At 48.4% G+C, this 115,343-nt stretch carries 104 protein-coding genes, 2 pseudogenes and 2 riboswitches (2 of these 108 only partly in view); of the genes and pseudogenes, 79 read left to right on the top strand and 27 right to left on the bottom strand.

Going from position 1 to position 115,343, the window contains the following annotated elements; all coding sequences use genetic code 11:
* The 14 genes from pstC to MHB84_RS10675 form a co-directional block, all read left to right on the top strand.
* Positions 1 to 72, top strand: partial view of a phosphate ABC transporter permease subunit PstC gene (gene pstC, locus MHB84_RS10735; protein ID WP_099858708.1) — the 3' portion only. It extends 837 nt beyond the left edge of the window; the window shows 72 of its 909 coding nt (coding positions 838–909); its start codon lies off the left edge, out of view; its stop codon occupies positions 70 to 72.
* Positions 73 to 74: 2 nt separating this feature from the next.
* The gene (pstA, locus tag MHB84_RS10730) at positions 75 to 962 is read left to right on the top strand and encodes a phosphate ABC transporter permease PstA (protein WP_063566305.1); all 888 of its coding nucleotides are present in this window, start codon (positions 75 to 77) and stop codon (positions 960 to 962) included.
* Between the two features lie 12 nt (positions 963 to 974).
* Complete coding sequence (gene pstB / locus MHB84_RS10725; RefSeq protein ID WP_063566217.1) at positions 975 to 1,730, top strand: phosphate ABC transporter ATP-binding protein PstB; 756 nt, start codon at positions 975 to 977, stop codon at positions 1,728 to 1,730.
* A gap of 227 nt (positions 1,731 to 1,957) precedes the next feature.
* Positions 1,958 to 3,055, top strand: a complete 1,098-nt coding sequence (locus tag MHB84_RS10720) for a phosphotransferase enzyme family protein (RefSeq protein WP_341143039.1) — start codon at positions 1,958 to 1,960, stop codon at positions 3,053 to 3,055.
* A gap of 29 nt (positions 3,056 to 3,084) precedes the next feature.
* On the top strand, positions 3,085 to 4,362 hold the full coding sequence (locus MHB84_RS10715) for an MFS transporter (protein ID WP_076290631.1): 1,278 nt from the start codon (positions 3,085 to 3,087) through the stop codon (positions 4,360 to 4,362).
* A gap of 336 nt (positions 4,363 to 4,698) precedes the next feature.
* Positions 4,699 to 4,822, top strand: a riboswitch (glycine riboswitch).
* A gap of 4 nt (positions 4,823 to 4,826) precedes the next feature.
* Positions 4,827 to 4,968: riboswitch (glycine riboswitch) on the top strand.
* Positions 4,969 to 5,079: 111 nt separating this feature from the next.
* The gene (gene sdaAB / locus MHB84_RS10710; RefSeq protein WP_076290630.1) at positions 5,080 to 5,769 is read left to right on the top strand and encodes an L-serine ammonia-lyase, iron-sulfur-dependent subunit beta; all 690 of its coding nucleotides are present in this window, start codon (positions 5,080 to 5,082) and stop codon (positions 5,767 to 5,769) included.
* Entirely contained in the window at positions 5,759 to 6,703 is a 945-nt protein-coding gene (sdaAA, locus tag MHB84_RS10705; RefSeq protein WP_076290629.1) for an L-serine ammonia-lyase, iron-sulfur-dependent, subunit alpha, read from the top strand. Before sdaAB ends, sdaAA begins: the two co-directional genes overlap by 11 nt.
* 856 nt (positions 6,704 to 7,559) lie before the next feature.
* Positions 7,560 to 8,945: a hypothetical protein gene (locus MHB84_RS10700; protein WP_076290628.1), complete on the top strand. Its 1,386-nt coding sequence runs from the start codon at positions 7,560 to 7,562 to the stop codon at positions 8,943 to 8,945.
* Positions 8,946 to 8,979: 34 nt separating this feature from the next.
* Positions 8,980 to 9,624, top strand: a complete 645-nt coding sequence (locus tag MHB84_RS10695; protein WP_341143038.1) for a hypothetical protein — start codon at positions 8,980 to 8,982, stop codon at positions 9,622 to 9,624.
* A gap of 110 nt (positions 9,625 to 9,734) precedes the next feature.
* Positions 9,735 to 9,875, top strand: a complete 141-nt coding sequence (locus MHB84_RS10690) for a hypothetical protein (protein WP_341143037.1) — start codon at positions 9,735 to 9,737, stop codon at positions 9,873 to 9,875.
* A gap of 3 nt (positions 9,876 to 9,878) precedes the next feature.
* Positions 9,879 to 10,040, top strand: a complete 162-nt coding sequence (locus MHB84_RS10685) for a hypothetical protein (RefSeq protein WP_179087199.1) — start codon at positions 9,879 to 9,881, stop codon at positions 10,038 to 10,040.
* 126 nt (positions 10,041 to 10,166) lie between these two features.
* Positions 10,167 to 10,295 carry a hypothetical protein gene (locus MHB84_RS31380; protein ID WP_445322105.1) on the top strand — a complete coding sequence of 43 codons (129 nt, stop codon included), beginning with the start codon at positions 10,167 to 10,169 and terminating at the stop codon, positions 10,293 to 10,295.
* Positions 10,296 to 10,638: 343 nt separating this feature from the next.
* Entirely contained in the window at positions 10,639 to 11,856 is a 1,218-nt protein-coding gene (locus MHB84_RS10680) for a YhgE/Pip domain-containing protein (RefSeq protein ID WP_076290626.1), read from the top strand.
* Positions 11,857 to 11,974: 118 nt separating this feature from the next.
* Positions 11,975 to 12,487: a PadR family transcriptional regulator gene (locus tag MHB84_RS10675; RefSeq protein WP_076290625.1), complete on the top strand. Its 513-nt coding sequence runs from the start codon at positions 11,975 to 11,977 to the stop codon at positions 12,485 to 12,487.
* Between the two features lie 148 nt (positions 12,488 to 12,635).
* Here the strand turns inward: MHB84_RS10675 and MHB84_RS10670 are convergent, their stop codons facing one another.
* Complete coding sequence (locus MHB84_RS10670) at positions 12,636 to 14,390, bottom strand: alpha-glycosidase (RefSeq protein WP_076290624.1); 1,755 nt, start codon at positions 14,388 to 14,390, stop codon at positions 12,636 to 12,638.
* A 217-nt stretch (positions 14,391 to 14,607) separates the two neighbouring features.
* Between MHB84_RS10670 and MHB84_RS10665 the strand changes: the two genes are divergently transcribed.
* The 6 genes from MHB84_RS10665 (at position 14,608) to MHB84_RS10640 (ending at position 22,258) form a co-directional block, all read left to right on the top strand.
* Positions 14,608 to 15,291 carry a response regulator transcription factor gene (locus tag MHB84_RS10665; protein WP_076290623.1) on the top strand — a complete coding sequence of 228 codons (684 nt, stop codon included), beginning with the start codon at positions 14,608 to 14,610 and terminating at the stop codon, positions 15,289 to 15,291.
* The gene (locus MHB84_RS10660; protein WP_179087198.1) at positions 15,288 to 16,820 is read left to right on the top strand and encodes a histidine kinase dimerization/phospho-acceptor domain-containing protein; all 1,533 of its coding nucleotides are present in this window, start codon (positions 15,288 to 15,290) and stop codon (positions 16,818 to 16,820) included. Before MHB84_RS10665 ends, MHB84_RS10660 begins: the two co-directional genes overlap by 4 nt.
* A gap of 95 nt (positions 16,821 to 16,915) precedes the next feature.
* Positions 16,916 to 17,830, top strand: coding sequence for an ABC transporter ATP-binding protein (locus MHB84_RS10655; protein WP_076290622.1), 915 nt, complete (start codon positions 16,916 to 16,918; stop codon positions 17,828 to 17,830).
* On the top strand, positions 17,827 to 18,543 hold the full coding sequence (locus MHB84_RS10650; protein ID WP_076290621.1) for an ABC transporter permease: 717 nt from the start codon (positions 17,827 to 17,829) through the stop codon (positions 18,541 to 18,543). Before MHB84_RS10655 ends, MHB84_RS10650 begins: the two co-directional genes overlap by 4 nt.
* Before the next feature lies 1 nt (position 18,544).
* Entirely contained in the window at positions 18,545 to 19,279 is a 735-nt protein-coding gene (locus MHB84_RS10645; RefSeq protein ID WP_076290620.1) for an ABC transporter permease, read from the top strand.
* Between the two features lie 270 nt (positions 19,280 to 19,549).
* Positions 19,550 to 22,258 carry a PAS domain-containing hybrid sensor histidine kinase/response regulator gene (locus tag MHB84_RS10640; protein WP_076290619.1) on the top strand — a complete coding sequence of 903 codons (2,709 nt, stop codon included), beginning with the start codon at positions 19,550 to 19,552 and terminating at the stop codon, positions 22,256 to 22,258.
* Positions 22,259 to 22,382: 124 nt separating this feature from the next.
* Here the strand turns inward: MHB84_RS10640 and MHB84_RS10635 are convergent, their stop codons facing one another.
* Together MHB84_RS10635 and MHB84_RS10630 are read right to left on the bottom strand one after the other, a co-directional pair.
* Positions 22,383 to 23,336: an L-lactate dehydrogenase gene (locus MHB84_RS10635; RefSeq protein WP_064642616.1), complete on the bottom strand. Its 954-nt coding sequence runs from the start codon at positions 23,334 to 23,336 to the stop codon at positions 22,383 to 22,385.
* A gap of 90 nt (positions 23,337 to 23,426) precedes the next feature.
* Entirely contained in the window at positions 23,427 to 23,576 is a 150-nt protein-coding gene (locus MHB84_RS10630) for a hypothetical protein (RefSeq protein ID WP_341143036.1), read from the bottom strand.
* Between the two features lie 260 nt (positions 23,577 to 23,836).
* Between MHB84_RS10630 and MHB84_RS10625 the strand changes: the two genes are divergently transcribed.
* The 4 genes from MHB84_RS10625 to MHB84_RS10610 all read left to right on the top strand — a co-directional run bounded on the left by MHB84_RS10625 (position 23,837) and on the right by MHB84_RS10610 (position 27,883).
* Positions 23,837 to 24,490, top strand: a complete 654-nt coding sequence (locus MHB84_RS10625; RefSeq protein ID WP_083679019.1) for a hypothetical protein — start codon at positions 23,837 to 23,839, stop codon at positions 24,488 to 24,490.
* A gap of 113 nt (positions 24,491 to 24,603) precedes the next feature.
* Entirely contained in the window at positions 24,604 to 25,446 is an 843-nt protein-coding gene (locus MHB84_RS10620) for a serine/threonine protein kinase (protein ID WP_076290618.1), read from the top strand.
* A gap of 502 nt (positions 25,447 to 25,948) precedes the next feature.
* Entirely contained in the window at positions 25,949 to 26,695 is a 747-nt protein-coding gene (gene map / locus MHB84_RS10615; RefSeq protein WP_076290617.1) for a type I methionyl aminopeptidase, read from the top strand.
* A 174-nt stretch (positions 26,696 to 26,869) separates the two neighbouring features.
* Positions 26,870 to 27,883 carry an NADP-dependent oxidoreductase gene (locus MHB84_RS10610; protein ID WP_076290616.1) on the top strand — a complete coding sequence of 338 codons (1,014 nt, stop codon included), beginning with the start codon at positions 26,870 to 26,872 and terminating at the stop codon, positions 27,881 to 27,883.
* Between the two features lie 102 nt (positions 27,884 to 27,985).
* On the opposite strand, the gene MHB84_RS10605 is transcribed toward MHB84_RS10610, so the two are convergent.
* Positions 27,986 to 28,471, bottom strand: a complete 486-nt coding sequence (locus MHB84_RS10605; protein ID WP_175382111.1) for a CcdC family protein — start codon at positions 28,469 to 28,471, stop codon at positions 27,986 to 27,988.
* Positions 28,472 to 28,780: 309 nt separating this feature from the next.
* Between MHB84_RS10605 and MHB84_RS10600 the strand changes: the two genes are divergently transcribed.
* Together MHB84_RS10600 and MHB84_RS10595 are read left to right on the top strand one after the other, a co-directional pair.
* Positions 28,781 to 28,936, top strand: coding sequence for a hypothetical protein (locus MHB84_RS10600; RefSeq protein WP_341143035.1), 156 nt, complete (start codon positions 28,781 to 28,783; stop codon positions 28,934 to 28,936).
* Positions 28,933 to 30,063 (top strand): hypothetical protein, encoded by a 1,131-nt coding sequence (locus MHB84_RS10595; protein ID WP_076290614.1) that lies wholly within the window; start codon positions 28,933 to 28,935, stop codon positions 30,061 to 30,063. The genes MHB84_RS10600 and MHB84_RS10595 overlap by 4 nt, the downstream gene beginning before the upstream one ends.
* Positions 30,064 to 30,160: 97 nt before the next feature.
* Here MHB84_RS10595 and MHB84_RS10590 read toward each other — a convergent pair whose 3' ends face one another.
* The 3 genes and pseudogenes from MHB84_RS10590 to MHB84_RS10580 form a co-directional block, all read right to left on the bottom strand.
* Entirely contained in the window at positions 30,161 to 30,550 is a 390-nt protein-coding gene (locus tag MHB84_RS10590) for a TetR-like C-terminal domain-containing protein (protein ID WP_246318088.1), read from the bottom strand.
* Between the two features lie 51 nt (positions 30,551 to 30,601).
* Positions 30,602 to 30,730, bottom strand: a pseudogene (locus MHB84_RS10585) (TetR family transcriptional regulator); the annotation flags it as partial.
* Complete coding sequence (locus tag MHB84_RS10580) at positions 30,727 to 31,452, bottom strand: MBL fold metallo-hydrolase (protein ID WP_179087197.1); 726 nt, start codon at positions 31,450 to 31,452, stop codon at positions 30,727 to 30,729. The gene MHB84_RS10580 and the pseudogene MHB84_RS10585, both read right to left, overlap by 4 nt.
* A gap of 436 nt (positions 31,453 to 31,888) precedes the next feature.
* Here MHB84_RS10580 and MHB84_RS10575 point away from each other — a divergent pair, with 436 nt between their 5' ends.
* A complete protein-coding gene (locus MHB84_RS10575) occupies positions 31,889 to 32,353 on the top strand; it encodes an Rrf2 family transcriptional regulator (protein ID WP_076290611.1) in 465 nt (154 codons plus the stop codon).
* 248 nt (positions 32,354 to 32,601) lie between these two features.
* Positions 32,602 to 33,228, top strand: coding sequence for a nitroreductase family protein (locus MHB84_RS10570; protein WP_076290610.1), 627 nt, complete (start codon positions 32,602 to 32,604; stop codon positions 33,226 to 33,228).
* A gap of 115 nt (positions 33,229 to 33,343) precedes the next feature.
* On the opposite strand, the gene MHB84_RS10565 is transcribed toward MHB84_RS10570, so the two are convergent.
* Positions 33,344 to 34,027: an S-layer homology domain-containing protein gene (locus tag MHB84_RS10565; protein WP_076290609.1), complete on the bottom strand. Its 684-nt coding sequence runs from the start codon at positions 34,025 to 34,027 to the stop codon at positions 33,344 to 33,346.
* A 325-nt stretch (positions 34,028 to 34,352) separates the two neighbouring features.
* On the opposite strand from MHB84_RS10565, the gene MHB84_RS10560 reads away from it, so the two are divergent.
* The 6 genes from MHB84_RS10560 to MHB84_RS10535 all read left to right on the top strand — a co-directional run bounded on the left by MHB84_RS10560 (position 34,353) and on the right by MHB84_RS10535 (position 41,393).
* Positions 34,353 to 35,408, top strand: coding sequence for a lactonase family protein (locus MHB84_RS10560; protein ID WP_076290608.1), 1,056 nt, complete (start codon positions 34,353 to 34,355; stop codon positions 35,406 to 35,408).
* A 248-nt stretch (positions 35,409 to 35,656) separates the two neighbouring features.
* Positions 35,657 to 37,531: a rhamnogalacturonan lyase family protein gene (locus MHB84_RS10555; protein ID WP_083679018.1), complete on the top strand. Its 1,875-nt coding sequence runs from the start codon at positions 35,657 to 35,659 to the stop codon at positions 37,529 to 37,531.
* Between the two features lie 481 nt (positions 37,532 to 38,012).
* Positions 38,013 to 39,092, top strand: a complete 1,080-nt coding sequence (locus MHB84_RS10550; RefSeq protein WP_076290607.1) for a sulfate ABC transporter substrate-binding protein — start codon at positions 38,013 to 38,015, stop codon at positions 39,090 to 39,092.
* An 82-nt stretch (positions 39,093 to 39,174) separates the two neighbouring features.
* Positions 39,175 to 40,011: a sulfate ABC transporter permease subunit CysT gene (cysT, locus tag MHB84_RS10545; RefSeq protein WP_063566191.1), complete on the top strand. Its 837-nt coding sequence runs from the start codon at positions 39,175 to 39,177 to the stop codon at positions 40,009 to 40,011.
* 40 nt (positions 40,012 to 40,051) lie between these two features.
* The gene (gene cysW, locus MHB84_RS10540; protein WP_063566190.1) at positions 40,052 to 40,927 is read left to right on the top strand and encodes a sulfate ABC transporter permease subunit CysW; all 876 of its coding nucleotides are present in this window, start codon (positions 40,052 to 40,054) and stop codon (positions 40,925 to 40,927) included.
* Between the two features lie 226 nt (positions 40,928 to 41,153).
* Positions 41,154 to 41,393 (top strand): YezD family protein, encoded by a 240-nt coding sequence (locus MHB84_RS10535; protein WP_062322628.1) that lies wholly within the window; start codon positions 41,154 to 41,156, stop codon positions 41,391 to 41,393.
* A gap of 144 nt (positions 41,394 to 41,537) precedes the next feature.
* On the opposite strand, the gene MHB84_RS10530 is transcribed toward MHB84_RS10535, so the two are convergent.
* Positions 41,538 to 42,458 carry a hypothetical protein gene (locus MHB84_RS10530; RefSeq protein ID WP_076290606.1) on the bottom strand — a complete coding sequence of 307 codons (921 nt, stop codon included), beginning with the start codon at positions 42,456 to 42,458 and terminating at the stop codon, positions 41,538 to 41,540.
* Positions 42,459 to 42,674: 216 nt separating this feature from the next.
* Here MHB84_RS10530 and MHB84_RS10525 point away from each other — a divergent pair, with 216 nt between their 5' ends.
* The 3 genes from MHB84_RS10525 (at position 42,675) to MHB84_RS10515 (ending at position 45,720) form a co-directional block, all read left to right on the top strand.
* Positions 42,675 to 43,088: a GNAT family N-acetyltransferase gene (locus tag MHB84_RS10525; RefSeq protein ID WP_076290605.1), complete on the top strand. Its 414-nt coding sequence runs from the start codon at positions 42,675 to 42,677 to the stop codon at positions 43,086 to 43,088.
* A gap of 266 nt (positions 43,089 to 43,354) precedes the next feature.
* Positions 43,355 to 43,987, top strand: coding sequence for an NAD(P)-dependent oxidoreductase (locus tag MHB84_RS10520; RefSeq protein WP_076290604.1), 633 nt, complete (start codon positions 43,355 to 43,357; stop codon positions 43,985 to 43,987).
* A 65-nt stretch (positions 43,988 to 44,052) separates the two neighbouring features.
* Complete coding sequence (locus MHB84_RS10515) at positions 44,053 to 45,720, top strand: bifunctional ADP-dependent NAD(P)H-hydrate dehydratase/NAD(P)H-hydrate epimerase (protein WP_076290603.1); 1,668 nt, start codon at positions 44,053 to 44,055, stop codon at positions 45,718 to 45,720.
* Positions 45,721 to 46,224: 504 nt separating this feature from the next.
* Here MHB84_RS10515 and MHB84_RS10510 read toward each other — a convergent pair.
* The 4 genes from MHB84_RS10510 to MHB84_RS10495 all read right to left on the bottom strand — a co-directional run bounded on the left by MHB84_RS10510 (position 46,225) and on the right by MHB84_RS10495 (position 52,052).
* The gene (locus MHB84_RS10510) at positions 46,225 to 47,877 is read right to left on the bottom strand and encodes a methyl-accepting chemotaxis protein (RefSeq protein ID WP_076290602.1); all 1,653 of its coding nucleotides are present in this window, start codon (positions 47,875 to 47,877) and stop codon (positions 46,225 to 46,227) included.
* Between the two features lie 27 nt (positions 47,878 to 47,904).
* Positions 47,905 to 48,912 (bottom strand): BMP family ABC transporter substrate-binding protein, encoded by a 1,008-nt coding sequence (locus tag MHB84_RS10505; RefSeq protein ID WP_083679017.1) that lies wholly within the window; start codon positions 48,910 to 48,912, stop codon positions 47,905 to 47,907.
* Between the two features lie 425 nt (positions 48,913 to 49,337).
* Positions 49,338 to 50,948, bottom strand: coding sequence for a gamma-glutamyltransferase family protein (locus MHB84_RS10500; protein ID WP_076290601.1), 1,611 nt, complete (start codon positions 50,946 to 50,948; stop codon positions 49,338 to 49,340).
* Positions 50,949 to 51,152: 204 nt separating this feature from the next.
* Positions 51,153 to 52,052 carry a glucose 1-dehydrogenase gene (locus MHB84_RS10495; RefSeq protein ID WP_076290600.1) on the bottom strand — a complete coding sequence of 300 codons (900 nt, stop codon included), beginning with the start codon at positions 52,050 to 52,052 and terminating at the stop codon, positions 51,153 to 51,155.
* A gap of 168 nt (positions 52,053 to 52,220) precedes the next feature.
* Here MHB84_RS10495 and fosB point away from each other — a divergent pair, with 168 nt between their 5' ends.
* Both fosB and MHB84_RS10485 read left to right on the top strand, forming a co-directional pair.
* Positions 52,221 to 52,640, top strand: coding sequence for a metallothiol transferase FosB (gene fosB / locus MHB84_RS10490; RefSeq protein WP_076290599.1), 420 nt, complete (start codon positions 52,221 to 52,223; stop codon positions 52,638 to 52,640).
* A 129-nt stretch (positions 52,641 to 52,769) separates the two neighbouring features.
* Complete coding sequence (locus MHB84_RS10485) at positions 52,770 to 54,581, top strand: S9 family peptidase (RefSeq protein ID WP_076290598.1); 1,812 nt, start codon at positions 52,770 to 52,772, stop codon at positions 54,579 to 54,581.
* Positions 54,582 to 54,673: 92 nt separating this feature from the next.
* On the opposite strand, the gene MHB84_RS10480 is transcribed toward MHB84_RS10485, so the two are convergent.
* From MHB84_RS10480 to MHB84_RS10465, 4 genes are all read right to left on the bottom strand, one after another.
* On the bottom strand, positions 54,674 to 55,711 hold the full coding sequence (locus tag MHB84_RS10480) for a phosphotransferase family protein (protein ID WP_076290597.1): 1,038 nt from the start codon (positions 55,709 to 55,711) through the stop codon (positions 54,674 to 54,676).
* A gap of 17 nt (positions 55,712 to 55,728) precedes the next feature.
* Complete coding sequence (locus MHB84_RS10475) at positions 55,729 to 56,703, bottom strand: SMI1/KNR4 family protein (RefSeq protein WP_076290596.1); 975 nt, start codon at positions 56,701 to 56,703, stop codon at positions 55,729 to 55,731.
* Positions 56,704 to 56,910: 207 nt separating this feature from the next.
* The gene (locus MHB84_RS10470) at positions 56,911 to 57,942 is read right to left on the bottom strand and encodes a ribonucleotide-diphosphate reductase subunit beta (RefSeq protein ID WP_024632189.1); all 1,032 of its coding nucleotides are present in this window, start codon (positions 57,940 to 57,942) and stop codon (positions 56,911 to 56,913) included.
* Between the two features lie 387 nt (positions 57,943 to 58,329).
* Entirely contained in the window at positions 58,330 to 60,663 is a 2,334-nt protein-coding gene (locus MHB84_RS10465) for a ribonucleoside-diphosphate reductase subunit alpha (protein ID WP_076290595.1), read from the bottom strand.
* A 761-nt stretch (positions 60,664 to 61,424) separates the two neighbouring features.
* Between MHB84_RS10465 and MHB84_RS10460 the strand changes: the two genes are divergently transcribed.
* Complete coding sequence (locus MHB84_RS10460) at positions 61,425 to 61,751, top strand: MTH1187 family thiamine-binding protein (RefSeq protein WP_076290594.1); 327 nt, start codon at positions 61,425 to 61,427, stop codon at positions 61,749 to 61,751.
* A 148-nt stretch (positions 61,752 to 61,899) separates the two neighbouring features.
* Here MHB84_RS10460 and MHB84_RS10455 read toward each other — a convergent pair whose 3' ends face one another.
* Complete coding sequence (locus tag MHB84_RS10455; RefSeq protein ID WP_256716878.1) at positions 61,900 to 62,421, bottom strand: stalk domain-containing protein; 522 nt, start codon at positions 62,419 to 62,421, stop codon at positions 61,900 to 61,902.
* Positions 62,422 to 62,580: 159 nt separating this feature from the next.
* Here MHB84_RS10455 and MHB84_RS10450 point away from each other — a divergent pair.
* From MHB84_RS10450 to MHB84_RS10410, 9 genes and pseudogenes are all read left to right on the top strand, one after another.
* A pseudogene (locus tag MHB84_RS10450) lies at positions 62,581 to 62,751 on the top strand (thiamine-binding protein); the annotation flags it as partial.
* Positions 62,752 to 62,969: 218 nt separating this feature from the next.
* Positions 62,970 to 63,338 carry a hypothetical protein gene (locus tag MHB84_RS10445; RefSeq protein ID WP_076290592.1) on the top strand — a complete coding sequence of 123 codons (369 nt, stop codon included), beginning with the start codon at positions 62,970 to 62,972 and terminating at the stop codon, positions 63,336 to 63,338.
* Positions 63,339 to 63,363: 25 nt separating this feature from the next.
* Positions 63,364 to 64,596, top strand: a complete 1,233-nt coding sequence (locus MHB84_RS10440; RefSeq protein ID WP_076290591.1) for a sialidase family protein — start codon at positions 63,364 to 63,366, stop codon at positions 64,594 to 64,596.
* Between the two features lie 102 nt (positions 64,597 to 64,698).
* Positions 64,699 to 64,803: a hypothetical protein gene (locus MHB84_RS10435; RefSeq protein WP_017690880.1), complete on the top strand. Its 105-nt coding sequence runs from the start codon at positions 64,699 to 64,701 to the stop codon at positions 64,801 to 64,803.
* Between the two features lie 42 nt (positions 64,804 to 64,845).
* Complete coding sequence (locus MHB84_RS10430) at positions 64,846 to 64,953, top strand: YjcZ family sporulation protein (protein WP_217504721.1); 108 nt, start codon at positions 64,846 to 64,848, stop codon at positions 64,951 to 64,953.
* A gap of 166 nt (positions 64,954 to 65,119) precedes the next feature.
* Complete coding sequence (locus MHB84_RS10425; protein WP_076290590.1) at positions 65,120 to 65,428, top strand: hypothetical protein; 309 nt, start codon at positions 65,120 to 65,122, stop codon at positions 65,426 to 65,428.
* A 576-nt stretch (positions 65,429 to 66,004) separates the two neighbouring features.
* Positions 66,005 to 66,601 (top strand): RNA polymerase sigma factor, encoded by a 597-nt coding sequence (locus MHB84_RS10420; protein WP_076290589.1) that lies wholly within the window; start codon positions 66,005 to 66,007, stop codon positions 66,599 to 66,601.
* Positions 66,598 to 67,578: an anti-sigma factor gene (locus MHB84_RS10415; RefSeq protein ID WP_076290588.1), complete on the top strand. Its 981-nt coding sequence runs from the start codon at positions 66,598 to 66,600 to the stop codon at positions 67,576 to 67,578. Before MHB84_RS10420 ends, MHB84_RS10415 begins: the two co-directional genes overlap by 4 nt.
* A 243-nt stretch (positions 67,579 to 67,821) precedes the next feature.
* Positions 67,822 to 69,345 (top strand): HD-GYP domain-containing protein, encoded by a 1,524-nt coding sequence (locus MHB84_RS10410; protein ID WP_076290587.1) that lies wholly within the window; start codon positions 67,822 to 67,824, stop codon positions 69,343 to 69,345.
* Here MHB84_RS10410 and MHB84_RS10405 read toward each other — a convergent pair.
* Positions 69,338 to 69,991, bottom strand: a complete 654-nt coding sequence (locus MHB84_RS10405) for a phosphatase PAP2 family protein (RefSeq protein ID WP_083679016.1) — start codon at positions 69,989 to 69,991, stop codon at positions 69,338 to 69,340. The two genes, MHB84_RS10410 and MHB84_RS10405, sit on opposite strands and share 8 nt — an antisense overlap.
* Positions 69,992 to 70,223: 232 nt before the next feature.
* Between MHB84_RS10405 and MHB84_RS10400 the strand changes: the two genes are divergently transcribed.
* From MHB84_RS10400 to MHB84_RS10385, 4 genes are all read left to right on the top strand, one after another.
* Positions 70,224 to 71,639 (top strand): sensor histidine kinase, encoded by a 1,416-nt coding sequence (locus MHB84_RS10400; protein WP_076290586.1) that lies wholly within the window; start codon positions 70,224 to 70,226, stop codon positions 71,637 to 71,639.
* A 208-nt stretch (positions 71,640 to 71,847) separates the two neighbouring features.
* Positions 71,848 to 73,005, top strand: coding sequence for an MFS transporter (locus MHB84_RS10395; RefSeq protein WP_256716877.1), 1,158 nt, complete (start codon positions 71,848 to 71,850; stop codon positions 73,003 to 73,005).
* A gap of 20 nt (positions 73,006 to 73,025) precedes the next feature.
* Positions 73,026 to 73,706: an oxidoreductase gene (locus tag MHB84_RS10390; protein ID WP_256716871.1), complete on the top strand. Its 681-nt coding sequence runs from the start codon at positions 73,026 to 73,028 to the stop codon at positions 73,704 to 73,706.
* A 147-nt stretch (positions 73,707 to 73,853) separates the two neighbouring features.
* The gene (locus MHB84_RS10385; RefSeq protein ID WP_076290583.1) at positions 73,854 to 74,228 is read left to right on the top strand and encodes a RidA family protein; all 375 of its coding nucleotides are present in this window, start codon (positions 73,854 to 73,856) and stop codon (positions 74,226 to 74,228) included.
* A 100-nt stretch (positions 74,229 to 74,328) separates the two neighbouring features.
* On the opposite strand, the gene MHB84_RS10380 is transcribed toward MHB84_RS10385, so the two are convergent.
* The gene (locus tag MHB84_RS10380; protein WP_076290582.1) at positions 74,329 to 75,087 is read right to left on the bottom strand and encodes a tryptophan-rich sensory protein; all 759 of its coding nucleotides are present in this window, start codon (positions 75,085 to 75,087) and stop codon (positions 74,329 to 74,331) included.
* Between the two features lie 232 nt (positions 75,088 to 75,319).
* Here MHB84_RS10380 and MHB84_RS10375 point away from each other — a divergent pair, with 232 nt between their 5' ends.
* Positions 75,320 to 76,267 carry an arsenic resistance protein gene (locus MHB84_RS10375; RefSeq protein WP_076290743.1) on the top strand — a complete coding sequence of 316 codons (948 nt, stop codon included), beginning with the start codon at positions 75,320 to 75,322 and terminating at the stop codon, positions 76,265 to 76,267.
* A gap of 164 nt (positions 76,268 to 76,431) precedes the next feature.
* On the opposite strand, the gene MHB84_RS10370 is transcribed toward MHB84_RS10375, so the two are convergent.
* A complete protein-coding gene (locus MHB84_RS10370) occupies positions 76,432 to 78,063 on the bottom strand; it encodes a response regulator transcription factor (RefSeq protein WP_076290581.1) in 1,632 nt (543 codons plus the stop codon).
* A 5-nt stretch (positions 78,064 to 78,068) separates the two neighbouring features.
* Positions 78,069 to 79,895 (bottom strand): cache domain-containing sensor histidine kinase, encoded by a 1,827-nt coding sequence (locus MHB84_RS10365; protein ID WP_076290580.1) that lies wholly within the window; start codon positions 79,893 to 79,895, stop codon positions 78,069 to 78,071.
* A gap of 143 nt (positions 79,896 to 80,038) precedes the next feature.
* On the opposite strand from MHB84_RS10365, the gene MHB84_RS10360 reads away from it, so the two are divergent.
* The 22 genes from MHB84_RS10360 to MHB84_RS10255 all read left to right on the top strand — a co-directional run bounded on the left by MHB84_RS10360 (position 80,039) and on the right by MHB84_RS10255 (position 106,525).
* A complete protein-coding gene (locus MHB84_RS10360) occupies positions 80,039 to 80,920 on the top strand; it encodes a carbohydrate ABC transporter permease (protein WP_076290579.1) in 882 nt (293 codons plus the stop codon).
* Positions 80,921 to 81,757 (top strand): carbohydrate ABC transporter permease, encoded by an 837-nt coding sequence (locus MHB84_RS10355; RefSeq protein WP_076290578.1) that lies wholly within the window; start codon positions 80,921 to 80,923, stop codon positions 81,755 to 81,757.
* Between the two features lie 120 nt (positions 81,758 to 81,877).
* A complete protein-coding gene (locus MHB84_RS10350; RefSeq protein WP_076290577.1) occupies positions 81,878 to 83,176 on the top strand; it encodes an ABC transporter substrate-binding protein in 1,299 nt (432 codons plus the stop codon).
* 406 nt (positions 83,177 to 83,582) lie between these two features.
* Positions 83,583 to 84,203, top strand: coding sequence for a TetR/AcrR family transcriptional regulator (locus MHB84_RS10345; protein ID WP_072734898.1), 621 nt, complete (start codon positions 83,583 to 83,585; stop codon positions 84,201 to 84,203).
* Positions 84,204 to 84,281: 78 nt separating this feature from the next.
* Positions 84,282 to 86,291, top strand: coding sequence for an alpha/beta fold hydrolase (locus MHB84_RS10340; RefSeq protein ID WP_083679015.1), 2,010 nt, complete (start codon positions 84,282 to 84,284; stop codon positions 86,289 to 86,291).
* Between the two features lie 240 nt (positions 86,292 to 86,531).
* Positions 86,532 to 87,482, top strand: a complete 951-nt coding sequence (locus tag MHB84_RS10335) for a DUF1177 domain-containing protein (RefSeq protein ID WP_072734897.1) — start codon at positions 86,532 to 86,534, stop codon at positions 87,480 to 87,482.
* Between the two features lie 96 nt (positions 87,483 to 87,578).
* A complete protein-coding gene (locus MHB84_RS10330; RefSeq protein WP_064642548.1) occupies positions 87,579 to 88,250 on the top strand; it encodes an AroM family protein in 672 nt (223 codons plus the stop codon).
* Positions 88,251 to 88,269: 19 nt separating this feature from the next.
* The gene (locus tag MHB84_RS10325; protein WP_076290576.1) at positions 88,270 to 89,220 is read left to right on the top strand and encodes an aminopeptidase; all 951 of its coding nucleotides are present in this window, start codon (positions 88,270 to 88,272) and stop codon (positions 89,218 to 89,220) included.
* 228 nt (positions 89,221 to 89,448) lie between these two features.
* Positions 89,449 to 90,081 carry an aspartate/glutamate racemase family protein gene (locus MHB84_RS10320; RefSeq protein ID WP_076290575.1) on the top strand — a complete coding sequence of 211 codons (633 nt, stop codon included), beginning with the start codon at positions 89,449 to 89,451 and terminating at the stop codon, positions 90,079 to 90,081.
* A gap of 393 nt (positions 90,082 to 90,474) precedes the next feature.
* Positions 90,475 to 92,007, top strand: coding sequence for a PucR family transcriptional regulator (locus tag MHB84_RS10315; protein ID WP_083679014.1), 1,533 nt, complete (start codon positions 90,475 to 90,477; stop codon positions 92,005 to 92,007).
* Positions 92,008 to 92,319: 312 nt separating this feature from the next.
* Positions 92,320 to 93,330 carry an ABC transporter permease gene (locus tag MHB84_RS10310; RefSeq protein WP_170867904.1) on the top strand — a complete coding sequence of 337 codons (1,011 nt, stop codon included), beginning with the start codon at positions 92,320 to 92,322 and terminating at the stop codon, positions 93,328 to 93,330.
* A 51-nt stretch (positions 93,331 to 93,381) separates the two neighbouring features.
* On the top strand, positions 93,382 to 94,257 hold the full coding sequence (locus MHB84_RS10305; RefSeq protein ID WP_076290741.1) for an ABC transporter permease: 876 nt from the start codon (positions 93,382 to 93,384) through the stop codon (positions 94,255 to 94,257).
* A 70-nt stretch (positions 94,258 to 94,327) separates the two neighbouring features.
* Positions 94,328 to 94,456 carry a hypothetical protein gene (locus MHB84_RS10300; protein WP_341143034.1) on the top strand — a complete coding sequence of 43 codons (129 nt, stop codon included), beginning with the start codon at positions 94,328 to 94,330 and terminating at the stop codon, positions 94,454 to 94,456.
* A 65-nt stretch (positions 94,457 to 94,521) separates the two neighbouring features.
* Complete coding sequence (locus MHB84_RS10295) at positions 94,522 to 96,105, top strand: ABC transporter substrate-binding protein (RefSeq protein ID WP_076290573.1); 1,584 nt, start codon at positions 94,522 to 94,524, stop codon at positions 96,103 to 96,105.
* Positions 96,106 to 96,197: 92 nt separating this feature from the next.
* Positions 96,198 to 97,535: a M20 family metallopeptidase gene (locus tag MHB84_RS10290; RefSeq protein WP_076290572.1), complete on the top strand. Its 1,338-nt coding sequence runs from the start codon at positions 96,198 to 96,200 to the stop codon at positions 97,533 to 97,535.
* Between the two features lie 59 nt (positions 97,536 to 97,594).
* Positions 97,595 to 98,572 (top strand): ABC transporter ATP-binding protein, encoded by a 978-nt coding sequence (locus MHB84_RS10285; protein ID WP_076290571.1) that lies wholly within the window; start codon positions 97,595 to 97,597, stop codon positions 98,570 to 98,572.
* Positions 98,569 to 99,531 (top strand): ABC transporter ATP-binding protein, encoded by a 963-nt coding sequence (locus MHB84_RS10280; RefSeq protein ID WP_076290570.1) that lies wholly within the window; start codon positions 98,569 to 98,571, stop codon positions 99,529 to 99,531. Before MHB84_RS10285 ends, MHB84_RS10280 begins: the two co-directional genes overlap by 4 nt.
* Positions 99,532 to 99,787: 256 nt before the next feature.
* A complete protein-coding gene (locus MHB84_RS10275) occupies positions 99,788 to 100,240 on the top strand; it encodes a chemotaxis protein CheW (RefSeq protein WP_076290569.1) in 453 nt (150 codons plus the stop codon).
* Positions 100,241 to 100,525: 285 nt separating this feature from the next.
* Complete coding sequence (locus tag MHB84_RS10270) at positions 100,526 to 103,729, top strand: DEAD/DEAH box helicase (RefSeq protein ID WP_076290568.1); 3,204 nt, start codon at positions 100,526 to 100,528, stop codon at positions 103,727 to 103,729.
* A 52-nt stretch (positions 103,730 to 103,781) separates the two neighbouring features.
* Positions 103,782 to 104,600, top strand: coding sequence for a hypothetical protein (locus MHB84_RS10265; RefSeq protein WP_076290567.1), 819 nt, complete (start codon positions 103,782 to 103,784; stop codon positions 104,598 to 104,600).
* 314 nt (positions 104,601 to 104,914) lie between these two features.
* Positions 104,915 to 105,886 carry a M15 family metallopeptidase gene (locus tag MHB84_RS10260; protein ID WP_076290566.1) on the top strand — a complete coding sequence of 324 codons (972 nt, stop codon included), beginning with the start codon at positions 104,915 to 104,917 and terminating at the stop codon, positions 105,884 to 105,886.
* A 222-nt stretch (positions 105,887 to 106,108) separates the two neighbouring features.
* Complete coding sequence (locus MHB84_RS10255; RefSeq protein ID WP_076290565.1) at positions 106,109 to 106,525, top strand: RidA family protein; 417 nt, start codon at positions 106,109 to 106,111, stop codon at positions 106,523 to 106,525.
* 170 nt (positions 106,526 to 106,695) lie between these two features.
* On the opposite strand, the gene MHB84_RS10250 is transcribed toward MHB84_RS10255, so the two are convergent.
* On the bottom strand, positions 106,696 to 107,757 hold the full coding sequence (locus MHB84_RS10250; protein WP_181393250.1) for a copper amine oxidase N-terminal domain-containing protein: 1,062 nt from the start codon (positions 107,755 to 107,757) through the stop codon (positions 106,696 to 106,698).
* Between the two features lie 295 nt (positions 107,758 to 108,052).
* Between MHB84_RS10250 and MHB84_RS10245 the strand changes: the two genes are divergently transcribed.
* Positions 108,053 to 108,529, top strand: a complete 477-nt coding sequence (locus MHB84_RS10245; protein ID WP_076290563.1) for a GNAT family N-acetyltransferase — start codon at positions 108,053 to 108,055, stop codon at positions 108,527 to 108,529.
* Between the two features lie 38 nt (positions 108,530 to 108,567).
* Positions 108,568 to 109,638 (top strand): Gfo/Idh/MocA family protein, encoded by a 1,071-nt coding sequence (locus tag MHB84_RS10240; protein WP_076290562.1) that lies wholly within the window; start codon positions 108,568 to 108,570, stop codon positions 109,636 to 109,638.
* A gap of 121 nt (positions 109,639 to 109,759) precedes the next feature.
* Here the strand turns inward: MHB84_RS10240 and MHB84_RS10235 are convergent, their stop codons facing one another.
* The 4 genes from MHB84_RS10235 to MHB84_RS10220 form a co-directional block, all read right to left on the bottom strand.
* Complete coding sequence (locus MHB84_RS10235) at positions 109,760 to 110,800, bottom strand: zinc-binding alcohol dehydrogenase family protein (RefSeq protein WP_076290561.1); 1,041 nt, start codon at positions 110,798 to 110,800, stop codon at positions 109,760 to 109,762.
* 204 nt (positions 110,801 to 111,004) lie between these two features.
* Positions 111,005 to 111,373, bottom strand: a complete 369-nt coding sequence (locus MHB84_RS10230; protein WP_053779723.1) for a hypothetical protein — start codon at positions 111,371 to 111,373, stop codon at positions 111,005 to 111,007.
* A gap of 96 nt (positions 111,374 to 111,469) precedes the next feature.
* A complete protein-coding gene (locus MHB84_RS10225; protein ID WP_076290560.1) occupies positions 111,470 to 111,787 on the bottom strand; it encodes a hypothetical protein in 318 nt (105 codons plus the stop codon).
* Positions 111,788 to 112,157: 370 nt separating this feature from the next.
* Complete coding sequence (locus MHB84_RS10220) at positions 112,158 to 114,815, bottom strand: UvrD-helicase domain-containing protein (RefSeq protein WP_076290559.1); 2,658 nt, start codon at positions 114,813 to 114,815, stop codon at positions 112,158 to 112,160.
* A gap of 350 nt (positions 114,816 to 115,165) precedes the next feature.
* Here MHB84_RS10220 and MHB84_RS10215 point away from each other — a divergent pair, with 350 nt between their 5' ends.
* Positions 115,166 to 115,343: the beginning of a zinc ribbon domain-containing protein gene (locus MHB84_RS10215; protein WP_076290558.1), read on the top strand. The gene runs 614 nt beyond the window's last position; 178 of the gene's 792 nt are visible here — the first part of the coding sequence; it begins with the start codon at positions 115,166 to 115,168; its stop codon lies beyond the right edge, outside the window.

Here is a 115,343-nt window from a genome sequence, read left to right as displayed (position 1 = left end):
CTTGTCCTGCTGGTGATGACCTTTGTCTTCGTCATTCTGGTTCGCCTGCTTGAAAGGAGGAACCGAGTATGAAAATGAAGGCTAAAACGGTAGATAAAGTTGCCACATCCGTTATCGTTGTTCTGGCGCTGTTCATTGTTGTTCTCTTGCTCGGTTTGCTTGGCTTCATTCTGGTACGTGGGATCGGACAGATTAACTGGCACTTCCTGACCAGTGCACCACAGCTGCTCAAAGGTGGAGGCGGTATTGGACCGCAATTATTCAACTCAATATTCCTGCTTGTTCTGACCTTGATTATTACGATTCCGCTCGGATGGGGCGGCGGTATTTATATGGCTGAGTACGCCAAGCCGGGCCGGATCACAAGTTTTATTCGACTCGTTGTCGAAGTGTTATCCTCGTTCCCATCTATCGTTATTGGTTTGTTCGGACTCTTGTTAATTGTTAATACATTTGGTCTTGGATTCTCCTTATTATCGGGTGCCATGGCCTTGGCTATATTCAATCTTCCACTCATGGTGCGGACAACAGAGCAAGCGTTCCGGGCCGTTCCGAAAGAGCAGAAGGAAGCGGGTCTTGCACTCGGGTTGTCCAAATGGAAAATTATTACTTCCATTCTGCTGCCTGTGGCATTGCCAAGCTTGATCACAGGTACGATCCTGGCATCGGGCCGGATCTTCGGTGAAGCAGCAGCCCTAATGTTCACAGCGGGTATGAGTAGTCCACCGCTGGACTTCACGGACTGGAATCCAACGAGTCCAAGGTCGCCGATCAATCCATTGCGTCCGGCAGAGACACTGGCCGTGCATATCTGGAAAGTAAACAGTGAAGGCATTGGCCCGGATTCCAAAGAAGTAGCAGCTGGCGCTTCAGCCGTGCTTGTACTTCTTGTACTGGCGTTCAATCTAAGTGCACGCTGGATCGGTCGGGTGGTTTACCGCCGCATGACAGCTTCGAAATAAGGAGGAACCAACATGGCCATACCTTTTGGTACGGAACAGTTAAGCATATATTATGGGCATTTTCAGGCAGTTAAGCAGATCAGCCTGACTTTTCCCGAAGCCAGTGTAACGGCACTCATTGGACCATCCGGCTGTGGTAAATCCACGTTCCTACGATCGCTCAACCGAATGAACGACGAGATTGCCGGTTCTCGCACGGAGGGACATATCTGGATGGATGGCAATGATCTGAATGAGCCGGGCACAGATGTAATCAAGCTTCGCCAGAAGATCGGCATGGTTTGGCAGAAGCCGAATCCTTTCCACAAGTCTATCTACAACAATATCGCGTTTGGTCCCCGCTACCGCGGTATCAAGAACAAGAAGGCACTAGATGAAATTGTGGAAAAAAGCTTGCGCCGCGCTGCGCTCTGGGACGAAGTGAAGGACAGACTGAATGAATCTGCCCTGGCCCTTTCGGGTGGACAACAGCAGCGGCTCTGTATCGCCCGCGCGTTGTCGGTTGATCCACAGATTTTGCTGCTCGATGAGCCGGCATCTGCGCTTGACCCGGTATCTACGGGTAAGGTGGAGGAGTTGATCTCGGAGCTCAAGAAGGAGCTGCGGATCGTGATTGTTACCCATAATATGCAGCAGGCGGCACGCATCTCGGATTATACGGCTTATTTTTATCTGGGAAGCATGATTGAGCACGGAGATACGGAACATATTTTCACCAACCCGGACAATCGTCTGACTCAAGAATATATTATGGGACGTTTCGGTTAACTGTTAAATTGGATGGAGTATGAGATCGAGATAGATTTATAGAGATAGAAGCAAGCATAACTCCCGGGCGAGGTCGTTCGGGGGTTATGCTTTTTTACATCATTGTACATATGGAATAGTTTGCCAAAATAAAAACAATCATGCTACGATATTTGTAAACACTGCCTTTAATTTGATAAGAGAAGGAGATGTGGATCATAACTACCCATAAGATTTCCCATGACACCATGGCAACTGAAATTATCTCGCATTATTCCATAGAAAAGCCTGCAATTTCCTTTATCCGACATAATGAAAATCTAACGTATCAGATGGTTGATGAATCAACCGGACAGAAGTATCTATTGCGAATACATAAAGCCGCTTTTGCAAGCATGACGGGAATCCAGCATACACGACCTGCACTTGAAGCGGAGATGAATCTACTTCATGAATTACGGGCTACCAGCCCATTGCGAGTGCAGATACCTTTGCGAAATACATCGGATGAGTGGGTCACCGTCTGGTTGGACGAAACAGGAGAAGAGATCTGTTGTACTGTTCTGGAATGGATTGAGGGCAGGGACATCAAACAGGGAGAACGTCTGGCGACAGCGCAAATTCATGATTTGGGTGTACAGTTGCAGATATTGCACCAATATGGACGACGACCAACGGGAGCTCCTGAGCAACAGGTGGGTTCACTGAAGTCTGAAAGCGGGCAGCAGATGAATGACCGTGAACAGCATGCTGATAAGGCGATCATCTCAGAGATGTATACCGATAGCGATAACCCTACCTTGAAGCAAACGGAAGTACGACCAGCCTATGGTTCGATCAAAGAGAATCTGGTCATGCTGGAGCAATTGGAGGAAGGCGTTAGACGTGGCATCTTTACTCCTAAGGATTTCGATCTGATTCGTGAGACGTTTGAGAACATTAACAGACAACTCGAAACGTATCCGCACAATGCCGAGACATGGGGAGTAATTCACGGAGATATTACCCGCGGCAATCTGTTAGTGACGGATCAGGGCATATCTATGATTGATTTTTGTTTATACGGTTATGGCTACTATCTCTTTGATGCCGGAGGTGCGGCTACGATTTTCAATCGGGAGGAACGGGATGTCTTCCTATCGGGTTATACGGAGCAGACAGGACCACTGACGAAGCGTGATATTCGATTAATGGAAGGATTCATGCTGATTTTTACGTTCGGCTATTTTGCATTCCAGATGGAGAATGAGTCCAGGTACGAATGGATGAAAGAGCGAATGCCTCTTATATGCAGCAAATTTTGCAAACCATATGTACAGAACGAGAGTATTTTCTATGAGTTATAATTTGTGATTTCTAGTGGGTGGGTAGCGCTATGAAGAACATTCGTGCAAAGAGAGTTGCATCGAAGGGGCAGTCTGGTGGCTGGAAGCATGCCGGATTGCTACTTAGCGGAGTGGGCATATCCAATCTGGGTGATTTCATATATATTGTGGCGATTAACCTGATGGTATTGAATATGACACAGTCTCCAGCGGCAGTCGCAGGGTTGTGGATTATCTCGCCGATTGCTTCGGTGTGCACTAAGTTTTGGTCAGGTAGCCTGATTGATCGTTATGATCAGCGGCAGTTGATGATTGGTGCCGATATGCTACGGGCGTTGCTGGTGGCGATGCTGCCACTGATGTCCAGTCTATGGATGATGTACGCGGTGATGTTTCTGATCAGCATGTCCTCATCTATATTTGTCCCTTCCTCTCAGGTATACATTACCCGGCTGGTACCTGCTGAACGGCGCAAGCGCTTTAATTCCCTACAAGCTTTGATCAGCTCAGGGGCATTTATTACCGGCCCGGCAGTTGCAGGAGTGATGCTGTTATATTTATCTCCGGCAGCAGCCATTTATGCCAATGCGGTTTCCTTTGCTGCTTCTGCGTTGATTCTAATGTTTCTTCCCAAACTGGGCATTGGAGAACAGAATATAGGGACGGGAAGCAGGCTGACCCCTCGGATGATTGCCCAGGATTGGAGAGCTGTACTGAGCTTCAGCCGAAAGTCGGGCTACGTGGTCGGTATATATGCCCTGTTCCAGATTATTCTGGTGGTCGGCATGTCGCTGGATGCTCAGGAAGTGGTGTTTATCCGTCAGGTGATGAACCTGCCTGAATCGCAGTACGGAGCATTAATGAGTATCACCGGCATCGGTTATTTGGCAGGTTCCATGCTGGTTTGGATGTTCGCCAAACATTTGCCGGTCCGTCACATGATGGGTGGCGGTGTACTTCTGGTTGCGCTTGGTTATTTCCTGTTCGCCCGTTCATTCTCGTTTGAACTGGCGGCTGTTGCCTTTATTCTGCTCGGTCTGTGCTCCGCACTGGCGAGTACCGGCCTGGTTACCTTTTATCAAAATAATATTCCTGTCGATCTGATGGGGCGAATGAGCAGTGTACTTGGACTTGTGTTAAGTGTGTTGCAGGTGGCTTCCATTTTGATTGCAGGGGTAATAGCAGAGCAGTTGTCGCTTCGTATGGTATATACAGTTGTATCTGGGGTCATGCTGTTAGCTGCGTTGGGATTGTGGGTGACGAGCATGTTTCCTTCCCGAAGCAGGTATTACGATGAACCGGCGAAGTCCAAGGCGATGGTGGGGTGACAGGCAGAAATACGGCAATTCTAGTACAGAATAATGGTTGCCTGAATACCCGAACCGTTCAGTAGAACATAACATAAATAGTATTAAACACAGATATTGGCTAATAGAAAATGAAAAATGTATACGCTTTCGAGATGAAACGCATTAACACATTCATGTGATGAAAGTTTACAGTTTGTTCGTTTATCTTGTGTATAAAATGGAAAAAGCAATTATTCGCAAAGAAATCGTTAAGTTTGTTGACACTGATCTTCCGGTCGATTAATCTTAATGAGAAAGTATTAAAAACTTCAATTATCGTTCTGGTACAAAATCAGAATGGTTCCATACAGCGAATGATAGCGAGCGGGAGAGACCTGGGCATGTCGAGTAAAATGGCAGCTGTCGGGCACCGAAGGAGCAAGCTGCTACGCACCCGGCGCAGCGGTTAATCTCTCAGGTAAATGTACCATCGTTGGACGCAACTCTGGAGAGTGCGCGAACTGCGCCACCCAAGGGGTATATGGTCAAGCAGCACGGTGTGCAGGGTGACGTCACCTGTAAATACAGGGATGCATCGATTCGCCGCGCTGCTTATCATGAAACTCTCAGGTATCGAGGACAGAGAGAGGGCCTAGGGCCTTCTTCTGTCCTTTTTTGATGTCATCATTCAGTAATAAAGGAACATTATGGGTGTACGTCTGGATGAAAATGACGATTATAAATGGAGGGTTTGCGATGCGTTTTAAAGACGTTTTTTCAATTATTGGTCCGTCCATGACAGGTCCATCAAGTTCACATACGGCTGGAGCGGCAAGATTGGGGCGAATTGCCCGTCAGTGGCTGGGATGCACGCCTGAACGCGCTCGATTAACTCTATACGGCTCGTTTGCTGATACGTATCAGGGGCATGGTACGGATCTTGCGTTGATCGGTGGCCTGCTTGATTATGTGACTGATGATCCACGTATACCGGATGCAGAACAATATGCAGAGGAAGCGGGTATGGAGGTAGAGTTTTTCACAAGCGGCCTGCCTGCTCCTCATCCGAATACGGTCAAGATTGAACTATGGCACGGAGACCGCCAATGTTCACTAATCGGTGCTTCCATCGGCGGTGGTAGTGTATCGGTGCATGCATTGAATGATTTTCGTGTACAGATCAGCGGAGAGTTCCCCACACTTGTACTTCGCCATTCGGACAAAGCAGGGGTGCTCGCTTCGGTAACCTCCACCATCAGTTCGTCCGGGGTGAACATCGGGTACATGCAAGTGGATCGGAAAGCCCGGGATGGTGAAGCACTGACAGCGATGGAGATGGATGGTGTGCCGAATCCTGAGATGTTGAACCGTCTGCGGTCGCTGGATCATATGCTGGACATTCGCGTGATTGATTTGAAGAGAGGGGTCGAGCCTGATGCGGTTTAAACATCTACATGAACTGAATACCATCTGTACAGCAGAGTCCAAGACCATTGCCGAGCTGATGATCGAAGAGCAGGTTCAGGAGACGAATATCCCGGAAGTGGATGTTGTGCGGCAGATGTCGGATTACTATCAGGTGATGAAGGAAGCTGTACACAAAGGGCTAACAGAAGATACAACATCACGCAGCGGCTTGACTGGCGGAGACGGCAAAAAAATGGCTGAGTACATTCGTAAAGGCGAGACTTGTTCTGGAGATGCCTCTGCACTGGCCATGGCGTATGCCCTTTGTGTATCGGAAGTGAATGCCTCGATGGGCCGGATTGTAGCCACACCGACAGCTGGCTCCTGCGGCATCATTCCGGGTGTATTTATCAGCTCACAGGAGCGTTTTGGCTGGAGTGACGAGCATCTGGTGAACGGTCTGTTCTGTGCGGGAGCGATCGGTTATGTCATTGCCAACAACTCATTTATCTCAGGTGCCGAGGGTGGCTGTCAGGCTGAAGTGGGTTCTGCGATCGGTATGGCCGCTGGAGCCATGGTGGAGCTGCGTGGAGGGACGCCGGAGCAAGTGGTTCATGCAGTTGGCCTCGCGTTAAAAAATACACTAGGGCTCATCTGCGATCCTGTCGCAGGCCTCGTGGAAATCCCTTGCATCGTCCGTAACGGACTGGGTGCCGTAACTGCGCTGGCTGCGGCCGACATGGCGCTGGCCGGGGTACGAAGTGCCATTCCTTCTGACGAAGTCATTGATGTCATGCTGGAAGTGGGCAGTGCGATGCCGAGCAGGCACCGTGAAACGGCCCAAGGTGGGCTTGCCCAAACACCGACAGGACGGAAAATGATGGAGAAGCTTGCTAAACCAAAGGCGAAGCGTGCGGAGCCTGAGACTGAAGCTGAGTCTCCTGCTGAAAATGAGCCAGAAGCCAAGGCATAACAACTATGCACGAACATGAACGAGCTTGAAATGAATTTAACTCGTGGAGCCTGGTTCATGAATGGTCATCTGCTCCCATCATGATAAAAAAGCCGGTACGAATTCTTCCTGCTGAAGAAGCGTATCGGCTTTTTTGCTTATTAGGTTAGCCTGTAATTACTGGTTGGCCTTTTTTTGTGGTCGTTTTACGATGGGGAGCCAGGAGAACGTGGCCGCTTGGGGGGACCTCGTTACAAGAGGCTGTTCTCACGCGACCTCCAAAAGATCATTTTTGAGTTGGAAGGGTTTCGACCTGTAAAACAAGCGCCGTGTGTAGCTGAAATTAAGAAGTTTAGCGATGCGAAACAACTCGTGGCATTTGCAGGCCATGACCTTTAGTTCAGGAAAGTATACAGCGACAAGCGCACGAATACAAAACGAGGCTCGAAGAGGCTCGGACGTTCTCTGTACTTGGCTGAGCAATGCGAGATGAGTAAAAATGTATACTTAATCCCCACTGCTTCGTCAGCTCGTGGATTGAGGTCTTCCTGTGATTGGCGGCGAAGTACAAACGAGGTGAATCCAGAGATGCCCGGATGCTCGATTGACTCTTCTATCTTTTTGCGATGGGGTTAATGATCTTGGCTCCCGAACCGGCCCTTTAGCAATTGATGAGTTTATTTCTCGACATATCTCAAGCGAAAACAAAAAGAACAAAACGTTTATTTTTTATAACTAAACGAATGGACTCTGGCTTACCCAATATAGGTTTGATGTGATCGGATATGTGAAAGTTGAGTTATAAAAATTTTTATATAATTCCATTTGTTGCTATGGTATTATTATGTTGAAACATACAAAAAAAGGAGGATTTTTTATGAAAAGTATCAAGTTGGCTGCAAATTTTCTTCTTACTTCTGTTCTTGCTTTTAGTTTATCTGTACCAGCCCTTGCCCAACAAAGTGAAATAGAAAACATTGATGTGTCTAAAGGGGTATTCTTGCCAATTAACACATTCAACGATCTTTATGGTAAACCAACGAGCCATACAGATGATATCCCAATTGTTGGAGGAGATGCGAGCATTCAAATCCAAAGTATTAAGCTTACTGGAAGCGAATTATCACTTTCTGCGACAGTAAATTACAATAACCAAACTAAAGCACTTGATGCTACTGGTGAACTTTACAACAGCTATAAGCAACAAGATTCTATTAACAGTGTTGTCGGTGACCTTAAAGATAGTAACGGTAATTTTGACATTAAATTGTTTGATGTTTATAATGACACATTTAAAGATAAGATGATCGTAGATCAGTCTCTTCAAAACAAACCTCATTTGAAAGCGTATTTAATAGATCATCAGGAAAATATCCTACTATTTGAGATCCCTCTCCCTGATGATTTAGAATATATTTCTGTTAATAATATTGAAGAGATTGATACAAATAAGGACTTTTTTTGGTTTACTGGTGTAATTACCCCATATGAACAAAAAGAAATTCCGACGGATGAAAAAATTAAAGCTGAACTTGGTGTATCTTCTATTGGCCTAAAAGCAGTTGGGAGTTTTTCGGATTGGACACATAGTACAACCTATTATAAATCTTTCTATATTGGTAGCGATTATATTCAAGCCTATTCCTTACCTTATGGCTCATGGAAAGCTTTGGATGTAAAAAATCAATCTACATGGACAAACAGCTTTAAAATTGCGGAGCATGTGACTGTGAATGGAACAACCAATAGAAGTGTTGACAGCCCGTTTAAATATCGTAATGTGAAATTAAGTACGGGGGTTGGAGCTAAGTCTACCATAATAACCGCTTATATTGATGGTAAACTTTCTGGAGCAAGCAATGGATCTAGTTTAGCAATGAAAATTGCAGAAAAAGCATGGTCAACAGCTTTACCTGTAGCACCTTCAATTAGCGATATCAAGGGATGGGTAGATGCAATCATTGATGCCGGTACAAGTAAAACTATAACGCTAGGCAGCTCAAACATTAAGCTTAGTACATCACCTACAGTAGTTGAAAGTGCTAATTCAGGCAGTAATGAATTGTTCAAGTATACAGATGTAAACGGGACTAATACTGGGCATCATCTAGATCTTCAAACTGTTGTTCAATACGAGAGTAGCTCTGGAACATCGGCTACAGCAAACGGACTTTTAAAAATTAAATGGGATGTTTATTATGCAAGTGCTTTACTAGATTCGAATCAAAAGGAAGTCTCGTTCCAATATAGTGTCTCCAAATAACCCCCCTGAAGCGAGCGGCGACTGATGTCGCCGCTTGTCTTTACTCAAACTACCTAAAGAGATAGAGGGCTCAAATATGCTAAAAAAAAATTATGGTAGAATAGTTTTTGTTTGTTTAATAATAGCACTGCTTATCCTTTGTATATCGCAATACCATACTAAAGAAATATATAAATCAGCACTTACAAGTAAGCTTATAGCTGACATTTCGGAGCTGCGGAGTGCAATATCATCAAATGACAATGTATATGGGGAGATTCTGCGCTCAGGAAAAGTCTCAAAAAGTCAAGCTAACTATCTTATGGGAAATAACGATGAAATAAGGAGGATCGTTGGAGATTACTCTGCCTTAGCTGTTCATCTTGGGAAGATGAAGGAAGGGTTTCAATACGTGGACACACCACAAAATGCCCTGAAACTTACACTTTATTTTAAGGATCTACAAGATGCAGGTAAGGAAGATTTTCTTGATCCTAACTCGAAAGTTATAATTGAGAAGGCACTAGATTTGAATTCAAAATGGAGTGGTACAATTTCTAGTAGACAGATAACTAGTATCGCCGATGATTCATGGATTAAATTACTTGTTGACTTTGAAAAAGATACTCATATTTTTCTTGAAGAAAATAAAATTGAAAACATCGAGGAATTTTGGCTTAAGAGAAGAGAGATAAAATAAATGAATTTTCAGTAATCAATTGAATACTAAATTAATGAGTTGATGTAGTTGCGAACGATTCAAATTCGCTATTATCAGGTTAGCCAGTGAGTACTGGTTGGCCTTTTTTTTTGGTCATTTTTCGATGGGGGAGCCGGGAGAACATCGTTGCTTGGGGGTATGAACCTGTAACAGGCATCTATGTGCAGGAGAAGCTGAGCAGTAAAGACCCACTAGGGCAAGTGTTTCCGGGGTATGAAGAGGTATTTTAGAACGTGTTTTTGGTAAGGTCATTAACGGTACTGGCCAGTTGTTCAGAGAGAGATTCCAAGCAATGGGAGATTGAAAAAGTCGGAAAACTGGAGGAAGTGCTGGATGACTGGGGAGTAGCAAGACTTAAAGCCATGCGTTGCTTGGTGTGGTCACGTTATTGCTGACGATGCTCGGCAACTAAACTAGTTGGAAAAGCAAATGAAGGACATTGCGGTAGACTTGGACGAAGCCGGACTTATGAAAAGCATCCGGGAATTGGAGCGAAACTGGCGACAGCGATTGTAGCTGAAATGGGTGATGTGAAGCAGTTTAGCGATGCGAAGCAACAACTCGTGGCGTTTGCAGGCCTTGACCTTAGGACTTCTAGTGTTTACAGCGATAAGCACACGAACAACGAAACGGGGCTAGAAGAGGCTTAGACGTTCTCTGTACTTGGCTGTACAATATGTAATGAGAAAACAAGCTGTTCATTACATTTTGATCATCTTGCCAAAGGAGCAGCCCTACCAAACATAAACCATATTTAACTATAACCTCCACGGCAATGGAGGTTATTCGTGTTGGTCGGAAAAAGTGTAACAAGAAAAGAGAATTTATCAACCTGAATTGCTGACAAGTATTAGCTGGTTTTTTGCTGTTCCTACAAAGAAAAATAAAAAGCTATTGACGTTTATATATCGATTAGATATATTATTTATTGTTATATATCAATACGATATATATGACCGAGAATAAGTTATACAACTTAAGGAGATGGATAACATGAAAAGTGTTTTTCAAACGAGTCTTCTGTTTTTGAAAAATGGAGCTACAGTGGTCGGGTTAATTACAGCCGTACTGTTCCAGGTTTTTTTTAATACCATTTGGCTTAGTGGGTATGATCAGGTCAATGCACGGATGAACCAGCTTGCAGTGACCATCGTTAATGAAGATGGGATTGCGGCTGATCCTGTGGCAAAGTCTCTTGCAGAGGGCCTTCATTTCGCGATCAAGCCTTCGGCAACTATGGAAGAAGCCAGACAGATGTTGACGGATCGGGATGTATACATGATTATCGAGATTCCATCCGGTTTCATGCAGCAGGCGGGAGACTTGTCGAGTCCGGTAGCTGTAAAGTATGTGATGAATGAATCCAATGTGGCTACCGTAAAAAGTGTGATGCAAACCGTATCCGCACAAGTCACAGCGACGTTGAACCGTGAAGTACAGCAAAACAGCATTCGGGGAGTGCTAAATCAATCAGGTATGGCTGCCGATCAGGCGAATACGATGGCAGTGGGGTTATCTTCCCGGGTGGAGGCAGAAGTGGAACGGCTGAATCCAGTTAACAATTTTGCTTTTTCCAGGGTGCCAATGTTGATTGTGACAGCTACGTTTACAGGTGCAATGCTGCTTGGCATGAATCTGCAAAAGGTTTCTGGTGAACTCAGTAGCAGGGCAGGAAAATGGGAACGCTTTTGGGCGCGCAATATCATCAATGTTGGTGCTGCATTTATCGTATCGCTCGTTGGAGCAGGGATGATGCATGTTATGGGTGTATCATCAGCAGATGGCTGGTGGATATTTTGGCTATTTCAGTTGTTGATTACTTTATCTTTTCTATTCGTGGCGCAATTGAGCTTGCTGCTGCTTGGAAATGCTGGAGCATGGTTAAACAGTGCCTTGTTGCCTCTGCTGATGTTGTCATCAGGAGCAACCATTCCGCGCGATGTCATGCCTGACTTCTATCAACAGATCGGTCATTATCTGCCGGCAACCTACGCGGTGGAGGGCATGATGAATCTGGTGCTTGGCGGAGATGGGATTAGTCATGATGTTCTGCTTCTCGTAGTGATTGGAGCGGCGACGTTGGTTCTGGGAGCGGTGTGCACGTGGATCAAACGCTCAGGTCCTGCACAATCCGGCATACCTTTGGAGTCCAAGTCTGCTGCGACACCTGTCCCTCTGACTGGAAACCTGCCTTCACCTGATCGTGGATAACATGGATAAAGATAAGCATCCTTTTGCCGGATTAGCCAATCCGTGAACGTCTGATGATGTTGAACGTATAAGGGAGGATGTGATACGTTAAGAGCAATTGGAAAGGAGCGGTACACCGATGAACACGCAGCATGTCATCCTCGGAATACTGCACAATCAGCCATGTTCCGGATATGAGATCAAGCAGTACTTTGAACAATATTTTTCATTTTTCTTCGATGCCAGCTTTGGCACCATTTATCCCACACTTGCGAAGATGGAAAAGTCGGGGTTATTGACCAAAGAATCCGTTAGACAGGAAGGGAAACCTGACAAAAATGTGTATACCTTAACCCCGGAAGGGTCTGCGGAGTTCAATACCTATTTGATGAGTCCCTTGGAAGCAGAGGTGTTCCGTTCTGATTTTCTGATGCGTCTGTATTTCGGAGAGCTGGCGGATGAAGATACTGTCGTAGGGTGGGTCCGGTCGGAGCTGAATCGTAAAGAATTGCTGTATGCCGAGCTGCAGCGGCAGATGAGGCAATTTGGCGAACAGATCTCACCTGCACAGCGTTTGTGTATGCAAGTGGGGCTTGTGCAATATGAGGCTACCATCCGATTGCTCAAGGAACAGCTGGCCGCCCCTCAGTAGCTTTCTATAGTATCCGTGTCATTAAATCAATTGACGATCCATCCATAACGCAGAAAAGCGCTCTACAGATCAGTAACAGGTCTGTGAGCGCTTATTCGGCGTTGCTTTCAATGCGTTGGAATTGTAAGGACACAATAAAATTAAGAAGCTACGTGATATCTGTACTTAGTACAACATATCCATATGCGGGCAGCTCAACGGCGAGGATTCCCTCTTCCTTGGCTGTACGATAATTCTTGCCAAATAACTCCGTCCATTCCCCGGCACCCGCTTCGAGCTCGACGATAGCTGTTTCTTCCGAACGATTGAAGAGGATCAGAATGCGCTCCTCATCATCCTGCCGTTCCATCACAAGCTGGCTTCCGCCTTCACGGGCCTGCAGGAATCGAATGCTGCCTTCTGCACGCAGGGCAGGATGGGCATGGCGAAGTGCAATTAGCTTTTGATAAAAGGTGAACAGCTCGCGATCCTGCTTCGTCTCATCCCACTCCATACATTTCCGACAACCGGGATCATGCTCTCCGTCCAGCCCAATCTCGTCTCCGTAATAGATGCACGGAGTACCCATATAAGTGAATTGGAACAGCGCAGCCAGTTTCATCTTCCGCTGGTCGCCCTCACATAAGGTGAGTAGCCGTGGTGTATCGTGGCTGTCCAGCAGATTGAACGCCACTTCGCTGGCTTGCAACGGATAGCGGGACAGTTGTCGACCGATCGAGTTCGCAAACTGTTCGGCGTGCATGGCATCTTTTACAAAAAAACGATTTACGGCTTCCGTAAATGGATAGTTCATCGAGGCATCGAACTGATCACCTTGCAGCCAGGAGGAGGACTCATTCCATACCTCACCCAAGATATAGGCATCCGGATTCGCAGCCTTCACTACACGGCGGAAGTCACGCCAGAACGCATTATCCACTTCATCCGCGACATCCAGCCGCCAGCCGTCGGTACCCACTTCCTTGATCCAGTATACGGCCACCTCCAGCAAATACGCCTTCACCTCCGGATTTTCCGTGTTCAGCTTCGGCATATGAGCTTCGAATCCAAAGGTTTCATACGTAGGAATGCCATCCTTCACGTCCAGCGGGAATTCATGCACATGGAACCAGTCCTTATATTTGGACTTCTCCCCGTTCTTCTGCACATCGACAAACGGCGCAAAGGTCTTACCAGAATGATTGAACACCGCATCCAATAGCACCCGGATTCCGCGTGCATGGCACAGCTCAACAAGCCGTTTAACCGTATCTGCATCACCAAAATGACGATCTACTCGCAGATAATCTTCGGTATCGTATTTGTGATTGGTTGTTGCCTCGAAGATCGGTGTAAAATAAATGGCATTAATGCCTAACTCTTCAAGGTAATCCAGATGGTCGATGACGCCCTGCAGATCACCTCCGAAGAAGTTAAACGGGGTTGGCTCACCACCCCAGGGTTCCACATGTTCTGGATTGAGGTCAGGGTTGCCATTTGCGAATCGTTCAGGGAAGATCTGATAGAAGATCGCATCCTTCACCCATGCAGGCGGTGTAAATACAGCTCCGGGGTGGATATATGGAAACTGGAACATGTGACCAGGATCGTCGGGTTCATGCGTTTGGAAATCCGTCTCGGTCATCCAGATCTGTTCTGTGCCGTTTTTCAGCAGGAAGGAATACTTCAGCCGATGATACGGTGGTTTTACTTGCCCCTCATAATAATCGAACATGGAATCGGATGTATATTTGGTTAAAGGAACCAGCTCTTTGGTGCGATCCCAGGCGTATTTGTCGCCAGTCAGGGCATATACCTCGGTGAGATCATTCTTTTTGGCACGCAAACGCAGACGAATGGTATCCTTATCGTAGGCGTAGGCCCAGTTCCGTTTCGGTTGATGAAAGATGGCTTCCAGCAGCATAATGAATTTCCTCCCGTCGTATACACATGTATTATGTGAGCAAGTCGCAACATTCGATGCAGAATTATGCGAAGCGGATGATTAAGGTATAATTTAAAATAAAAGGATATCAATGGCCGTGTGATTATCATTCGTACATTTTATATAAACAAGATACTTCATTATGTTTCAAATATATAATTAACCCAAAGGGTGCAGAAAGGAAACGAATGCGCGCATGAAAACGAAACTGTTATACATTGAAGACGATACGGAAATTGCTACATGGGTTAGGGCCGACTTGGAGGAGCGCGGATATGAAGTGGTATGGCTCGGAAGTGGTGAAGGTGCGGCTGAGGCTGCCGGGGGTTGTTCGTTGGTTATTCTGGATATCATGCTGCCGGGGCTGGATGGATTTACGGTAGGACAGCGACTCAAAAAGGAACATCCTGAAGTACCCATTGTCATGCTTTCGGCCAGAACGTCCATTGACGATAAGCTGCATGGGCTTGATTTTGCCGATGATTATGTAACCAAGCCATTCCATCCCGATGAACTCGCCGCACGGATTGAAGTCCAGCTTCGAAAAGCAGGAACTGCAATCTCGGCCGATACTGTGATAAAACTGGACCACTTGTCCATTTACGAGAAGGATCACCGGATCGTGAATGAGGAGACGAGGGAAGAAATTATTTTATCAGGCAAACAGTTTCATATCTTCGCCTACCTGCTCAGGCATATGGGCATGATTCGAACCAAGGAACAGATCTACGAAGCCGTTTGGAACGAGCCTTATCTGGATGGGGACAAGACATTAATGGTACATATTCGGCATCTGCGCGAGAAGCTGGAGCGTGATCCGGCGAACCCAACTATCATTCAAACCGTTCGCGGTGTTGGGTATCGTGTGAAGAAGCCATGAGCAAAAAAGCGACGATGCGCGATCCATCCGATAGGAATACGGTAGTGAAACGTAGCCTTACAGGCAAACGGAAAATGCGTTTTGGACGGACCCTGATGTCCCGGTATATCCTCTTGATCTTGGCAGCGGTTTTGTTTGTACCGGTCGTTCTCCCCATTACATCCATCATCTATGTGGTGGTGGTGAACAATACAAATAAAGAAAATACGGCACCTTATGGCGATAGCACGAAAATTAGCAACCTGTGGACCCGGGAATCCGAGAAGCTGGATGGGGCGACATCTGAAAAAATCAAACAACGTATGGAACAGCTGCACCGTAAATATCCCAAATCTTCGATGTACCGTGTGGACCAAAACGGTGAAACAGCATTTATTCTCGCTGGAGAGGATGTTGATGTGTCTGAAACCACCGTGGATGGAACAACAATGACAACATTGAAGTGGACGTTGAATCATCAGAGAACAGAGACCCAGATTCCAGCGATATGGAATTCAAACACTACCCTGGAATTTATGAAGGAAGCGTCCTATCGTGATCCGCTAACGGTGGTTTCTTTTGTAGGGGGAGATAGCGAAAATAAGGGACAAGGCTTTATGGTGATTGAGGTTCCGAGGTATCTTTTGCAAAAACCGCAGAACAACTGGCCTATGGAACTTTTGTATTTGGGTGGATTAATGATGATCATTTTCCTTTTATTTATTATCATGTCGATCCTGTTCTTTGCGCGAATTCGCAAGCGGCTCATCCGTCTCCAGACGGCGATGATCACGCCGGGCAAGGAAGGCATTCCACTTCCTGTGGAGATTCGCAGATCGGACGAGATTGGACATCTGGAGGAATCGTTCAACGAAATGGTGCATCAGTTGACAGATAGTCGTCATCGGGAGCGGGAGGAAGAGCAGCTTCGCAAACGTCTTGTCGCAGGCTTATCGCATGATTTGCGTACGCCGTTGACTGTCATTCGTGGACATATGCATTCCCTTCACAAAGAACCCCTAAGCACGGCTGCGGATACTTCATTGCGTCGTATGGAAGCCAAGATGGATGACTTGAGCGGACTGATCGATAACATGTTGTCGTACAACCTGCTCACCAGCGGAAAATATACATTGAAGCTGGAACAGAAGGACGTCCTGCGAATTGTCAGAGAAACGGCAGCGGCCTGGTATCCTGTGTGGGAGAAAGAGCAGTTTGAGATTGATATTGATCTGCCGGATGAACCATTGATTTGGCAGGTGGATGAACAGGGATTGCGTCGTGTTCTCGATAACCTGTTCCAGAATGTCATCCGTCATGCAGCGAGTGGAAAATATATTGGCATATCGACAGAACAGATTCATGGGGAGAAGGCTCTTGTTATTCAGGATAGGGGACCAGGATTGCAGGAAGATTCGGATACCAAGGGAACAGGTCTGGGGTTATCTATCGTGGATCTACTGATTCGTGAGATGGGTCTGCGGAAGAGGATGGACAGTTCCGAGAACGGACTGCGGGTTTGCCTCTATAGCGGTGTGGGTGTTGGATAACCAAGGCCCTAACCTTTTTTTAAACTAAACTTAAACTTCAGCCGACTTCAGCTTTAACCTTGGAAGGTTACGATGATATCCGAGGTGATTAAACAGTGACTGACAACATTATTCAAACCGCTAACTTATGGAAAACATACCGGGACCGTGCGGCGGTCCGTGAACTTGATCTGCATATTAAAAAGGGAGATATTTATGGCTTCCTTGGTCCCAACGGCGCTGGCAAAACAACAACTATTCGTATGCTTCTTGGCTTAATCAAGCCAACCAAAGGTGTTATCCGTGTATTCGACAAGGATATCCGCAAGGATCGCATGGACATTCTGCGACGTGTAGGTTCGTTGGTTGAATATCCATCATACTATGGACATCTGAACGCGGTGGAGAATCTGGAAACCTTGCGCCGGATATTAAATGTACCCAAATCGAGGATTGCCGAAGTGCTTTCCGTCGTGGATCTGACCCGGGATGCCAAACGTTCCGTAAAAGGTTACTCGCTTGGGATGAAACAGCGTCTGGGGATTGCAAGTGCCTTGTTGGGTCAGCCGGAGCTGCTGATTTTGGACGAGCCGACGAACGGTCTTGATCCAGCAGGCATCCAGGAGATCCGGGAATTAATCAAACGCATGCCGCTGGAACACGGTATCACCGTACTGGTGTCGAGCCATTTGCTGAGTGAAGTGGAACAGATGGCAAGCCGGGTTGGCATTATTCGTGAGGGGAAAATGGTCCTTCAGGATACGATCGCCAATCTGCATAGCCAGACGGGCAGCTCCATTCGACTGACGGTTTCCGAGCCGGAAGAGGCGATGAAGCTGGCAAGAGAGCAGGGACAGTTCGGTCAACGTGAAGGAGCCGCGCTCACGTTCCCGTATATGGATAATAGCGCGATTGCATTGCTAGTTCGCCGATTGGTTGAGCAGGATCACGCGGTCTATCGTGTGGAAGAGCACCGTCAATCTCTAGAAGACTTGTTCATGCGAGTCATCGGTGAGGGGGCAACGGTATGACGGGCCGTGCGTTATCGTCCGATTGGCTCAAAATTCGTGGCAAAGGTATCTGGTTTCTCGTTTTCCTGGCACCCATTGGACTAACAGCGATGCAAGCTTTGAATTTCGGGCTTCGTTTGGACTATCTGAAAGAACAGTATGGGGGTCATCTGTGGGAGAGTTTGCTGGATAATGTGGTTGTTTTTGTACCGCTTGCCTTGATGCTGGGGGCGACGATTCTCAGCTCAATGATCGCAAATGTGGAGCATGAACAGGGTTCGTGGAAGCAGCTGCTGGCGATGCCAATCACAAGACCTGCGGTCTACCTGGCCAAGTTCCTGCTCGCTTGTATGCTGCTCATCATCTCCTGTTTGTTATTAACAGCGGGAATTATTGGTCTGGGACTGGTACTTGGATTCGACGCTGGTGAGATCCCTTGGATACATGCAATCAAGTTGGGTTTATTGCCGCTGGCTGGCGCACTTCCGGTGTTATCGCTGGAGCTATGGCTGACAATGGTAAACAAAAATCAGGCTCTTCCCGTCACGCTTGGAATTGTACTCGCAGTAATGGGGATGTTCGCACTCAGTATCTCACCGTACTTTCCGCTTGCTTGGGCACAGATGGCTTGGGCCAGCCCAACACCATTCGTGTATGTCGGTTTGGGCGTAGGTTCGGGTCTCTTGATCATGCTGCTGGGGATGGTGCACTTTAGCCGGAAGGATGTGGCCTAAGATGAGTTGTGCAACTACTTATTTTCGAATCCTATCCTCTGAGCGATTAAAAATGGGCAAATCACCTGTCTGGCTTCTGATTCTGCTTAGTCCATTGATCGCACTGCTTATCGGGCTGCTATCCACACCATCAGGTCAATGGAATGTGCTTATGGGCTCAATGGTCTTTCTGCACGGTTTGTTATTGCTGCCCATCCTGACCGGCGTATTTACGTCATTCGTCTGTCGGTTCGAGCATGCGGGTGGAGGATGGAAACAAATGCTGGTGCTGCCGCTCACCCGTACGGGCGTATATGCAGGTAAACTGACCATCGTGATTTTGCTTCTGGCAGGCACGCAATTATTGTTGCTCGGGTCCATCCTGTTGGCGGGTATGATCCAGGGCATGACGGATCCCATCCCATGGGGATTGCTTACAGGTAAGCTGCTGCTGGGGCTATTCGCTTGTGTGCCGCTCGCTGCACTACAAATGTTCGTTTCCTTGGTATGGAGCAGCTTTGCCGCACCGCTGGCATTGAATTTTGCGTTGACCGTACCGAACATTCTGATCGTGAACTCGGCTACATTTGGCCCGTATTATCCTTGGGCGCAACCGATGATTCTAATGACACCGTTTGAAGGTGGAGGTTTCGGAGCTTACAATGTTCCGCTTGGGACTATGCTGGCAGTGGTCGGGGGCAGTGCAGTTCTTTTCATTTTAATCGGAGTGTTATACTTTAGAAAAAAAGAAATTTAATTTTCTCACAAATTGGTTGTGAATAAATTCCTTTTAAGCAAACATAGACCTCAGTTATTGACGGGCTATGTCGCTTAAAGGGGATTTTTTGTCGTTTATACATGGTTTTGGTGAAGAGATTGTAAGCAAATTCGAACTGGAATCTGGTAAAATAAAAAAAGCTGTTTCTAGGAAGGCTTACATGGTTATTCGAGGGTAGGCCCATTTCGCCGGAAATTATATTTTTTGGTTGTTAGATGAAGATATAGGCTGAGAAAAGAGGGGTAAGCCTTGGATATTAATAAAACGGAAACCCTGAAGCGCATTATTTCTGAAGGAAGTTCTTACCAATCATTGTTTTTTAATCACCCAGATGCCATATATGTGATGGACATCCATGGAAATTATATTGATGCCAATCCCTCGATTGAGAGGATTTCAGGGTATACATTTGAAGAACTTCGCAACTTGAATCGAGATAGGATTTGCCCTCCCGAGAGTGAGGAGTCACGTAAAGAATACATTCGTGAAGTACTGGCTGGACATTCAGTCAGTAAGTCGATCACGTTTTATCATAGAGACGGTTCTCTGAAACAGGCCGAGATTACGTATGTACCCATAACGGAACAAGAAGTTATCGTGGGGATATACGGTATTGCCAGAGACGTAACCGAAATCGTAGAAGTCGAACGTAAATTGCACGAAACGCAAGAGAAATATCAGATGTTGGCTGATCATGCCCAGGATCTAATCACCACAAGTTCGATGGACGGCAAGCTGCTTTATGTTTCTCCTTCCGTCTATTCATTGCTGGGCTATCGTCCGGAAGAGGTAACGGGAAAGTTCCTGAAGGATTACTGTTATCCTGAGGATTACCCTGAACTTCTAGAGATGTCGTCGAGTGGGAATGGCTGCAAGATGCGAGTGCTTCATAAGAAGGGGCACTACATCTGGATGGAAACGCTGGCAAAGCCGGTGGCCGGAGAAGAGGGCAAGAATACTCAGATCGTCAGTGTCAGCCGGGATATTACCCAGCATAAAAATGCAGAAAGACGTCTTAGAGAGAGTCGTCAACGTTACAAATCTCTCTTCGAACATAATCCGGCAGCGGTGTACTCGCTGAATCTCGAAGGCAAATATACGGCAGTGAACCGCAATCTGGTCAAAATGCTGGATGTACCTCGAAGCAAATTGATCGGGCAGTCCTTTCTTTCGCATTTGGATAAATGTGAAGTGCACGGCGGGCAAGCATATTTCGAACTGGTGAAGCAGGGGAAACCCCAACATTATGAAACGCGGATCGTGAATTCCAGTGGCCGGAAGGTTGATGTGTCTATCATTAATGTTCCCATCATTGTGGACCAGGAACTCGTGGGTGTGTATGGGATCTTGTCTGATATTACGGAGCGTAAGGATTATACAGAGCAGATCCAGGAGCTTAGCAAACAGCATGCCCTGATTCTTAACTCGGTTACAGAGGGCATCTATGGACTGGACGCAGATGGCATCACCAGGTTTATGAATCCGGCTGCTGCTTCCATGTTCGGCTACGAAGCGGAAGAGTTTGTCGGCAAAAACTCGCATCCTATCATTCATCATTCACGTGCAGACGGCAGCTATTTTCCAAAAAGTGAATGCCCTATTCATATGACGGTGATGGATGGGCAGCGCCGTACAGTGAAGGAGGATGTGTTCTGGCGCAAAGATGGAACCAGCTTTCTGGTGGAATATCAGGTTACACCGATTATCGATGAAGGTCAGATTCGTGGTGCCGTTATCGTGTTCAATGATGTGACTGGTGATCGCGAAATTGTGCGCGCAAAGGAAACTGCTGAACTTGCGGCACAGGCTAAGTCGGAATTCCTGTCCATGGTCAGTCATGAAATTCGCACACCAATGAATGGCATCGTAGGCATGACTGAATTACTCATTGGAACGGATTTATCAGAGGAACAGCGAGAATACGCCGAGATTATCCGTGAGAGCGGCGATGCACTCTTGAATATCCTGAATGACATCCTTGATTTCAGTAAATTGGAGTCCGGGAAAATGGCTCTGGCCTATGAACCGTTCTCGCTGCGCATCATGTTGGAACAGGTTGCAGAACTTTTCTCGTCTAAGGCGGAGGAGAAGCAGTTGAAGATCCGATATCGTCTCAATCCCGACATTCCTGAGTTTATGGTGGGCGATGCGATGCGTATTCGGCAAATTCTCGTCAATCTGGTGAGCAATGCCTTGAAGTTTACGGATCAGGGGAGCATTGATGTTACCGTGGATATTATTCGCGGCAGCAGACCGGAAGCGAGTGTGCTGGACTTTGCTGTGAAGGATACGGGGATCGGTATTCCAGAAGATAAGCTGGATCAGTTGTTCCAGTCCTTCTCTCAACTGCATCCTGTCATTAACCGCAAATATGGCGGGACAGGTCTTGGATTGGTCATCTCGAAGCGGCTCGTGGAGATTATGGGTGGCAGTATCAGTGTAGAGAGTGAAGATGGAAAAGGATCAACCTTCCGCTTCGCTGTGCCTGCCACAAGTGTGGATGCGACTGCAGAGCAATCTGCACGTCAATTCAGCCATGATCGAACACGCCAGGGGGACAAGGTGGCGATGCGTATTCTCGTTGCCGAGGACCACCCGGTAAACCGAAAGATTTTGACAGAATATCTGGAGAAGCTTGGTTACCAAGCAGATGTATGTACCAATGGCGTTGAAGCGATTGAAGCCATTTCGCAAAATGCCTATGATATTGTCCTGATGGATCTTCAGATGCCTGTTATGGATGGACTCAAAGCGACAGACCTTGTACATCGATTAATTCCACAGGAGCGTATTCCAGCTATTATAGCGGTAACCGGAAATGCCAAACGTGAAGACAAGGAAGCTTGTTTGGAAATTGGGATGCGTGACTTCATCAGCAAACCAATCATGCTAAGTGAATTAAAGCGGGTATTGCAGCAATGGGGGCCAGCAGATGAACCTCAGCTTGCACCAAGCTGAAACCCGTACTCCCAAGGTGGATAAAAACAAACACAAAAATGCCAATGACACTTCTGAATCAGGAGGTTATTGGCGTTTTTGTGTTTTTAATTATTTTGTTATGGACCGTCTTTGAATGGATAGATCAAACCAGGGTAAGACGATTGATGTTGCCTGACAAAACTTCACAGGAACGCTCGAATTTCTCACGTTCAGATGCATCCAGATTCAATTCGATAATCTCCTGGATCCCATCGCCGCCAATAATGGCTGGAACACCTGCACAGACGTTGCTCTGTCCATACTCGCCATCGAGAATCGCGGAGACAGCAATGATCTTGTGTTCATCGTTGAGAATCGAACGGGTAATATGTGCGAGTGCGTTACCGATTCCGAATTGAGTGGAACCTTTTCGGGTGAAAATTTCCCAACCGGCATCTTTTGTTTTGCGAGCGATATCTTCCAGGTCCAGATGTTTGAAGCGTTCCTTATGCTGCTCCATAATGTGCATAATCGGTTTACCTCCGATGGTGACATGGGACCATGCCACGAACTGGGATTCCCCATGTTCCCCTAGAGCATATCCGTGCACGCTGCGTGGATCGATGGAGAAGACTTCGGACAACAGCGTTTTGAGCCGGGAGGAATCAATAGACGTACCTGTACCGATGACTCGTTCACGCGGAAGACCGGACAGCTTCCATACCATATAAGTTACTATGTCAACCGGATTGGCCGCGACGACAAAAATCCCCCGGAATCCGCTATTCATGATGGGAACAACGATATCTTTAGCAATAGACTCCGCTTCTTCCAGAATATCCAGACGAGTCTGCCCTGGCTTCGGATTCGCTCCGGCAGTTAGGACAATGACGTCCATGCTGCCGCAATCTGCATAAGTGCCAGCATATACCTTCGTGCGGTTATGTGTGAAATCCATGCAATGGGAAAAATCCAGCGCCTGTGCAACCGCGCGATCATACGTACGGTCAACCATCATAATTTCTCTGCATATCGATTGATTAATCATGGAATACGCACAACTTGAACCGACAAGTCCCGCCCCGATCACCGCTACTTTACCTGATTTTCCTAACACTGCCGTTCAGCCCCCATTTACATTTAATTTATCCGTTCATAATGATACATATGTTAAGTATAGTCCTTTATTTTATGCGAATAACTGCTTCTACGTTACATAAGATAACACATGGAAAAGCTGTGCAGCAATGATTTCCTCTGTCGCGGGAGCGTATTGGAGCAATGGAGTTAACAAAATTGACATGAATAATTCATCCTCATAAAAACTGACGGCATTTGCACCAACGAATTTCGACATGACAGCATTCATGCTCATTGTCGGATGAAGGGTTATTTTTACGAATGAGGCAACTGACAAAAGTTCTTATGAATCCGCAGAAACAGAAGAAAAGCGTCAAAGGGATCTGCCAAGAGACTGACGAATACATACCGACAAGCAAATGAAATATGCGTACTTGATCTATGAGACAGGTTGACCCGATCCGATGACAGTTCCAGAAGGGAACGCTGAAGCCACTACCTTGTATCAAAAAGACTTCATTCCGGGAGGGAATAATAATGATTGAAGAAGTGGGAGCAACGACGGAAACGGCCAAGAGCCTGGGCATTGGTGCCAGTACTCTTCGTAAATATGCGGCAGCGCTTGAGGAACAAGGGTATCGATTCGAGCGTTCCGCCAACAAATCCAGATTGTTCAAGTCGGACGATATCGAGTGCATCGAGCGACTGATGACAGAACTTAGGGAACATAACCTGCCACTTGCAGATGCTGTGGTGACCGTACTGACTCCAGACGTGCCTGTGATGGTAATGGAGGAGGCCTCAGTGGCGGAATGTGCGGCAACAGTGATGCCTGCAATATTTCCTGAGGAACCTGAACCAACTGGAGCATTGAGATCTTATGAAGGTCTGGGACAACTGGTGAGTGAAGTGACATACGGTGCTGTTGGACAGCAGGACGATCAGGTACAACTGCTGCAGCATCGGGTGGACGAACTGGAGTTAACGCTGCAACATCTGGCGGATACCCATCTTGCTCTCCAGGAGCAGATGGAGAAGCAGCGCCTATGGATGAATGAGAAGCTGGAAGAAGAGCGGGACCGTGAACTGGTCACCAATCTGCGCAGCTTTCAGGGAAGAAAACGCAAACCCAAAGGAACATCGCTCCGAATGTTGTTTGGGCTGCTGCCCAAAAAGCACAAAGAAGCCTGAGAACTCGGCCCATGCTCGTCGTGATTTTACACAGATAGCTTGATATAATGAGCCCATACAACAACAAGACTGGCTGCTGATCTGCTCTGCTTAAACGGGGAACAGGAGATCAGATGGCTGGCGTGGGAGGATCTGTGGAGCTGCGACGAAGCTGGCAAAGACTGCTCGGCCTATGGACTGATCGTCCCCGGCGGAAAGGTACGAAGATCGCCGGACGTTATACGATATATGACTTGCTCGGCATGGGGAGTTATGGACTGACATACCTGTGTACCGATGAACAGACCGGCAAGGATGTGGCGTTAAAAGAATCCAAACCCAGCAAAGGTAGACTCGCTGTACAGTTGCTGAACAGGGAGGCAGATGTGGTGAATCGGATGGATCATCCGGCTATCCCTAAGTTGCTGGACGTGTTCACATACCGGGCGCGCAGTTACATTGTCACCGAGTATATCCTTGGGGAGACACTGGAACAGTGCATATTCGAGCAAGGCTGCAAATATACGGAACAGGATTGTCTGGAGCTGGTAAAACAACTGCTGGCTCCCATTATGCATGTTCATGAGCAGGGATATATTCATGGGGATGTCCGTATTCCAAATGTCATTTTACGTGACGGGCAGGTGCACCTGATTGATTTTGGCCTGGCAAGGCGCATGGGGGAGCCGTTGTTGCCTGAGCTGAAACGTCGGATGCGTGAATTACCTGAGCCTGAAGATGAACTGGCTGCACCTGACCAGGATTTGCAGGATCTCGGTCATTTTCTTTTGTTCATGCTGTATTCCGCTTACGAGCCAGAGAAGGGCCGCAAACCGGCCAGTTGGCAGGAAGAACTCAAGCTCACGCCGGAAGTTCGCAATATGCTGGAACGACTACTTGGACTTCGTCCAGGCTATGAAGGTGGGGCACTGGAATTACAGGCGGATATTGACCGTGTGCTGATGAAATTGTGCTGAAGAAATAAATAAGGGTTGTTTTGCTAACCGTGAAAACGGCTGGCAGAACAACCCTTTTAATACATATACGATGACTTAGCGCCAGTCTAGCTGGAGCTGTATTTCCTACTTTTATAATAACCGGAGCCGTGGCGGCTATCCCGACGCTTCGCATCCGAAGATGAATAGCGTTGATAGGCACGCTTGCCTGAGGAACTGCTGTGACGTTTATATGAGTGTCTATCCGATGAGCTGTTACGCCTATGATGAGATGAAGATTTAGAATCGAGGAGTTTGCCGATAATCTTTTTGAACATGAAAGTTCATCCTTTCGTCTTCAACCGTTTTAAGCATATACGGGGCTCTGTTGGAGTGGGTTTCGGTTTTTTTAAGGGATTATATTCATTGGACAGGGGCTAGGCGTATAATAGGATGCTCGAGGATTACACGGAATTTTTTATTTTGAGCATTTCGCGTTACAATAGAAGACAGGATGAGATTTTAACGGACAGGAGTAGTTGTAATGATTACGTTGAAGACCAAAGAACAAATCGAACTTATGAAGAAGGCCGGAGAAATTCTTGCCGCATGCCATAGAGAAATCGCTGGAATGATCCGTCCAGGGATCACGACACAGGAAATTGATCAGTTTGCAGAAGCTTTTATGAAGAAAAATGGCGCCACGCCGGAACAAAAGGGATACAACGGGTACCAATATGCGACATGTGCTTCGGTTAATGATGTGATCTGTCATGGATTTCCGGGGAAATATGTACTGCAGGATGGAGACATCGTTACGATTGATATGGTCGTGAATCTGAACGGCTGGCTGGCCGATTCCGCGTGGTCGTATGCGGTGGGCCAGGTGACTCCGGAAGCACAACATCTATTGGACGTTACCAAAACATCTCTCTACAAAGGGATTGAACTGGCTGTGATCGGCAACCGGATCGGTGATATCTCCAATGCGATTCAGACGTATGCGGAAGGTGAAGGTCTATCGGTTGTCCGTGAATTTATCGGTCACGGAATTGGAGAGGAAATGCATGAGGAACCACAGGTGCCTCATTACGGCCCACCACATCGTGGTCCACGTCTCAAGGAAGGTATGGTTATTACGATTGAGCCGATGCTGAACATTGGTACGTACCGTAGCAAGCTGGACTCGGATGGTTGGACAGCGCGTACTCAGGATGGGAGTCTGTCAGCCCAATATGAGCATACGATTGCCATTACAGCAGATGGTCCTGTCATTCTGACTGCTCAATAATGGCTCCAAATGTCTCCAATGTGATGATATTTGCATATTTCAAGGCGGCCCACGTTTGTGATCCGCCTGTTTCGGTTTAAACTATTTAGAGGCGATACACATAGAGCCGGTGGTGAATGATATCAGCTGACAGAGGGTTAACCCCTGTCCACTGGCAAGAAGGAGGTCATTTTGGTGTCTGAAAATAAACAGATCGTACTTGCGTCTCGTCCCGAAGGTGCCCCATCCAGAGAAGACTTTAAATTCATTGATGCACCGCTTCCTGAACCGGATGCAGGACAAGTCCTGGTACGTACGCTATATTTGTCTGTAGATCCATACATGCGGGGCCGCATGAAAGATACAAAATCCTATGCTCCCCCCTATGCGTTGAATGAAGTGATCAAGGGCGGAACGATTGGGCAGGTGGTGGAGTCTTCGGAACCCAATCTGCGCAAAGGGGATTTGGTATCCGGCATGTGGGGCTGGCAGCAGTATGCATCCGTAAATACAGGGGATATTTCACTGATTGATACAGAAGAGGCTCCAATTACGGCTTACCTGGGCGCGCTTGGCATGACCGGTTTGACCGCTTATTTTGGCATGGAAGACATCGGTAAGCCAAAGGACGGCGAAACGGTGGTTGTATCGGGAGCAGCCGGAGCGGTAGGTATGATTGCGGGCCAGATCGCCAAGATTGTAGGTGCGCGTGTAATCGGGATTGCAGGTTCTGACGAAAAATGTGCTTATCTGAAAGAAAAACTAGGATTCGATGTGGTGTTAAACTATAAGCACGAAGAGGATATGTCTGCTGCCATTGAACGGGCTTGCCCGGCTGGGGTAGACGTTTATTTCGACAATGTTGGCGGTGAAATCTCCGATGCAGTACTGCGCCATATTAATCGGAATGCACGTATTCCACTCTGTGGACAGATTTCGTCATATAATCTGGAGAAACCTGACATCGGCATGCGCCCGCAGACGTTACTGTTAACGAATACAGCGTTAATGAAAGGCTTTCTGGTGGGTGACTATGCCAAGTCCTTTAAGGAAGGCCGAGCCAAACTAGCAAAATGGATCAAGGAAGGCCACATTCAGTTTGAAGAAAACATTGTGGAAGGTTTTGACCAGACGCCTGAAGCATTTATGGGCCTCTTCTCTGGAGATAACCTGGGCAAACAACTTGTAAAGGTTGCGGACCCCGAATAGATATAAAATTCCTTGAATATATGCCAGAACAGGAAAAGACACGTTCCGCACAGTGAAGTGCAAAGAACGTGTCTTTTTAGTTGTTAGGATGTTGCGATGAAGCTAAGATTCGGCAGCAACAACTTCCTTATAGTGCTTGTACATATATACCCGCCAGCGTACGATCATACCGAAGGCCAGAAGGAAGAACAATCCACCCGTTTGAGGAATGCTCACATAACGCTGAATGACTTCATGCAGGATTAGACGTATTGCAAGCAATCCAAGCAGAATGAACGCGAAGCTTCGTGAACGGGTGGCAAAAATTTCTTCATTAACTCGTTCAAAGCGAGTACTGCGAATGAGGGGATACGAGAATATAAACCAGCCCACCAACAGCGCGATAAGTGCCCATAGAAGCGGAACATGTGTCTCAGGTACAACAAACATGAGAAAACCCGTACTCATTCCCAACGGAGGAATAAGTATTTTGCGAATGGTTACCGGACGGTGGCTGGCTTTCATTCGAATAAAAATGGCAAGTAGGGCCATGACGAGCATACCCAGAGTTGCACCGATCTGAAGGTAAGACGGACTGATTTGAGCCACGTAAAACTCCCTCTTTCTGGAATAATATGTTATCCGGACATCCGGAATATGATGCGAATTACCGGAATTTTCTGTTTCTATTATATCACAAACGAAGAAAGCCGATAGAATGCTTAGTGTATCATTTACCCGGTTTGTATATAGAGGGTTCATTTGAAAAATTTGTATTATTGTACCCAGTGTGAGGCGGTTTATTCGAGTAAGGGGAATTCAGGAAATGAACGAACATGTAGGGTCATAAAAATCGACGGTTACAAGACAGATAACCACGTGGGTCATATAGAGCTTGTCATGCGACTGCACAAACATATGAAACAGATGAAAGGGCATGGACGTATTATATACATTCCCGATCCGATCTATGGGTGGATGGGCTACAGAAGGAACGACAGTAATAAGGGAAAGGAGTATTATGCCGATCATAGTAATACCTTGGAACAGAGCAAGGAGGAATACGCTTCATGAATAGAAATCACAGGCCGCTCACGGGATGGACATTGGCTTGTCTGACCGTGGTATCAGTGGTCCTGGTTATCCCCTGGATTTTGTGGCAATCACAGGCACCGACACCGCTTAACATCATGATTGTTGACAAAAGTAAACCGGACTTGTCCTATGTAGGGCATAAGGGACTAGTCTGGATTCTGAATCAGCAGAAGATTGTCCAACAGACAGGGGAACATTATACGTATGAAGAGGACTACTACGGATATGATATACAGAACGGAATCTCCCGGATTGAACGGAAATTGCCGGATGAGGTGACCGACACGGACCTGATCTATCTGACGGCGAATCATCATATTTCATCTACAGATACGAATGAACGTATACAAGGCAAAGCTTATGAAGGTCTTACGATATATGATGCGCACAAAATTCGTGAAGCTGCAACCAAAGGCGTAACGATTGTCGCTGAGTTTAGCGCCTTGTCGAATGCTGTTTCGAACATGACAAGAGAGCAATTGTATCCGATTCTGGGCATGAAAAGCAGCGGATGGCAGGGGAGATCGGTATCGGATCTGCAGAGCTTGGATGAAGTGCCACAGAAGGTACGAATGAACTATGAGCTTAGGGAGAAAAAGGAGTGGCCCTATCATGGAGCAGGTATTGTACTGATTCATGAGGATGGACGTGTGATTGTACTGAAGCAAGGCCGTGATGTAAAGACCGGTGACATAAAGCTCTCCTTTACACAGGAAGGTGGGAAATGGAGTGGAATTACCCGGGATATCCATTACAGCGAATGGTTTGACATCATTGTGCCTGAGCAACAGGCTACTGTACTAGCCTGGTATAAGACGGATCTAACGGAGAATGGTCAGCAGAAACTGATGGACGCAGGTATTCCGGTGGAATTCGCTGCTCTTATCCGGCATGAGGGATATAATCGGACATATTATATGGCAGGATCCTTCGGAGAGCTGGAGCATTATTCGTTCTGGCGCCGTATTAAAGGGTGGGATGTGGTAAAAACGAGGCTCACACCGGATCAAAAGGGCGTTCCGGATCGGTTTTACTGGAAAGTATATGTACCCGTGATGAAGAAGATTTTGCAGGAAGTCCAGACAGGGCAAGCACCCTGGCAATAGAAAAACCGTTCCTTTGGTAGCGGGACGGTAGGATACATAAGGAGGGCTGCAGATCATCTGCAGCCCTCTTCCATTTGGCATCAAGATATATCAGGTTTTATGAATGAAGATGTCGCAGCCCATTCAGGAAAGCGGCCACGGACAGTTGCAGGCTCTCATCCGGGTCAAAGTTCATACCGAAGCCACCTTTTTCACCCATGGAGGCGAAGCCGTGGCAAAGACTGCGTAAACCGCGAACGGCATGGAGCGTTTCCGCTTCACTTAGCGTATAGGGCTGCAACAGGCGGAGCAGCAGATCTAGGGCAGCTGTACTCTCCACAACGAGCTGCGGTTCCTGACGGTCCGGGGCATGGAAAAAGGCTTCGTATAGCCCTGGATGCTTGCGGACGAAGCCGATATATGCGGCAGCGACCTCCTGAATGGCTTCGTCACCCGAACGGCCGACAGAAGCCTCAGTTAATGCAAGCCTGAGCTGCTGTGCGGACATCAACGCCATTTCCTGGCGAAGCCCGGGAAGACCGTTGATGTGGTTATAAAGCGACGGGGAGCGCACGTCCAGCCGCTGGGCCAGAGCGGCCAGTGTTAGCGAATGGAATCCGTCGCTGTCGGCAAGCTGGGCGGCGGCACTTAACAGAGCGCCGCGATCCAGCCCTTGGCGGGGGCTCACAGATGCCCCCCGGCAGGGCGCAGCCGCTGCTCTGCGTCTGCCGTAGCTGCGCGCATAGCCGCGGCGGGCTGACGCAGCATTCGTCCGTGCCCTACAGCGAGCACGGACGGTTCCAGCTCAGCCAGGCGCTTGGCGCTGGCAAGAGCAAGTTCACGGTTCCACGTCGCCAGCGCGGGGAACGGAAAGAGCGGGCGCAGGCGGCCGGATACGGCGAGGCCACCGTGCAGCTGATACGCGTCGCCAGCGATGAGCACGCGGCTGCGCGTATCCATGAAGGCCATATGGCCCGGCGTATGGCCTGGGGTAGCAATGGCGACCAGGGATCCGATCCGGTCGCCGTCATCGAGCAAGCGATCCGGCCGGGTACGGATCGCTTTGGGTACACTGCCGCGTACCGGAGTCTGCGGCTCGCCGGGAAGCAGGGAGGCGTCTCCGGCCAGCAGCGGGGCATCTCTTCTGGAGATGCAGACCTCGGCTTTAGGCAGCGCATCCTTAAGACTATCCAGTGCACCAACATGGTCGCCATGGGCGTGAGTCAGAATGATTCTGGTAATCGGTTTACCCAGGGATTGTGCAGTAGACAGAATCCCCTTCAGACTGAAAGGCATTCCAGCATCAATAAGGGTAAACCCATCTTTTTCTTCAACAAGATATACGTTCACAGGGAAGAGGCGCGGAAGGAATGAAACTTGGACAACATCATGCTCACGTGTAATTCGCATCATTAAATCCTCCTTAAAACTAATGTTGTTAGTAATATAACTAATATCATTAGTTTATGCAATACCCTATGTAGATTTGCTTAAAAAATAGGATATTTTAAAATCCCAAAACACTTTACAAAAAAAGCGTTTTCAAAATAGGAATAACCGATTATAATAATCTCGTAAGCCCTTTCATATGTCTATCTTATTGGAGCCTTTCGCGAAGCGATAGGCTCACTTTTTTTGTTCTGTTCGCTTAAAACGCGGATGGATATCAAGCTTTTTACTTAGCCAATGAAGGGCCTGTATATACTGGTATGACAGGGGATATCGGGTTTTCTAACCCCTAAGTTGAGAGTGTTGACAAACATAACTGTTATTCCTATAATAACAGTTATACTTACCTTGGATTGAATTTTCATCGGTGAACGATATGCCGGGAAGGGAGTAAGTAATGAACAGTGAATTTACCATTGCTGTGCACTGTCTGGTCTTTCTGTCCATGAAGGATGAGTGTATGGCCAATAGTGAAGACTTGTCTCAAAGTGTGGGTACGCATCCAGCCAGAGTACGCAAGGTGCTTAGTGTGCTGCGGAAGCATGGATACCTAACAACCAAGGAAGGTGCTCACGGTGGATATCTGCTCAGCCGTCCGAGTGATGAAATCAAGCTTGGAGAACTGTACAGACTGGTAGCGGGTGGATCACTTGGTCCCAGCTGGTGTTCGGGAGAATCCGGTTCAACATGCGTTGTTTCTTCCAATATGCAGGGTGTGATGGGAAGCATCTACGATGGAGGCGAAGAGGCACTGAGTGCTTATTTTGACCGTATATCCATTGAGGATGTGAAGCATCGTATCGGTAATGGGGAAGAATGTTCTTTGTCTATGGAACCCTTGTCCATGAAGGATAGGTCGTGACAGAACTGATCGTTAACAGCTCTTCATGACCTGGCCTTGGACTGCTGCTGTCAGGCATGGTGGACAGGCTATACAAGGACGTTTGCTCCGGTTGTAAGATCCGTTGATGTTTCAGGCGATTCCGGGCATAACGTGAACACAGATGGAAGCGATCGTCTGCGCTGATGTTATTTTCGGAAGGTGAGTACTCGGTAGAGTTTGGCCTTGCGAACGTAAAAAAATAAAAAAGAACTTGGGGAGTGGAACGCATGTCCAGCATTGAAAACAATGAAACACTTCGCGTGATTAACGAACGTCACGCTGTCAAAAAGTACGAAAGTGGTTTTGTTATGCCTGAAGCGGATCTGAACGCTATTCTGACTGCCGCTTCCGAAGCTCCGTCTTCATGGAACCTGCAACACTGGAAATTCCTCGTGATCGAATCCGAAGCAGACAAAGCCAAGTTGCTGCCAATCGCTTACGGCCAAAGTCAAATCACAGACAGCTCCGTTACGATCGCTGTACTCGGGGATCTGGAAGCGAACCGCAACGCCGTGATTTATGATCAGGCTGTTGAAGCGGGTGCAATCCCGGCTGAAGTTCGTGACGCATTGGTTGGACAGATCAATGGTGCTTACAAAAATCCGCAAATCGCCCGCGATGAAGCGATCCGCAATGCATCGTTTGCTTCACAGAACATTATGCTTGCTGCACGTTCCCTGGGATATGATACTTGCCCAATGGGTGGTTACAACCCGCAACAATTGATCGAAACGTTCAACATCCCTGCGCGTTATTTGCCAACGTTGTTGATCACTGTAGGTAAAGCTGCAGTTCCAGCTCGTCCGTCAGGTCGTTTCCCACTGTCTGAGGTTGTTGTTAAAGGTTCTTTCTAAGACTGATTTTGGATCAGTTATTGCTATAGGTATCAATAGATATAACATAAATAGCCGCATGTCCCCTCTAAAGGGAACATGCGGCTATTTGGTATTTAAATGATGAAGAAGGTCATTATTTCTCTGGTGTTTCCGGGATTTTCGGTGCATTGAAATCTTCCAGATACTCAATTGCGTTATACATCATAACCGCAGCTTCGGCGCGGGTAATCGTTTCCTTCGGATTGAAGTTGCCCTCTCCATCGAGCGTGTTAATCTTCAAGACAAGGGAGCGTTGAACAGCACCTTGAAATTCTGGAGTCAGCTCTTTATCGTCCGTGATATCTACAGGTTTGATGTTAATCATTGGCAAGCCACCTTTGGCTTCAATGCCCTGCATCAAGAAAAGGGTAAACTGTTCACGGGTCAATGCCTTGGAAGGGTCGATATCGTTGGTCATCTTAATACCATTGAACTGGGCACGGACAAAAGCATCACTGTACCATACGCCATCTTTTACGTTGGAAAAGTAGTCACTTGGCAGCGGCTGCTTGATAAAACGAATCGTGTCCAAATTCAGATTCAGACCATCTGCAATGAGCTGTATACCCTGAGCCGTGTTTAGCTCCTGTTCCGGTTTGAACAAGCTATCACTTACGCCTTTGATTAAACCATCCTGATGTAGGGATTCAATCTTATCTGCCCCTGCAATATCTTGAATATCAGTGAATTCCGCTTGAGCGGCATGAATCGGACCAGCGCTCAGAGATAAGGTAAGTAAAGCTCCGGCTGTTAATGTAGCCAATATATTTTTTTTCATATCAGATTCGCCTCACTTTTCCAGGGAGTATCCCTTTGTATAAAAGTTATTTGTCCCTATAGACGACCCTATTCCTCAAAAGGTTGCTGTAATTTTCCATTGTTTCTCCACGACATATTCCGTTGGAATATGTACAAAGGGAATGGACTATTGTAAGGCCTTACACTTTGTATTATCTTGAGGGTAGATAACCACTGAAGCAAAAGTCTGTGAATTGGGTAAGTACATAACAGTGGAATCAACTATTCGGGTTACAACTTCTTATAATTGCATGTAATTAGAGTGTGAGATCAATCATTTGAATCAATAAGGAGAGAATGAAACGATGGAACCAACAGCAACGAATGAAGTTTTTTTCTATACAGGTACTTATGCATCAGCAGATCAACCGGGGATTTTTCTATGTGCGTTGAACAAGGAAACAGGCGAGTTGCGGATTGTAAATCATATGGATGGGGTGGATAATCCGTCTTATCTTGCTTTATCTCCGGATGGGAATGGTCTGTACGTGGTAAGTGAGACGGATGAGGGAGAGGTGCTGGTCTATCGCAGGGATGCCGCAACGGGTGAGCTGCACTTGATGGATCGCAAATTGACGAAGGGCGCATCGCCTTGTTATGTATCTGTCACGGAGGATGGCGAGTGGGTGCTGACTTCAAACTACAGCAGCGGCAGTGTGAACGTATTTCCGGTAGGAGATCAAGGCACGCTTGAAGAGATGAGTGCGTTGATTGAGCATACCGGAAGAGGGCAAAATGATGACCGTCAGGAAGGGCCGCACGCCCACTCGATCCAACCAGACCCTTCAGGTCAGTATGCCGTTGTCTGTGATCTGGGTCTGGATCAGATTATTGTGTATCGTCAGGAAGAAGGTCGCCTGGTAACGCATCGTGAGATGAATCAGCCTCCAGGCTCCGGACCGAGACATCTCGTCTTCCACCCAAGCTCGAAATGGGCCTATGTGATTAATGAATTGAGTAACACCGTTACGGCATTCATGTATGATCAACGCAGAGGTGAGTTCACTACGTTGCAGCATATCACCACACTGCCTGAAGGACATTCTGATGAAGGTACGGGAGCGGATATCCGTGTCTCCCCATGTGGTCGCTTCCTGTATGCTTCCAATCGTGGGGACGACAGCATTGTGCTGTATCACATTGACCAGGAATCCGGTGAGCTGGAGGCTATAGAGTGGACTTCCACTATCGGTCAGACTCCGCGTAACTTCAACCTGCTTCCCGGTGGTATTCTGCTGGTGGCCAATCAGGACAGCAACAACCTGGTTGCTTTCCAGATCAATGGTGAAGATGGACGTCTAACACACAACGGATTCAAGCTGGAGATACCCCGCCCAGTGTGTATTGCTCCGGTAGTATAAGGTGGGATGACACAACATTCTTTGTTACGTTCAAATTCCGATCGAGCTTGTGAGAAAGAAGCATCCAAGTCGAAAGATTCATCTTTCGACTTTTTTCCTTTTTTTCATACATGAAATTACTAAATTAGACCTATAGATGGAATTATATGTTTAATTTAAAATGAATATATTAAAGCGCTTACATGGATGCGAGATGGCGCTACCAAGGGCATCGGGCTTACCAATTCGATTGGGGAGGCAATGGCTTTATGGGAAAACGATCGTTATGGAAGCGTACATTGCGGACCGCAGGTGTGTCACTGCTGAGTTCTGCGCTACTGGTTACTTCGCTGGGTCTTGGAGACACGTCAGTCACTCATGCTGCGGGTGCCCGTCAGATGGAGTTTCTGGACCGAGGTGTAGTTGCAGTGAAGACAGGCACAGGTGTGTTCGTTAGCTGGCGGCTTCTGGGTACGGAAGGGTCGAATGTATCGTTTAATGTCTATCGGGATGGAACCAAGGTAAACGCATCGCCCATAACGAACAGCACCAACCTCCAGGATACAAGCGGGACAAGCAGTTCCAAATATACGGTTCGAGCCGTAGTCAGTGGAACCGAACAGGCTGCTTCGACGGCAGCGAGCGTATGGGGAAATAATTATTTGTCTGTACCTCTCAGTGTACCCGCAGGAGGCACAACACCGGATGGTGTAGCCTACACGTACAGTGCCAATGATGCGAGTGCAGGCGATGTGGACGGGGACGGCGAGTATGAACTGATTGTAAAGTGGGACCCGTCCAACTCCAAGGATAATTCCCAAAGCGGCTACACGGGTGAAGTATTTATCGATGCCTACAAATTGAATGGAACGCGCTTATGGCGTATCAGTCTGGGTAAAAATATCCGTGCGGGTGCCCATTACACCCAGTTCATGGTGTACGATCTGGACGGAGACGGCAAGGCGGAAGTGGCGATGAAGACGGCTGATGGTACCAAGGATGGTACGGGCGTAGTCATCGGGGATGCCAGCAAGGATTATCGTAACTCCAGCGGATACGTTCTGTCCGGACCGGAGTTCCTTACGATCTTCAGTGGACAGACCGGCAAAGCACTTTCCACGGTGAACTACGAACCGGCGCGCGGTAATGTGTCCGATTGGGGAGACAACTATGGCAACCGGGTCGATCGGTTCCTTGCCGCGATTGCGTATTTGGATGGTGAGTGGCCAAGTCTGGTCATGGCGCGTGGATACTACACCCGAACCGTTCTGGTGGCGTACAACTGGCGGGATGGACAACTAGCCAAGCAGTGGACGTTTGACTCCAACACGTCAGGTAATTCAGGTTATGCAGGACAGGGCAACCATAATCTGAGCGTTGCAGACGTAGATGGCGATGGCAAAGACGAAATCGTTTACGGAGCGATGGCGGTGGATGATAACGGCAAAGGACTTTACACGACAGGGCTTCATCATGGGGATGCGATGCATCTAAGTGATCTGGACCCCGATCGTGCGGGACTTGAAGTATTCCAGGTGCATGAAACAGCGTCCAATGCCGGAGTGGAATTCCGTGATGCGCGTACAGGTCAGTTGATCTGGGGTATACCTACGACAAAAGATATTGGACGCGGCATGGCAGCCGATATCGATCCACGTTATAAGGGTGCCGAAGTGTGGGCAGATGGTGGTTTGTATACAGCCAAAGGGCAGAAAATTGGGACAACCCTGCCTTCCTCCACGAATTTTGGCATCTGGTGGGACGGTGACCTGCTCCGCGAGTTGCTGGACAGCAACAGGATTGATAAATGGGACTACGCCAATAGCAAAACGGTTAATCTGTTGACCGCATCCGGTGTTTCTTCCAATAATGGAACGAAATCCACACCGAATCTGCAGGCTGACCTGTTTGGCGACTGGAGAGAAGAAGTGGTATGGCGGACCAATGATAGCTCTGCACTGCGCATCTACACAACAACAGCCATTACGGACAAACGGATCTACACCCTGATGCATGATCCGGTATACCGTCTTGGCGTAGCTTGGCAAAATGTAGCCTATAACCAACCGCCACACACGGGCTTTTATTTGGGAGATGGCATGAGCACACCTCCCGTACCGAATATCCGGTACGCAGGCAAATAAGAGCGAAAGGGCATGAACTCATGCCAACCCCAGGAATGATGTTACAGCGAATAAAACTTACTGCTGATAAGGGAACAACGGACTTTGATTCGTTGTTCTTCTTTTTCTGCCATTTACACAGATATTCGGTAGAAATCGGAAAAAAACGTTTGACAGTCATATGTACTGCCCTTATGATACGTATATAACTCACTAAACAGGTAGGAATAATAAAAATGACCTTGCTCTATTTGCGGGAGCAGTCATTTACAGTCACATGAGAGATCGTAAACGTGAACAGAATAACGTTCTCACCGTATAGACGGAGGAACACCGCAGCGCATCATTTCTGGATGAAGCATACACGCCCTTTGGGTCGGCATGACTTTATGAGGGAGAAGTGCGCGGGGGTTCCTCCGTTTTTTGTTTTTTTTCGGTGCGTTCCATGCTGTTCAGCCTGCCTGGGGTAATCTTGCAGATCCATTCGGGGGGAGTGTTATCTATGAAAAAGAGAATTCATAAGGGTATTCTGGTTGGTCTGGCATTGGTGTTAACAGGGGTATTGGCGGCATGCGGATCGGATAGCGGTGGCACGAATACGGCAGGAACATCGGGGGGAACGGAAGGTGGCAAAGAAGGGGCAAAAGCGATCGAGCTGCTGAATGTATCCTATGATCCGACACGTGAACTCTATGAGCAATATAACAAGGCGTTTGCGGCGTATTGGCTGAAAGAGAAAGGTCAGGAAGTAACGGTTAAGCAGTCTCATGGTGGGTCAGGTAAACAAAGTCGTTCTGTTATCGATGGGCTGGACGCGGATGTGGTTACTCTGGCATTGGGATACGATATCGATGCTATTGAAGATAAAGGTCTGATCAATGCGGGTTGGCAGGACAAATACGAGCACAACAGCTCCCCGTATACTTCAACGATCGTATTTTTGGTACGCAAAGGCAATCCGAAAGGCATTAAGGACTGGGATGATCTCATCAAGGGAGATACCCAAGTCATTACCCCGAATCCAAAAACGTCCGGCGGGGCACGTTGGAACTATCTGGCGGCGTGGGGATATGCGCTCAAACATAACAACAATGATGAGGAGAAAGCCAAAGCGTTTGTTGCAGAGCTGTTCAAACATGCGCCTGTCCTTGACTCTGGAGCACGTGGGGCGACGACTACGTTTGTTGAGCGCGGTATTGGTGATGTACTGCTTGCATGGGAGAATGAGGCTTTCTTGTCAGTTAAAGAGTTGGGACCGGACAAATTCGATATTGTTGTGCCTTCGGTCAGTATTTTGGCTGAACCACCTGTAGCGATTGTAGATAAAAATGCAGACAAAAAAGGCAGCCGCGAAGTGGCTGATGCCTATCTGAAATATTTGTACAGCGAAGAGGGGCAAACCATTGCTGCCGAGAACTATTACCGTCCAACCCTGGACAGCGTAAAGGAAAAGTTCAAGGATCAGTTCCCGCAGCTTGAGCTGTTCACATTGAACGATGTATTTGGTACATGGCGCGATACCCAGGCCAAGCACTTTAATGACGGCGGTATCTTTGACCAGATTTATGTTCCGGGCAGCTAATGCATCTGACGTCGATGATGTTGCATGACCATGTAAGCGGCCAACCAGTCCGACCGACTGAAGGCAGAGAGGATGAACGTGCATGAGCAAGGTGATGGTGGCCCGGAGTCGCACACTACCGGGATTCGGATTAACGATGGGTTACAGTGTGCTTTACCTGAGCCTGGTTGTACTTATTCCACTCGCAGCGCTCTTGTTTAACTCGACGGGGCTGACCTGGTCCACACTGATTGAGGTGGCGACCAATCCCCGGGTACTGGCTTCTTTCCAGGTGAGTTTTCTGACTGCAGGTGCAGCCGCCCTGATCGATCTGGTCCTTGGGCTGCTCCTGGCTTGGGTACTTGTCCGGTATGAGTTCCCTGGAAAACGGCTGTTTGATGCCGTCATTGATCTGCCTTTTGCCTTGCCGACAGCAGTGGCGGGGGTTGCCTTAACGGCGCTGTATGCCGGGAATGGCTGGATTGGGCAGTTTGTGGAACCTCTGGGCATCAAGCTGGCCTATTCACAGGCGGGCATTACGCTCGCGCTGATGTTTATTGGGATTCCGTTTGTGGTGCGTACGGTGCAGCCGGTATTGCAGGAATTGGAGACCGAGGTGGAGGAAGCTGCGGCTACGCTCGGAGCGGGAAGATGGCGGATATTCCGAAAGATCCTGCTTCCGGATCTGATCCCGCCGCTGCTGACCGGTTTTGCGTTAGCCTTTGCCCGAGGTATTGGCGAATATGGTTCAGTGGTGTTTATCTCAGGCAATATGCCGATGAAAACGGAGATTGCGCCCCTGCTGATCATGGCGAAGCTGGAGCAGTTCGATTATGCGGGAGCTACGGCGGTAGCCTTGCTGCTGCTGCTGGTCTCTTTTGTCCTGCTCTTGATCATTAATTCACTTCAACGCTGGAGCCGTAAGGCAGGCAGAGCTTAGTGAGCAGTGAACCAACCTAAACCAAAAGGAGGTACAGAATATGGCGGGTTCCGTTCCATTAACGCCTGCTTCCCGTGTAAGAACCGGGCCGGGGCCAAACCGAGCAACGACGGAAGCACCGTGGGTTAAATGGTTGTTGATCGGGTTGGCAAGTCTGGTGCTGCTCTGGCTGCTCATCTTGCCGCTGGTGATCGTGCTGATGGAGGCGTTAAAACAAGGCTGGGGTGTCTATATCGCCGCGCTTACCGAGCCGGACGCGATGTCGGCATTGAAACTTACGCTGCTGGTTGCCGGAATCACCGTACCGCTCAATACGATATTTGGTGTGGCGGCTGCGTGGGTCATTACTAAGTTCCAATTCAGGGGCAAAGGACTCATGATCACCCTGATCGATCTTCCTTTTTCGATCTCGCCTGTGGTAGGCGGGTTGATCTTTGTCCTCGTCTTTGGGTCGAATGGATGGTTTGGACCTTGGCTGGCCGAGCATGATATCAAAATTATTTTTGCCCTGCCCGGCATTGTCATCGCAACTTTGTTCATTACGTTTCCCTTCGTTGCCAGAGAACTGATTCCGCTAATGGAAGATCAGGGCACGAGGGAAGAAGAAGCGGCGGTTACGCTTGGGGCCTCGGGGTGGCGGATTTTCTGGAATGTGACACTTCCCAACATCAAGTGGGGACTGCTGTATGGCATTATTCTGTGTAATGCGCGGGCGATGGGCGAGTTTGGGGCCGTGTCTGTTGTATCGGGACATATTCGCGGGGAGACTAACACCTTGCCGCTGCATGTCGAGATCCTGTATAACGAATATCAATTCTCCGCTTCGTTTGCCGTCGCCTCCTTGTTGCTGATTTTGGCTCTGGCAACGTTGCTGCTCAAGAGCTGGTTGGGTCATAAAACGATTCCCGAAAAGTGATGTAACACTTCTGTATCCATGCCGATCATCTTGGTTTTGAAGAGGGTTCCGAATGAAAATGAATTTTGTTTAAACTTCATGAAAATTCGGATTGACAGCTACTGGAAGCCCTGCTAATGTATAAACCAAGTATATAGGTTGGATAAGAATGAATTATAAGTCGGGTTGGATGACAGCGCACTTGAGGAATATAGCGGGCAGTAGCCCGAGAAGAGGAGGCGGCTCTATGGCTAAGCCGTTAAAAGTGGATGAGGTATGGATGGATCGAATTGCCGGACAACTGAATGACATGGAGTTTGGCTCATTACACATCGTTGTACACGAAGGCCAGATTGTGCAGATGGAGCGCACCGAACGCAAGCGTTTTGAAAATACGCCCTCCGGCAGCGCCTCCAAATCCGGCAGCACTGCACGAAGCAGCTCACCCCGTTCATTGCGCTCATCGAATGCAAGCGCGAAGGGATAGGCATCATGTAATCCAGGATTGAATTAGGCATAATGCAAAAAATAGTAGAAACCAAAAAGAGAAGCCGCCGATTTTGCGGGCTTCTCTTTTTGGTGTTGAATGAACTGAGTCTGATGATGCAGGCAAACCAAGTTAAAAGAAGGTTTATTTTTCGGAAATGGCTCCAGATGTGCGTGGTTTATAGAGGTTTAGCTCCATATCCAAGTTCTCATCCTCATGTGCTTCTGCACTGCTATTCAATTCCTTATCCGAATCGGTGTGTCCCGCATAGGGGCGATCACTGCGAGAAGGCGTTCCTGTCAGGCTGAAGCCAGAGATGAACAGAATGAGTTGCAATCCTAATGCGTAGGGAGCAGCAGCCAGTCCAATCAGATGAAGTAGGGAGCACATGGCAATTAGCGTAACAAGTGCTCTGGTTACTGTGCCCGATGAACCCTGTCTTGGACTGGACCAGAGCAGATAACCATAGAACACCGTGATGATCAAAGAAACGAAGCGTATCCATGGCAAAGCATTGAACCAGGAATGCCAGAAAGGATACAACAGACCTTGTTGACGAAACACAAAATCAGCGATCAGGTACAGTACAGCCGCGACAGCGGCAGGTTCAGCAGCTGGACGAATGACATTCCAGATTGATTTTCCCCAATGGTCAGGATGTGCGTATCGATTCAATTCATCAGACAATGCTGCACTCTCTCGTTCCAGAGCCCTGTGCATCAATGCGAGACGAGCGGGATCAACATCGATGATACAGCTGCGGATCTGATCCTGAAGCTGTGGAGACAGATGCACTGCGGCTTTGCAGGATAGCATGGCCGTTAATAATTCATGATGTTCATGTTCCGTAAGGGCAATATTCCGATGTTCTTTGGCTGTGAGTTGTCCCAATAGGGTTGTACTTATGTATAATGTATCTCGTATCGCGTGCATTCGTCTGTCACGGCTTCGTCTGACCTCAGTTGCTGACCATATGTAGAGTCCAAGCAGCACAGCGATCATTCCGAGTAGTACCGCCACGAAGCCCGGATATGAGAATAGAGCAAGCATCCAGCGTTGAAGCACAATGGTTCCTCCTTTGCAAAAACTGTAGTGTAGCATGAAACACGGTTCACATAAGCTTTCTCTCACTATTACACAGGAATTGCGTGAATTCAAGCAGGAACAGTAGGAATTTACTGTTATAAGAAGGACCTGAGCACCCAAGCAAAGAAGATGTAATTTCCATGAATTTTAAATTCTGCACATAATCATTGGTTTAATAGGAAAGGAGCATGATCTATGGACCAGATCCACATTGAACATACACCGCCCTCAGCAGCAGAATACCTAGCGTTACGGAAAAACGCAGGTCTTAGTGCGATGAGCAAGGAGGGGGCGGAGATTGGGCTGCCCAATAGTCTTTTTGTCGTATGTCTGCGTGAAGAAAATGAAATCGTAGGCATGGGCCGGGTCATCGGGGACGGAGGTTGCTTCTTTCAGGTGGTGGATATCGCCGTGCGCCCGGACCAGCAGGGAAGAGGATATGGCAAATTGATCATGAGCGAGATCATGAATTATTTGCGTGCACATGTGCCTGCTCGTGGTTTGGTTAGCCTGTTGGCTGATGTCCCTGCCGATCGTCTGTACGCTCAATTTGGCTTCACTTACACCAGTCCGAAATCGGAAGGTATGTGGTGGAGGCAAGGGGAATAGGGCAGGAATAAAGCGCAGTTCGTTGTAAAGTGAAATGAGGGAAGTATGTATAACCTCAAACTAATATGAAGTAATTGATGCTGAGCCGCATATGCGGCTTTTTTTAGTATGGAGTAAGAGCTGGAAGAGATTTTTTCACAATGGTTTACAAGTAGGTGAAGACGGTTTAAGATGGCGTGAGCCGTTTAAGGTATATAACAATGGGATTAAGTATTAAAATAACGGTAAGTTGACAAGATGATATCTACTGAAAAGAGGGATTTGATATGAAAGTTGCCATTTTTGGAGCAACCGGAGCGATTGGAAAGACGATACTGTGGGAGTTAATGGACCGTGGACATGAGGTAACGGCGATTGTTCGTGATCCTTCGAAGGTGGAGATGGAGCATGAGCGTTTGCGTGTGGTACAGGGGGATTTGCTTAACCCAGACCAGGTTGCCGATTTTACAGCAGGACAGGAAGCTGTTGTGAGTGCCTATGGACCGAAGTTTGGTGCGGAGGAAGAGATGCTGGAAGTTACACGTTCATTAATTGAGGGTGTTCGCCGTGCAAAAGCAGGACGTTTGGTTGTTGTTGGCGGAGCAGGAAGCTTGCTTACGGATTCTGGAGAAATGCTGATGGACACACCAGGATTCCCTGAAGAAGTTAAACCACTGGCGAAGGCTCATGTCGATGCGTATAACCTGATCGAGGCATCGGATATTAACTGGACTTACATGAGTCCTGCGGCTACGATCACAACAGGAAGACGGACAGGCCTATTCCGGGTTGGTATGAATCGTGTGATTACAGATGATCTTGGAGAGAGTTCGATTTCCGTTGGTGATTTTGCAGCGGCATTGGTGGATGAGCTGGACGATCCGCAATTTATTCAATCCCGCTTTACAGTAGGTTATTAAGGGTTGTAGGTAAGCTAGCAATATTTCTGTGAATTTCCGAAGAGACCCCCGGGGAGGGATGCGCGTTGTTTATCGTAACCGCTGAACAGATGAGAGCTGTGGATGAGCATACGATTCACAAGCTTGGCATTCCTGCTGCTAGTTTGATGGAAAATGCAGGAAGATTTATCGCCGAGGAAGTTATCCGGCTGTGCCGGGAAGACGATGCTAACCGCCGTTCGGAGCAGCATGGCTGCTGGAACAAAAACGGAAAGCGGGCGCACACCGGGCCGGGGGACCGGCCTGTTCATGGTGGCGACATCATCGCCGATCCGGCGCTCGTGATGGAGCAGCCCGGCGATCAGCAGTGGTACATGCTGATCGGCAAGGGTAATAATGGCGGCGACGGGCTGGTTGCGGCGCGCCATTTGGTTGAAGCGGGGCTCGGCGTGACTTTGGTTTACGCAGATGCGCCTGATGCGTTGCGGGGCGAAGCCGCAGTGCAGCGGGATGCCGCCGCGCAGCTCGGCATCCCTGCTCTGGTCCATGGGCGCGAAGCCGTGGACTTCAGCCGGTGCACAGGCATCGTAGATGCGCTACTGGGCACCGGCTCGCGTGGGGCGCCGCGTGGATCATACGCGGCGCTGATTGCGGCGGCGAACGACAGCGGCAAGCCGGTCGTGTCCGCCGATGTGCCAAGTGGGCTGAATGCCGACACCGGAGAGGTATATGAGCCCTGTATTCAAGCCCGGGTGACCGTATGTCTCGCGTTGCTTAAGCGCGGGTTGGTGCAGTACCCGGGCGCATCTGCGGCGGGGCGCATCGTGGTGCGCTCCATCGGCATTCCCGCGCGGCTTGCGCCGGAGCATGGCCCCTCGGTCCGTCTGCTGACGGAAGAGGTGCTGCGCAGTGCGCTGCGCGTGGACACGGGCCGTCTCCGGGCACCGGACGGCCACAAGGGCACCTACGGCCACGTGCTGCTGGCCGCAGGCAGTCTGCCGATGAGCGGCGCAGGCTTGCTCTCGGCCAAAGCCGCGCTGCGCGCTGGCTGCGGGCTCGCCACATGGGCGCTGCCAGCGGCACTGCTGCCGCATGTCATCGGCACCGTGCCCGAGCTCATGCTTGCTGCCGCCGCAGATGGCGACAGCGGCGAGTGGAACGCGGCTTCCGCAGACGCTGTGCTGCGTCTCGCGGAAAGCCGCGACGTGCTCGCGACCGGCCCGGGCCTCGGCCGCTTCAAAGGCGACACAGACTGGCTGCGCCGTCTGTGGCAACATTCGGATCGCCCGCTCGTCATCGACGCGGACGCCCTCAACATGCTGGCAGACGCTGGCCCAACAGCGCCTCGCGACTGGGGCAAACGAAGTGCGGCGACTATCCTGACGCCGCACCCCGGGGAGATGGGCCGACTGCTGGGCATGTCGACCCCCGAAGTGCAGCGTGACCGAATCGAACACGCTGCACGGTACGCCCGCGAGCAGGGCGTGACCCTGGTGCTCAAGGGAGCACGAACGGTCATCGCAACGCCATCCGGCGAGGCGTATATCAACACCACGGGGCACGCCGGCATGGCAACCGGCGGTGCAGGAGACGTATTGACCGGCATCATCGCCGGTCTGCTCGCCCAAGGGCTCAGCGCGGAGCAGGCTGCAGCCTTTGGCGTGTTCCTCCACGGCCAGGCAGGGGAGAGAGCCGCGCTGCTGCGCGGTGATCCGGCATCCCTGCTCGCCGGGGATATCGTGGATGCCCTATAAATCTCTGGCATGATTGGTGCAGCACTCTTGGTAAATCGTTACTTCATAAGCTGCATGTACACTGCTTTGAGCTCGTGTGATAGGTGCAGTTAGAGAGTACATATCCTTCATGTGCTGCATGCCTCTGCACACAGCACAAAGATATAAGCCACTCATAAGATAAAGCAAGGGATGTCCCATAGTCATAAACATGACGAGGACATCCCTTTTTAGTGGTATTAACTTTTAACGAATCAAACACACGCTATGAGCTGCATTATCCATTATTCTGCGCTTTAACGAATCCAGCGACGTGATTTCACTGATCGGCAGGTTCTGGCCTAAGTTTGTACCATTATAACGAGAATAACGTAACTGAAGTTCGTTAATCTGTACATTCAACCCAAATCCTCCAATTCAGGTGTGGTCGATTCGTTAGAATGGATTAGCGCTTCGACCCGAGAAAGGAAGTCCCTTCCAACCTCCGGTACAGCCGCTTCCCTTCATTCTTTTATCATGGATCAACTACAACCGGAACCGTAAAAGTTCCTGATGCATCTCTGCACTGATATCCCGCAGGGTTTTCACCTTAGTGCTTGCTTCGGCGAACGAACGTTGCTGTTCGGCCGTTGAAGCTGTAATTTCCTCACTGCTTGCGGCAGATTGTTCCGTAATGGCACTTATACTTTCAATCGCCTGCTGAACCTGTGCACTTAGTTCACTGGACTGCTGCATGTCTTCCGTAAGTTGGTTAATGCTTGTGCTAATTCGCTCTACACTGTGACGAATGCCGGAGAAGGATTCACCGGTTTTTCCGGTGGCCTGCTCCTGTTCTGCAAAGAGCTGAATGCTCTGTGTCACAGAGTTTTTCACTTTACCCATAGCTGCTGTGATTTCGCCGACAGCCCCAAAGATATGCTGTACCGATTGCTCTGATTGCTCCGCCAGTTTCTTCACTTCCCCCGCGACGACAGCAAAGCCGCGTCCGGCTTCACCTGCACGTGCCGCTTCGATGGAGGCGTTCAGAGACAGAAGGGTTGTCTGTGTAGCGATGCTTGATACATAAGCAGTCATCGTTGCGATCCGGGAGGCACTCTCCTCCAATTCCTGGACAGTCTTTTCTACCTCAGACATGGCAATCCGGTTTACTTCAGCCAGTCGAAGCTGTTCCTGTACGGCAATGTGTCCCTCCTGCACAGAAGTCAAAACTTCGTTACCATAGATGGCCGATTGTGAAGTTGCCTGAAGGTTGCTTTCAAACATATGCTGCATCTTGTCCACGACCATTACCGTGTCACTTAGATCCTCAGCAATTTTCTGACTGCCGATCGATAGCTCTTCGGTTGTTCTGGATACTTGCTGCACAATGGCCTGCACGGTATCATTACCGCGGTCAATGTCCTGCGCCATCCCATCAACACGGTTTCCTGCGGCACCAATGGATTGAATGATACTGCGTATGTTCCCAGTCATAAGACGGAAGGAGCGGTTTAAGTCATCCAGTTCATCCTTGCCTCGTGTCTCCGGAAGCTGCTGCGTAAGATCGCCGTTCGCAATTTGTCCTGCGGCTTCCTTTAAGGTGCGGATGCGTCTCGCCAATTTGCGTGAAGTGTACATATTGAACAGCAGAACAGCGACAAGCAGGATGATGGCTCCGGCTAGAGCAATCTGCCAGGTCCGCTGAATATCTTGTTCAAGATCTACTGTATATTGGTCATATCGATCCCGGGTCACCTCATCCAGCATATAAATATCATTTTGTATGCCTTTGACCCGTGAGCTGAAACGTTTGGCGTCCGAACTGTTCATGGCTGTGATGGCTTCGGTGGCGCCCGTGTCCAGAGCCGTTAATTTGGTTTGGATCGATTGAATCAGGCGAAGCTGTTCATCCGTTTCCAGCAAGCCTTCTGTGAGCTGCTTTACCATGGTTTTACCTTCATTCAGCAAGCGTGCTACATTATCCTGATTGCCAGCTGTCATGGAGAACGAGTACACATCGAGCGCCTGCTCGGTCTGTATCTGGTTAGCGTTCAGCTCCGTGACCTTCAGCATGGCAGGCACCAGATTTTGATTTTTGGCATTCATGTTTAGCAATTGAATAATGATATAGGCTACAAGCAAAAGGCATAACAGCAACGATACTATAGCATTCAATATCAGCTTTCCCTGCAATTTCATAAGCGTGCCTCCATATTAGCAATTGGTTTATTGATCTAGGGTAATTTTGGTTTTGCCGGAAGCGATCTGTGCTTTCAAATCTTCGAATGTTTGCTCTTGTTCGTCCGTGAGTGTGATGTTATGTAGGGCGGTTAAACCTACGCCGTTTTCTGCCAGACCATAGAACATTTCTTTTTCGGGAAATGAATGTTGGTTCTGAATGAACGTATTAATGGCGTTATGAAGAGAGACATCTACATTTTTGAGCATGGAAGTGAGTATTGCTTTTTCTGCTAAAAAGAACTGATCCTGGTCCACGCCAATAGCGTATTTACCCAATCGCTGAATCTCCGAAATTGAGCCTATGCCTGTCAGTCCAGCAGCAACGTAAATGACATCAACACGCTGTTCCTGAATCATCTGCGCCGCGAGCTTTCCTCCAAGATCAGGATTGCCGAAATCCCCGGCGTATACGACATGGACTGTGGCATCCGGATTGGCTGCCTTTACACCTTGCTCAAAACCTTGCTGGAAATCGTGAAGCACCGGAATATCCATTCCACCCAAGAAGCCAACATGGTCATCGTTTGTTGCAAAGCCAGCAATGATACCTGCAAGATAGCTGCCTTCTTCTGCTTTGAAGGACATGGAGGTCACATTGGGGAGATCGGAATGCCCGTCAATGATGAGAAAGTGCTGATCGGGATACTTCTGAGCAACCTTCTCCAAATCGGTTTTTATCGTGTCGCTTAGACCAATAATCAGATCAACCTTATCCTTCGCAAATTGCTCAAAAGCTGCCTCGGATGTCAAATCCTTTCCCGGTTCCTTGTAATCAAAAACAATACTGTTCTCGTTTCTTGCCTGTACCAATCCCTCAAAAGATGCGTCACTGAAAGAATGATCACCTAGCCCGACATCCGTAAGAACGATTCCGACTTTGGTTCGCTGATCTGCGGGGGACACCTTATCGGTTGCCGAACATGCTCCCAGCATCAGAACAACCAGAACCATCATCATGGTGAACCCGAATTTGATTTTCCATTGTGTTTTCATGTGCGTATGCCCTCTTTTCTATAAGATGGAGATGACGTGTGAGGTGAGCAATTCCTCTATATGTATATCGGATGAGAGCAGAGTCTCCATAATGGGTAAGGATGAAAATTTACGAAAACTCAATGAAATTCCAATGAAACCCATAAATTATACATAGAATTTACATCTGAAGAGGCATGAATTCTATACACAACCTGTACTACGTCTTGCTGGTCAACGGAAAAAAGAAAGACAAAAAAAGGGTAACGAAGAGACCGATTAGATCTCTTCGTTACCCTTTCCTTGAAACCAAACGAATGATGAATGCCTACATATCATGAATAAATACATTCATATATATGAACAGTTTTCCCGGTTCCCGCAGCATATGCAATACTCCTGAGCGTTGGGTTCCCGCTCTCATTCAGCTGCACTTGCAGCGCGTATTACCACGCTGCTACTGAGCCATCTGCCCGGCTTTCCGTGCCGCCGCACAATACGCCGTTGTCCGGGTTGCGCCAGATGATCTGGCCTCGTCCAAACATCGATGGATCGAGGGCGTTCTGTATATCATGCCCTTTGCGGGCAAGTGCTTGTGCAATATGCTGAGGGAATCCGGGCTCAACCAGAATCGTTTTGCCTTTGGTCCACTGCCAGCGCGGAGAATCGAGCGCAGCCTGTGGATTGAGGTGGAAGTCCACCGTATTCATGACGACCTGCACATGACCCTGGGGCTGCATGAAACCGCCCATGACCCCGAATGGTCCGACCGCTTCATCACCGCGAGTGAGGAAACCCGGAATGATTGTATGAAATGTCCGTTTGCCCGGCTCCAGTGCGTTGGCGTGATTGGGATCAAGCGAGAAATTATGTCCCCGGTTTTGGAGGGCAATGCCTGTGCCTGGCACAACTAGCCCTGAGCCGAAGCCCATATAGTTGCTCTGAATGAAGGAAACCATGTTGCCCTCACCATCTGCCGTTGCAAGATACACCGTTCCGCTTGCCCTTGGGTCGCCTGCTTCAGGCGGAAGTGCCATATCACCAATGAGCTTGCGCCGTTCGTCTGCATACGCTTCGGATAATAATTCCTGCACCGTTACGCCCATCTTGCGTTCCTCGGTAATGTATTTCTCCCCATCGGCAAACGCAAGCTTCATGGCTTCCAGCTGCCTGTGGTATGCCAGGACGGATTCCTTTTCTTCAAAATCAAAGCCCTTCAGCAGATTGAGCGCAGCCAGAGCAATCAGCCCCTGACCGTTCGGTGGGATCTCCCACACGTCATATCCGCGATAGGAGACCGAGATCGGATCAACCCATTCAGGCTGGAATGCAGCCAGATCTTCTTTGGTCAGGTAACCTCCGTGTTCTGCCATAAAAGAGTGAATACGCTCCGCGAGTTCGCCTTCATAGAAGTCTCGCGCGTCGCTCTCGCCAATCCGGCGCAGTGTAGACGCATGATCCGGCGAACGCCACATCTCGCCCACGGCCGGAACACGCCCGCCTGGGGCAAACGTCTCAAACCACGCACGCCCTGCTTCCGCATCGCCCTGGCGTGCATAGATATCGGCTGCCCGTGCCCAATGGCGAGCCAGCCCCGGCGCAAGCGGGTAACCTTCTTCCGCGTAGCGGACAGCCGGTTCCAGCGCTTCCGCCAGCGTAAGCCGTCCGAATCGGCGGCTCAGCTCAGCCCAACCCGCCGGTGCGCCAGGCACCGTCACCGGGATGACCCCCAGCTTCGGCATCTCCGAGTGGCCTGCCGCTTTGAGCGCCTCAATCGATATACTCTGAGGCGCAGGCCCACTGGCATTCAGGCCATGCAGCTTGCCCTCGGTCCAGACGAGGGCAAAGGCATCGCCCCCAATGCCATTAGACGTTGGCTCCAGCACGGTGAGCGCAGCAGCGGTGGCGATAGCGGCATCAATGGCGTTGCCGCCCTTTTTTAACACGTCCAGACCCGCTTGTGCAGCCAAAGGCTGTGAAGTGGCGACCATGCCTTGTTTGGCATAAACGGGCACGCGATAAGACGGATACGGTTGGTAGAGTGGATCATAGTTCATCAGGTTGTTCAGCTCCTTGTCGCAAGATGTCAGGTTCCGGCTCGCCGGATCAATTACTCCTAACCCTCTTCGGAACAGGTAACGTGATCTCCTGCTGCCAACGCGAAATCACACCTAACATAGCCCGTGAACGGGGATGATACAGTTGCATTCATTTCAGTGCCATTATATCTTTCTCAAAGATTTAAGGTGTTCTCCAGATGACTAGGTCGTTACCATGTCGCCGCCATTGACATGAATGCACTCACCAGTGACATAGGAGGAGTCGCGGGAAGCGAGATAAACGTAGGCAGCCGCAAGTTCATAAGGTTGGCCTGCCCGGCCCATCGGCGTCTCGGTTCCAAATACCTGCACGTCTTCAGCGGAGAAGCTGGACGGAATGAGTGGTGTCCATATGGGTCCCGGAGCCACGCAATTCACCCGGATTCCTTCGGATGCGAGCGATTTGGCGAGTACCCGTGTCAGAGAAACCACAGCCCCTTTGGTGGAGGAGTAATCAATCAGCTGCACGTTACCTTTATAGGCCGTAATGGAAGCTGTATTAATAATGGAAGCACCCTTACACAGATGTGGGAGAGCCGCCTGAATAAGAAAGAAATAGGCAAAGACATTCGTCTGGAATGTATGGTACAACTGTTCTTCCGTAATATCGACAATGCTTGGCTGTACATACTGCACGCCATGATTGTTTACAAGGACATCGATCTTTCCGAAGGTTTCCATGGTCGTACGGATGACAGCCTCGCAGTTTTTCTTCAACCGCAGATCAATCTCGATTAACAGACACCGTTGTCCGAGCTCTTCAATACGTTCACGTGTCCTTTCGGCGTCGGTCCGTTCATATAGATAAGCGATGGTGATATCTGCACCTTCCTTGGCAAAAGCAATAGCTGCCGCTCTGCCGATTCCACTGTCACCACCGGTAATAATCGCAACCTTGCCTTTCAGCTTGCAGCTGCCAATATAAGCAGGATCTTCGCTGATCGGTTCAGGCACCATCAGGGTTTCCAGACCAGGCTGCTGGTCCTGATGCTGGGGTGGGAAAGCCAGATTTTGTGGCTTGCACACCGTTTTCTCACCGTAAAAAGGATAGACAGGATTCATTCGATTTACATCCTCCTCGCACATTCATTCATACGCCTAAACTATGCATTCGCCCAGAAGAAGGTGCGCCAGGAGGAAGAAGGGCATTTGTTTTTGGTGCAAAATATACCATAATAAGGATGTAGCTATTACAACAGTTCATTAAAATGTGGAGGTGTCAGGAGCCCAATGAATATTCAGGGGATTAATCATCTGTGCTTTTCCGTATCCAATCTGGAACGGTCCATTACCTTTTATGAGCAGGCTCTCGGTGCCCGTATTCAGGTGAAAGGCCGGAAGCTGGCATATTTTGAACTTGCCGGACTATGGATCGCTTTGAATCAGGAAGATGTCATTCGCAACTATACGGAACGAACGTATACACATATTGCATTTACCGTAAAAGAAGATGAATTCGACGAGTCTGTACAGCAACTGCGAGCAGCCGGGGCTCACATTCTTCCCGGAAGACCACGCGATCCGAAGGATGCATCATCCATTTATTTTACCGATCCCGATGGTCATCTGTTCGAGCTACATACCGGAAATATGAAGCAGAGACTTGACTATTACCGTGAGGATAAACCCCATATGACCTTTTATACGTAATCGAATGAGCTGAAATGGAAAAAATATGACATATCTATTGTGCAAACAATGGATGTACATATAATATGGACAAATACACCCTTAATTTACCACTGTTTGATACTTCGTTCATACTCAAGGAGGTTTGTCATGATTCAGTTTCCCAAACCGGATGTGGAACAATATTTCCAGACGTATCGGATTTCCCATTTTGCCGTATCAGCCGACGAGAAACGTTTGTTTTTTGACAGCAATCTGAATGGACAGCCCAATATCTGGGCGATGGATCTGCCGGGTGGCTACCCGTATCCTTTGACGTATTTGAATCAGAGCAGCCAGTTTATCAAACCAGACCCGGAAGGACGTCATATTCTCACGGCGTTTGATCGGGATGGCGATGAGAATTATCATCTGTATGCCCTTCAACCGGAAGGTGGGGTCCCATTTCCTGTTGTGCCGGCAGAGCCCGATGATCGTTGTTATTTCTCCTATTTGTCCGAGGATGGACAGCGTCTTTATTATATGACAAGCAGGGATAACCCGAGCTATCTCAATTCACGCCGAATTAACCTTGAAACGGGAGAGGATGAGCTTCTGCATCAGGGGGAAGAGGTGACAAGCAATCTGGCTGCTGTGAGTCCGGATGAACAAGCCTACGTAATCCTGAATGTATATTCCAATACCTACCAGACAGCATACGTGTACCGGAACGGTGAGTCAGAATCCATTATTCCGGTCTCTGAGCGGCAGAGTCAGGTCTCATATGTTCTGTTTGCAGACCATAATCGGCTGCTGATGATCACCAATGATAACGAGCCGTACACCTATGTGGCTGAATATCGGTTGGATACTCATGAATTTCGTCCGCTGTGCAAAGTGGAGGGAGAAGACGTGGATATCATCCGCTGGCACAAGGATTCCGAGACGTTATACTTCTGGACGTTTACAGGTCCCGAGAATCGGATGTACGCGCTGGACAAAGGCTCTGAGCAGCCTCGACGTGTAGACATGCCGCTCGATACGGTGGAGGATGTGACAGTCACCAAAGCTGGAAATGTGTATATCTTGGGGCGTGGAGCTATCCAGCCGCATAATATCTATCGGTTGATGGCAGGTAATGCGTCCTGGGAACCACTGACTGCGAATCGGGTAACAGGGCTTGATCCGAGCGATCTTGTCTACCCGGATGTCATTCGATATAACTCCTACGATGGACTGGAGATCGAGGCGCTTTTTTTCAAAGCAAAACCGGAACAGGCTAATGGTTACACGGTATTTTGGCCGCATGGCGGGCCACAGGCATCGGAAGCAAAATTCTTTCGTCCGATGTTCCAAATGATGCTGGCTCAGGGCTATCATATTTTTGCTCCGAACTTCCGGGGAAGCACTGGATATGGCGCCGAGTTTGGCAAAATGGTTGAGAGGGATTGGGGTGAGGGCCCAAGGCTAGATTGTGTTGCCGGTATAAACTGGCTGTTTGACGAGGGCATCTCATCACCGGATCGGCTGTTCGTGGTGGGGGGCAGTTACGGCGGGTATATGACCTTGCTGCTGGCAGGACGTCATCCGGAATTATTCCGCGCTGCGGTTGATATTTTTGGACCAAGCAACCTGTTTACCTTCCTAGAATCCGTACCGGAAGACTGGAAACCGATGATGGACAACTGGCTGGGTGATCCGGTCCGTGACCGCGAACGCTTAACGAAGGATTCTCCGATTACGTATCTTGACCAGATGGTGAACCCGATGCTGGTCATTCAAGGTGCCAATGATCCAAGGGTCGTGAAGGCGGAATCCGATCAGATCGTGGCCGCGTTGCAGGGGAAAGGGGTAGACGTGGAATACATCGTTCTGGATGATGAGGGTCATGGCTTCTCCAGAAAAACGAATGAGATTCTCGTTTATCGGCGGATGCTGGAGTTTTTGCAGAAACATCAAGAAGTGCCGATTGCACAACCTTAATTCATAGGATCGTATCCGATTTAAATATATGATGGTTTGAGAAAACCGCCAGGAGTGAGTGCATCTCATCCTTCTGGCGGTTTTTTGTTGTGCTAATCCAGCAAAGCAATTACCGAATTCATGTACTGCTCCGCCCAATCTGCAAAAGGCATATCCGCTGCCCAGGTCACTCGGCCTGTTGCTTTGCATTCACCCCATAACAAAATACGTTGATAGAGCAGATGCACCCTAAGACGTGTGGCAAAGTGCTGGTATCGCTCCGTATCCGCTGCGCATACAACCTCCCGGTAACCGTGAAGGAATCGTTTGGCAAGTTCGGGTTGACCTTCGCGTACATACATGGCTGTCATTTTGGTTAGGTCGGCTGTGCCATCTCCAAAATAGGCCGTTGTAAAATCAAACAGACCACTAATCTCCCAGTCCGAAGTAAGGCTATCATCATTCCTCTGAATCACAAAGTTCTCGACCTTAAAATCACCCATCACAAATCCAGGAACAGGCATGGATTGAAATGCAGATTCAGCGTTTTTTAATTGCTCGTCCACCCACTGTGTATCCTCGTCTGTTATCATGGAGTACTTTGCAGCATCTTGCAGCCAGTGATGGATTGTCCCATAGAGCCAGTCCAGATATTTGCCTGCAAAGGGAACGATCTGCTTTGCTACAGGATCATACTCTCCCGCATCAGGGACCTTCCAGCGGTGAAGTTCTGCTAACGACTGGGCAAGCATCGCAGCGATCTTTTCCTGATCCTCCTGTGAAAGTGAAGCCTGTAATGACGGATCATGCAGGTGCATTCCAGGTAATCGGGGCATGATGGCATAGCTCCAGCCCAATATATCGGTATCTTCATGTAATAAATATGGATCAGGTACAGGAATGTTGGTGTGAGTTCTCAGCTGTTCTACAAAGAATTGCTCTTCCTGAAGTTGTCCCGCATATAATGGGTTGCCTTTCAGAATATATTCTCCCTCTGAAGAGCGAATAAGAAGTGTCTGACCCATCACACCCTCATTGGTTCGCTTATAATCCATAAGCGTTCCCAAATTAAAATCATGAAGCGCCTTTTGCAAGGATACTCGCTCAATCTCACCAAGTTTATTGGAGCCAAAATAAATACGGGTTGTCATAAGCCCCTCCTGCGCTCTCAGTCTTCATCCTCTTCGTCAGATAGATCAAACGTATCAGCATGAACCAATCCGCGAATAAAAGCTTCAAAATTAGGCGCCAGATATGTAATCTCATAATCGTCTTCCTGATCCACATGTACCACAGCAGGTTCGCCTTCAGGGCCACAGAATCGATAATCCAGCATCACCACATCATGTCCGGCAGATGGACAATCACAGATCACAATACCGAGCTCAGGATATCCCCAATCTTCAATCATGAAACGACTTCCAAATTCTCCGCCCAGTGTATTGGACTTGTCCCGTGCAATGCCCATAATCCCCGTAATGGCGATATGGTCTTCGGCCCATGAAGTGGCTTCTTTGGTTGGGAAAACGGTGTGTGCGGGAATTCCGCCGTTCTGTGTGTTCATTAACTGGATATAGGAGGCAGGTAATTTGTAGCCTAGCTCCTGTTCCATGGTTTGGATCATCTCCTCGTCAAACGGTGGAGATACATAACTTTCCAACGCATATTCACTCTGTTCCCAGAATGAAACTGGATCGTAGGACCCGGAAGCGGCTCTAAGGTTGTTCAGCCTGCCACTGTGCTCTAACTCCAACAATATCTCTTGATGGCGCTGTCGATCCTGTTGCATTTTTTCTGCTTTGGGCCGTGTCCATTCGAGAAATTCGATAGTCGATTCGTCATGGGGCAAGAGCTCGTTTGCCATCTCAAAAGCTTTGAGTGCCTGCTCATACATTGCCATATGATAATAAGCGTAACCCAACCGGTACTGCCAGAGAGGGTCTCTTGCCCCCTGTTCATGGACGGATAGTAACTGTTGGACAGCCTCACGGTAACGTCCTTCATTGTTATACGCTCTGGAAAGTTGTCCAATTAACTCATAATCCCGCTCGGATTCGGGGATTTGTTGAATACGTTCAATAATGAGACGGAACTGGTCCTGTTCATGCCATTTGTTTAGTTGTTCCAGCAGTTCTCTTTCCATCACTATGCCTCATTTCAATAGGGGAATGTGAACCTTTTTCCATTATATCTTACAAACTTGCAGGATGGATGGGTACAGTATCCTATCCAGTCGTATAGAAAAAACACTCCCACAAGCAGAAAGCCATCAAGACATTTCAATAAGGGGAGTGTTGTGCATTTTTTATTAGATTGCGTTCATTAAATTAAGCTTACTGTATCAATCAACTTACAGATCGTCGAATCCGTTATCGTCGCCGACTTTGCCGTAGTTACGGGATTTGGCTTCGAAGAAGTCTGTTTTCGTAGCATTCAGTGCTTCGTCGGAGAAAGGTTTGATCCAAGGCATGCAGTTTACATCCACGCCTTCGTATGCTTTTTCCATTCCCATCAGACGCAAGCGTTTGTTAGCAATGTACTTGATGTAGTCTTCCAACTCGTTCAGGTCAATCCCGCGTACGTTGCTGAGAGTGTAGTGCGCCCAGTTGGTTTCGAGTTCAACGGCACGGTTGATTGTTTTGTACACATAGTCCATGTTCTCTGGTGTGTTCAGTTCAGGGAAGTCTACCAGCAGCTGTTTGTACACTTCAGCGAAGAAGTAGCAGTGTTGGTTCTCGTCGCGCTGAATATAAGAGATCATTTGGCTGGTTGCCATCATCTTCTGGTCACGGGCCAGGTTGTAGAAGAAGGCAAATGTACTATAGAAGAAGATACCTTCAAGTACCAGATCGGCTACCATGGCCTGGAAGAACGTCTGTGGAGACGGGTTATCCCGGAAGGTTTGGTAGATGTCGGCGATGAACCGGTTACGGTCAAGCAACACCGGATCATGTTTCCAGTATTCAAAGATTTCCTTTTGCTCCCGATCGGATACGATGGAGGACAGGACGTAAGAGTACGATTGGTTGTGTACAACTTCCTGTTGTCCGATGATTGCCGAGATCGCTTCCAGTGAAGAATCCGTGAAATAACGTTTCACGTCACCTACAAACATCGTTTGCATGGAGTCCAATACAGCGAGCAGGGAGATGTTGACTTTGAATGTACGCTGTTCTTCCGGGTCCAATTGGGCAAATTGGGAAGCATCCTTGGACATAGGAATTTCATCCGCGATCCAGTGGTTGAGCAGCAGTACTTTGTACAGTTTGTACATATGAGGCATACGAATATCGTTCCAGTTCAGAATGCCTGAGCATTCCCCTTCAATGATACGGGTAGACTGGTTAGGCGCTTCGGTATTGAAAATTTTCTGCAATTGCATAATCCGTTCACTCCTTGAATGAATTTACACTGTATAACTACGATGACAGAACAACCTTCCGATCGCTGTTATCCCCTGATTTTTTTGATTCCCTCTTTTATAAGGGAAAATCCGGTGATAAAGGCGAAGCGTATGCTTCCGATGCAGCTTTCTTTCAGAAAGCTTTTAGCTCCGCTTCTTCAGCTTTGTTCTGTCCTCTTCGTTATCGTGTAATCATTAATTCTTTTATATATTAGGGTTGTATAATGTGGCATCTATATCAACATCTCATGATGTTGTGATCGTGTTTTGGGCAAAAAAGTACCAGGGCAACGCCATTTTGCATTCAAAACAGGATGCCCTGGTAGTCATCGTAGATCTAGTGAGCTTTCAGCATCACGATAAAACTTAGCTTGCACAAGAATCGCATTCTTCAATAGTCAATGCCCGACTGCGGACATAATAAGTTGATTTAATGCCGGCTCTCCAGGCGTGCAGATGCAGTTCCAGGAACTCCGTTGCTTTGATATCTGGACGAACATACAAGTTGAAGCTTTGTCCCTGATCGACGTGGCGTTGACGGGCAGCGGCCATATTGATGGAAGCATGTTGGTCCACCATGAACGCTGTTTTGTAATACCAGATCGTTTTTTCGGACAGGTCAGGTGCCGGGTTGGCAATCTTGTATGTCGTTTTCTCTTCATAGGACAACAGTTCATAAAGCGGATCAATGCTGGCTGTTGAACCTGCAATGATGGACGTTGAACCATTTGGTGCAATAGCGAACAACCAAGCGTTACGTACACCGTTTTGCTGTACTTGGGCTTGCAGTTCTTTCCATTGTTCAGTTGTAACGAATTCGCCTACGCGCTCACCTGTAGTGTAATCCCGTTGGTCGAAGTATTTGCCTGTTTGCCAATCGGAGCCTTGGAATTTCGGATAATGTCCTTTTTCCTTGGACAGTTCCATGCTGGCTTTCACGAGCAGATAGTTAATTTTTTCATACAGATTATCGTTATATGTGACTGCTTCTTCCGATTCCCAACGAATGCCTTCGAGAGCAAGCAGGTGATGAAGTCCGAATGTTCCCAGACCAACCGCACGGTATTGACTGTTGGTGTATTGGGCTTGCAGCACTTCAATGTTGTTGATATCGATAACGTTGTCCAGCATACGAACTTGAATCGGTACCAGACGCTCCAATACATCATGAGGCACAGCACGTGCTAAGTGAATGGAGTTCAGGTTGCAGACTACGAAATCGCCCGGCACTTTGGAAATCACGATGCGGGTTTGTCCATCTTTGGTTACGAGCTCTTCCTTTTCAACTACAGTTGCAGATTGGTTCTGCATGATTTCGGTACAAAGGTTGGAAGAGTATACCATGCCGTGTGCACTGTTCGGGTTCGAACGGTTAACCGTATCCCGGTAGAACATGTAAGGCGTACCGGTTTCCAGTTGGGATTTCATAACACGTTTCATGATGTCAATCGCCTGAACCGTGATACGGGACAACAGCGGGTGGTTGACCGCTTCTTCATATTTCTCACGGAACGCGCCTTCGCCTACGGACTCATCATAGAAATCTTCCAGTCCGAGTGGACGACCGTTCTCATCTTTCCAGCCCATCACTTTTTTCGTTTCATGCGGGCAGAACAGGCTCCATTCGCCGCGGCTCGCTACTCGCTCCATGAACAGGTCAGGCAGGCAGATGCCGTGGAATACGTCATGCGCACGCATCCGCTCGTCACCATTGTTCAGCTTCAGGTCGAGGAATGCCAGAATGTCTTTGTGGAAAACGTCCAGATAAACAGCGATCGCACCTTTACGTGTTCCGAGTTGGTCTACGCTGACCGCAGTGTTATTTAGTTGGCGAATCCAAGGGATTACACCAGAACTTGTATTTTTGTGACCCCGGATGTCCGAACCACGAGCTCTGACTTTACCGAGATAAACGCCGATGCCGCCACCCATTTTGCTGAGACGTGCTACATCTGTGTTGGAGTCAAAGATGCCCTCAAGGGAATCATCCACGGTATCGATGAAGCAGCTGGAGAGTTGTCCAGCCACTTTTTTACCCGCATTGGACATTGTAGGTGTAGCTGCTGTCATGTACATGTTGCTCATTGCCCAGTAAGCTTCCTTAACGAGATCCATACGTCTCTCAGCAGGCTCCTGATGCATCAGGTACATCGCGATAACCATGTAACGCTCTTGAGGCAATTCCATGACTTTTCCGTCAAAGTCGTGAGCGAGGTAACGTTCTGCCAGTGTGAGCAAACCGATGTAGTCGAACAACAGATCGTTTCGGTAATCGATGCATTCAGCAAGTTCGTCGATCTGCTCTTTGGTGTAACATTCCAGCAGTTCTTCGCGGTAGATACCTTTCTTCACAAGATCCACTAGAAGGGGGTGGAAAGCACCGTAAGGCTCTTCCGGGTATGATTTGTATCTGCGGTTGGTTGCCGCTTTCTTGTAAAGGGAAGTAAGCAGGGAGCGTGCCGCTGCGAATTTCCAGTTAGGCTCTTCCTTCGTTACCAGTTCCAGAGCGCTCATCATAAAAGCGTTGCTGATCTCGTCTCCGGTAACTTCGTCACGACGGAGCTTGCTGTTTACCCCGCGTACCAGACGTTCCTTGTCGAGCATGTTCAGTCCTTCCAGAATACGATCTGCATATACCGAGATGCGCATATCATCAAAGGCAAGCTGGCGGTTGTTCGGCTTGGTCACAACTTGTGGCATGAATATTCCTCGCTTTCGCATGTTTAAGAGATAAATTGGAGAAATTCTTTATATAAAGAATTGAGTGTCTTCTTACGGTGAGATAAAGATATAAGCTGCATATTATGGACTGAACGGCGGTAGTAGCGAGTCTTGCATCATATTGCACATAGGAGCAGCACTCAGAACATGGTCACATAAAAAGCATTCCCCTTGCCTCGCGGCTGAAAATGCCCATGGATGCCCTGAGTTCCTTGCTGTCTATAATGATTCAAAAAAAGACAGAAAAGGGTGCTTATGTAATCTTTTGTCTATAGCAGACACGCCTGTAATTAGAGGATCCCGGTGCAGTCCAAATAGCCCCGTTAACCTCCGAGTCAAGTCTGTTTCGAGAAAGCGATTTACACCTACAGGGACGTGCCTTTGGAGGTGATTTCATCCTGTTTTTCGCGAGATTTCAGAAGATGACTAATAGAAGTGGGGTGATTTGATTTTACTACATTTTGTTGCTGTTCTCTTACTGTAACCCAACATATAGTGTTTGTAAACAGGGTCAACACAGTAAAACGTAATTCCGAGTATACCATTTAAGCCAGGATTCCGCAAAGGAAAAGGACTGGAAGATTTGAAGATTTATCAAAAAAAATTTTTGTTTAAATCAGATGACGTTATCACGTCAGTTTGAATTGTGGCTCCTTCAACTGGTAGAATAAAAACAGGCAAAAATCGACTAAAAATGAGCGGCACCGGTATCTTGCGGGGCCCATGGGAGGCCGAGCGAAATGGCAATAGCAGAAGTGACCGTAATTCCAATTGGCACCGGGACGACCAGCTTGAGCAGTTATGTGGCAGACATGCAGAAAGTATTGGAAAAACAGCGGGGCATTACATATCAGTTGACCTCCATGAGTACCATTATCGAAGGCCCGCTCAATGAAGTATTTACAGCAATTGCGGCCTTGCACGAAGCTCCGTTTCTATCCGGGGCCCAGCGTGTCTCCACTTCTGTCAAGATTGACGATCGTCGTGACAAACCCGACGCTTCCAGTGTGCAGAAGTTGCAATCTGTTCAGGAGAAACTGGCATCCCGTCAGACACGTCCGAACTGACGCAAGTCCTTATCAGTAATTTAAGAGAAACATTTTTGTGTATTTCGCTGCATGCTCTATCTGGGGGTGCGGCTTTTAATGTTATATTTGCAAGGCTCAAAAAAGCTTCGCAGGATTTCTCCATACGAAGCTGTATGACTTCAGAATACTATAGAATTAAACCTGCTTTTTTAAGATCTGCTCTGTTTAATACCAGCGATCCTTGTAGTTTTTTGATACGGACCGTATTACCGGATGGATCAGTTACAACTTTTTCCTCGTCTTCTTTAAGACCATTAGCATTAACACTGAGGATGGTTTTTAAATTTTTTGAAATGTTATATACATCTGATGAATCTCCCTTAAGATTAACTTGGTATCCATTTGATGCGGACAAATCTATCAGAGTAATCCAATCTGCCTGAGATTGACTTTTTGCGGAAAACTCAATAGATCGAGTTGAACTTGCATAATTCACTTCATAACCGAGGATTTTAGCGGCTTCGCGTAGTTGAAGATATGTATTACCTTTATAAAGCAATTGATCGGATGTTACGGATTTAGACTGGCCATTTACGATAACTTTAAAGTTCGCAAGAGTGGCTTGTACCTTTTTGGAAGTGGCCGCAACCGCCATGGACGAGGACCCGATCAACATTCCGACGGATAAAGCAACAATAACCTTTTTCATTTTCACCTTTATCATCAACTCCTATGTAAATGTGTTATACCTGAGAATAATACCCTAATTAGGAAGGGTTGACACGGGTGAAAACTATTATTTTTTTGCTTCTTACGAATCAAATTTTTTGCCTAACCATAAGTATAGTATCATTATCGAAGGCCCGCTCTATTTACAGCAATTGCGGCCTTGCACGAAGCTCCGTTTCTATCCGGGGCCCAGCGTGTCTCCACTTCTGTCAAGATTGACGATCGTCGTGACAAACCCGACGCTTCCAGTGTGCAGAAGTTGCAATCTGTTCAGGAGAAACTGGTATCCCGTCAGACACGGCCCAATTAATGGAAGTCAGCAGAGAATAGAGAATAGAAAATAGTTTTATATATTACTGTAAGTCCTGTATCTGGGACTTGCAGTTTTTCGCATTTCATTGGCTCAACAAGGGCGGATTTTTGTAGGACATACGTGAGTTTTGCCGTGGCATTTATCTGGGGGTTACATATTTTACATTAAACTGACAACCTTTGTCGGCAGATGTATAGAGGAATGGAGGGATTACAATGCCTTACACTACAGGTCTCCTCTTTAACTCTCCTAATGGGAGTGATCGAGCTACTCAATTAATTGTCACCTGTTTGAATGATTCTCTCAATATTCCAGCCAATATCGAGCTTCAGGTCTTTCGCTGGGATACTTCCCAGACAACCCGAATCCCTATTGGTCATGATCTGTTCCAATTGACTCCCCAGGCATCTAGAACGTTGTTATATACGCTAAACACAGCAGATTATTTTGAGGTTCAGAGCGATTATTTCAGTGCAACAAGCACGGTTATTCAGGTGTTCAGTTTGGACTCCACCGGAAATATCCTGCAGCGTGTGTTGCAATCGGAGATGGTATGGGTAGACCGATTCACAAATATTCCATAACCCAAATATAACGGAGGTGAATGAAATGCCGGTTGTAAATATTACAGGAGCATTGGGTGGGAACCAGTTTGAACCGTCGATTGCAGTAAATGAATTGTTACCCAATATAATGTGTGTTGTGGCAGTCGATACAAGTACTGGGCCAACACTTACTGGATTATATCGCTCCATTGACGGAGGGCAGACCTGGTCAACGACTACCTTGCCTCAACCTGCGGGTTACGCCGGAGCTGAAGCCCCCACGATTGATTACACATTCCCCAGTACGTTTATTGTAACCGTTCATGTTTTTAATGGGGATAATGACGGGACCATTATTAGTTATACTTCAATGGATGACGGTCTCACATGGGCTCCCCCGGTGTTTGTAAACAGAGGATATGGTCTCATCGTTCACAATGATGAACCGTATATAGCGTGTGATCGAACACCTGGTAGCCCGTATCGTGGTAATGCTTATGTTGGATACACGCCGCTGGCAACAGCGGCATCATCAATCTTTTTGCAAAGGTCTCTGGATCAGGCTGCGACCTGGCAATCGCCAAGCCGGATTTCCAGTCCGAGAGGCTTCCATGATCGGGCGGCAATCGCAATTGGATTTACGGGTGAAGTCTATGCCGGGTATATAACCACGGGTCCGACGAGCCCGTATGCCTTGTTAAGGATATCTTACGACGGAGGTGCGACATTTCAGCCTCCAGTAAATAATCAGTCGACCCTAATTTCTTCGGTGGTACCTGCACCTTCTCCCTTACCTGTACCCAATTATGCGTTCCGTGTTCAAACGAATCTGAGTCTGGGTGCAGATATTTCCAACAGTATCTACAGTGGGACAGTCTATGCAGTCTGGAATGACGCCCGAAATGGATATACGGATGTACTCATGTGTCAATCGCCAGATGGTTTGCTTTGGAGCGAACCGGTAAGTATAACGGGAGCACCTGTAGGATCACAGAATTTCTTTCCTTCGATTTCCGTATCACCATTTACGGGAGTAATCCGAGTCATCTATTATTCCAACCAGATAAATGGATTTTTGCTAGATGTATATGTAGCTGAGTCCTCTAATGGGGGAGCGACATTTACGAACAGAAGACTCACAACGACATCCTTCAATCCGAATGGGAATTCACCCGTACCAACAGTGCTCATTGGTGACTACATCACAGCCTATACACAGTCACCTGATAGCTTGGCCGCCGTTTGGATGGCGACAACACAGCCAACAGGGAAACTGGATGTGTATTTCGGTTCATAGTCATACCTCAATTGTACCCTGGCCCATTTTTAACAAGAGCCCGGTCTCGCGAGTGACTTTTGCATATAGTGAACTGTACCTCAAATAAAAGGAGGGTTTTGCATGAGTGGAGTTGTAGGTGGATACGGCGGCGCATGGACATCGACTGGTGCCATTTTGGTTCTCTTCATTTTGTTGGTTATCATTTCCAAAGCATTCCTCATCTAATAGACCCTTAACACCTAAACCATTGGTAAAGGAGGAATCTCCATGAGCGAAGTACTTGGAGGCACAGGATACGGCGGCTGGACATCAACTGGTGCCATCTTGGTTCTGTTCATTCTTCTCGTTATCATCACTAAATCTTTCTGGGTATAATATGTTTGAACTCCGCCGGGTAACCGGTGGGGTTTTTTTGGTTTGGGGACAAGCCTACAGGAATAGTGAAAACGCCTATTTTGTCAAAGTAGGGCCATAGCCCGGTCCAGAGGTAGGCAAAATACATAGCTTAGGGGTGTAGGCAAATGTTAAGGAGGAATGAACAATGAGCGAAGTAAAACCGAATTCACCGAACGGACAGGGACACGTATACGGACATATGGGAGGGTATGAGCATATGCAAGGATACCAATACACAGGTCATGAAATGCATGGGTACGGATATGGTTGTACAATGCCAACGGGGTATGGCTACGGCTACGCTCATCATCCCAATCATGCTCCAGTGCTGCACGGGTATCACCATGGTTGTGGAACTTCCTATGGACATAGCGGAGGAAGCTGGGGATCCATGGGTACGATTCTTGTACTGTTCATCCTGTTGGTCATCATCTCCAAAACGATGTTTATCTAGATCTTACAATAGCAACTGTATCAGGGAGTTGATCCATACAACTCCGATGAAAGGCGCCGAGATTGTATCGGCGCCTTTTGGCTGTCTGTCCATCTTTTTATTAAAAGTGGACATGGAAAAACACCCGGAACCCAATTCCGGGTGCTTTGTGTATGTTTTCAATCTTCTCAAGAATAAGTGACATCCAAAACAACAAAAGCCCTACCTCTCTTTTGTCCTTGCGGCTCCGATGACCGCGCCAGTGTGAATGGGAACATCTTGTGAAACTCTGTACTACCGGGTTATTGTGATTCAGGTTCTTCAATCTTCATAGGTTAATGTGCATGTTCGCTGCGGTCGCAGCATGAAGAAAATATTCCGGGGTTTAAAGAAGACAGAAAATCATATGAGGTTGTTTAAATACCAACTCTTAGAGTATACCACAGGCTGTAATTTTTTGCAATAAAAAGGAAGGTTGAAGCTTTTTTTGAAAACAATTGCGGAAACATTTCAGATTTTTTCTTCAATAAGGTAATCCTCTTCAAATGATTCTGCGTAGGTTATAATAAGAGGGATGACACGGAAAGGGGCCCTCGCATGACTGAACCAATAGAGGACAGCAGGTTAATGCGGCAGATTGCAGAGCGAGATGCTTCCGCACTGGAGCTTTTATATGACCGCTACGAGCGGGCGGTGTATTCTTTTGCTTATCGGATCGTTGGTGATCCAATGACAGCAGAAGAGACTGTCCAGGAATTATTCCTGCGGGTCTGGAACAATGCTGAACGATATGAGGCCTCACAGGGGAAGCTGACCACGTGGATGTTCGCCATTACGCGCAACATTGCAGTGGACATGCTGAGGCGAAAATCCAAAAGCGTAGCTACGACCTCAATGGAAAACGAAGCACTGGCGGCATATGCCGATGAACATACAAATACAGAAGAAGAAATAGAGCGTAAATGGGAAGGTGTCCGAATTAAAGAGGCCTTGTCCCAGTTGAATGGTGACCAGCAACAGGTCATTGAATCGATCTATTATGCAGGCTTAACGCAACAGGAGGTATCCAGCAGATTCGGGATTCCGCTGGGTACGGTAAAGAGCCGTGTCAGGCTTGCGATGCGACAGCTTCAGAAGCTGCTCGCCGATGCTGAAATGCATCCGGACGCGGGAAGGGAGGGCATACATCCATGATAGAACGACATGAGGAATGGTCTGATCTGGCACCGGTGTATGTGCTGGGAGGACTCGAAGCGGAGGAAGTGGCAGCATTCGAAGCGCATTTGGCCAATTGCGAGTCTTGTCGCCAGGAGGTGAGGGAATTGCAGGAAGTAACAGGCTTCCTGCCACTCGCGGCGGAACCTGTTGAACCGCCGCCTGGCATGCGAGCACGTGTGCTGGGCAACGTGCTCGGACATGCGCAGGAGAGCGCCGGAACGAAGCGGGCGGCTGCTCCTGCGCAGCCTGAAGCACCCGCGGTGCTTCAGGGGGACCTTGCGCCGCAGCATGGAGCGGCGCAGCCCGGGCAAGGCTTGCCGCCGGAGACGGCGGTGCCTGCAGCCCGGGCAGATGAGGCTGCACAGGCACAGCCGTGGCAGCCTCAAGGGCGCGCGCGTGCGCGCAGCAGCCGCGCCTGGCGCATAGCGAGCGCAGCCCTCGCGGCAGCGGCGCTCGTGCTCGGCATCTACGCCGGGCAGCTGCAAGGCCAGGTCGATTCGCTGAAGCAGCAAGCTGCGGGCTCATCGACGGTGCAAGAGCAGCTTGCTCAGGCGCAGGCACAGAATGCTCAGCTGCAAGAGCAGCTTGCTTCATCCCTGCAGCCTGCACAGGGAATGCAGACAGGCGAAGCCGTTAAGCTTAGTCCTGCAACACAGGACATTGTGGCCCGAGGTCTGGCTACCATCGTTATTGACAGCAAAGGCACTCACCTGGTCGTACAGGCGGAGAATTTGCCTACTTTGGAAGGGAATGAGGCGTTCCAGGTTTGGCTGATCAAGGGCGATACACCTCAGAATGCGGGGACCTTCCTAAGTCATAATGGAACGGGAGCGGTATACTATACGTTAGACTCTGCCAACGATTACGACACGGTCGCCATCACACTTGAACCGGATGCGATGGGTGATGAGCCGCGTGGTACAATGATTCTGGCTGCCAAGATTAAAGGATAAGAAATGTCTTGCCATATCAGGCTGTTTCCTACGGGGAGCAGTCTTTTTTGTATGGTTGTACGCGTACATATAAGTTAAATGAGCGATTCATAGTTCATTCCAGGATGGAGGTTTCCCATCCGTGAAATGAATTAATTTTTTCAGTCCGAGTAACCGATAACAAATAGGAGGCTGTACCCTTAATCTCCCTCTGTCATCATCAATGGGGAGAACTGGTTTGCAGCTAGAGAGTGAGGGGTTAGGGTGGAAGTATACCGTTCATTTATCTTTCGTCTGATGCGAAATTATCTTATCGGTTCATTGGGAGCTGTTTTTGTGGTAGGTACAGTCGTTATGGTGTCTACCTTACAAATACCAAACATTCAATTTGTACGACTCATTATCATTGTGTTGATTTCACTATTGTTTATGCTTGTTGCTGAACTGATGACGCTATGGGCTCAACTTGGCCCCATCCGGCAGTTTTTTGCCGCCGAGCATCATGAGAAGGCCGAATTGACAAAGATGTATGAAAGCATTCACCGATTTCCGGGAAAAACGATCTATCGCATTCTCGGTCCGCATATGCTTGGGTTTTCCTTACCTGCTGCCGGATTGACGATATGGATGATCTCTACAGGATGGCTGGAAATCCCATATGGATACGTCGCAGTTGCAGCTGCGTGCGCCTTATTGATCGCTGTGATGCATGCCCTGATTGAATATTTTCTGACCGTTCGGACCGTTCGACCGTTGCTGCTGGAAGTTCGCCGCAGAGGCAAAGAACAGCATGGCATGGAGCCATCGCTTGGAGGACGTGTCCTGGTGTCCATTCAGCGTAAATTTCAGCTGAGTACAGCGCTAATCGGTTTATTTCCATTATTTCTGTTCTTTCTGGCTACATCGATCCGTCTTCAGTATATGGATAGTGAGTTTGCGAAAGAGTATATTCTGTGGGCAGTTCTTATCGTTGTGTTAGGCGGGGGCTTCGCCCTTGTGGGAAGCTGGCTGCTGATTCGGGATGTTCGCGGACCGGTTGCGGAGCTGACTGAGGAGATGAACCGAATTCAAGAGGGAGATCTGGGCAGAAGAACGCCTGATTTGTACGCGGACGAATTTTCTGCGCTCATCTCTGGATTCAATATGATGATTAATCGGCTGGAAATGAGGCAGGAACGTAATCGGCAGTTGCTGCAAAGTTATTTTTCCACCTTGGCGGCTGCATTGGACGCACGGGACAAATACACGGCCGGTCATTCCATGCGAGTCGCGGAGTATTCCATAATGATTGGTAAGCTGAGTGGCATGAATGAAGAACAAGCCGATCTGTTATACAAGTCAGCACTGCTGCATGATATTGGAAAAATCGGCATACCTGATGAGGTGTTGTTGAAAGATGGGAAACTCACCGATGAGGAATTCGCCATCATTCGCACACATCCTGTTCTTGGGGAGAGTATTTTGTTACAGATTGAACCGATTGATGCGATGGCAGACTTCCTACCGGGTGTAAGGTCTCATCATGAAAGATATGATGGCAAAGGATATCCTGATGGCATAGCAGGCCAAGAGATTCCGCTGTTTGGTCGTATCATTGCCGTGGCTGATGCCTTTGATGCCATGACGTCTGATCGTCCATATCGGAATGGGATGAGTCATGAGAAAGCGCTATCTATTTTGGAAGAAGGAAAAGGGACCCAGTGGGATCCCTATTTTGCAAGTTTGTTTATTGATGAGTGGAGACGGCAACAGCATCTCCAGAAAACATCGGAGCGAGGGGTCAGCTGATCCCCTCTGTCCACTTCGATTCCTTTCTGCGACGACGGTGCAGCGAGAGCCCGGTGATAATTGTGAAAACGCATTCGCCGAGTACGACCGCACCCAGGGCGTCATAGATTACATGTTGTTTAATCATTAAGGTGGACAATATAATCAGTGCTGCACCAGCAGCAACTAACACCTTAACATGTTTGCGAATACTCTGAACGGAGAGAACAGCCCGCATAACCAGATAAGAATGAAGGGCATGAATACTTGGAAAACAATTATATGGACGGTCCTGGCCGTAGAGCCATCCAAGGAGAGATGCGCCGAGACCTGTACCTGTTAACTCGGGACGCGGCACCATGGTCTGAAAATTAAAATAGATCAGGTAACAGATCCAGACACAGATGTTCATGGATAACAGGACGCGATAATAAGTGAGCCGATCTTTGGCACATAAATAAGCCAAGACGCCGAAGACAAACGGATACCAACCCAGATAGGGTATGGACATGGAAGGTACATAAGGGATGATCCGGTCCAACGGGGAATTAAGAACATAGAACCCGCGCTCCGGACTATTCAAAATATCATAGAACATCCCCATGACAGCCAAGGAAAGCATCAAGCTTAACGACAGCCAGTAGGATCTGCTTTTTAATACGTGCACAACACCGTTTCTCCTTTCATCCAGGTTCGCAAGGAACTGGATCACAGCAAATAAAATCGAACAACAATATATTCTACTACGTTCAGCGCACAAATTGAATCCTGATTTGTGTATTTTTGTGCATTTTTTTGACGACGAAGGAATGTCGAAGGTTGAATGGGCATGATATGATAGAGATGTATACGGACTATAGGTTTTCTGTCAATGAATACACGACAACAGGAGTGAGTGAATGCAATTTTCAAAAATGTTCGTATTAAATATGGGGATGCTCATAACCATCGCTTACCTTGCTAGTGTGTTCTATAAATACATCGTAATACGAGCTTCATCACGAGTAAAACAGATATGTTCGTTGTTCGTACTTATTTTTGCAGGCTGGATCAGCACGGTATTTGGATTTCAGCTTAATGATGAAGTTGTCTTTGATCTTCGTTTTGTTCCTTTAATTGTTGCCGTTTTGACGTATAGACAACCCTATAGCGTTATTATCGTGGGTGTTGGGATTGGACTGACCCGGCTAACTTTTGGTATCAATGATGCTACGGTGGCTGCACTGATTAATATGTCCATTTTGGGCGTGGTGTGTGCAGGGTTGAATATATGGATGAGACGCAGTGACTATAGGTTAATTATTAAAGGTGTTATCGTCATATTGATTGTAAATGTGGTCAATAGTGTGAACATAGCTATTGTCGGCGTTATCCCGGCTACATATTTTTTCTCTCATATTATGCCGTATACCCTTCCTGTTGGTATTTTGCTTAGTCTTATTTTTGCATTTATTTTACGAGACTTCCAGAATGAACAAAATCGGATTTTGCTCATCCAGAGTACCAATCGTTTATTGTCTGTGCAAAAAGAAGAATTGCAGAAGGCTCAGATTGTGCTGGAGGATCGTGCCAAGCAGTTGATGATTGCTTCACAGTACAAATCGGAATTTCTGGCGAATATGTCGCATGAACTGCGGACACCGCTGAATAGTGTCATTAACTTTGCTCAGATGATCAGCGAGAACGGAGATACGATGGAACAGGAGGATATCGTACATTTTGCCACAATGATTGAGCATTCTGGTCAGGAGTTGCTAACGTTAATCAATGACATTCTCGATCTGTCCAAAGTGGAAGCGGGCAGACTGGATATCGTCTTGGAGGATATCAGTGTTGCACAACTCACGGAAGATGCCATGGCTCATTTCCAGTTGGTTGCCGAGAAAAAGGGAGTAGAGCTGAAGTTGGACAAGAAGCCAGGGCTACCAGAGACCCTATGGTCTGATCCCCAACGAGTCCAACAGATCTTGCGTAATCTCATGTCCAATGCCATCAAGTTTACACATCAGGGGAAGGTCACACTGACCGTAAGCACCAAGCAAATGAAGAAGTCAGGTATTCTGAGCCAATGGATTGTTTTCTCGGTGCAAGATACGGGAATTGGCATTGCTGAAGACAAACATCAATCCATTTTTGAAGCATTTCAACAGGCGGACGGGTCCATTAGCCGCAAATTTGGGGGAACAGGACTCGGCCTGTCTATCAGTCGGGATTTGGCCAGATTGCTAGACGGATCGATTGAACTTGAAAGCGCTGAGGGCAAGGGCAGTACCTTCTACCTCTATCTCCCGTTGAACCGTGAAAAAATGAGTTGACAACCATCACGCTGTGAGTAGAATTTGGGGTGACAACTAGCATCGACCGGCACTTGAAACCCGGTCTAAGGAGTGTATCCCCATACAGAAGACGGTCAACGTTAACCCTCCTCCGTTTGCAGGCAAACCACGGCGCAAGGGTTCGACACAACGCACGAATTTATCCATTGCAACATGGGAGGGTGTACCGGCAATTATTTTGCAGACGTTGCTGGGAGGCCCATTTTTAACCGGATTTCTGCTGTACCTTGGGGCCGGGTCAAGACATATTGGCTTTGTGCTCGCCATTACGACGTTTGTCAATATCGCTCAGATTGGAGCGGCTTACTGGATGCAGCGCATTCGCAGCCGCAAACGCATGCTTGTATTGTTTGTGGGGATACATCGCATCCTGTGGAGTTCGACGGGACTGATACCGTTCCTGTTCCCCAAGGAGTGGTGGGTAGGCATTTATATTGGTGTGTATACGGTTGCATTCATAGCCAATACCATTGGTGGTATGATCTGGACCTCGTTGATTGGAGATATCGTTCCTGCCAAGGTGAGAGGACGTTATTTCGGGATTCGAAATACGATTCTGAACGCACTTGGAAGCGTATGCTTATTTGCGGGAGGCATCGTTTTGGACCGTTTTCCTGGGGAGATGGGTTTCTTAATCCTGTTCATACCTGTGTGGATCTGCGCCATAGCTAATACGATTATTTATTGCTTTTACCCGGATGTACCTTTTGAACGTTCAACTGAAAAGGTTTTTTGGGGGATGTTCAAGAAGCCGTTTCAGGATCCTTCCTTTCTGAGGGCTGCACTGTTCCTCGCGGCCTGGTTACTGATCCAGACGTTGATCGTTCCGCTATTTTCCTACGTGATGCTTGACCTGCTTAACATTAATTATCAGACTGTATCCATAATTACCGTGGTGCAGACACTCGTTATGATGGCCGGATTCTATATCTGGGGCAATCTGAACGCGAGATTCAGCAACAAAACCTTATTATTTTGGACATTACCGATCATCGCACTCTCCTGTCTGTCATGGGGATTGATGTCGTTTATGCCTGTTTTGATAGCGCTTTTTTTATCCCATATTTTTCTCGGTATTGGTGTGGGTGGATTCAACCAGCTTGCTTTCAACTTCACAATCGGAGATACACCAAAAAGCGAAAGACCGATGTTTGTCGCCGTGTATTCGGCTATGACCGGAGTGACCTCGTTTCTTGGACCGCTGATCGGTGGTTGGTTGTATGAGAGAATGGAAACCTGGCCGGAAGCGATGAATTGGGTTTCCGCTTATGGCTTCCAAGTGGGTGTTGGTGCAGCGATGCTGGTTCTTACGTTTACGCTTGGACGTCGTGTGCTTCTGAAATAGAGATATGTGGAGGGATGTACTTGGAAAATCACGAACGGCAAGCCCTTGTGATTGGAGCTACCGGGCTTGTGGGTGGACTACTGGTACGCAGCTTGCTCCAGAACCCGGCTTATGGCCGGATTCGTGTATTGGTCAGACGACCACTCGAATTGGAACATGCAAAGCTGGAGCAGTATGTCGTGGACTGGGAACAACTTGAAGAGCAAAAAGATATATTTCGCGATGTTGATGACCTATACTGTTGCTTGGGTACAACGATTAAAAAAGCTGGCAGTCAGGAAAACTTCCGCCAAGTGGATTTTCACTACCCCGTAAAAGCCGCCATACTTGCCAAGGAGCATGGGGTATCCCAAATGCTCGTCATTTCTTCCATGGGAGCCGATGCCGAGTCACGTATATTTTATAGTCGGACCAAGGGAGAGATGGAAGAGGCATTATCGGCTATCGGTTTCGTTTCACTGCATATATTCCGTCCGTCGTTAATCCTTGGAGATCGCAAAGAAAAACGGTTGGGTGAGCAATTGGCAGCTCATGCCATGAAGTTTCTGGATCGCTGGATGAAAGGCAGAGTGGATAAATATCGGGCAATCCAGGCTTCAACCATAGCTCGGGCCATGATGAACATTGCACTTGTTCAAACCAGAGGAAATCATGTGTATTCCAATGACGTTATTCACGTGTTGGGATTGGATGAGTCCTGAGAATTCATGGTTTGTCCCTATCGGAATGAGAGGTAAGGATAGCCGTTTCTTGCCTGGGCCGGATCGTGGTATAATAAGCTTCAAAAATGAGTTCGAGGCTTGTCTCCTCGCGGCGGCAGGACAGCGAACATGAAGGAGAACTCATCCATGAAAAAACCAATCTCTACCGATCAGGCGCCAGGCGCCATTGGTCCATACAGCCAAGCCGTTGAAGCAGGTGATTTCATCTATACTTCCGGTCAGCTTGGCCTAAACCCGCAAACAGGAGAGTTCGGAGCCGATGTACAGGAGCAGACTCGTTTGTCCCTGAGCAATGTAAAGGCCATTCTTGAAGCAGCAGGCACGAGTATGGATAAAATCGTGAAAACGACTGTTTTCCTGAAAGACATGAATGATTTTGTTCCGGTGAATGAAGTGTACAGCACGTTCTTCGAACAGCCTTATCCAGCACGCAGCGCGGTTGAAGTCGCTCGTCTGCCGAAGGATGCACTTGTGGAGATCGAGGTTATTGCCCTCAAATAGGGAAGACTGATACTTGCCAAGCAAGGAAAGTTACATAAAAAGCCGATTTCTGGTCAGATGACCGAAATCGGCTTTTTGAATTTATATGAACTGAGCCGGGTCAATCCCGATCCTGATTACGGGTGAAGAACAGCCATACCGCATAAATGGCTAGCATGATTGCAATGATAATTGCCGTATAATATACGGAGGTAACGTCTTTTTGTTTGAGTGCGATGGCAATGTATGCCCATGTAAAGACAAGTGGGTATACACTATCCCGGTAAGGGAAGCTTACCAGTACAGCCAGCACCAGGCCTACAATTAACATGATGATGGTCCAGGTAGGTTCACTGAGTCCAAAGCCATCCCAGCCGATTTTATATAATAAAACAGCCGTATTGATTATGGTTGCTACGCTAACCCATCCAAGATATATGCTGAACGGCAACTTCACGAGCCAGATTTCGGCAGTTGTGGGAAGGGTGATTGCACGCGTTTTTACATATAACATGATCAGGGACAACAGAAGCAGAACGATGACGACTAAGGCGAGACCGATTTTGAGATTTTGAAAAGCAAAGATCCACGCTACATTAAAGGCACAGCTTGCTAGAAACCAGTAACCGAGGCGGGTAATAGAGTCCCTTTTCCAAGAAGAGGGAACGAACTGATAGATGACAAAGCCAGCGAGTAGCAGATAGATCAGTCCCCATATGGAGAAAGCATAGCCCGAAGGGGTGAGCAATACAGGGTACATATCCGATACTTCCTTGTTGGTTCTGCCTCCAATAGGCAGCGCGTTGGAAAGGTAGTTTACTACGATAACAGCGATGAATCCAATCGCGTTTAACCACTTGTACGGATTGTTACGTGACATTGTGTTTCCTCCTTGGTTTAACAAAAATGAATGAACCACGGGTCAGTCTACAATGAATATACCCAGTTCTTTCGCATTCTAATAAGAAGCCGCAAAAAATTCACAGGATCGTTGTCTGGATACCCTGCGCTGTTCCATGCTCTTATTCGCTGTGCTACGTCACAATGTACGTTGGTTGAAGCAGAAATATGTTCACTTTGAAGGAGGAAGAAGGTTGTTTACGAGAGAAACGATGGAGAAGCAACAAACATGGTTATATGTCGTTGCCCTATTCGTGGGAGCAGCGATCGGGCTGGGCACTCCTGAATGGGGGGCAGCGCTGCATTATACGGTTTCACCTGTGCTTGCCATTTTGCTATATAGCATGTTTGCACAGATTCCTTTTTTACAGCTTAAAGAATCCTTATCCAACCTGCGATTTATTGGAGCTTTGCTGGTGGCTAATTTTATCGTAGTGCCTGTGGTCGTGTGGTTGTTAACACTGGCGTTTCCGCAACCTCCTGCCGTGCTCATTGGCGTTTATCTGGTACTGCTAACGCCCTGCATTGATTACGTCATTGTTTTTACACAGTTGGGTCGGGGCAATGAGAAACTGATGCTGGCTGCAACGCCAATTCTGTTTGTTATACAAATGGTTTTATTGCCAGTATATTTGTGGCTGTTCATAGGGAAGGAAGCGGCACAGGTCATGCAAGTGGGGCCTTTCGTGGAGGCTTTTCTGTTCCTGATCGTTATTCCGTTGCTGTTGGCTATTCTTACGCAAGTTATGACCAAAGGCAAGACCGGAGGAGAACGGGTGATGAACGCAACCGCCTGGCTGCCTGTACCCATGATGGCTTTGGCCTTGATAGTGGTCGTCGCGTCGCAAATCGGGAAGGTCTACAATGATTTTGCTGTAATTGTGGATGTTCTGCCCATCTATATTATTTTTCTGATTGCTATGCCCCTCATCTCACGAATCATAGTGGCTCTATTCCGATTGGACACAGGCGCAGGCAGGGCCGTTATTTTCAGTGCAGGAACCCGAAATTCGCTTGTTGTTCTGCCATTGGCACTTGCATTGCCGCAAGAGTGGGCCACATTTGCTGCCGCAGTGATTGTAACCCAGACGATCGTTGAGCTGGCGGGAGAATTAATCTATATTCGTATTATTCCTTCCGTCGTACTACGGGATCGCTGATTCCTTTAGAAAAGAAGTCAGGGTGTATCCATTAAGATTCATCCATATATGTAAAAAGGAAAGGGGCTGTTCCCAGAGTCATGAACATGACGGGATGCCCCTTTTATCGTTTAACGAATCGAGCACGTTCTATTAGACGAATTTCCACAGATCCGGCGGCTCAATTAAGCATTTCCGTCAGATAATGTTTTACGGTATTCCCCCGGTGTGATGCCCTCCATTTTTTTGAACACTTTACTGAAATACTTCTCGTCCTGATAGCCGACCATCTCCGAGATTTTTGCAATTCGTAGGGAAGGGTTCTGTAACAGCAGCTTGGCGTTATTGATTCGCAGTTTGCCCAAATACTCGGACCAGTTCAATCCGAACTGCTGTTTGAATTTGCGAGATATATACTCGCGACTCAGATAGAACCGTGCAGCAATCTGCTGCAGAGACAGGTCCTCCTGATAATGAGCATCCATATAACGTGCAATCTCACTCATTGGATCCGGTGTTGCATGATGATGTGCAGTGAGGGCCTTTCCGGCTGCGAGCAACCGCTGTTCCAGCAGGGAGCGGAGCAAGGGCAGCGATAATAGTCCGTCACGGTCCAAAGGCAACTCGGCGAATGGAATGGATTGTTCATCTATCGCTTCGTCTTCCTCCTTCGGTGGGGCGCCTACGGCATCGTCGAGCCAACGGCCAATCATCCATTCCATTTCATCCATCCATTGCTGTATCTGCTCCGCTGTTATGACATCGAGCCGGGTGATGGGATCCATCCATTCTGCAACCGCATTGGACACGCTGGAAGCGCGCCCACTCATAGATGCCAGTCGTAAGGACTCCTCAAAGGTAGATAACCGCAGCCCTTTGTTTCCGTTGGAGGACTCCATTGCATCGTGAATGCACTGTTTCGTTTGCAAGGCATTGCGTCGCCACAACCGAATACTAGCTTCCTGATAGGCTCCCGAGGTTCCGGTAGGATAAAACTCACAGCTGGAGATACCGAAATGAAGACGGCGTTGAATGGTCTGCTCCAAACCATCGTTCACTTTTTCAAGAATGTTTTGAAGTGTCGAGCACTGACCCCAGTATAGGAGAACCACTTCATCCGGCTGATCAAGCTGGCGGAATACGACACCTTCGGCAGGTGGGGATAACATCTCCGCACAAATATTTAGCACAGAGAATACGAGCAAATCAGGCTGGCTGCGATACTTTGCCAAGCATTGAGCATCGAGATGGGAAAGGCTGGTGACTGCCACACTGCAACTGTCGATCTGCTTGGGCAGATTTAATTCATCCCGCAGCCGCTGGAATTGGGTATTGTTGCTTCCGCGTCCCACGACAAGCTCTGTGAGCAGTCTGTCATGATAATGCGGACGCATCTGATTGACCACCATGGATTGTCTTGTGGACTGCACACGAACAGCATCGTCTTCTTTCCAGGCTTCGACTGCTCTAAATAAGGAAGAATTCAGTTCGTCTGCTTCGACTGGTTTGAGCAGGTAGTCCGTACCTCCATATCGAATAGCATGTCTGACCAGTTCAAAATCATCATACCCGCTGATGACCAGTACCTTGCTGTGCGGGGCATGAACAGATATCCATTCAAGCAGAGCCATACCATCCTTGCCAGGCATTCGCATATCGCTGAGTACAATTTGCGGTTGATGAGCCGTAATGGCAGCGACCGCTTCGTGACCATCTGCCGCTTCATACAAGGTATCAATTCCTGCGGCTTCCCATTGACCAAGTAGCTTAATCGCATCGCGGACGTGTTTTTCATCATCGACAATCAAGGCTTTCATGTTGTTCACTCTCCCGCGTATATTTTGACTATGATCTGCACGCCATTCGGTTCAAGATTGCCAATCGTAAGCGTTGCATTGTATCCCGGAGGGGAGTTCAGTTGGAGTCGGCGCATCACATTACGCAGTCCAATCGAATCGCTTTCGTCCGGTTCCTGTGAGGACTCTGAAGATATAGATGCCGGATGCAACCAACGCTGTATTTCGGACAACTTGTCTTCCGGAATGCACGGTCCGTTATTTTCCAGCCGAATCTGAATCCAATCGTCAGACGTTCGCTGACTGGATATTCGTATCCTGCCTTTGCCAGGCCGGACATCCGCTCCATGCTTGAAGTAATTCTCAATCAAAGGCTGCAAGGTCATCCTCGGCATTTCGGCGCGCAGGGTATCTTCGGCAAAATCCAGTTCAACCTCCAGGCGGTCACCGAACCGCTCTTTTTGTAGTTCCAGATAGAGCCGTGCATGCTCGGCTTCTTCGTTCAAAGTGACCCTTGTCTGGTCACGCATGCTATAGCGCAGCATTTTGGATAGGGAAGAGAGCAGCACATACACCCGTTGTCCTTGCTGTTGAAGCGCAAGTGTACCGATGGATTGCAACGTATTATACAGAAAATGGGGATGAATCTGGGCTTGCAGCGCTTTGAGCTGATTCGTTTTATTCGCTATTTCAAGGCGATATTCCCGTAAAATCAAGTTGTTAACCGTATCCATCATATCCCGGAAATGACGGGCCAGCACACCGATCTCGTCCCGACTCGTTAAACGGATATCCACATGCAGGCGTCCTGCCTGAATCTGGTTCATATAACGCATTAATTGCTTGAGCGGTCCGGTGATTCGGATCGAGATGAACAGGGTTGCCACAATGACTAATAACAGCGCAGCAATAGCGATCATGGCATTATTCCAAGTTAAAGTGGTGGCACTCGCGTACAACGTTTCATTTGGAATCTGTTTAACAATGGTCCAGTCTGCAAATTGGCTTCCTAACTGTTGATACACATACATTGAATGATCTTGTTCAAAATGCCCTGCAGCGGTCTGTACTGTCCCTGCATCGGAACGTGCTGAATTCAGCTTAGTCGCTGCTTCCTGTCTTAATGCATCCGTTCCGCTGACTTCCGACTTTCCTTCGAAAATGATCTGGTTCTGATTGTCAATGACATAGATCTGTTCCTTTGCCGGATCATACAGCCTGCTACAAATTTCCGCAATGGTATCCATGTTCAAATCAATGGCGAGCACGCCCAATCGTTCTGTCGAAGGTACATCCTTGATTACACGGTGAAGGGTAATCACCGTTCTTGGAGGATCATCCGCTGACGCTGCCTTGAAGCCGTAGGAATGACTAAGGTGCGCCGATTCGACCCAGATATCCGGGCTTTTTTCGTCCGATTTTCCATGAAGTGAGTCAGAGTAGGCCTGTTTGCGTTCTTCCCGCTTCGGGAAAGGATTCGCAATTAATGTCGATTGATTGGCAGCAAAAGAGTGCAGATACAGCTGGAATACATCGGGTACAGCCGAACGTATCGTCTGCAGAGTGGTGTATACCTCGGCAACTGCACGATAGTCGCCAGGGATTTTCGCCAGATTTCGCAGGAAATTCGGATCATTGTACACAGCAAGCGAAGCCCTTGCCACGTTATCCACGTAATTGTTCAGATTGGTAGACGCCTGAAAGATCAGACGTTTGTTCTCCGCCACGGCCTGCTCACGCAGGGCGGTCTTGGTCTGGATAAACGTCATGCTGATGGATGCCAGCAGCGGGATCGTTGTGGCAATGAGCATAAAAGCGATTAGTTTGGTACGAATGCTGTAGTATTTTGACATCGTGACACCCCTTCTGGTTGCAGGTTAAGAAAGGACAATATTTTACACCCAACTGTTCACCAGGGTCGGTGTTTCCCTGTGCGAGAATGGGGTTTAATAGAACAAGAGATCAATTTCATCCATCTATAGAAGGGGAGAACGATATGAAGCATCGCAAATCTTCACAGCTGTTACAGCAGCTTGTGTTCGTGGGTCCCTCCATCGTCTTTTTTATTCTCATTATCGTGGTCCCTTTCCTGCTTGGCATGGTATATTCCTTTACCGACTGGAACGGGGTGTCGGCGAACATTCATTGGGTAGGATTCGACAATTTCAAGCAAATTTTTTCGAATGATCCCAAGTTTCTATCTGCGTTTTGGTTTACGGTGCGCTTCACCGTGGTTGGTGTAATTTTGACCAATGTTATCGGTTTTTTTCTGGCGTATTTCCTGACCAAGCCGCTCAAGACGAGAAACTTTCTGCGCACGATCTTTTTTATGCCTAACGTGATCGGTGGATTGTTGCTCGGCTTTATCTGGCAGTTCATATTTGTGAAAGGGTTTTCAGCAGTAGGCGACGTAACAGGTTGGTCCTTCTTCAACCTCCCTTGGTTGGGAGACGAGCCAACGGCCTTCTGGGGTATCGTCATTGTATTTGTTTGGCAGACCGCAGGGTATCTGATGGTCATCTACATCTCGTCCTTGACCAACGTATCACCTGATCTGCTGGAAGCTGCCGAAATTGATGGTGCCAGCCGCTGGCAGGTACTGCGCAGCATTATTTTCCCGCTCATTATGCCGGGAGTCACAATCTGTCTGTTCCTTGCCATCTCCTGGTCATTCAAAATGTTTGATCTCAATCTGTCGCTGACTAAAGGCGGACCGTTTGGATCAACAGAATCGGTAGCACTGAATATTTACAATGAGGCTTTTGTGAATAATCGGTACGGCATCGGTACAGCCAAAGCACTTGTGTTCTTCGTAATCGTTGCCATTATCACCATGATTCAGGTACGTGTGACGAAGAGCAAGGAGGTGGAGGCATAGATGGAAACGTCAAAAAATTACCGCTTCAGTACCATTGTAACTGAGATTGTTATGGTACTCATTGGATTATTGTTCCTGGTTCCGTTTTACTTCCTGTTTGTCAATTCGGTCAAAACATTCGGTGACCTGCTTACCAATTCGGCCGCATGGCCGGAGGTATTCCAATGGGGCAACTATGCGAACGCCTGGGAGAAAATCAAATTCCCTTCAGCGCTGATGAACTCGCTTATCGTCACCGTAGTCAGCAATCTGCTGCTCGTGTTGATCAGCTCCATGGCCGCCTACCGAATGGTACGCAGCGATACGCGCTTCAACCGGATTTTGTTCGGCGTGTTCATTGCCGCCATGGTGATTCCGTTTCAGTCTATCATGATTCCACTCGTTACCGTAACCAGTAATCTTGGACTGATCGACAGTCTCTTCGGACTCATCATCTGTTATCTCGGTTTTGGCGCACCGATGTCCATCTTCCTGTTCCACGGATTCGTCAAATCGGTTCCGCTCGAAATTGAAGAGGCAGCTCGGGTGGATGGAAGCTCCGCTTACGGCGTGTTCTTCCGGATTGTATTCCCACTCATGAAGCCGATGTATGTTACCGTCATCATCCTGAATACACTCTGGATCTGGAATGACTATCTGCTGCCATCCCTGATTCTGCAAAGCTCCAATTTGCGTACAATTCCGATTGCGACCTTTGCGCTCTTCGGACAATATACGAAGCAATGGGATCTTGCCCTGCCTGCACTGGTGCTTGGCATCATGCCAATTATCATCTTCTTCCTGCTGATGCAGAAATACATCATTCAGGGAATTACCGCGGGATCTGTTAAAGGGTAAGTGCGGGGTAGGAGCCGCTCCGGAATCATGTGCGCTTTCGGTCGCTGCTGCTCCTTGGTGGCCCGAATAAAAAATGCAACGAAGCTGTTATACTGAAACTACTATAGGGAGAGTGTATGTATGAAAAGAATGACCAAGTTGACGTTGCTTATGCTGATTGCTTTTTCTGTAATGCTTGCGGGTTGTGGCAACGGAGATAAGAGTGGAAGTCCTGTCAACACAGACACCCAAGGTGGCGGAGAGGCTGCTGCAGGCGACAAAACGATTAAAATATTCCAGTACAAAGTCGAAATTGCGGAAGCGTTTAACCGTCTCAAAGCGGAATATGAGTCCTCCCATCCAGGAATTAAGCTGGACATTCAGACCGTGGGCGGCGGCAGTGACTACGGCGCTGCATTGAAAGCCAAGTTCGCTGCTGGCGAGCAACCGGACATTTTCAACGTTGGTGGTTATCGTGAGCTGGACACATGGCTCGAATACCTGGAAGATCTGTCAGGTGAAGCGTGGGCAAAAGATGTGCTTGATGTTGCCAAAGAGCCGATGACCAAAGACGGCAAACTGTATGGACAGCCGCTGGCACTGGAAGGCTATGGTTTCATTTATAACAAAGATCTTTTCCAAAAAGCAGGCATCACCGAAATTCCGACGACACTGGAACAATTGGATCAGGCTGCACAGAAACTTCAAGCCGCAGGCATTACCCCGTTCTCCAATGGATATCAGGAATGGTGGGTGCTCGGCAATCATAACGTAAACGTAGCATTTGCGAATCAAGCAGATCCGGTGAAATTTATTCAAGGTCTTAACGAAGGTACGGAGAAAATCCCTGGCAATCAGGTGTTTACGGACTGGATGAACCTGCTCGACTTGACGCTGAAATACAGCAACAAAAACCCGCTCACAACCGACTACAACACTCAGGTAACCCTGTTTGCAAGTGGGGAAGCAGCGATGATGCAGCAAGGGAACTGGACACAAGTACAAATTGATGGAATCGATCCTAATCTGAATCTGGGCATTCTGCCGATGCCAATCACGAATGAACCGAACGACAAATTGTTTGTTGGCGTACCAAACTACTGGGTAGTGAACAAGAATTCGCAAGTGAAACCGGAAGCGAAAGAGTTCTTGGAATGGCTCGTGACATCCGATACCGGAAAACAGTATATGACCAAAGAATTCAAGTTTATCCCGGCGTTTAGTTCCATTCAGGCATCTGAAGAGGATCTGGGTGACCTCGCAACCGATATCATGAAGTACAGCCAAGAAAACAAAGCGTTAAGCTGGAACTTCAACCGTTTCCCTGAAGGTGTTCCACAAGAATTTGGTAGCACGATTCAGGCATATGTGGCAGGCAAGTCGGACAAAAAAGCTTTGCTTGATGCATTGCAGCAAAACTGGGATAGTCTGAAAAAATAATTACTCGGAATAGCTATCCGTATAAGTAAAATAGTGCTGTCTCATCCTTGAATGGTTATCCACATACTAGTATCCACAGGCTAATAAAGCCATTCACACATGATTTGGATAAGTAGTCAACTCAAATAGGTCAACCAGAATACTATTCTGGTTGACCTATTTTTAGTTTTGGGCCTATTTTATCAAAGATCGGAAGAATAATATGAGATACTACTTCTGGAATGTGGATAACCCCATCATATTTAGAGGCCCAATGATATATTTAACACAGAGTTAATACTATATGTGGATATCCTGTGAGTACAGTGTTCTAAATGTGGACAAGTCCGAGAAAATTGGGGCAAAGATCATCTTTTGTTAGACACATAACTTGTGTTTGTTTAATTAGTACTGTATAGTTCTATTTATGACAAATCAAAAATCGATCTCAGGTTCTGTGAAATCCAAAAGTTCCAATCCGGTTAATCGGACCAAGGCAGTCGAAGTGGCTGCTCAGTTATTTTTGCGTCAGGGATACAGCTATGTCAGCATGGATGAGGTCGTGCGGGCAAGCGGGGTATCCAAATCGAATATCTATTACCATTTCAAAAACAAGGAGGAATTGCTCCAGGCTGTGGTGCAATACTGGATTGCACAGTATGAATCGGAGCTCTACTTGCTGCTCAGTCAGCGTGAACGAGAGGTCACAGAACGGATCTATTCGTTCATGGCGTTACTGTCCGCAGGCATGGAAGGGCGCGATTATAAAGGAAGTTGTCCGTTTATTACATTGTATATGCAGACACCTGCCAGCGCACCTGAAGTGAAAGAAAGCATAGCCCGTTTCTTTCGTGAGCTGCAGCCGATGATGGAAAAGCTGTTGCAGCAAGGGGTGGATCGTGGCGAATTCCGTAAAGGGATTGAGCCGGGACCCGCGGCTGCATTATTTATCGCTGCATTCGAGGGTTCACTTGTACTCGCGGAGACTGCACGTGATATAGGGATTATTGAACAATCAGCACGTACCTTTTGTCAGATGCTTCGGTAAACGAAGCTCTTTTTTTGATCAAAACTAGTACTATATAGTACTAAAATAAATAATACTAAAAAGGGAGAGAGATTAGAAATGAATATACATAATTCATCATCATCATTAAACGCAGAACGTGAGACTGACCCCAATCCAGCTAAGAACAACATGGCGACTGAATCAACCACTATTTTGATGACGGGCAGTACCGGATTTATAGGCAAAGAGGCAATAAAACAACTTGGGAACAGTGAAGCGCAGTTATTACTGCTTGTACGCTCGGAATCCAAAGCGAGGATGGTTCTGAATGCATATGGAGTAACGGATTTCAGCCGAATAACGTATATTCAGGGGGATTTGTCGGCTCCAGGCCTCGGTCTAACCAAAGCTGATCGTGAACGTGCTCTTCAGGCCAATATCATAATTCATGCAGGTGGGACGATGGATGTCACATTGCAACCGAAGGTGGCAGAACAGATTTTTATGAATGGAGCAAGAGGCATGGCTGAACTGGCGGAAGATATCCAGCGCACACACGGATTAAGACATTTTATCCACGTGGTTGGTTTTATGAGTCCGTATGGGAGGAAGGATTATCCGTCCATATCATCACCCAATGAAGGTGTTGGGGATAAGTCGAGCGGGAAGAATTCATTGATTAGTAAAGTGTTCCATTCGGAAAGTGCATATGAACATATGAAATTCGAAGCGGACCGCTATATTCGACAGCATGCTGAGCAGCATTCGTATGTCTTATCTGTTGTTAACCCAAGTACAATCGTGGGTCCATATCCTACAGGGGCAACCGAACAAACGGGCGGAATTGGCATGATGATACAGGCGATGAGAAAACGTAGAATGCCGGTGATTCCTGGTGGTCTACAGCACTGGCTACCCCTTGTATCCAATGATGTGGTTGCACAGACCCTTGTTTTTCTGACTCGGGACAGCAATCCGTCTGGCGGCACATATCCCTTGTTGTCCAGAAAAGCGGACAGTCCGGATATGAAGGAACTGATTCGTTTACTGGCGGCTGAGTTGGATGTATCTGCACCTCGATGGTCAGTGCCCCTGCCCATGATTCATGCAGCGATGAAGGCTGGTGGCACAAAGATCAGCGGGATACCGCCTGAATCAATCGCGTTTATTACCAAACAGGAGTTTGAAGTTCAGCAAACGGAACGATTGTTTCAGCGAATGGACCAAAAGTTGCCTGAAGTTAGCGAGTTATTACCTTACGTGACAGCCGATTTGGATTATCGTTTCAGCTATCCTTCACAGGAGGATCTGCCTAAGAGCTGGACTCGGACACGTAAGGGCAGTCTTGCGGTGCTGGTCCATGAGGGTCAAGGGGAGCCCTGGGTGATAGTTCATGGTTTGATGAGCAGTGCTGACGATATGATCCCGCTGGGAGAAGCGTTATGGAGTATGACGGGAAACCCGATATGGCTTGTGGATCTAGCCGGATTTGGGCGTTCTCCGATTCATCGGAACAAGGCAAAAGGGGCGGCCTTCAAAGGGCAGGTCGAAGCGGTGCGAAGTGTGCTGGATGAGATACAAGGGCCAGTCAAATTGATAGGACATTCCATTGGGGCAGCGATAGTCGCTGGGGTGATGCAGGAGAGTGGACGTGAAAATATTCAGCTTGCCATGCTGCAACCCGTATGGGGAGCTTCGAAAGATGGTATGCAGCGTCTGATATCAAGGCTCCCGAGAAGAATGCTGCAAGGACTGTTATCTTGGATGACTCCACAGCAAGTGGCTGGGCTGTTAAAAAGAGCAGAGGCTGCGGAGATCAATCCAACCCTGCTGGAAGGTTACGCGAGGAGAGCTTCTTCTGGTTTGAAGTCTCCCCGCATCGCAGGAGCGAATGCTGATTTGCTCCACTGGATACAGTCCCATCCAAATGATAAAGTGTCACAGACAAGTGCAGATGCGCAGCGCACACTCATGGTTTGGGGGACAAACGATAAGGGATACTCGCACCCCGAAAATATCCATTCATCTGTTCAACGTGTGGAACTTCCCTATGGGCATCACTTTCCCCTGTTTCATGGGGAAGAAACAGCTTCGTTGCTTTTGAAATGGCAAATGAAGAGACGGTAAGCGAAGAAATGAAGTGTGCATTCCCTAAATTACAAAATATTCAGGTCACTCGATAATAAAATGTTAAATTATATTACACATACAGTTAGATAAACGGAATGAAAACGTTATTTTCACTCCCATTTATACTTGTCGCACAATAAAACGATGCTCATTTTGGCAAGGCAGTACATTGTGACCCTCTTCTGAACTGCGATAGACTTGATTTCAAGATCAACAGCTAAGAGGAGGATGTGTACGATGCCACTTCAAAAAACGTTATTGGCACTGGACGCGCTGGACAGCGCTTATGTAAATGGTGAAAGTGTAAAGCAACTATTTGTTCAATATCCACAAGTTTCCGTTGAAGTGCTGACCGTACAAGGTGAAAAGGGAAGTACGGATTTTGTTAAAATCATCATCCCTGGTACAAACGGCAAGTTGTCAGGAGGGCAGGCCCCGACCATGGGGATTGTCGGACGACTGGGTGGAATCGGCGCCCGTCCAACACGCATTGGACTCGTTTCGGATGCAGATGGCGCCGTCGCTGCTGTCGCAGCAGGACTGAAACTCGCCGATATGCAGACCAAGGGTGATTCGCTCAAAGGTGATGTCATTGTGACTACGCATATCTGTCCGGATGCCCCGACTCTTCCGCATGAACCGGTGGATTTTATGGACTCTCCGGTCGACATTTTGCAGATGAACGAACATGAGGTTCTGCCAGAGATGGAAGCTATTTTGTCCATTGATACTACCAAAGGAAACCGGGTGATTAACCATAAAGGCATCGCCATTTCGCCCACGGTGAAAGAGGGATATATTTTACGGGTGAGCGATGATTTGCTCCGAATTATGGAGATGACCACAGGGCAGCTGCCTGTGACCTTCCCGATTACGACGCAGGATATTACGCCATATGGCAATGACTTATACCATATCAATTCCATTTTACAGCCAGCTGTGGCTACACATGCACCTGTTGTAGGCGTAGCCGTAACCGCTCAATCCGCAGTTCCGGGATGCGGCACAGGAGCGAGCCATGAGGTTGACATTGCAAGCGCAGTTCGTTTGGTCGTGGAGACAGCCAAGGAATTCACGAATGGCACCTGTTCTTTCTACAATGTGGAGGAATATAACCTGATTACTCGTCTGTATGGATCAATGAAAGTACTTCAGACACCAGGAATCCAGGCAGCTCCGTCTGCATAGTTTAGTCGAGAAGGTCACGGTTGAAGCGGCAGTTAAAAATAATGCTGTGGACATACGTGGCTTCTACAGCCGATCTGATATGTAGGAGGCTATAACATGACCAAGCAGCTAGGCATGATTACGATTGGACAAGCTCCACGAACCGATGTTGCGCCTGTCTTAGAAAAGTACCTGGAGGGGCGGGCGGAACTCCTTCAGGTCGGGGTGCTGGACGGACTGTCGGCAACTCAAATCGCTGCGCTGGCCCCGGAATCGGGTGAATATGTGTTGACTTCCCGTCTGCAGGATGGCAGTGCAGCTATCGTATCCCGTGAAAAAATCAGACCGATGCTGAATCAAAAGATTCGTGAATTCGAAGCCATGGGTGTCTCCAATATTCTGCTGCTGTGCACAGGTTCCTTTCCGGGTCTGCGTTCAGCTAAAGTGCACCTTATTGAGCCTGATCGTATTATTCCTCCAGCCGTACAGGCCATGGCCGATGGCCGCCGTCTGGGGCTTATTGGACCTTTGGCAGAGCAAGCGGGACAGCTTGATTTGAAGTTTTCCTCCCTGGTCCAGCCTGCGTTTGCAGCTGCTTCTCCCTATACATCCGGTGAGGATGAGTTTCGGCAGGCGACGGAATCATTAAAGGGGCGTGTTGAACTCATTTTACTGGATTGCATGGGGTATGATGAGCGCCACCGTCAATGGGTTGCCAATGCCAGCGCAGGAATCCCGGTCATTTTGTCGAATGCTCTAATGGGTAAACTAGTAGCGGAAATGGTCTGACACAGGAGGAGACGAACAAATGAACCAGCAACGAATTGACGTCAGTAAAAATGTTTTGGTGGAATGCCTTGGACTTCGCAGTGGTGAGACACTGGCTGTCGTAGCGGATGATGCCAAGAGAGAACTGGCCGAATCCATATATGAGGCAGGCAAGGCATTGGGAGCAGATGCGGTGCTTATGGTGATGAAGGAACGGAGCAAATCCGGTGAAGAGCCGCCTGCGCCGATTGCCGAAGCGATGAAGCGTGCAGATGTCGCGGTATGCGTAACCCGTTATTCGCTAACCCATACGCAGGCGCGTAAACAGGCGGCAGCTGCGGGAACTAGGGTAGCTACGATGCCGGGCATGACGGATGATATGTTCATGAACGGTGCCATTACCGCAGAATATCCCAAAGTGAAGGCTTTGACAGATAAGGTTACGGCCATGCTGAGTGCGGGGAGAAGTGTCCGTATCGAGAAAGATGGACACCAGCTGTCGTTCTCCATTCAGGGACGTAATGGCGTGCCAAGCACAGGTATGTACCTCAATCCAGGTGAATCCGGCAATTTGCCCTCCGGTGAAGCGTACATCGCCCCCGTTGAAGGTATTGGAGAAGGTGAAATCCTGGTGGATGGCTCAATTGCAGGAATAGGTGCGATCGGTGAACCTGTTCTATTGACGGTTAGAGAGGGCCGCCTTGTTACGGCAACTGGCGCTGAAGGAGACAAGCTGTTATCCATGCTGGGCGAAGGTGATGGTCGAATTCTTGGCGAGTTCGGCATTGGTACCAATGACAAGGCTCGAATTACAGGTGTTGTCCTGGAGGACGAGAAAGTCTACGGTACAATTCATGTTGCTTTTGGTAGTAACAATACCTTTGGTGGCACAGTTGCAGCAGGTGTTCACATTGATGCCGTTGTGCAGAAGCCGGATGTGTACATTGATGATGTGTTGATTATGCGTCAGGGAGAACTGCTCGATCAATAATAGAGCAGAAGATTCAAGGAATAACCTTGTGGATCAAAAAAAGTGAATGAGAGCGTATGCACAATATATCCACAGTGGGGACCAATGCATAAATTACGCGGTAGATTTAGCGACAAATACACAACATATTCACAATATATAAAGAGATATCCACATAATTGGGGGTAACTATCAACAGTTTGTGGGTAACATATACACAAGATATCCACAGCCTGGGGAGGAATGCCGATGTTGGGTCTTATCAGAGTGATTACACTTCATCATGAAGAAGATATCCACAGACACGGGGCATTGATTGAAGGACGTTATGGCATTCAGGTTCGGAGTCGCTGCATTCCCGATCAACCGCTGGGGGTATATGATCAGGCCACAGAGCTTGAATCGATTCCCAAAATTGTAGATCTGGCACGAAAACTTGAACAGGAAGGCTGTACCTCTATCGGTATCAGTTGTGCAGCCGATCCGGCTCTTGCAGAAATGCGTGCCGCAGTTCACATCCCAGTCTATGGAGCAGGATCATGTGCTGCTCATCTTGCACTCACATCAGCGGCGCGTGTAGGTGTATTGACCATCCTAGAGGAGGTGCCTCATCTGATTCGAGGAATACTAGGTGATGCCTATATTGGAATGGAGCGTCCAGAAGGTGTGGTAACTACGCTGGATCTCAACACACCACAGGGGCGAATCGCGGCTATGGAAGCCGCCAGAAGACTGAAGGCGGAGGGCGCCGAGTCCATCGTTCTTGCGTGTACCGGTTTTGCAACGATGGGTTTCGCCGTGGAAGTGGAAAAAGAACTGCATATCCGGGCGCTTGACCCGATCTATTCATTGGGAGCAGCTGTGTCTGCGTTGAATGTCTGATCTACGGAATGCCGGATGTGGGTATTGGATGATTTTATATTTGGGTTAATTTGATTTTGACGCCGATGCAGTGTGTATAACTGTACCGGCGTTATTTGTGTTGGTAAGGTTATCGAGCTCTTGGAATAGCATGGCGTTGATCTGCAAGGAGTGTGGGGATAACTTTTCTTGTTTTCTAATGTGAAGCGATAAAGTAATAAATATATTTTTTGTAGTAATAACTGCTACTAACAACGTATTATTATTACTTTATTTTATGAAATTAAAATATAACATACGGATATCACAGAAATTCCCGTTTTTTTTGATCGGATAGTCTGGTAAACTATCCAAAAAAATTAGATACAGTATGCAAAAATGATTTGCAAATCTGGCTCAGGGTGGTCGATAGGCTTGAAAACGACAGGTATAACATTGAAAGAACTGTTGAATATTCCTATACTCAGCAAGGCCAAAGTCATTAGTGGGCACCAAGGATTGGATCGGGTTGTACGGTTCGTGGATATTATGGAGGTGCCGGATCTGCAAGGATGGTTGCGAGAAGGCATGCTTATGCTGACGACAGCCTATTCGATTCGTGATAATCCCGGCTTGCTCGGAGAACTAATCTATACGCTTAATGAAGCAGGGGCGGCTGCTCTGGCTATCAAGCCTGCGCGTTTTCTAAAAGAAATCCCGAAGGAAGCCGTTGCAGCCAGTAATAACTGCGGTCTGCCCATCATTGAAATTCCTCCGGAAATACCCTACATGGATATTACGCAACCTGTTATGGAACTGGTGCTGGATCGACAGGCCGCACTTCTCCGCAGGTCAGAGGAAGTATATCGGACACTGATGACAATGGTACTTGAAAACAGTGGAATTCAGGCGGTGGGGGACAATGTGGCCGAGCTGCTTCAGGCACCTGTGGGTGTTATCGACAATGCTGGTCAGATGATTGTGTCCTCACCGCCGGATTATGACTGGAAAGAAGCTGTGGACCCACTCGTATGGGAGATAAATCTGGATCGGCGGAAGGTTGCCCGATTGCTGGTGGACAAGGACTCCCTGGATGAAATGGAACAAGTTGGCATTGAGCAAGCCAGATTAGTATTATCCCTGGAATTGATGAGAAACAAGGTGGCGGAAGATACCGAATTGCGTCTTCGGGGCAATTTCATTGACGAACTGCTGACACCGCCTCTGCTGTTGCCACATGAAGCCGAATCGAGAGGCCGCAAGCTTGGCATGAACCCAGAGCATTTATGGGAAGTAGCTGTGATGGAAGGGGAGACTGCTCCTGATGAAGATCTATTGACTGAATTGCTTGGTCAGGAGGCCAGAAAACGGAGGGTAGCGCCTCATATTGAATTTCGGACAAACAGGGCGGTGCTCTTTTTGCCAACCCCGGAGTCTCGGGATGCGGCATGGATGGATGACGTTCAATCCTGGTCTGATACCATTGGACTATGGCTCGAAGATCCGGCCAACAAGCTTGGACAATTCAGGACAGGCGTGGGCACTCAGGTTCCACTTTGGAATATGCATCAAAGCTATGGTGAGGCCAGAAATGCCCTGCTGGTATCCTCCCGCTTGTCGGGTGGGCGTACAACCCGGTTTGAGGATGTGGAGGTATATCATTTGCTTAGCGAAACGGCGGATGATCCGGGTTTTGCGGCATTGTTTGAGCGGAAACTGGGGAAATTACGTGCTTATGATGATGAACACAGTGGGGATCTGCTGCGTACGTTTTTTTATTATCTGGAGAGCCGTGGCAGCCTGATCGAGACAGCAAACCGCCTCTATATTCACCGGAATTCTGTGAAATACCGACTGGAGCGAATACGGGACATTACGGGCTTCGACCTGAATCACCCACGTGAACAATTTGTCTGTCATCTGTGTCTTGTGTATTACTACATGAAGCAGGATAAACAAGAGGTGTAGGACCTGCCAATCGGACAATTGTTTCTACAGCAATACCAAAGATGAACTTTATGGTAGATATAGGTCGAAAAATAGCGAACTATGTCTTAGGGTGTAATTTAACATGACATTAATAGGAGACATTAGTGCACAATCGACAAACGGTTGTGCTTTTTTTTAGCTAAAAGGGACGTAGTTAGACGCTCGGATTCTAGTTAAAATAAGCACAATTACAAAGAAGAGACGGATAAACAGACAAGTTTTCAAGACTGAGCCGTCCACAGAGAACCGTAAAACAGCAAGTGAGACATCAGAGTTAAAGGGGTTGATCGATTGTTTGCTTACACGCTCCGAAGGCTGCTGCAGATGATTCCGGCGCTGATCGGCATTGTGGTGATTACTTTCATCCTGTCCCGCGTTCTTCCGGGAGATCCCGCCATTGTTATGGCTGGCGAACAGGCCACGGATGATGTCATTGCCAAAATCCGAATGGACATGGGATTGGACAAGCCATTATTTGTACAGTTTTTTAGTTACGTGGGACAGTTGCTCCAAGGGAATCTGGGATTTGCCTACCATACCGGTCATACGGTGCTAAGTGACTTCGCTACCCGCTTTCCGGCAACCATCGAGCTGACATTGGCCAGTGTGATTATAGCCATCTGTGTTGCAATTCCGGTAGGCATTATCGCTGCAACTCGAAAAGAGTCCTTTATCGACCACATCTCCAGGGTGTTCTCACTGATTGGAGCATGTGTACCGATTTTCTGGTTGGGACTGCTATTTATTTACATCTTCTATTCCATCCTTGGCTGGGCACCAGCTCCAATGGGACGCATCAGCGGAGACCTCAATCCACCGACTCATATTACCGGATTGTACGTGGTAGACAGTCTTATGACCGGAGATATGGTTGCACTCAAAAGCAGTCTTGCTCATTTACTGCTTCCGGCCATCTGCCTGAGCACAGGGACAATGGCGATTGTAGCGCGTATGACCAGGTCCAGCATGCTGGAAGTCATCGGACAGGATTATGTACGTACCGCACGAGCCAAGGGCTTGAGCGAAACCGCGGTCGTCGGCAAACACTCCCTGATCAATGCTCTGATTCCCACGTTGACCGTTCTTGGCCTGCAGTTTGGCGGATTACTCGGTGGTGCGGTAATCACGGAAACTATCTTTTCCTGGCCTGGCGTCGGCGGTTATGTGACAGATTCGATTCTGGCTGCCGATTATGCACCAATTCAGGCATTTACACTGGTAAGTGCCATTCTGTTCAGCTTTATAAATCTGGCGGTGGATCTGGTCTATGGATTGATTGATCCACGAATCCGTTATGAATAGGGTCGCCGCGAAAGGAGGAGTACCGCTGTGAGTACTGCCGCACCGACTTCCATGGGAACCAAACCTGCACCAGCGGTTGTTCCCAAACCCAAAACCTTTCTGAGACTGTTGCTCCGCAATCGGCTCGCTGCAATTGGTCTAGCCTTTATCGTGATGTGGACTATCATCGCAGCTATTGCCCCCTGGATTGCCCCTTATGATCCGTACGTGACGAATACGGCTGTGAAGCTGGAATCCCCATCAGGTGGTCACTGGTTCGGTACCGATAACTATGGTCGTGACATTCTGAGTCGTGTTCTGTATGGAGCCAGAATCAGCATCTGGACAGGCTTGATTGCCGTCAGTATCTCGTTTGTCATCGGGGTTCCGCTGGGCGGAATCGCTGCTTACTACGGCGGACGTACTGGCAATATCATCATGCGGGTGATGGATGTATTGCTTGCATTTCCCTCGCTGGTACTCTCCATGGCAATCGCGGCTTCCATCGGCAATGGACTGACAAGTGCCATGATTGCTGTAGGGATTGTGGGTATTCCCGAATTTGCCAGATTGATGTATGGACAGACCGTATCCCTGCGCGAAAAGGAGTACGTGGAGGCCAGCAGAGCCATTGGAGTGAGGGACAGAGTGATTCTGTTTCGCCACATCCTGCCGAATGCTTTGGCACCGCTGTTGGTACAAGCCACGCTTGGTATGGGCTTTGCCATCCTGACGGCATCCAGTTTGAGCTTTCTCGGTCTTGGCGTCAAACCGCCTACAGCCGAGTGGGGAGCCATGATCTCTGAAGGTCGGGAGTATATCATTTCCGGACAATGGTGGCTCGTGACATTCCCTGGACTGGCTATAGCCACATCCATTCTTGGCTTTAACCTGCTCGGAGATGGTTTCCGTGATGTACTGGACCCAAGGTTGCGTTCGGGAAAATAGGGGTGGGTTACCATCTGCCTCTACAGAACCGATTCATAGATAGCTGGCTGGGGGAACCGATTTGCGGGGAATGCCTTGGAATAATGGCATGCAAGGTTCCATCACCGTCAGTAGGCAGATTGAAAGCTGCTGCGGTTGGTATCAGGAATATGAGTTAGTTACATTCCGGGGTATTGGCCCACACATTCACTTTGTCTAATAAAAGCTGCAACGTTTTACAGTATCGCATCACAAGACTGGTTCAAAAAGGGGAGGAAACTAATAATGAAAAAGCTCAAATGGTTTTCTGCAATGATTGCTCTTACCGTTGTTCTCGGTGGCTGTGCCAGCAATGCCAATCAGCAGCCTGCGGCATCCGGCTCAGGAGGGGAAACAAAACCTGCGCCAACACTGACGGTTGCTTACTCTGAGGGTGGAACTACGATGGACCCGGCGGAGGCGAATGACCTGACCTCGGATACATTGGTACTGGCAACCTATGACCAGTTGGTAACCTATGGTGTCAAAACGGTAGATGGTGCTGATGTAGCCAACACGGAGGATATTCAGCCGATGCTCGCCGAGAGCTGGGAAGTGTCTGCTGACAATACAACGTATACATTCAAAATCAAAAGCGGTCTGAAATTCCAAAGTGGAAATCCGGTCAATGCGGATGCGGTTGTGTACTCTTTTGACCGTGTGGCGAAGTCCAGCTCCGGCAGCTTTCTATACGGAATGGCCGACATCAAGAGCGTGACCGCCAAGGACGACTCCACCGTTGAGATCGTACTGAATAAAGCAAACCACATGTTCACCCAGATCATTGCCATGTATACCTTCTCCATTGTGGACCAGAAGCTCGTCGAGGAAAAAGGTGACGATTATCTGAAAACAAATGCCGCGGGATCAGGCCCGTTTACACTCGAAAAATGGGACCCGGCCAGTGAAGCGGTCTTCCAGGCCAACAACGACTACTGGCAGGGAGCACCGAAACTTAGCAAAGTCACGCTGAAATTCACGAAGGAAGCCTCCAACCGTGTGCTGCTGCTGAACAAGAGTGACGTGGACATGGCGATCGAGATTCCTCCAAAAGATGTTGCAGCTTTGCAGGAGAATAGTAATTTGACCATCAAGTCGAATGCGAGTAATCGCATTTTGTTCTTCGCGATGAACAACAATGTCAAACCATTTGATAATGAAAAAGTGCGTCAGGCCATCAACTATGCGATTCCTTATGACCAATTGATCAACGATGTCATGTATGGTCAGGCCAAAGAGATGAAGAGTGCTGTAGCGAGCAACACACCAGGTTTTACGGATGCAGGCTATGTGTACGAGTACAATCTGGACAAAGCCAAGGAATTGTTGAAAGAAGCAGGGTATGCGGAAGGGTTCAGCTTTGACTTTACCCTCGGTTCGGGCTTTGACGATTGGGAATATGATGCGGTTCTGATTCAAGCAGAACTGGCCAAGATCGGTGTCAAAATGAACATTAACAAAGTTGCTCGTGCGCAGTTCCTGGAACAGCAAAAAGACGGGAATTTAGTCTCTTACATTTCCAAATGGACTTCTTTTGTTAACGATCCTGGATACCATCTGGGCTTCCTGCTCTATGGTGAAGGCTCTTCCAACTACATTCATTACAACAATGCGGAAGTTAACAAACTGTGGGAAGAAGCAGGCGCCGAACCGGATCAGTCGAAACGCAACGAGCTATACATGAAGGCGCAGGAGATTATTACGACAGAAGCGCCATGGGCGTATCTATACGAATACAACCGGGTTGTCGGCATGAATAACAAGGTCAGCGGATACGTGTATTACCCGGATGAAGTTCTGCGTTTCTACCCACTTAGCAAGGAGCAGTAAAAACGGACGATTTGGGGGACAGGCAGTCATGCCTGTCTTCTACAATTCGTACTGACCACAATACAGCCTATATTGAGAGGAGCCTGAACAGGATGGATTGGAAAAGGAAGGTACTTGATGCAATCGAGGATGGCCAGAATGAATTACTGGAGCTCTGTTCACAACTGATTCGTTTTCCGACGGAGAACCCTCCAGGGGATTCGCGTGAGATTAGTGCTTTTATTATCGAATATCTGCATCAGGCCGGAATCGACACCAAAGTACATGCGGCAACGGAAACGATGTTTAACCTGATCTCCACGTTGAATGGAGAAGGGACGGACAAGTCAGACAAACATCTGATTTTCTGTGGTCATACCGACGTTGTGCCAGCCGGGGATCTTTCCCGTTGGGATTTTGATCCGTTCTGCGGTGAAATCAAGGACGGATATATGCTTGGACGCGGGGCATCCGACATGAAAGGTGGGCTTGCGGGCCTGATCTTTGCAACGGTTATTCTGGCAAAGTTGAATGTGCCTTTGCGTGGAGATCTGTCGCTGATGATTGTTCCGGATGAAGAAACAGGTGGTGACCTGGGGGTACCATGGGTTCTGGAGCGTGGACTTGCAACCGGAACTGCCGCGGTAATTGCAGAGCCATCCAGCCCGCAGCATCCAACCATTGGACAAAAGGGGAGCTGCTGGTTTGAGTTTACGGTGGAAGGTACACCGGGTCATGGCAGTCTTCAACCCATTGTAGGCGATAATGCGATTGTGAAGGCAGCCAAAGGCATTGAAGCATTGCAGCGTCTATGGGACATCAAGCCGGACATCCCGGAAGAGGTGAAGGATATTATCCGCATCTCGCAGGAATATGCGCGTGATCGGGAGAAGGCGGGTCTGGCCTATCAGGTGTTCGACCATGTAACAGTGAATATCGGTTCAATTCAGGGTGGAACCAAGGTGAATGTGGTAGCGGATCGCTGCACTGTTCAGGTGGACTCCCGCGTTCCATTTGGTGTGGATTACCGGGATGTATTGGACCGTGCTCGCTCGCTTCTGCTTGAAGCAGGAATAGAATCAGAGCTGAAGCCGTTTGGCTTCCAGGGCAATGCCAACTGGACTCCAGCGCATGAACCAATCGTGAGCCAATTGGTGGAGAGTATCAGCGAAGTCAGTGGTGAAGAGGCGTACGGTGTGCTGCAATGGGCATCCAGCGATGCCCGCCACTTCCGTAATCATCAGATTCCGGTATTGCAATATGGTCCGGCAGAGCTGTCCACGATTCATAATTTTAACGAAAAAGCACCCGTATGGCAGATTATCCAGTGTGCCAAAGTGTACGCGCTGAGCGCGCTTAAATATTTGGGCGTGGAAGGTATGAAAGATGAGACGTTATTGAAGAATTCGAATGGTGCGGCTTCCGAAGAAGCCACGACGTCCAAGCGTTAATTTTTTTAGAAGGAGCAAAGCTAAAGGTTCAGAACGTAAAGGCATGGGAGGGGAACAACATGACTGAACTGCTCGAAGTTTCGGATTTGCGGACAGAGTTCATTACGGATGCAGGTGTGATACGCGCCGTGGACGGGATCAGCCTTTCCATACGGCAGGGTGAAACGCTGGGTATTGTCGGAGAATCGGGATGCGGGAAAAGTATTACATCGTTATCAATCATACAGTTGCTCCCCAAAAAGATAGGCCGTGTGGCGTCAGGGGAAGTCCGTTTCCAGGGGAAAGACATGCTTAAGTTGTCCGGGCGTGAAATTCGCCGAATTCGGGGTAACCGAATGGCCATGATTTTTCAGGAGCCGATGACCTCACTCAATCCGGTATTCAAAATCGGCAAACAAATCTCGGAAGCGGCACGATACCATCTGAAGCTGGGCAAAAAAGAGGCTTGGACACGGTCGGTTGATATGCTTCGCAAAGTCGGCATTCCCCGTCCTGACAAAATTGCAGAACAATACCCGCACCAGCTCTCAGGTGGCATGCGCCAGCGGGTGATGATCGCCATGGCGATGGTATGCAGTCCGCAGCTGCTCATTGCAGATGAACCAACAACAGCCCTGGATGTGACCATCCAGGCACAGATTCTGGACTTGATGCGTGACCTCCAGCGGACAGAGAATATGGCAATCATGATGATCACTCATGATCTTGGCGTTGTAGCTGAGATGTGTGATCGCGTCATGGTGATGTATGCCGGGCAAGTGGTGGAAGAGACGGATGTCAAAACCCTTTTTGCCGATCCCAAGCATCCATATACTCGCGGTCTTTTGGCTTCGCTGCCGCAGCTTGCGGGTGATCAGGATCGTCTTCAATCTATTCCAGGTCAGGTACCGAACCCCGCCCATATGCCGTCCGGCTGTCGCTTTGCTCCTCGTTGCCCGGTGAAGGAAGCACGGTGCGAGACGATACAACCCGAATTACTGGAGACAGCACCAAGTCATAGCTGTCGCTGTCTGCTGCAACAGGAGGGGATTATATGAGTGCGATATTGGAAGTCAGAAACCTCAAGAAGCATTATCCTATCCGCAAGGGCCTGTTTTCCAAACAGGTCGGTGCCGTCAAAGCCGTCGATGGTGTAACGCTGTCTGTGGAGCGCGGGGAAACACTCGCCGTGGTTGGAGAGTCCGGTTGCGGAAAATCCACCACGGGGCGTGCCATCCTGCGTCTAATTGAGCCGACGGACGGCGAGGTGTTCTTCGAAGGAAAGGATGTACGGAAGCTTTCGCCAGAAGAGCTGCGCCGTTTCCGTACGGATATGCAGATGGTGTTCCAGGACCCATACGCCTCACTGGATCCACGCTGGACGGTACAGCGCACACTGGAGGAGCCGCTGCTCACCCACCATAATCTGAAAAAAAATGAGTTGAAAAGCCGAATCGAAGAGCTGATGGAAGTGGTCGGATTATCCCCCTATCAGGCACATCGCTTTCCGCACGAGTTCTCGGGTGGACAACGGCAACGGATCGGGATTGCCCGTGCTCTCGCTTTGAATCCCAAATTCATTGTGTGTGACGAGCCCGTGTCAGCGCTGGATGTGTCCATTCAGGCTCAGGTGCTGAACTTGATGCAGGATCTGCAGGAACAATTCGGACTGACGTATATGTTCATCTCTCATGACCTGTCTGTCGTTAAGTTCATCAGTGATCGTGTGGCTGTCATGTATCTGGGCAAAGTGGTCGAGCTTGCGCCCACTTCCGAACTGTTTACCGAAGCACTGCATCCATATACCAAAGCATTGATGTCCGCTGTTCCGGTTCCTGATCCGAATGTGCAAAAGGAACGAATCGTCCTGGGCGGCGATGTGCCCAATCCGGAAAATCCACCGTCCGGCTGCACGTTTCATACTCGTTGTCCGTATGTGAAGGACGAATGCCGCTCTGTTATCCCGGAGCTGCGGGAGATTTCACCAGGACGCCAGGTGGCATGCCATTTGTATTAGAAGTGATCATTTGAGCTGAAAAATACGTTCAGAGAATGCGAACAAACCTCCAGTTTACTGGGGTTCTGTTTGCGTTTTTCTTTTTTTATCTTCTCTTCTGCCATTATTTCTGACGATAGTATCTCCATATTAAGAAATGGGTAAAAATTTTTCTCCCGTCAACCGATATAAACACAGAGAATGCAACATGAAATGTAATTATTCATGATCAAGATGACTATAAAAAGCTTCTATTGAAATTGAAAACAAGAAGGGTATGAAAACATCTATGGATGAGGAAGTTCAAATTCAATACATTAATTTCTCGGTCGGAAGCCAGATTTGTGCGCTTCGTATTGATGAAGTTCATGAAATTATTAAAATGCTCCCGGTAACCACCGTTCCTTTTGGCAGTCCTGAGATTAAGGGTTTCACGCCCTTGTACGGCAAAGTGGTCTCTGTTGTGAGTGTACGCGTCCTGCTCGGCTTGCCTGACGAGGAGACTACACCTTCCACGCGTATCATTGTTGTGCCTTATCACGACGATTATGTACCGCTCGTCGTCGATTCCGTGGATTCCGTGGTGATGTATGATCGGTTTGAAGAGCCTACGGAAGAATATCGTCGTTACACAACGGGAATATTCAAGGAAATCGCACACAATGACGATCATGAAGCTGGCATTCTTAATTTGGATGTATTGCTCGGTAATTTAACCAAATCGCAGTAAACGCACGCTGAAATGTTATATACAAAGCACATATCCGCTTGCTTATGATAATGCTCCTTACCCCTTTGTGGGGGTTAGGGGCATTTTTTATTGTGATCACCCTATCCTTGAATGCAATGAAGCGGTGTGTTTCACCTTTTAACAGGCATACATAATATAGTATGAAGTGGTTTGAAGATGGTTTTTCGAAGTAATGTAGCACTTTTTATCCGTAAAAGTTTTTAAATCCGAGCATTTTCGTATATGATGGAGAGTAACAATGCGAAGGGATGACGGGAGACTGTAATGATGCAATCGCTGTATGGAGTATGGCTTGGTGACGTATTTTTTTGTTTTTCCGGTGAAACATCGGAACCACGTGTGGATGCGTGGAGCCACGTGGTACGGAAGCTGAATTTTGGCGACGGGGGTCGTCTGTTTCAGCCTGCCGCTCTGCGTCTTGCGGAGCTTCGTTGGCCCAATCCGATGCGTAATGCCGCGGAAGCGAAGGGTACGAAGCGACGTCAATTGCTCGGACGGACGTTGGAAGGGCTCGCAATCTCGCCCAAAGATACATTCAAGCTGCTGCTCCATTGGGACGACAGTATATTGAATGCGGCAGGAATTCAGGCCGGAGAAGAGATTCGATACTGGGTAAAAGCAGCACAGTTTACACAGGAACTGCTGCTGCGCGGAGAATTTGCTCCGTCCGCTGAGTTTGCGGCCAAGACGGGGGCGCGTCGTCGCACCGGACAGGAAACGTTGACAGGCGTATGGCGTCCACGTCTGTTGCAGGAAGCAGATGTAGAACGATTCCGGGAGTTGGCGGAATCTATGCCGCCGATCGGATTGTCTGCTCCCGGAGCATACGCATCTTCTGAACCGGAATCACGGGAGGAAGCGGGAGCGGCCGTATTATTTTCATTTATGAGCGGAATGATCCATGCGGTTGTTACGGGTGAGATGGAAAGCATGGACAGTGAGCTGTCTCGTTACCGCACGCCATTTCGGCGTGGGTCTTCTCCGGTAGCAGAGCTGTGGTGGAACAGTCTGATCTCGATGTTTCGCCCGGTGACGGTGCAGGGACCTACAGAGGAAATGGCAGAACTCATTGGAACACTGCAAGAAGCTGGCGGTACTGCGAAACCCGTGGTAGGCAGTGAAGAAACGGCTCCCACGGAAGGTGAGTTGAAACTGGTACTGCGGCTGGAACCGCCCCTTGGTGATCATGAATCATTGTGGGGGATTACCTTCTGGGCAGACAGTGTGCAGGAATCTGGCCTGAGATTGCCTGCACGCACGATCTGGGCTCATCCGGAACGAGATCTGGACCGAGGCAAAGTACGTTATATTTCAGCTGCAGAACAGCTCCTGATGGCGCTGGGGCATGCATCAGAACTGGCACCGGAGCTGGAAACGGCGCTTCTTCATGCACGACCGGAAGGAATGAAACTGGAACAGCAAGCCTTTTTTGAATTTTTGACCTACGCTGTGCCTCGTCTGCAGAAGGCGGGCGTAACCGTGTTAATGCCTTCCCGCTGGAGCCGTGCAGGGAAACGCCGCGCTGGACTACGTCTGCAGATGCTCAATCGGGGAATAGAAAGACCGGTTGGGGCCCCTTCTTCACTGGGTATGGAGCAGCTGGTTGCCTTTAAGGCAGAACCGATGCTGGACGGCAAACCGGTTACGGCGGAGGAGCTGGCTGCGCTTGCAGAAGCAACGGTACCTTATGTGATGTTCCGCGGCGAATGGATTGAAGTGGATACAAAAGAGATTCGTCAGGTACTGCGTTATATGAAAAAAGAAGAAGAACAATATATGCCACTCTCCGAATGGCTGCATCTGGCAGCTGAAGAAGGCGAAGATACCGCTTGGAAGGGGCTTTCCGTCTTTGGTGCGGAATCCGAGGGGCTGCTGTCCTTTTTGCTCGACGGACAGGTGCTCCGCAGTATTGAGCCTCGGCAGGTTCCGGCAGAGCTGCATGGCGAGTTGAGACCCTATCAAGAGCGGGGGTACCAATGGTTATCCGCCATGCGTGAGCTTGGTTTCGGAGTATGTCTTGCCGATGATATGGGGCTGGGGAAAACGATACAGGTTATTACCTGCCTGCTGGACTTGAAACATGAGGAACAGCAAGCTGCCGCGGAGGAAGCACGTGAGCACGAAGCGTTTATGAGGATGGAAGAAGAGTCTGCGAACGGTGAACAGCCGCACGTGCATGATGCGCATCTGCCTGCACTTATTGTGTGCCCTACCTCGCTGCTTGGGAACTGGCAGCGTGAGCTGAAGCGGTTTGCCCCGAATCTGTCGTTATATATTCATCATGGCGGACAACGGTTGCACGGCAATGCCTTCCAGTCAGAAGCACAGTCTCATGATATTGTGCTGACGACCTATCATCTGGCTGGCCGGGATGGCCCGGATCTGGCTTCGTTGCACTGGTCTACCGTTGTGCTGGATGAGGCGCAATATATTAAAAATTACCGCACAAAGCAAGCGCAAAGCGTCATGCGTCTGTCTACGCCGCATCGCATTGCGATGACGGGTACGCCAGTGGAGAATCGACTAAGCGAGCTGTGGTCCATTTTCCAATTCCTTAATCCGGGGTATCTGGGTACGGCTTCTTCATTCCGCCAGCGCTATACCGGACTGGGCCCATCCGAAGAAAATGCAGCTTCTTTGCGCGAGCTTCATCGGCTTGTATCGCCCTTTATGCTGCGCAGGCTGAAAAGTGATCCGGATATCCGCAAGGATCTGCCGGAGAAGCTGGAACTGAAATCCTATTGTTCCCTGACACCAGAGCAGACCGTTCTGTATCAGCGGGTGGTGGATGATCTGATGGGCGGATTGGATGGACGAAACGGTATCGCCCGTAAGGGGATTGTGTTGTCATCACTGACCAAGCTGAAGCAAATCTGTGATCATCCGGTGCTGGCGGACAGCAGCCGGAAGGAACATGGTAAAGCTGAGGCATCCGGCAAAATGGAACGTCTTCTGGAATTGGTGGATGCGATCCGTGACAATGGGGAGTCTGCGCTGATTTTCACTCAGTATGTGGCGATGGGGGAACTGCTCGTATCCAGGCTTACACAGCGGTATGAGGAAGAACCGTATTTCCTGCATGGTGGTGTTTCGAAGTCACAAAGGGATGATATGGTGGAAACCTTCCAAAAAGGGGAGGGCCCATCCTTGTTCGTCCTGTCTCTTCGTGCCGGGGGTGTAGGCCTGAATCTGACGCGTGCCAGTCATGTCGTTCACTACGATCGGTGGTGGAATCCTGCGGTGGAGAATCAGGCAACAGACCGGGTATTCCGAATTGGGCAGAATCGAAACGTACAGGTGCATAAGCTGATCTGTCAGGGTACCCTGGAGGAACGGATTGATGAGCTGATTGAGAGTAAAAAGGCGCTTTCTGAGCAGGTGGTCGGTTCCGGTGAGAACTGGTTGACCGAGATGTCGGATGATGAGCTGCGCGGTCTGATCTCGCTTCAGGGCGAGACATGGCTGTAGGTTGCGAGATAAATAGTACATGCAAAATATAGTGACAGGAAGGGGGATTGTTGTGAGCGAAAAATGGAATGTAGAGCTGCATATGTCCCCCGGTGGATGGACAGCAGAAGTAAGTGCGGCTGCTAATGCAGACAAAGAGGCATTAGCAGCCGCAGGCAAGACCGAATCAGCCGAAGGCTTGTTCACGGTAACAGGCACGCTGCATCAGCTCAGTGAAGCTGAACGCGAGGCTGTGCTGGCACAGCTGCGCAAGCGTCCGCTGGCGCTGTACGCGCTGCTGCGCGGCGGCCCTGCCCCGGCGGAGCTCGACGGGCTGCTGCCGCAGCATGCGCCAAGCGAGGCCGTGCCGGGCACAGCCGTTGGCAGCTCGCTGAGCGCGGGCGGCGCAGCGACGTGCACCTGCGGCCGCCCGGGCTGCGCGCATGCCTCGGCCGCTGAGCGCGCCGTTGCCGCGCGCTTCGCGGCCGAGCCGCTGTTGCAGCTGGCGCACGCCGGCCTGCCGCGCGAAGCGCTGCTCGCCGGCGTGCTGGGATCATGGGCGGAGGAACTCGCCCATGATCCCAGCGGCCCCGGCCGCGCAGCCGAAACGGCCGGCCGCCCGCAGGCGCGGGGCGGCGAAGGCGGCGCAGCCGTCGGCGAGTGGATCGCCGAGGCAGCCGCGGACGGCGCCATGCACCAGCCGGGGCCTGGTTTCGGCGCCGTGAAGGTGCGGCTGGCGCAGCCGGGGAAACCCCCGGCAACGCCGGAACTGGCGGCGCTGCTGCCAGGCGTGCCTGCCACCGCAGGGCTGGCATTGATCCGCGAGCGGGTAGCTGCGCGGATGTGGGAGGCTGTCCAAAAGAAGAAGAAGGACAGCCCGGCGACCAAATGATGCACCATTCGGAGCGGGGGAGATCTCAGATCATCCCCGCTTGTTTGTGATGTGCATCGGCGAATTTCTTTTTATCCAACATGGATATATACATTTCTAATTCGCTCTAAGGCGTTGAACCTGGAATAGGGCTCTAAAAGTCCAAAAAACGACCGTACAAGCTGTACACCCGTCATATCTTTAGAGTGACCTCCTCTCAAGGAGGTCTTTACCGGTGGAGCTTCGCTGCAATTTAAGGTATACTGTCGCAGGGGAAGACAAGCCCTGATGCACGAATACTGCAATCATTATTACTATGCGATAGGAGTTTTTACATGAAATTACGTACAGGACGACAGCGCCAAGTTGCGGTTATGCTGTCCTCACTTATGATATGCGGAGCTTTGTTATCCGCTTGCCAGGACGGTTCGGGCTCAGAGGAGAATCAGAATCTGAACGCAGCAGGAAGCGCACAACAAGAGTCGGACGGTACCACGGTTCATTTGACTGAGGATACTGGCAAGGATGGCAACAACACAGGTGGGGATGACAGCTCATCTTTGGACAATAACAATGAAGGTACGGACAGTGGTTCCGGCAATGCTTCAACTGGGGGAGAGGGTTCTTCTGACGCAGGCAATGGAGCCACAGCAGAGGATCCCCTAATGGAGAAACGCAGCATTAGCGCGCTGCAAACGACGATTGATGCACAAGCGGTAGTGACCAATTCAGAAGCGATGACCGTGATCGTTAACAAACAGCGCAGCTTGCCAGAAGGATACGAGCCGGATGATCTGGTGGAGCCTAACGTACCGTTTTCCTTCGACGGGCCGCATGAAAAGCGCCATATGCGCAAGGAAGCTGCCGAGGCGTTGGAGAAGCTGTTTGCCGGTGCCAAAGCGGACGACATTGAGCTTCGTGCGGTATCTGGATATCGTTCTTATCAGCGTCAGGTTTCGATCTATAACAACAATGTCAAAACCAAAGGTAAAGAATACACGGATCGTGTAAGCTCTGTGCCAGGCCACAGTGAACATCAGACCGGACTAGCGATTGACGTTTCCAGTCCAAGTGTAGGCAATGCCATAGAAGAGGTATTTGGCACATCGAAAGAAGGCCAGTGGTTGGCTGAGCATGCAGCAGAATATGGGTTCATCATCCGTTATCCACAAGGTGAGGAAGCGATAACCGGCTATGTGTACGAGCCATGGCATATTCGTTATGTCGGCACTGATCTGGCTCCTGATGTTGTGAAAAGTGGACTGACACTTGAAGAATACTTTGATGAGGCTAATATCAAGCTGTAAGCCTGGTGCTTCCTCTTTTGATTGAGGACTAGGATCTCAATCTCAAAAAACCCCTGAATGATTCACCCTTGTCCAAGGCATGGGAGATCACTCAGGGGTTTTATTGGTTTGAGCTAAATTCAGTTATATCCTATTTTATTTGCTTGTTCAGCAGGTCGGCAGACTGATATAATTCATGTTTAATTAGGAGTTCAAATCACATGTAAAGCGAGGGAAAGCAGAATGAACAGACAGCAGGTGTTTACCGGTTCTCCATGGGAGCCGCTTGTAGGATATTGCCGTGCCATTCGTGTTGGCAACCGAATTGAGGTTGCGGGTACTACAGCCATGCAGGACGGTGTTGTGGTTGGAGCAGGTGATCCATATGCACAGGCGAGATTTATTTTGCAGACCATCGAAAATGCACTGAAAGAATTAGGAGCAGACATGTCTCATGTCGTGAGAACCCGCATGTTTGTTACCGACATTTCCCGGTGGGAAGAAGTGGGCAAGGCTCATGGTGAATTTTTTGGTCAGATCCAGCCTGTCGCCACGATGGTGGAGGTTAGTGCACTCATTGATCCTTTGCTAATGGTGGAGATTGAGGCAGAAGCGATTGTTGAAGCACAAACTGAAGTTGATGCCGAAATAACGGAATAGAACTGTTATATACATATAGACAAAATGCAGTATAGAGAAATAACCTTACCCCGACCTCCATGAAGGAGGGAGCGTGGGATAAGGTTAATTCTGCATTAATATAGTGAGATCTAGCTCTATTGACCTCTACGCATACATTAGGCTAGCCTTCTTTTCTGGCAGATGGCAGCTTATTTCGCTTCAGGTTGATCGGCTGGTGTTTCGATTACTACTTTCCAAGCCGTTCCGATTGGCGGCAAGCTGCGGGTCAGGACAGGGCTATAGAAACCAATCACTTTGGCCCCTTTGGTCAGTTCCTCTGGTTTGATCGTTTCCCCTTGATGATTCACCAGTTCTGTATCTTTGCTAATGTTAAGGATAACATGGTCAGGTGCTGTCTCTGTCAGGCGGGAGCCGGAGATCTCGATCTGAGTACCATTATTTTCTGTTGTTTTTACATTTTCAATCGTGCCTGCTGTACCCAAAACTTCTTTAGGTTGTGCTTCGGATTCCGAAGCAGCAGTATCCAGTACAGTGACTTTATAAGTCGGTGTTTGAGGCGGTAAACTGAGGGTTGCAATCTCTGAGTGCTCAGCTTCCACGTTCATGCCAATGGTCAGATCAGTAAGCTTGATATCTTTGCCATCCGCGGATTTGAACACGGTATCTTCACCAACATTAAGAACGATACCATCTGTACCTGCACCGCCGATATGGATGGATTGATACTTGCCTTCACTGTTAATTCCCGTAATGACCCCACGCTCAGTAACGGTTTTCACTTCCTCTTCACTGGAGATGGTTACTTGGTTACCTGTTGTATTCACTTGTGCGTGCAGTACTTTATCTGCAAAAGAAGCGGGTACAAACAGTGTGCCATTTGTGATTTCAGGCGCTGTTCCCAGCTTAAGCAGCATTTTATTAACTGAATACTGGTCTTTGCCTGTGGTAACAATTGTCCAGAGGGTACCCTTTGTCAGCTCAGCAGATTTGTTTTCCTTGTTCCATTTCAGTTCAATGCCAAGAGCTTCTGTGAGATCACGCAGTGCGATCATGGGTTCTTGACCATCCTTGTTCCAATAACCGTCAGTCATCGGTGCACCGTTCACAGATACTTTTACGGCTTCAGTTCCTTTGCTATCGGCTGATACGGAAGTTGAATTGACGGGCTGAATGCTGTCCAGGTTTGCTGCGTATGCGGCTCCCCCGCCCAGGGCCAAGGACAGGACCATCAGGGCGCTAACTTTTTTCATGTTGTTGTTCATCGTTGATTTCATCCCTTCTCATCTTGGTTATGACGCGGTAAACTCCTATTAAGGCCACGTTCCAAACTTATAGACGGGACAACTTCGTCCAGTGTTGCACTTTGAGGTAAATAATGTGAGCTGCATGTTAGTCTATTATTTGAAAAACAGACCACATTGCCGGTTATAAGAAGCAGGATGCGGTTAAGGATCAATGAGTGGAGAACGTGTGATTCAGACTTTGAATTAACCCTGGATTACATGGGGGTGTGGTACGTCCAAATATGAGGAGGGGGGCAATCATATGAGTGATATGTTGGTTGCGCTTTACCATTTGCCAGAGCAAGAGAGTGGACTGAAAAAGTTAGAAGAGTCCTCCATTGTTATCCGAAGAGCAATCGCACCAGAGAAGCAGGTTGTGCTGGATTGGGTGAGATCCCATTTTAGCCAGCCCTGGGTGGATGAGTGTGATGTAGCTTTTGCACGTCAACCTGTGACTTGTTATATTGCGCTTGAGCATGGGAAAATGATTGGTTTCGCTTGTTATGAAGCAACGTGTCGTAATTTCTTTGGTCCAACGGGTGTTAGTCAGGAGGCACGGGGCAAAGGTGTCGGCACAGCGCTGTTGTTGGCCTGTATGCATGCCATGAAGACAGATGGTTACGCTTACGCGATTATTGGATCGGCGGGACCTGTGGATTTCTATGCTCAGACCCTGGGGGCCGTGAAGATCGAAAATTCAACACCAGGGATTTACAAAGGCATGCTCCGGGCAGACTAGACGATATTCATGTTCTGGAAAAGGAAGGGAGGAAGAAGATGACCACAAGCAAAATGCTACATATCGGCATGATTGGCACAGGCTCCATTTCGGATCTTCATATGAGGTGTTATGCCAAGAACGAGAATGCCGTTATTTACGCCATCTGTGACTTGAACGAACAGCGTGCAGCCGCGGCTGCAGAGAAGTATGATGCACAATCCGTGTACACCGATTATCGCGAGATGCTGAAGGATCCGCATGTGGATGCCGTTAGTATCTGTACGTGGAATAATACGCATGCCGAGTTTGCTATCGCTGCCCTTGAGGCAGGTAAACATGTGCTGCTGGAAAAACCGGTAGCAACCAATGTGGAAGATGCGCTGCGGATTGAAGAGGCTGTGAAGAAAAGCGGATGTACTTTTGTCGTGGGCTTTGTGCGTCGGTATGACAACAATATGCAGATGATGCGCAGTTTCATTGATGCGGGTGAGTTTGGTGAATTGTATTATGCCAAAGCTTCTATCCTGCGTCGCTTGGGAAATCCGGGAGGCTGGTTTGCGGACAAAAACCGTTCTGGCGGTGGCCCGCTCATTGATCTTGGCGTACATATTATCGACCAATGCTGGTATCTGATGGGCAAACCGAAACCTGTTTCGGTGAGTGGAAATACGTATCGTAAACTGGGAAATCGTGCCCATATTGAGCATCTTTCTTTTTACAAAGCCGCAGATTACAGTTCTGCTGTGAACAATGTGGAGGATATGGCGAATGCGCTGATCCGCTTCGAGAATGGGGCTTCTTTGGCGGTAGATGTGAGCTTTACCCTGCATGCACGTGGGGAAGAATCTTCAGTCAGATTGTACGGTGAGCGTGGTGGAATTGAGCTGGAGCCGCAAACACTAATCGTCACTGAGAAACACAATACGATCTTGAACATTGAACCTCAGACAGACTATAAAGGCCTCGATATTCACGGTGCCTTCCAAAATCAGATTGATCACTTTGTAGATTGTTGTATAAATGGTACAGAGCCCATCAGTCCCATTGCGGATGGTGTGGCTTCGACTCGGATGCTGAGCGGAATTTACGAGTCAGCCGAAAAGGGTCAGGAGATTCGTCTGGACTGATATAGAAATTGAATTTGAATTTAACGTGGTATTAAAGGGTGTTGTCTCTCCATCTTATCAATGGAGAGACAACACCCTTTGGTTAATTTATTGATCATAATCAGACAAAACGGATGTATGTTTACTTTTCAAACCCTTCCAACACGATTTTACCAATTGCAGTGCCCGATTTGCTCTTTCGGTAGGCTTCCAGCAAGTTAGCTGCATTAATTGGTTCAATCCGCTCTGCCATCGTTGTATGAATCTTGCCCGCATCCACCAGATCTGCGATTTCATTAAGTAGAAGATGTTGTTCAATCATATCATCTGTCTGGAACATTGGGCGGGTGAACATCATTTCCCAAACGAGCGTTACGCTTTTTGAGAATAACTTTTGAAGTTCGGGTGGTTTTTCGAAGGGCAAAATGGAGCAAATTTTCCCCTGCGGCAAAATAACTTCTGCCATCTCATCCATATGCTCATCTATATGATTTAGCACGAAAATATAATGTACACCAGCGAGTCCGAGACCTTTAAGTTGTGGTCCAAATGGTTGACGATGGTTGATCACATGGTCTGCTCCGTTTGATTTTACCCAAGAGACAGATTCGGGACGAGAGGCAGTTGCTATAACTTTAAGTCCAGCCAACTTGGCTAATTGAGTAGCGATCGACCCGACGCCTCCCGCTGCCCCGATAATAAGCATACTTTTACCCTCATTATCCGATGCATTTCTGGAAATGCCCAAGCGTTCATAAAAAGCTTCTCCTGCCGTAAGGCTTGTCAGAGGTAAAGCTGCCGCCTGGGCGAAATCCAGATTTTTCGGCTTTCTGCCGACAATTTGTTCATCCACTAAATGAAACTCGCTGTGTCCGCCTGGTCGCATATTGCTCCCCGCATAATACACTTCGTCACCAACGTTGAACAAATTGCAATCGGAGCCGATGTCCACTACTATTCCCGCTACATCACGACCAGGCACGGTCAGGGATAAATCGTCCGGATGTTTGGAAAGATGAGATCTCCAATCCGTCGGATTAACAGATACAGCCTTCACCGCAACGAGTAAATCCTTTCCTGTAGGTTGGGGTTTCTCAACTTCTACCTCCTGAAATGGTGGTATGTCCGTCTCTAGCCCAGGTTCGTAATATCCGAACGCTTTCATCATGATTGGACTTCCCATCGCTATAGTTATCCTCCTCGCAGAAATAAGTTATACATAAAATATATAGTATAATATTAAAAATAAACAGTAGTATCATTTTTGGTTTATAGTATCAATAATGATACTAATGGGACCGAATTGTAAAAAAATAAAGACTCCCGTTACTCCTGAAACAGGTCATTGGCCTGGATTCATCGGAGTGGAAGTCTTTATGATAAGGGTTCATTTATTCAGCGGTGAGTTCTCATACCCTGGATCATCATAATCCGTATCTTGCAGCCGTGAAAGTACATTCATGCTCTCAATCGCCTGCCGGGTATCCGAAGTGCCATGATCGTAAAGAAACGTGTACAGCAATGTCATGCCATCTGAGAATTGTTCTGTTGCTTCGTCATGATCCGCCGATTTGTAGGGTACCGGAGCTCGTTGCAATGTATAGGCATCTTCATCCTCCAGCACTTTCATCAGGTCTTTTAGCCGATTTAGCTGTTCATCGTCCACCATGACTTCAAAGGGTGTTGATTCGTTCTTGGTCTGTTCAATGAGATTATGGGTTACCGATACATAGTAATGCTTTTTGCCGTCCTGCATAATCCAACCTCCATTCTAAAATGGAAAAAAGACGCTTCTACTGTTAATAAACAGCAGGAAGCGCCCTGAAACGAATGGCAATCGTTCATCTTCGTCTTACTCATCAAGGTGCTCGGTTACAACCGACCATCCATTGCCTCTTCCATCTAAACGACCTTGCTCAAAAAAATCAATTCCATTAACTGTGATACTCACTGCAACCATTTCCGGTTCATTTTCTACGGGATCTACAACAATAAATCCTTTGTTCAATAAATATGTGATCGTTCTCTGTCTCTCTATGTGTGCATCCGGATAGAATCTTTTTTTGGGGACGATACAAGCTGGATTTTCAGTAAACCATATCGTATACAGTTCTTGTAATATGTCGAATCTTTCTTGTATCCGCTCTTTAATCACAGCTTCCAGTTCCATAACTCACCTCTTCTAATTTGAGCAAAGGAGCTATCTCGAAAGGGATGCTCCTCTCGCTCCAAGCGTTAACGAACCTACCGCATACTAAAAGGCTAATTCTCAAAGATTACATATTTTAACGAACTCCAGTGACCTTATTTATGCATCAAAAGGCTTTAGGACCTAGAACTGGCCAAAATAGATGAAATAAGGTCTCTGTGATTCGTTACACCTCAGCTCTAAGCAAATGGAAGCAAAAAATAGCGTGTGCTAGTTTTGTTAGGCAAAAAACAAGAGCTGCCAACCTGCCTACACTCATGACTTACGGGACAGCTCTTCTTCTGAACGTCATATAATGTTCAGTATAATGTGCATTGGTTATACTTGCTTGTTACCTTCCGAACCGCCCAGTTACGGGAACCTTCCGGGTGCTGGCCTCCATGGTGCCTGAACAAAGCGGACAGGGCGGAGGACCAGAGGTCGCCTTTTTAGATGACTTGGCAGAAGCACTATCCGGTTTCTGGCGCAGCCACGCTTTGCAGGTGGAAGAACTGCACTTCCAGATCGCTACGGTCTCTGTACGTTCTGCACCTGAAGCATGCGACCCCGAACTGCTGGAGGACGAAGCGGTCTGACTTATACCCGTGGTGCTGAATGCCGTGTGATTGCGAATCACCCCGCTGCCGCGCCGCTCACTGAGACGGTCCTCGTCGCGTTCATCGAGTACTTCAAAATCACGCCGATCACTTTGACGGATTGCGCTGCGCTGATCTGCACCACGCTGAACTGGACTCACTGCATCCCGTCCCTGCGGCCGTGAACCTGAACGGGCGTATGCTGCATTTCCATTTCTACTCTCATTGCCGTTAGCTTTACCATTCGTGTTCCCGTTACCCTTCCAGTTGCTGCTACCGCTGCCATATGACGCGTGATTACCAGTCGGTCCATCCTCGCGTTTTTTGCGTTTATCTGGTACCTCCATGCCGAAGGCCTCCAGTAGAAAGCGGGAGACGTCTGCTGGCTTACCGTGATGACTGGCGGGAGAAGTGACGTATAAGTACTGTTTGGCTCGTGTGATTGCGACATAGGCGAGTCGTCGCTCCTCTTCCAAAGCCATGTCCAGTTCGGCATCCGTCTGCTGCACCGTAAGAGCAGCCTTCTGGTCTTCAGGGATATCCTGCCGCAGTGCCGTGCTGTGAGGTACGATTCCTTCGCTGGCGCCGATCCAGTATACACATGGGAATTCAAGTCCCTTGGCCCGGTGAATCGTCATCAGTTGGACTGCATCGCTGTCCTGTGATCGGCGCAGTGATTCCATCTCGCGGTGTCTGCGGGAGAGTTCATCGGCGAATTGGATGAACTCTTCAACGGTTTCGAATTTTTTGGCGGCAGCTTCGAATTCGTCCAGTGTCTCCAGCATCGTTTCCTTATAATGGGTAAAGATGCTTGGATCACCGCTTTCCATATATTTGTCGTAAAACTGGCGGCGCATCTCCTGGATCGCGATCACCGGTTTCAGCTTCGTCAGTGATTTGATCAGCTTGATGCGTTCCTTGACCTGCTCCTGTTGAAAAGGCTTTAGCTTGTCCCATTTGGCCAGATGAATGAGCGGATATTTCTTCGCTTGCTGCTCTTCACTGCGTTGAATCCACTCCAGTCCGGCATCGCGGGAAACATAGAGAGGCCCAAGCGCACTCGGCAGAGCATCTACAGCACGTGGATTTAGGGACAACCGCATATGATCCATTAAAGGTCGAATCAATGACTGGTCATAGAAGACCGGGGAAGCACCATGTTGTACAAACGGCACATCTTTCAACACAAGCTGCTCAAATATAGCCCGACTGCTACTGGCTGTCCGATGCAGGATCGCAATATCCCGATACGTATGAAGACCTTCCTCGACTTGCTGACACAACTGATTAACAACCCAAGCTGCTTCTTCCTCGGCATTGGAGGGGGTTGCGAACCGGGGCGCATCTCCACGATGTCCGGCTGCGCGCAGCCGCTTGTCACGTCTTCGTTTGTTCCGGGCGACCAATTCACTGCCCAGTCCCAGGATACGCGCATCGCTGCGGTAGTTGATATCCAGCGTCACGATGCGTGCACCGGGGTAAACTTTATCGAATTCCAAAATGGATTCCTGCCGTGCCCCATTAAACGTATAGATCGTCTGGTCATCGTCTCCCACAACCATCAGGTTGCGGTGGGCGGCAGCCAGTTTTTGTACAATTTCATATTGCAGACTGTTCGTATCCTGGAACTCATCGACCATGATGTACTGAAAACGCTGCTGAAGCGGACCCAGTACAGCAGGATCACGAAGCAGAGCGGCAGCTCGTAGCAAAATATCATCAAAATCCATTTTGTTGCGATCCTGCTTCCAGGCTTCATAACCAAGGAGAACACGTTTGGCATCTCGTTCCTCCTGTGATTTTTCGGGAAGATCGCTCGTCTCTGAGCCTTGCATTTTCCAAGCGGACAACATAGCCAACAGACTCTCAGGCTGAAAAGCCTCACTCATGCCATTCTGACGCAGGAGCATCTTGAGCACGGTATGCTGCGCACGGGACTCACCAAAAATCTCCTCCTGCACGCCGTAATGACGCAGCAGCGTCAACGCGAACGAGTGGAATGTACGGGCCTGCACCGCTCGTGCGGCTGCGGGACGAATGCCAGGCAGCGATGCGATGCGGTCTTTCATCTCAGTGGCAGCTTTGTTCGTGAACGTCACCAGCAGTATACTTCCCGCGTGAGCACCACTAACCTCCATCAGGTAGCCGGCTCGTGCAGCCAGTACAGTTGTTTTGCCGCAGCCAGCTCCTGCGAGAGTCAACAGGGGGCCTTTGCCGTGGCGTACCGCTGAGATCTGGGGTCCGTTCAGACGGATGCCCACCTCTTCCAGAGAGCGGAAATAAGGAGCATCCCGTTCATCGCTGGCAACGAGCTGCCTACTGGTCTCCAGCGGAGCTGAAGGGGATTGGGGCAGGGATGCTGCCGGGGTAACCCCAAGCGGACGGGGGTAAAACGTTGAGTTCGGACTTAACATCTCATTCATCCACCTCTATATGCATTCAGGGATAGGACTATCCCGGCTTAAAAGTAATTCATTTGCCCTTTTCACAATCGCATTGTAAATTGGTATGATAGGGATAACCGCCCAAGTAGGCGGATCAGTAGGGCCAAAGCTTCATTATACCCGAACGTATGGTCCTGACGAAAGCCCCCGAATTCATCCAGCATCGGCAGAAAACGGGCATTCACGCGAGATTTCGCAACTTTTTGGCATGATATCGTATAAGTTATATACTATAAAAAAATCAAATGAAAATGAGTTTTGGAACAAATGGGTGTTGAATCAAAAGGTTCAACTTCTGACGGGACAGAGGAGGAGATGTCATGAAACTGCTTCAGCGGATTAAGAACGGAGCAAACAAAGCAACAGAGCGTGCCCAGCACGCCGTTGAAATCGGAAAAATAAATAATCAGATTGTGGGCTTGCAGCAGGAACAGGAAGTCCATTTTACAGATATGGGTCGTATCTTCTATGAAGGTTATCGCGCACAGGACATGACGC

It is taken from the genome of Paenibacillus sp. FSL F4-0087 (assembly GCF_038020215.1).
Classification (GTDB): Bacteria; Bacillota; Bacilli; order Paenibacillales; family Paenibacillaceae; genus Paenibacillus; species Paenibacillus taichungensis.
The sequence above is the reverse complement of the archived record's forward strand: the minus strand, read 5'-3'. Positions and strand labels throughout refer to the sequence as shown.

What these genes read in the sequence shown, in the direction of transcription:
- pstA (WP_063566305.1), top strand. Translation starts at nt 75, where the DNA reads ATGAAGGCTAAAACGGTAGATAAAGTTGCCACATCCGTTATCGTTGTT.
- pstB (WP_063566217.1), top strand. Translation starts at nt 975, where the DNA reads ATGGCCATACCTTTTGGTACGGAACAGTTAAGCATATATTATGGGCAT.
- MHB84_RS10720 (WP_341143039.1), top strand. Translation starts at nt 1,958, where the DNA reads ATGGCAACTGAAATTATCTCGCATTATTCCATAGAAAAGCCTGCAATT.
- MHB84_RS10715 (WP_076290631.1), top strand. Translation starts at nt 3,085, where the DNA reads ATGAAGAACATTCGTGCAAAGAGAGTTGCATCGAAGGGGCAGTCTGGT.
- sdaAB (WP_076290630.1), top strand. Translation starts at nt 5,080, where the DNA reads ATGCGTTTTAAAGACGTTTTTTCAATTATTGGTCCGTCCATGACAGGT.
- sdaAA (WP_076290629.1), top strand. Translation starts at nt 5,759, where the DNA reads ATGCGGTTTAAACATCTACATGAACTGAATACCATCTGTACAGCAGAG.
- MHB84_RS10700 (WP_076290628.1), top strand. Translation starts at nt 7,560, where the DNA reads ATGAAAAGTATCAAGTTGGCTGCAAATTTTCTTCTTACTTCTGTTCTT.
- MHB84_RS31380 (WP_445322105.1), top strand. Translation starts at nt 10,167, where the DNA reads ATGGGTGATGTGAAGCAGTTTAGCGATGCGAAGCAACAACTCGTGGCG.
- MHB84_RS10680 (WP_076290626.1), top strand. Translation starts at nt 10,639, where the DNA reads ATGAAAAGTGTTTTTCAAACGAGTCTTCTGTTTTTGAAAAATGGAGCT.
- MHB84_RS10675 (WP_076290625.1), top strand. Translation starts at nt 11,975, where the DNA reads ATGAACACGCAGCATGTCATCCTCGGAATACTGCACAATCAGCCATGT.
- MHB84_RS10670 (WP_076290624.1), bottom strand. Translation starts at nt 14,390, where the DNA reads ATGCTGCTGGAAGCCATCTTTCATCAACCGAAACGGAACTGGGCCTAC.
- MHB84_RS10665 (WP_076290623.1), top strand. Translation starts at nt 14,608, where the DNA reads ATGAAAACGAAACTGTTATACATTGAAGACGATACGGAAATTGCTACA.
- MHB84_RS10660 (WP_179087198.1), top strand. Translation starts at nt 15,288, where the DNA reads ATGAGCAAAAAAGCGACGATGCGCGATCCATCCGATAGGAATACGGTA.
- MHB84_RS10650 (WP_076290621.1), top strand. Translation starts at nt 17,827, where the DNA reads ATGACGGGCCGTGCGTTATCGTCCGATTGGCTCAAAATTCGTGGCAAA.
- MHB84_RS10645 (WP_076290620.1), top strand. Translation starts at nt 18,545, where the DNA reads ATGAGTTGTGCAACTACTTATTTTCGAATCCTATCCTCTGAGCGATTA.
- MHB84_RS10630 (WP_341143036.1), bottom strand. Translation starts at nt 23,576, where the DNA reads ATGTCGAAATTCGTTGGTGCAAATGCCGTCAGTTTTTATGAGGATGAA.
- MHB84_RS10625 (WP_083679019.1), top strand. Translation starts at nt 23,837, where the DNA reads ATGATTGAAGAAGTGGGAGCAACGACGGAAACGGCCAAGAGCCTGGGC.
- MHB84_RS10620 (WP_076290618.1), top strand. Translation starts at nt 24,604, where the DNA reads ATGGCTGGCGTGGGAGGATCTGTGGAGCTGCGACGAAGCTGGCAAAGA.
- map (WP_076290617.1), top strand. Translation starts at nt 25,949, where the DNA reads ATGATTACGTTGAAGACCAAAGAACAAATCGAACTTATGAAGAAGGCC.
- MHB84_RS10600 (WP_341143035.1), top strand. Translation starts at nt 28,781, where the DNA reads ATGAAACAGATGAAAGGGCATGGACGTATTATATACATTCCCGATCCG.
- MHB84_RS10595 (WP_076290614.1), top strand. Translation starts at nt 28,933, where the DNA reads ATGAATAGAAATCACAGGCCGCTCACGGGATGGACATTGGCTTGTCTG.
- MHB84_RS10590 (WP_246318088.1), bottom strand. Translation starts at nt 30,550, where the DNA reads ATGTCCGCACAGCAGCTCAGGCTTGCATTAACTGAGGCTTCTGTCGGC.
- MHB84_RS10580 (WP_179087197.1), bottom strand. Translation starts at nt 31,452, where the DNA reads ATGCGAATTACACGTGAGCATGATGTTGTCCAAGTTTCATTCCTTCCG.
- MHB84_RS10575 (WP_076290611.1), top strand. Translation starts at nt 31,889, where the DNA reads ATGAACAGTGAATTTACCATTGCTGTGCACTGTCTGGTCTTTCTGTCC.
- MHB84_RS10570 (WP_076290610.1), top strand. Translation starts at nt 32,602, where the DNA reads ATGTCCAGCATTGAAAACAATGAAACACTTCGCGTGATTAACGAACGT.
- MHB84_RS10565 (WP_076290609.1), bottom strand. Translation starts at nt 34,027, where the DNA reads ATGAAAAAAAATATATTGGCTACATTAACAGCCGGAGCTTTACTTACC.
- MHB84_RS10560 (WP_076290608.1), top strand. Translation starts at nt 34,353, where the DNA reads ATGGAACCAACAGCAACGAATGAAGTTTTTTTCTATACAGGTACTTAT.
- MHB84_RS10555 (WP_083679018.1), top strand. Translation starts at nt 35,657, where the DNA reads ATGGGAAAACGATCGTTATGGAAGCGTACATTGCGGACCGCAGGTGTG.
- MHB84_RS10550 (WP_076290607.1), top strand. Translation starts at nt 38,013, where the DNA reads ATGAAAAAGAGAATTCATAAGGGTATTCTGGTTGGTCTGGCATTGGTG.
- cysT (WP_063566191.1), top strand. Translation starts at nt 39,175, where the DNA reads ATGAGCAAGGTGATGGTGGCCCGGAGTCGCACACTACCGGGATTCGGA.
- cysW (WP_063566190.1), top strand. Translation starts at nt 40,052, where the DNA reads ATGGCGGGTTCCGTTCCATTAACGCCTGCTTCCCGTGTAAGAACCGGG.
- MHB84_RS10535 (WP_062322628.1), top strand. Translation starts at nt 41,154, where the DNA reads ATGGCTAAGCCGTTAAAAGTGGATGAGGTATGGATGGATCGAATTGCC.
- MHB84_RS10525 (WP_076290605.1), top strand. Translation starts at nt 42,675, where the DNA reads ATGGACCAGATCCACATTGAACATACACCGCCCTCAGCAGCAGAATAC.
- MHB84_RS10520 (WP_076290604.1), top strand. Translation starts at nt 43,355, where the DNA reads ATGAAAGTTGCCATTTTTGGAGCAACCGGAGCGATTGGAAAGACGATA.
- MHB84_RS10510 (WP_076290602.1), bottom strand. Translation starts at nt 47,877, where the DNA reads ATGAAATTGCAGGGAAAGCTGATATTGAATGCTATAGTATCGTTGCTG.
- MHB84_RS10505 (WP_083679017.1), bottom strand. Translation starts at nt 48,912, where the DNA reads ATGAAAACACAATGGAAAATCAAATTCGGGTTCACCATGATGATGGTT.
- MHB84_RS10500 (WP_076290601.1), bottom strand. Translation starts at nt 50,948, where the DNA reads ATGAACTATGATCCACTCTACCAACCGTATCCGTCTTATCGCGTGCCC.
- MHB84_RS10495 (WP_076290600.1), bottom strand. Translation starts at nt 52,052, where the DNA reads ATGAATCCTGTCTATCCTTTTTACGGTGAGAAAACGGTGTGCAAGCCA.
- fosB (WP_076290599.1), top strand. Translation starts at nt 52,221, where the DNA reads ATGAATATTCAGGGGATTAATCATCTGTGCTTTTCCGTATCCAATCTG.
- MHB84_RS10485 (WP_076290598.1), top strand. Translation starts at nt 52,770, where the DNA reads ATGATTCAGTTTCCCAAACCGGATGTGGAACAATATTTCCAGACGTAT.
- MHB84_RS10480 (WP_076290597.1), bottom strand. Translation starts at nt 55,711, where the DNA reads ATGACAACCCGTATTTATTTTGGCTCCAATAAACTTGGTGAGATTGAG.
- MHB84_RS10475 (WP_076290596.1), bottom strand. Translation starts at nt 56,703, where the DNA reads ATGGAAAGAGAACTGCTGGAACAACTAAACAAATGGCATGAACAGGAC.
- MHB84_RS10470 (WP_024632189.1), bottom strand. Translation starts at nt 57,942, where the DNA reads ATGCAATTGCAGAAAATTTTCAATACCGAAGCGCCTAACCAGTCTACC.
- MHB84_RS10465 (WP_076290595.1), bottom strand. Translation starts at nt 60,663, where the DNA reads ATGCCACAAGTTGTGACCAAGCCGAACAACCGCCAGCTTGCCTTTGAT.
- MHB84_RS10460 (WP_076290594.1), top strand. Translation starts at nt 61,425, where the DNA reads ATGGCAATAGCAGAAGTGACCGTAATTCCAATTGGCACCGGGACGACC.
- MHB84_RS10455 (WP_256716878.1), bottom strand. Translation starts at nt 62,421, where the DNA reads ATGAAAAAGGTTATTGTTGCTTTATCCGTCGGAATGTTGATCGGGTCC.
- MHB84_RS10445 (WP_076290592.1), top strand. Translation starts at nt 62,970, where the DNA reads ATGCCTTACACTACAGGTCTCCTCTTTAACTCTCCTAATGGGAGTGAT.
- MHB84_RS10440 (WP_076290591.1), top strand. Translation starts at nt 63,364, where the DNA reads ATGCCGGTTGTAAATATTACAGGAGCATTGGGTGGGAACCAGTTTGAA.
- MHB84_RS10435 (WP_017690880.1), top strand. Translation starts at nt 64,699, where the DNA reads ATGAGTGGAGTTGTAGGTGGATACGGCGGCGCATGGACATCGACTGGT.
- MHB84_RS10430 (WP_217504721.1), top strand. Translation starts at nt 64,846, where the DNA reads ATGAGCGAAGTACTTGGAGGCACAGGATACGGCGGCTGGACATCAACT.
- MHB84_RS10425 (WP_076290590.1), top strand. Translation starts at nt 65,120, where the DNA reads ATGAGCGAAGTAAAACCGAATTCACCGAACGGACAGGGACACGTATAC.
- MHB84_RS10420 (WP_076290589.1), top strand. Translation starts at nt 66,005, where the DNA reads ATGACTGAACCAATAGAGGACAGCAGGTTAATGCGGCAGATTGCAGAG.
- MHB84_RS10415 (WP_076290588.1), top strand. Translation starts at nt 66,598, where the DNA reads ATGATAGAACGACATGAGGAATGGTCTGATCTGGCACCGGTGTATGTG.
- MHB84_RS10400 (WP_076290586.1), top strand. Translation starts at nt 70,224, where the DNA reads ATGCAATTTTCAAAAATGTTCGTATTAAATATGGGGATGCTCATAACC.
- MHB84_RS10385 (WP_076290583.1), top strand. Translation starts at nt 73,854, where the DNA reads ATGAAAAAACCAATCTCTACCGATCAGGCGCCAGGCGCCATTGGTCCA.
- MHB84_RS10380 (WP_076290582.1), bottom strand. Translation starts at nt 75,087, where the DNA reads ATGTCACGTAACAATCCGTACAAGTGGTTAAACGCGATTGGATTCATC.
- MHB84_RS10375 (WP_076290743.1), top strand. Translation starts at nt 75,320, where the DNA reads ATGGAGAAGCAACAAACATGGTTATATGTCGTTGCCCTATTCGTGGGA.
- MHB84_RS10370 (WP_076290581.1), bottom strand. Translation starts at nt 78,063, where the DNA reads ATGAAAGCCTTGATTGTCGATGATGAAAAACACGTCCGCGATGCGATT.
- MHB84_RS10365 (WP_076290580.1), bottom strand. Translation starts at nt 79,895, where the DNA reads ATGTCAAAATACTACAGCATTCGTACCAAACTAATCGCTTTTATGCTC.
- MHB84_RS10360 (WP_076290579.1), top strand. Translation starts at nt 80,039, where the DNA reads ATGAAGCATCGCAAATCTTCACAGCTGTTACAGCAGCTTGTGTTCGTG.
- MHB84_RS10355 (WP_076290578.1), top strand. Translation starts at nt 80,921, where the DNA reads ATGGAAACGTCAAAAAATTACCGCTTCAGTACCATTGTAACTGAGATT.
- MHB84_RS10350 (WP_076290577.1), top strand. Translation starts at nt 81,878, where the DNA reads ATGAAAAGAATGACCAAGTTGACGTTGCTTATGCTGATTGCTTTTTCT.
- MHB84_RS10345 (WP_072734898.1), top strand. Translation starts at nt 83,583, where the DNA reads ATGACAAATCAAAAATCGATCTCAGGTTCTGTGAAATCCAAAAGTTCC.
- MHB84_RS10340 (WP_083679015.1), top strand. Translation starts at nt 84,282, where the DNA reads ATGAATATACATAATTCATCATCATCATTAAACGCAGAACGTGAGACT.
- MHB84_RS10335 (WP_072734897.1), top strand. Translation starts at nt 86,532, where the DNA reads ATGCCACTTCAAAAAACGTTATTGGCACTGGACGCGCTGGACAGCGCT.
- MHB84_RS10330 (WP_064642548.1), top strand. Translation starts at nt 87,579, where the DNA reads ATGACCAAGCAGCTAGGCATGATTACGATTGGACAAGCTCCACGAACC.
- MHB84_RS10325 (WP_076290576.1), top strand. Translation starts at nt 88,270, where the DNA reads ATGAACCAGCAACGAATTGACGTCAGTAAAAATGTTTTGGTGGAATGC.
- MHB84_RS10320 (WP_076290575.1), top strand. Translation starts at nt 89,449, where the DNA reads ATGTTGGGTCTTATCAGAGTGATTACACTTCATCATGAAGAAGATATC.
- MHB84_RS10305 (WP_076290741.1), top strand. Translation starts at nt 93,382, where the DNA reads ATGGGAACCAAACCTGCACCAGCGGTTGTTCCCAAACCCAAAACCTTT.
- MHB84_RS10300 (WP_341143034.1), top strand. Translation starts at nt 94,328, where the DNA reads ATGCCTTGGAATAATGGCATGCAAGGTTCCATCACCGTCAGTAGGCAG.
- MHB84_RS10295 (WP_076290573.1), top strand. Translation starts at nt 94,522, where the DNA reads ATGAAAAAGCTCAAATGGTTTTCTGCAATGATTGCTCTTACCGTTGTT.
- MHB84_RS10290 (WP_076290572.1), top strand. Translation starts at nt 96,198, where the DNA reads ATGGATTGGAAAAGGAAGGTACTTGATGCAATCGAGGATGGCCAGAAT.
- MHB84_RS10285 (WP_076290571.1), top strand. Translation starts at nt 97,595, where the DNA reads ATGACTGAACTGCTCGAAGTTTCGGATTTGCGGACAGAGTTCATTACG.
- MHB84_RS10280 (WP_076290570.1), top strand. Translation starts at nt 98,569, where the DNA reads ATGAGTGCGATATTGGAAGTCAGAAACCTCAAGAAGCATTATCCTATC.
- MHB84_RS10275 (WP_076290569.1), top strand. Translation starts at nt 99,788, where the DNA reads ATGAAAACATCTATGGATGAGGAAGTTCAAATTCAATACATTAATTTC.
- MHB84_RS10270 (WP_076290568.1), top strand. Translation starts at nt 100,526, where the DNA reads ATGATGCAATCGCTGTATGGAGTATGGCTTGGTGACGTATTTTTTTGT.
- MHB84_RS10260 (WP_076290566.1), top strand. Translation starts at nt 104,915, where the DNA reads ATGAAATTACGTACAGGACGACAGCGCCAAGTTGCGGTTATGCTGTCC.
- MHB84_RS10255 (WP_076290565.1), top strand. Translation starts at nt 106,109, where the DNA reads ATGAACAGACAGCAGGTGTTTACCGGTTCTCCATGGGAGCCGCTTGTA.
- MHB84_RS10250 (WP_181393250.1), bottom strand. Translation starts at nt 107,757, where the DNA reads ATGAAAAAAGTTAGCGCCCTGATGGTCCTGTCCTTGGCCCTGGGCGGG.
- MHB84_RS10245 (WP_076290563.1), top strand. Translation starts at nt 108,053, where the DNA reads ATGAGTGATATGTTGGTTGCGCTTTACCATTTGCCAGAGCAAGAGAGT.
- MHB84_RS10240 (WP_076290562.1), top strand. Translation starts at nt 108,568, where the DNA reads ATGACCACAAGCAAAATGCTACATATCGGCATGATTGGCACAGGCTCC.
- MHB84_RS10235 (WP_076290561.1), bottom strand. Translation starts at nt 110,800, where the DNA reads ATGGGAAGTCCAATCATGATGAAAGCGTTCGGATATTACGAACCTGGG.
- MHB84_RS10230 (WP_053779723.1), bottom strand. Translation starts at nt 111,373, where the DNA reads ATGCAGGACGGCAAAAAGCATTACTATGTATCGGTAACCCATAATCTC.
- MHB84_RS10225 (WP_076290560.1), bottom strand. Translation starts at nt 111,787, where the DNA reads ATGGAACTGGAAGCTGTGATTAAAGAGCGGATACAAGAAAGATTCGAC.
- MHB84_RS10220 (WP_076290559.1), bottom strand. Translation starts at nt 114,815, where the DNA reads ATGTTAAGTCCGAACTCAACGTTTTACCCCCGTCCGCTTGGGGTTACC.